General features: G+C 31.7%; 94 protein-coding genes, 1 other RNA gene and 1 pseudogene (1 of these 96 only partly in view). 69 read left to right on the top strand and 27 right to left on the bottom strand.

What is annotated here, in order from left to right; translation table 11 throughout:
• The 25 genes from B5X47_RS10710 to frlD all read left to right on the top strand — a co-directional run.
• On the top strand, nucleotides 1-324 hold a 324-nt coding region (locus B5X47_RS10710; RefSeq protein ID WP_143215808.1), incomplete at its 5' end, for an integrase core domain-containing protein.
• Between the two features lie 380 nt (nucleotides 325-704).
• Complete coding sequence (locus B5X47_RS10700; protein WP_242951042.1) at nucleotides 705-1808, top strand: hypothetical protein; 1104 nt, start codon at nucleotides 705-707, stop codon at nucleotides 1806-1808.
• Nucleotides 1792-2001, top strand: coding sequence for a hypothetical protein (locus B5X47_RS10695; RefSeq protein ID WP_079590132.1), 210 nt, complete (start codon nucleotides 1792-1794; stop codon nucleotides 1999-2001). The genes B5X47_RS10700 and B5X47_RS10695 overlap by 17 nt, the downstream gene beginning before the upstream one ends.
• Before the next feature lie 114 nt (nucleotides 2002-2115).
• Entirely contained in the window at nucleotides 2116-3663 is a 1548-nt protein-coding gene (locus tag B5X47_RS10690) for a DUF262 domain-containing protein (protein WP_079590131.1), read from the top strand.
• Complete coding sequence (locus B5X47_RS10685) at nucleotides 3660-5699, top strand: DUF262 domain-containing protein (protein ID WP_079590130.1); 2040 nt, start codon at nucleotides 3660-3662, stop codon at nucleotides 5697-5699. The genes B5X47_RS10690 and B5X47_RS10685 overlap by 4 nt, the downstream gene beginning before the upstream one ends.
• Nucleotides 5700-6144: 445 nt before the next feature.
• Nucleotides 6145-6996 carry a MerR family transcriptional regulator gene (locus B5X47_RS10680; protein WP_079590129.1) on the top strand — a complete coding sequence of 284 codons (852 nt, stop codon included), beginning with the start codon at nucleotides 6145-6147 and terminating at the stop codon, nucleotides 6994-6996.
• 68 nt (nucleotides 6997-7064) lie between these two features.
• Nucleotides 7065-8000: an NAD-dependent epimerase/dehydratase family protein gene (locus B5X47_RS10675; protein ID WP_079590128.1), complete on the top strand. Its 936-nt coding sequence runs from the start codon at nucleotides 7065-7067 to the stop codon at nucleotides 7998-8000.
• 198 nt (nucleotides 8001-8198) lie between these two features.
• Complete coding sequence (locus B5X47_RS10670) at nucleotides 8199-8954, top strand: CPBP family intramembrane glutamic endopeptidase (protein WP_079590127.1); 756 nt, start codon at nucleotides 8199-8201, stop codon at nucleotides 8952-8954.
• Between the two features lie 79 nt (nucleotides 8955-9033).
• Complete coding sequence (locus B5X47_RS10665) at nucleotides 9034-10341, top strand: HD-GYP domain-containing protein (RefSeq protein WP_159446467.1); 1308 nt, start codon at nucleotides 9034-9036, stop codon at nucleotides 10339-10341.
• A gap of 102 nt (nucleotides 10342-10443) precedes the next feature.
• Nucleotides 10444-11214 (top strand): EFR1 family ferrodoxin, encoded by a 771-nt coding sequence (locus B5X47_RS10660; RefSeq protein WP_079590125.1) that lies wholly within the window; start codon nucleotides 10444-10446, stop codon nucleotides 11212-11214.
• A gap of 35 nt (nucleotides 11215-11249) precedes the next feature.
• Nucleotides 11250-11693 carry an SRPBCC domain-containing protein gene (locus tag B5X47_RS10655; RefSeq protein ID WP_079590124.1) on the top strand — a complete coding sequence of 148 codons (444 nt, stop codon included), beginning with the start codon at nucleotides 11250-11252 and terminating at the stop codon, nucleotides 11691-11693.
• Nucleotides 11694-11711: 18 nt separating this feature from the next.
• Nucleotides 11712-12407: a DUF4386 domain-containing protein gene (locus B5X47_RS10650; protein ID WP_079590123.1), complete on the top strand. Its 696-nt coding sequence runs from the start codon at nucleotides 11712-11714 to the stop codon at nucleotides 12405-12407.
• Between the two features lie 115 nt (nucleotides 12408-12522).
• Nucleotides 12523-12867, top strand: a complete 345-nt coding sequence (locus tag B5X47_RS10645) for a PAS domain-containing protein (RefSeq protein WP_079590122.1) — start codon at nucleotides 12523-12525, stop codon at nucleotides 12865-12867.
• Between the two features lie 111 nt (nucleotides 12868-12978).
• Complete coding sequence (locus B5X47_RS10640) at nucleotides 12979-14121, top strand: aminotransferase class V-fold PLP-dependent enzyme (RefSeq protein ID WP_079590121.1); 1143 nt, start codon at nucleotides 12979-12981, stop codon at nucleotides 14119-14121.
• A 237-nt stretch (nucleotides 14122-14358) separates the two neighbouring features.
• Entirely contained in the window at nucleotides 14359-15255 is an 897-nt protein-coding gene (locus tag B5X47_RS10635; RefSeq protein WP_079590120.1) for a DUF5655 domain-containing protein, read from the top strand.
• A 99-nt stretch (nucleotides 15256-15354) separates the two neighbouring features.
• Complete coding sequence (locus B5X47_RS10630; RefSeq protein WP_079590119.1) at nucleotides 15355-15816, top strand: DUF3788 domain-containing protein; 462 nt, start codon at nucleotides 15355-15357, stop codon at nucleotides 15814-15816.
• Between the two features lie 124 nt (nucleotides 15817-15940).
• Nucleotides 15941-16807, top strand: a complete 867-nt coding sequence (locus B5X47_RS10625; protein ID WP_079590118.1) for a DUF1002 domain-containing protein — start codon at nucleotides 15941-15943, stop codon at nucleotides 16805-16807.
• Between the two features lie 97 nt (nucleotides 16808-16904).
• The gene (locus B5X47_RS10620; protein WP_079590117.1) at nucleotides 16905-17381 is read left to right on the top strand and encodes a YaiI/YqxD family protein; all 477 of its coding nucleotides are present in this window, start codon (nucleotides 16905-16907) and stop codon (nucleotides 17379-17381) included.
• Between the two features lie 119 nt (nucleotides 17382-17500).
• Nucleotides 17501-18229 (top strand): GntR family transcriptional regulator, encoded by a 729-nt coding sequence (locus tag B5X47_RS10615; RefSeq protein ID WP_079590116.1) that lies wholly within the window; start codon nucleotides 17501-17503, stop codon nucleotides 18227-18229.
• Between the two features lie 40 nt (nucleotides 18230-18269).
• Nucleotides 18270-19340, top strand: coding sequence for an ABC transporter ATP-binding protein (locus B5X47_RS10610; protein ID WP_013361414.1), 1071 nt, complete (start codon nucleotides 18270-18272; stop codon nucleotides 19338-19340).
• 13 nt (nucleotides 19341-19353) lie between these two features.
• Nucleotides 19354-20223, top strand: a complete 870-nt coding sequence (locus B5X47_RS10605; protein ID WP_013361415.1) for an ABC transporter permease — start codon at nucleotides 19354-19356, stop codon at nucleotides 20221-20223.
• Nucleotides 20224-21051: an ABC transporter permease gene (locus B5X47_RS10600; RefSeq protein ID WP_079590115.1), complete on the top strand. Its 828-nt coding sequence runs from the start codon at nucleotides 20224-20226 to the stop codon at nucleotides 21049-21051.
• On the top strand, nucleotides 21048-22112 hold the full coding sequence (locus tag B5X47_RS10595; RefSeq protein WP_079590114.1) for a polyamine ABC transporter substrate-binding protein: 1065 nt from the start codon (nucleotides 21048-21050) through the stop codon (nucleotides 22110-22112). The genes B5X47_RS10600 and B5X47_RS10595 overlap by 4 nt, the downstream gene beginning before the upstream one ends.
• Nucleotides 22113-22137: 25 nt before the next feature.
• Complete coding sequence (locus B5X47_RS10590) at nucleotides 22138-23133, top strand: SIS domain-containing protein (protein WP_013361418.1); 996 nt, start codon at nucleotides 22138-22140, stop codon at nucleotides 23131-23133.
• Between the two features lie 115 nt (nucleotides 23134-23248).
• A complete protein-coding gene (gene frlD, locus B5X47_RS10585) occupies nucleotides 23249-24046 on the top strand; it encodes a fructoselysine 6-kinase (protein ID WP_079590113.1) in 798 nt (265 codons plus the stop codon).
• Between the two features lie 71 nt (nucleotides 24047-24117).
• Here frlD and B5X47_RS13820 read toward each other — a convergent pair whose 3' ends face one another.
• Nucleotides 24118-24279 carry a hypothetical protein gene (locus B5X47_RS13820; RefSeq protein ID WP_013361420.1) on the bottom strand — a complete coding sequence of 54 codons (162 nt, stop codon included), beginning with the start codon at nucleotides 24277-24279 and terminating at the stop codon, nucleotides 24118-24120.
• Nucleotides 24280-24508: 229 nt separating this feature from the next.
• On the opposite strand from B5X47_RS13820, the gene B5X47_RS10580 reads away from it, so the two are divergent.
• Together B5X47_RS10580 and B5X47_RS10575 are read left to right on the top strand one after the other, a co-directional pair.
• Entirely contained in the window at nucleotides 24509-25753 is a 1245-nt protein-coding gene (locus tag B5X47_RS10580) for an MFS transporter (RefSeq protein ID WP_079590112.1), read from the top strand.
• A gap of 11 nt (nucleotides 25754-25764) precedes the next feature.
• The gene (locus B5X47_RS10575) at nucleotides 25765-27051 is read left to right on the top strand and encodes an alkaline phosphatase family protein (RefSeq protein ID WP_079590111.1); all 1287 of its coding nucleotides are present in this window, start codon (nucleotides 25765-25767) and stop codon (nucleotides 27049-27051) included.
• An 8-nt stretch (nucleotides 27052-27059) separates the two neighbouring features.
• Here the strand turns inward: B5X47_RS10575 and B5X47_RS10570 are convergent, their stop codons facing one another.
• A complete protein-coding gene (locus B5X47_RS10570; RefSeq protein ID WP_079590110.1) occupies nucleotides 27060-27458 on the bottom strand; it encodes a hypothetical protein in 399 nt (132 codons plus the stop codon).
• A gap of 277 nt (nucleotides 27459-27735) precedes the next feature.
• On the opposite strand from B5X47_RS10570, the gene B5X47_RS10565 reads away from it, so the two are divergent.
• The 8 genes from B5X47_RS10565 to B5X47_RS10530 all read left to right on the top strand — a co-directional run bounded on the left by B5X47_RS10565 (nucleotide 27736) and on the right by B5X47_RS10530 (nucleotide 38354).
• Entirely contained in the window at nucleotides 27736-29088 is a 1353-nt protein-coding gene (locus B5X47_RS10565) for an ABC transporter substrate-binding protein (protein ID WP_079590109.1), read from the top strand.
• Nucleotides 29089-29174: 86 nt separating this feature from the next.
• Nucleotides 29175-30020: a carbohydrate ABC transporter permease gene (locus tag B5X47_RS10560; protein WP_079590108.1), complete on the top strand. Its 846-nt coding sequence runs from the start codon at nucleotides 29175-29177 to the stop codon at nucleotides 30018-30020.
• A gap of 1 nt (nucleotide 30021) precedes the next feature.
• Nucleotides 30022-30858, top strand: a complete 837-nt coding sequence (locus B5X47_RS10555) for a carbohydrate ABC transporter permease (protein WP_013361426.1) — start codon at nucleotides 30022-30024, stop codon at nucleotides 30856-30858.
• A gap of 15 nt (nucleotides 30859-30873) precedes the next feature.
• The gene (locus tag B5X47_RS10550) at nucleotides 30874-31878 is read left to right on the top strand and encodes a LacI family DNA-binding transcriptional regulator (protein ID WP_079590107.1); all 1005 of its coding nucleotides are present in this window, start codon (nucleotides 30874-30876) and stop codon (nucleotides 31876-31878) included.
• A gap of 35 nt (nucleotides 31879-31913) precedes the next feature.
• Nucleotides 31914-33410 carry a 4-alpha-glucanotransferase gene (malQ, locus tag B5X47_RS10545; protein WP_013361428.1) on the top strand — a complete coding sequence of 499 codons (1497 nt, stop codon included), beginning with the start codon at nucleotides 31914-31916 and terminating at the stop codon, nucleotides 33408-33410.
• A gap of 9 nt (nucleotides 33411-33419) precedes the next feature.
• Nucleotides 33420-34535 carry an ABC transporter ATP-binding protein gene (locus B5X47_RS10540; RefSeq protein WP_013361429.1) on the top strand — a complete coding sequence of 372 codons (1116 nt, stop codon included), beginning with the start codon at nucleotides 33420-33422 and terminating at the stop codon, nucleotides 34533-34535.
• A gap of 4 nt (nucleotides 34536-34539) precedes the next feature.
• Nucleotides 34540-36906: a glycogen/starch/alpha-glucan phosphorylase gene (locus tag B5X47_RS10535; RefSeq protein WP_079590106.1), complete on the top strand. Its 2367-nt coding sequence runs from the start codon at nucleotides 34540-34542 to the stop codon at nucleotides 36904-36906.
• Nucleotides 36907-37097: 191 nt separating this feature from the next.
• Complete coding sequence (locus B5X47_RS10530; protein WP_079590105.1) at nucleotides 37098-38354, top strand: 4Fe-4S binding protein; 1257 nt, start codon at nucleotides 37098-37100, stop codon at nucleotides 38352-38354.
• Here the strand turns inward: B5X47_RS10530 and B5X47_RS10525 are convergent.
• Nucleotides 38346-39719 (bottom strand): APC family permease, encoded by a 1374-nt coding sequence (locus B5X47_RS10525; RefSeq protein ID WP_079590104.1) that lies wholly within the window; start codon nucleotides 39717-39719, stop codon nucleotides 38346-38348. The two genes, B5X47_RS10530 and B5X47_RS10525, sit on opposite strands and share 9 nt — an antisense overlap.
• Before the next feature lie 337 nt (nucleotides 39720-40056).
• Between B5X47_RS10525 and B5X47_RS10520 the strand changes: the two are divergent.
• From B5X47_RS10520 to hfq, 12 genes and pseudogenes are all read left to right on the top strand, one after another.
• A pseudogene (locus tag B5X47_RS10520) lies at nucleotides 40057-40374 on the top strand (Spx/MgsR family RNA polymerase-binding regulatory protein); the annotation flags it as partial.
• A gap of 132 nt (nucleotides 40375-40506) precedes the next feature.
• Nucleotides 40507-41172 (top strand): PHP-associated domain-containing protein, encoded by a 666-nt coding sequence (locus tag B5X47_RS10515; RefSeq protein WP_079590102.1) that lies wholly within the window; start codon nucleotides 40507-40509, stop codon nucleotides 41170-41172.
• A gap of 240 nt (nucleotides 41173-41412) precedes the next feature.
• Nucleotides 41413-42729, top strand: a complete 1317-nt coding sequence (locus tag B5X47_RS10510) for a pyridoxal phosphate-dependent aminotransferase (RefSeq protein ID WP_013361435.1) — start codon at nucleotides 41413-41415, stop codon at nucleotides 42727-42729.
• Between the two features lie 114 nt (nucleotides 42730-42843).
• The gene (locus B5X47_RS10505; protein WP_079590101.1) at nucleotides 42844-44187 is read left to right on the top strand and encodes a deoxyribodipyrimidine photo-lyase; all 1344 of its coding nucleotides are present in this window, start codon (nucleotides 42844-42846) and stop codon (nucleotides 44185-44187) included.
• Nucleotides 44188-44282: 95 nt separating this feature from the next.
• Nucleotides 44283-44471, top strand: a complete 189-nt coding sequence (locus tag B5X47_RS10500) for a CDIF630_02480 family spore surface protein (protein WP_013361437.1) — start codon at nucleotides 44283-44285, stop codon at nucleotides 44469-44471.
• A gap of 106 nt (nucleotides 44472-44577) precedes the next feature.
• On the top strand, nucleotides 44578-45006 hold the full coding sequence (locus B5X47_RS10495; RefSeq protein WP_079590100.1) for a GNAT family N-acetyltransferase: 429 nt from the start codon (nucleotides 44578-44580) through the stop codon (nucleotides 45004-45006).
• Nucleotides 45007-45134: 128 nt separating this feature from the next.
• Entirely contained in the window at nucleotides 45135-45530 is a 396-nt protein-coding gene (locus B5X47_RS10490; protein ID WP_079590099.1) for a universal stress protein, read from the top strand.
• Nucleotides 45531-45563: 33 nt separating this feature from the next.
• Complete coding sequence (miaB, locus tag B5X47_RS10485; RefSeq protein ID WP_079590098.1) at nucleotides 45564-46997, top strand: tRNA (N6-isopentenyl adenosine(37)-C2)-methylthiotransferase MiaB; 1434 nt, start codon at nucleotides 45564-45566, stop codon at nucleotides 46995-46997.
• Nucleotides 46998-47030: 33 nt separating this feature from the next.
• Nucleotides 47031-49592 carry a DNA mismatch repair protein MutS gene (gene mutS, locus B5X47_RS10480; protein ID WP_079590097.1) on the top strand — a complete coding sequence of 854 codons (2562 nt, stop codon included), beginning with the start codon at nucleotides 47031-47033 and terminating at the stop codon, nucleotides 49590-49592.
• Nucleotides 49593-49598: 6 nt separating this feature from the next.
• Nucleotides 49599-51500 (top strand): DNA mismatch repair endonuclease MutL, encoded by a 1902-nt coding sequence (gene mutL, locus B5X47_RS10475; RefSeq protein WP_159446466.1) that lies wholly within the window; start codon nucleotides 49599-49601, stop codon nucleotides 51498-51500.
• 10 nt (nucleotides 51501-51510) lie between these two features.
• Nucleotides 51511-52437 (top strand): tRNA (adenosine(37)-N6)-dimethylallyltransferase MiaA, encoded by a 927-nt coding sequence (miaA, locus tag B5X47_RS10470; protein WP_079590095.1) that lies wholly within the window; start codon nucleotides 51511-51513, stop codon nucleotides 52435-52437.
• 51 nt (nucleotides 52438-52488) lie between these two features.
• On the top strand, nucleotides 52489-52722 hold the full coding sequence (gene hfq / locus B5X47_RS10465) for an RNA chaperone Hfq (RefSeq protein ID WP_079590094.1): 234 nt from the start codon (nucleotides 52489-52491) through the stop codon (nucleotides 52720-52722).
• 82 nt (nucleotides 52723-52804) lie between these two features.
• On the opposite strand, the gene B5X47_RS10460 is transcribed toward hfq, so the two are convergent.
• Entirely contained in the window at nucleotides 52805-53809 is a 1005-nt protein-coding gene (locus tag B5X47_RS10460) for a tyrosine-type recombinase/integrase (RefSeq protein ID WP_013361445.1), read from the bottom strand.
• Nucleotides 53810-53981: 172 nt separating this feature from the next.
• Between B5X47_RS10460 and B5X47_RS10455 the strand changes: the two genes are divergently transcribed.
• Nucleotides 53982-55265: a methionine gamma-lyase family protein gene (locus tag B5X47_RS10455; RefSeq protein WP_079590093.1), complete on the top strand. Its 1284-nt coding sequence runs from the start codon at nucleotides 53982-53984 to the stop codon at nucleotides 55263-55265.
• 4 nt (nucleotides 55266-55269) lie between these two features.
• Nucleotides 55270-57186 carry a type I glutamate--ammonia ligase gene (locus tag B5X47_RS10450; protein WP_079590092.1) on the top strand — a complete coding sequence of 639 codons (1917 nt, stop codon included), beginning with the start codon at nucleotides 55270-55272 and terminating at the stop codon, nucleotides 57184-57186.
• A gap of 190 nt (nucleotides 57187-57376) precedes the next feature.
• On the opposite strand, the gene lexA is transcribed toward B5X47_RS10450, so the two are convergent.
• Nucleotides 57377-58003, bottom strand: a complete 627-nt coding sequence (lexA, locus tag B5X47_RS10445) for a transcriptional repressor LexA (protein ID WP_013361448.1) — start codon at nucleotides 58001-58003, stop codon at nucleotides 57377-57379.
• Nucleotides 58004-58163: 160 nt separating this feature from the next.
• On the opposite strand from lexA, the gene yneA reads away from it, so the two are divergent.
• Nucleotides 58164-58481: a cell division suppressor protein YneA gene (gene yneA / locus B5X47_RS10440; protein WP_159446465.1), complete on the top strand. Its 318-nt coding sequence runs from the start codon at nucleotides 58164-58166 to the stop codon at nucleotides 58479-58481.
• A 17-nt stretch (nucleotides 58482-58498) separates the two neighbouring features.
• On the opposite strand, the gene B5X47_RS10435 is transcribed toward yneA, so the two are convergent.
• On the bottom strand, nucleotides 58499-59614 hold the full coding sequence (locus B5X47_RS10435) for a tyrosine-type recombinase/integrase (protein ID WP_079590090.1): 1116 nt from the start codon (nucleotides 59612-59614) through the stop codon (nucleotides 58499-58501).
• Nucleotides 59615-59770: 156 nt separating this feature from the next.
• Here B5X47_RS10435 and B5X47_RS13720 point away from each other — a divergent pair, with 156 nt between their 5' ends.
• The 9 genes from B5X47_RS13720 to B5X47_RS10400 all read left to right on the top strand — a co-directional run bounded on the left by B5X47_RS13720 (nucleotide 59771) and on the right by B5X47_RS10400 (nucleotide 64156).
• Nucleotides 59771-60049, top strand: coding sequence for a hypothetical protein (locus B5X47_RS13720; RefSeq protein WP_143215806.1), 279 nt, complete (start codon nucleotides 59771-59773; stop codon nucleotides 60047-60049).
• A 272-nt stretch (nucleotides 60050-60321) separates the two neighbouring features.
• A complete protein-coding gene (locus tag B5X47_RS13815; RefSeq protein ID WP_159446464.1) occupies nucleotides 60322-60489 on the top strand; it encodes a hypothetical protein in 168 nt (55 codons plus the stop codon).
• A gap of 20 nt (nucleotides 60490-60509) precedes the next feature.
• On the top strand, nucleotides 60510-60824 hold the full coding sequence (locus B5X47_RS10425) for a hypothetical protein (RefSeq protein ID WP_079590088.1): 315 nt from the start codon (nucleotides 60510-60512) through the stop codon (nucleotides 60822-60824).
• A gap of 1 nt (nucleotide 60825) precedes the next feature.
• Nucleotides 60826-61050, top strand: a complete 225-nt coding sequence (locus B5X47_RS10420; protein ID WP_079590087.1) for a hypothetical protein — start codon at nucleotides 60826-60828, stop codon at nucleotides 61048-61050.
• Nucleotides 61047-61211, top strand: a complete 165-nt coding sequence (locus B5X47_RS13810) for a hypothetical protein (protein ID WP_159446463.1) — start codon at nucleotides 61047-61049, stop codon at nucleotides 61209-61211. The genes B5X47_RS10420 and B5X47_RS13810 overlap by 4 nt, the downstream gene beginning before the upstream one ends.
• A gap of 61 nt (nucleotides 61212-61272) precedes the next feature.
• Entirely contained in the window at nucleotides 61273-61548 is a 276-nt protein-coding gene (locus tag B5X47_RS10415; protein WP_079590086.1) for a hypothetical protein, read from the top strand.
• Between the two features lie 69 nt (nucleotides 61549-61617).
• Nucleotides 61618-63033: a hypothetical protein gene (locus B5X47_RS10410; RefSeq protein WP_079590085.1), complete on the top strand. Its 1416-nt coding sequence runs from the start codon at nucleotides 61618-61620 to the stop codon at nucleotides 63031-63033.
• A 4-nt stretch (nucleotides 63034-63037) separates the two neighbouring features.
• A complete protein-coding gene (locus B5X47_RS10405) occupies nucleotides 63038-63298 on the top strand; it encodes a hypothetical protein (protein WP_079590084.1) in 261 nt (86 codons plus the stop codon).
• A gap of 93 nt (nucleotides 63299-63391) precedes the next feature.
• Entirely contained in the window at nucleotides 63392-64156 is a 765-nt protein-coding gene (locus tag B5X47_RS10400; protein WP_079590083.1) for a zonular occludens toxin domain-containing protein, read from the top strand.
• A 152-nt stretch (nucleotides 64157-64308) separates the two neighbouring features.
• Here the strand turns inward: B5X47_RS10400 and B5X47_RS13805 are convergent, their stop codons facing one another.
• Entirely contained in the window at nucleotides 64309-64470 is a 162-nt protein-coding gene (locus B5X47_RS13805) for a hypothetical protein (protein WP_159446462.1), read from the bottom strand.
• A 118-nt stretch (nucleotides 64471-64588) separates the two neighbouring features.
• On the opposite strand from B5X47_RS13805, the gene B5X47_RS10395 reads away from it, so the two are divergent.
• Entirely contained in the window at nucleotides 64589-65404 is an 816-nt protein-coding gene (locus B5X47_RS10395; protein WP_079590082.1) for a replication initiation factor domain-containing protein, read from the top strand.
• 66 nt (nucleotides 65405-65470) lie between these two features.
• Here the strand turns inward: B5X47_RS10395 and purB are convergent, their stop codons facing one another.
• Complete coding sequence (gene purB / locus B5X47_RS10390) at nucleotides 65471-66904, bottom strand: adenylosuccinate lyase (RefSeq protein ID WP_079590081.1); 1434 nt, start codon at nucleotides 66902-66904, stop codon at nucleotides 65471-65473.
• Nucleotides 66905-67095: 191 nt separating this feature from the next.
• Nucleotides 67096-68277: a pyridoxal phosphate-dependent aminotransferase gene (locus B5X47_RS10385; RefSeq protein ID WP_079590080.1), complete on the bottom strand. Its 1182-nt coding sequence runs from the start codon at nucleotides 68275-68277 to the stop codon at nucleotides 67096-67098.
• A 170-nt stretch (nucleotides 68278-68447) separates the two neighbouring features.
• On the opposite strand from B5X47_RS10385, the gene B5X47_RS10380 reads away from it, so the two are divergent.
• On the top strand, nucleotides 68448-68774 hold the full coding sequence (locus B5X47_RS10380; protein ID WP_013361453.1) for a hypothetical protein: 327 nt from the start codon (nucleotides 68448-68450) through the stop codon (nucleotides 68772-68774).
• Here the strand turns inward: B5X47_RS10380 and B5X47_RS10375 are convergent.
• A complete protein-coding gene (locus B5X47_RS10375; protein ID WP_079590079.1) occupies nucleotides 68767-70536 on the bottom strand; it encodes a vWA domain-containing protein in 1770 nt (589 codons plus the stop codon). The genes B5X47_RS10380 and B5X47_RS10375 overlap by 8 nt on opposite strands.
• 22 nt (nucleotides 70537-70558) lie before the next feature.
• The gene (locus tag B5X47_RS10370; protein ID WP_013361455.1) at nucleotides 70559-71473 is read right to left on the bottom strand and encodes an AAA family ATPase; all 915 of its coding nucleotides are present in this window, start codon (nucleotides 71471-71473) and stop codon (nucleotides 70559-70561) included.
• A 409-nt stretch (nucleotides 71474-71882) separates the two neighbouring features.
• Here B5X47_RS10370 and B5X47_RS10365 point away from each other — a divergent pair, with 409 nt between their 5' ends.
• Both B5X47_RS10365 and B5X47_RS10360 read left to right on the top strand, forming a co-directional pair.
• Nucleotides 71883-72887 carry an isocitrate/isopropylmalate dehydrogenase family protein gene (locus tag B5X47_RS10365; RefSeq protein WP_013361456.1) on the top strand — a complete coding sequence of 335 codons (1005 nt, stop codon included), beginning with the start codon at nucleotides 71883-71885 and terminating at the stop codon, nucleotides 72885-72887.
• Between the two features lie 19 nt (nucleotides 72888-72906).
• Complete coding sequence (locus B5X47_RS10360; protein WP_079590078.1) at nucleotides 72907-74247, top strand: citrate/2-methylcitrate synthase; 1341 nt, start codon at nucleotides 72907-72909, stop codon at nucleotides 74245-74247.
• Between the two features lie 67 nt (nucleotides 74248-74314).
• Here B5X47_RS10360 and rnpB read toward each other — a convergent pair.
• Nucleotides 74315-74650: RNase P RNA component class A (rnpB, locus tag B5X47_RS10355), an RNA gene on the bottom strand.
• 208 nt (nucleotides 74651-74858) lie between these two features.
• Between rnpB and ftcD the strand changes: the two genes are divergently transcribed.
• From ftcD to hutI, 3 genes are read left to right on the top strand one after another with little or no spacing between them, the layout of a single operon-like run.
• On the top strand, nucleotides 74859-75755 hold the full coding sequence (gene ftcD / locus B5X47_RS10350) for a glutamate formimidoyltransferase (RefSeq protein WP_079590077.1): 897 nt from the start codon (nucleotides 74859-74861) through the stop codon (nucleotides 75753-75755).
• Between the two features lie 9 nt (nucleotides 75756-75764).
• A complete protein-coding gene (locus tag B5X47_RS10345; RefSeq protein WP_079590076.1) occupies nucleotides 75765-76409 on the top strand; it encodes a cyclodeaminase/cyclohydrolase family protein in 645 nt (214 codons plus the stop codon).
• Nucleotides 76410-76423: 14 nt separating this feature from the next.
• Nucleotides 76424-77689, top strand: coding sequence for an imidazolonepropionase (gene hutI / locus B5X47_RS10340; RefSeq protein WP_079590075.1), 1266 nt, complete (start codon nucleotides 76424-76426; stop codon nucleotides 77687-77689).
• A gap of 69 nt (nucleotides 77690-77758) precedes the next feature.
• Here hutI and B5X47_RS10335 read toward each other — a convergent pair whose 3' ends face one another.
• Nucleotides 77759-78358 (bottom strand): LysO family transporter, encoded by a 600-nt coding sequence (locus B5X47_RS10335; RefSeq protein ID WP_079590074.1) that lies wholly within the window; start codon nucleotides 78356-78358, stop codon nucleotides 77759-77761.
• A complete protein-coding gene (locus B5X47_RS10330; RefSeq protein WP_079590073.1) occupies nucleotides 78339-78668 on the bottom strand; it encodes a LysO family transporter in 330 nt (109 codons plus the stop codon). Before B5X47_RS10330 ends, B5X47_RS10335 begins: the two co-directional genes overlap by 20 nt.
• A gap of 445 nt (nucleotides 78669-79113) precedes the next feature.
• On the opposite strand from B5X47_RS10330, the gene B5X47_RS13800 reads away from it, so the two are divergent.
• Nucleotides 79114-79266 carry a hypothetical protein gene (locus tag B5X47_RS13800; protein WP_159446461.1) on the top strand — a complete coding sequence of 51 codons (153 nt, stop codon included), beginning with the start codon at nucleotides 79114-79116 and terminating at the stop codon, nucleotides 79264-79266.
• On the opposite strand, the gene orr is transcribed toward B5X47_RS13800, so the two are convergent.
• The 9 genes from orr to B5X47_RS10285 all read right to left on the bottom strand — a co-directional run bounded on the left by orr (nucleotide 79263) and on the right by B5X47_RS10285 (nucleotide 90097).
• Nucleotides 79263-80324: an ornithine racemase Orr gene (orr, locus tag B5X47_RS10325; protein WP_013361501.1), complete on the bottom strand. Its 1062-nt coding sequence runs from the start codon at nucleotides 80322-80324 to the stop codon at nucleotides 79263-79265. The two genes, B5X47_RS13800 and orr, sit on opposite strands and share 4 nt — an antisense overlap.
• Complete coding sequence (locus B5X47_RS10320) at nucleotides 80314-81711, bottom strand: GlmL-related ornithine degradation protein (RefSeq protein ID WP_079590072.1); 1398 nt, start codon at nucleotides 81709-81711, stop codon at nucleotides 80314-80316. The genes orr and B5X47_RS10320 overlap by 11 nt, the downstream gene beginning before the upstream one ends.
• Nucleotides 81711-83933, bottom strand: a complete 2223-nt coding sequence (oraE, locus tag B5X47_RS10315) for a D-ornithine 4,5-aminomutase subunit OraE (RefSeq protein ID WP_079590071.1) — start codon at nucleotides 83931-83933, stop codon at nucleotides 81711-81713. The genes B5X47_RS10320 and oraE overlap by 1 nt, the downstream gene beginning before the upstream one ends.
• Nucleotides 83933-84298 (bottom strand): ornithine aminomutase subunit alpha, encoded by a 366-nt coding sequence (locus B5X47_RS10310; protein ID WP_079590070.1) that lies wholly within the window; start codon nucleotides 84296-84298, stop codon nucleotides 83933-83935. The genes oraE and B5X47_RS10310 overlap by 1 nt, the downstream gene beginning before the upstream one ends.
• A 31-nt stretch (nucleotides 84299-84329) precedes the next feature.
• Nucleotides 84330-85739, bottom strand: a complete 1410-nt coding sequence (gene ortB, locus B5X47_RS10305) for a 2-amino-4-oxopentanoate thiolase subunit OrtB (protein ID WP_079590069.1) — start codon at nucleotides 85737-85739, stop codon at nucleotides 84330-84332.
• The gene (gene ortA / locus B5X47_RS10300; RefSeq protein ID WP_013361506.1) at nucleotides 85732-86037 is read right to left on the bottom strand and encodes a 2-amino-4-oxopentanoate thiolase subunit alpha; all 306 of its coding nucleotides are present in this window, start codon (nucleotides 86035-86037) and stop codon (nucleotides 85732-85734) included. Before ortA ends, ortB begins: the two co-directional genes overlap by 8 nt.
• A gap of 30 nt (nucleotides 86038-86067) precedes the next feature.
• Complete coding sequence (gene ord / locus B5X47_RS10295) at nucleotides 86068-87129, bottom strand: 2,4-diaminopentanoate dehydrogenase (protein ID WP_013361507.1); 1062 nt, start codon at nucleotides 87127-87129, stop codon at nucleotides 86068-86070.
• A 271-nt stretch (nucleotides 87130-87400) separates the two neighbouring features.
• Nucleotides 87401-88792, bottom strand: a complete 1392-nt coding sequence (locus B5X47_RS10290) for a sigma-54 interaction domain-containing protein (RefSeq protein WP_013361508.1) — start codon at nucleotides 88790-88792, stop codon at nucleotides 87401-87403.
• Between the two features lie 63 nt (nucleotides 88793-88855).
• Nucleotides 88856-90097, bottom strand: coding sequence for a serine hydroxymethyltransferase (locus B5X47_RS10285; RefSeq protein WP_079590068.1), 1242 nt, complete (start codon nucleotides 90095-90097; stop codon nucleotides 88856-88858).
• Between the two features lie 147 nt (nucleotides 90098-90244).
• Between B5X47_RS10285 and B5X47_RS10280 the strand changes: the two genes are divergently transcribed.
• Nucleotides 90245-91024: a threonine/serine exporter family protein gene (locus B5X47_RS10280; protein ID WP_013361510.1), complete on the top strand. Its 780-nt coding sequence runs from the start codon at nucleotides 90245-90247 to the stop codon at nucleotides 91022-91024.
• On the top strand, nucleotides 91024-91479 hold the full coding sequence (locus B5X47_RS10275; RefSeq protein WP_079590067.1) for a threonine/serine exporter family protein: 456 nt from the start codon (nucleotides 91024-91026) through the stop codon (nucleotides 91477-91479). Before B5X47_RS10280 ends, B5X47_RS10275 begins: the two co-directional genes overlap by 1 nt.
• A gap of 129 nt (nucleotides 91480-91608) precedes the next feature.
• On the opposite strand, the gene B5X47_RS10270 is transcribed toward B5X47_RS10275, so the two are convergent.
• The 4 genes in view from B5X47_RS10270 to hemZ are tightly spaced (at most 22 nt apart) and all read right to left on the bottom strand, a layout consistent with a single transcriptional unit that may run on beyond the window.
• A complete protein-coding gene (locus B5X47_RS10270) occupies nucleotides 91609-92043 on the bottom strand; it encodes a SoxR reducing system RseC family protein (RefSeq protein WP_079590066.1) in 435 nt (144 codons plus the stop codon).
• A gap of 18 nt (nucleotides 92044-92061) precedes the next feature.
• Nucleotides 92062-93822: an aspartate--tRNA ligase gene (aspS, locus tag B5X47_RS10265; RefSeq protein WP_079590065.1), complete on the bottom strand. Its 1761-nt coding sequence runs from the start codon at nucleotides 93820-93822 to the stop codon at nucleotides 92062-92064.
• 22 nt (nucleotides 93823-93844) lie between these two features.
• Nucleotides 93845-95107 carry a histidine--tRNA ligase gene (hisS, locus tag B5X47_RS10260; protein ID WP_079590064.1) on the bottom strand — a complete coding sequence of 421 codons (1263 nt, stop codon included), beginning with the start codon at nucleotides 95105-95107 and terminating at the stop codon, nucleotides 93845-93847.
• Nucleotides 95098-95515, bottom strand: the end of a protein-coding gene (gene hemZ, locus B5X47_RS10255) for a coproporphyrinogen dehydrogenase HemZ (protein ID WP_159446460.1). The gene runs 989 nt beyond the window's last position; only the last 418 of its 1407 coding nucleotides appear in the window; its start codon lies beyond the right edge, outside the window — the gene reads right to left on this strand; the stop codon is at nucleotides 95098-95100. Before hemZ ends, hisS begins: the two co-directional genes overlap by 10 nt.

Here is a 95515-nt window from a genome sequence, read left to right as displayed (position 1 = left end):
GCGATTGAAAGAGAAAAACCAAATGAAGGCTTAATTTTGCATTCAGATCAAGGGGTACAATTTACTTCATGGGCATTTGTAGACTATTGTAAAGAAAATGGTATTATCCAAAGCATGAGTAAAACTGGCTGTCCATATGATAATGCGCCCATGGAAAGATTCTACAAATCATTTAAAGCAGAGTTAATATATCCAAATAAATTTAATACTGAAGATCAATTAGATGAAGCTGTAAATAGATATGTACATGTTTGGTACAACCACATTAGACCTCATTCATATAATGGTGGATTAACACCTTTCGAGGCACGAAATTTGGCTTAAAAAACCGTACTTAGTGTTACAAAAAAGCTTGACCATTACAGGGATGATTATAACGAAGAACCCTTCACAAAAGATACTTTTATCGACGCACTTAAGGATCCTTATATTGGGGAATGGCGCAGACGATATTCAACCGACCGTTTCGGATACGTCGTGTGTGATGGTACACAATGGGAGTTGGAATTTGAATACAACAATGGCCAGAGGCCAGTAAGATTTAATGGTGACAATTCATACCCTTATAACTTCGATAAGTTCCAGGTGCTATTTGGCATTGACGATACTGAGGAGGAGGACGACGAGGATGAGTAGATTTCATTTGGTGAAGGGGGAGGTCGACAGTGACAAAAGAATTAGATAACACTTCCGAAAACCAGGAAGTGGAAAGAATTGATAAAGTATCAAGTAAATCTCTTATGTTATTTAAGACTGACATTGATAGATATGGTAGAGATATTACGGCCATGAGTGACTTCTTTGACGAATACGTTCAGCAGATGTCTTTGGCTTTAAGAGAGCAATCAGCTTTAGAGATTGTCTCTGAACTCCCTGTTGCCAATCTGGGAATAATAAATGATGTTATACATCAAGCTGATGTAATTATGAGAGGGAATATTACTTTACTACCTGATTTTGAGAATTTGCCTCCTGATATTAAATCCAAATTAAAAAAAGGATTATACACGGTGGGAGAATCAAAGCAGATAGACGGAAATTTAAGAGCAGTAATTTTAGATGAAAATGGTGTAAGAGTTAAAGATATTACATTGAAAAAGGTTATTAATGATTCAGGAAATATTGAAACTGCAAGAAGTATTGGCAATCAACTTCAAATGCGTCAGATATATGCGAAATTAGCTGATATACAAGAATTTCAGACATATCAGCTTGAAAAAGATAGAGACAGAGATATTATTGTTCCATTCTTGGATGCAAGGGCATTAGTATTAGAGGCAGAAAATAAAGAGTCTGACGAAGAACGCATATTACTATTAAAAGAGGCTGATGGGAAAATTAGAACTGCTCTTAACGCAATTTATGCAGATATTGAAACAACATCAAAAAGGTTTGCTAGACTCACAAATATCCCTTTTGTACAATTTGGAAATCCTTTGAATCGATACATGGGGTATTTAACGAGCGACTTTCAAATTGCAACAAAATATGTCGGTGTGTGGATGCAGCTTCTAGAGTATATGGGGGATACAAAAACTGCAAAAGCTGTATTGCAGCAATACCAGCACGTTATGTATGATGTCTTGACAAAGCCAGTAACAAGAAAAGGCTTATCAACTGCAGCACTGATGCATGATTACTTTCCATATAATAAAACGAATATGAATTGTTGGTATACTTTTTCAAAGGAAATGCGACCAGCTTTAGAGTCAGGTATTAGGACCTTAGAATTAAGTATGAATGGTGAATATAAAAATGATGTATACATAGTTTCGGTGGAGGATGTTAACGATGAAGAAAAAGAATAAATCCGAAAAAGTTTGTCCGTGTGGAAGAATTATCACTGATCCCAAAAATAAAACTGGACTTTGTCCAAAGTGCCAAAAAACTGGGGTTAATATAGGGGGCGCATTGGGCCTGGCTGGAATTGTAATTTTAGTAAAAAAACACAGTGGCAAAATTATGAAAGGCGCTATTAATGTGGTCAAAAACTTAAAGTAGTAGTGTTTATCATGATGCAGGCATTTATATTGCCTGAAGGCAATGATGTCAAAATATGTACAATGACATAGGGTAATAGAATGAAAATACCATATTAATTTAGGAGGATTGTGAATGGCCATTGTAACAAAAACAATTGGAGAACTTAAAGATTATCGTTTTTTTGTGCCATCATATCAACGTGGATATCGTTGGACAGAACATGAAGTAACGGCACTACTTGATGACATCTATGAATTTTCAACTGAAGGTAACAAACGTTACTGTATTCAACCTCTCGCTGTTAAAAATCGAGAGGATGGATCATTTGAAGTAGTGGATGGGCAACAGAGACTAACAACTATATATATTTTCATGAAAATAGCTTCTCAGGAAATTCGCTCAGCTACTCCTCCTTTTGATTTAGAGTATAAAACTAGAAGTGATAGTGCAGATTTTTTAAAAGCCTTGTCAGATGAAAAGAATTTAGAAAAAGAGAAAAATAAAAATATAGATTTTTATCATATAGCATCTGCTTATGAGAAAATAAATTTTTGGCTGGACAACCAACCAGATAAGTCGGTTGCTATACAGGAGTTAAATACAAAAATCAGGAAGAATGTATTTTTTATATGGTATGAGATACCTGCTGATAACGATCCGATAGCTATATTTACAAAGGTAAACTTAGGGAAAATTCCATTAACGAATTCCGAACTTATAAAAGCGTTGTTATTGAATAAAGATAACTTTAGTACAGACATAAACAAGCGACAAACTGAGATTTCTGTAGCTTGGGATCGAATAGAGCAAGGATTACGGGATGATTCTTTTTGGTACTTTCTTAATGAAAGAGAACAGAGTGGCACGCGCATTGATATGATTTTTGATTTATTAGCGAATGAGGAAAATAATAAGTTTCCTACACCAATACCGACTAATCAAAATTATTTTTCGTTTTTAGTTTTTTTAGAGAAATTAAAATCTTCACCTGATAATGAAGAATTTGTTAAAAATCTGTGGGATGAAGTTGAAAAACTATATGCTGAATTCCGGGATTGGTATTCAGATTTGGATAAGTATCATATAATTGGATATCTTGTATCATCAGGAGTAAAAACTGCTGAGGTATTTACCTTGACGCGCGGTAAACGAAAAAGTGATGTGATGAAAGCCTTGCTTGAAAAAGCAAAAATCGTGACAGGCAAATATACTTTATCTGATATTTCTTACGATAATCAAAATGACCGACGTAAAATTCGTAAGCTACTTCTTCTCTTTAACATTGCAACTTTGGTATGCAAGAGTGAAAAGCAATATCGTTTTCCGTTTGATATATATAAAGGAGAAACAGGAGATAAAATCAAATGGGATATTGAACATATCCATGCGACTGCTGATGAAACTGATGAAGCGGACGATAGTATAGGAAATTTAACACTGCTTGATGCCCAAACTAATCGTGGTTATCAAAATTCTGTATTTGTTGATAAGCGCAAAATTATCATTGAAAGAGAATCAAAAGGATTGTTTGTTCCGTTATGCACAAAAAATATTTTTTTAAAGGTATATTCGAAAAAGCTTGATAGCATGGATAGCTGGGGAGCTGATGATAAGAAGGATTATATTGAAGAAATGGACAAAATCCTTAAGGCGTTTTTTGATGGGAGGTTTGGGAAATGAGTGAAGTAGCTATTAACACACTCTTTAGGCTTTTTGATAAATATAAAGTAGAGATACCAAAAGTACAACGGGACTATGCACAAGGAAGACTTGATGATCATGCTAAAATGGTACGTCACAATCTACTAGAAGACATGAAGGTTGCAATTTTAGAAGAAACACCACCTTTAGATCTTAATTTTGTATACGGTAAAGCAGAGGATGATAAATTTATCCCATTAGATGGTCAGCAGCGCTTAACTACACTATTTTTACTACATCTATATGCTTACTTTGATGATCATACAAAAACAGATTTATTGAGAAGGTTCACATATGAAACGCGTACCAGTTCTCGAAACTTCTTAGAAAAACTTACTGAAAAACGTGCAAATGTTTTTATGTCTGAGTTAACACCTTCGAAAGAGATAGAAGATTCAGAGTGGTTTGTTTCTGCCTGGAAATATGACCCAACGATACAATCTGCACTTACAATGTTGGATGATATAAAGAAAGTCTTTGGCAATGTAGAGGATCTTGCGCAAAGATTATCTGGAATGGAACATCAGCCAATAGTATTCAATTTCTTGGAAATGAAGGATCTTGGGATGGAAGATAGTCTATACATTAAATTGAATGCACGTGGCAAACCTCTTACTCCTTTTGAAAATTTTAAAGCACGCCTAATCGGTAGGTTGAAAAAGCTTAAACTGAACTTTGAGAAAGACTTTGAGGATGCTTTCGACCGTGAATGGACAGATTTGTTTTGGTCAAATTATAAAGAGGATTTTGATGAAACATATTTAACTTTTTTTGGCGTTCTTCTTATGAATAGAGGGATAATAACAGCTGATAGTAATTGGGCAGATACTTTAGATTTTGAAAAAATTGATGAGATAACATTTAAAAAAATATTTTATACACTTAACTACCTCAATGATAATAGAAATAATGAACTTGTACATCAGCTTATTTTCAACGGTTTAAGAGAAAAACGGACATATCAAGATAGATTATTATTTCATGCTGTGACAACTTATTTATTTATGTCGGAAGGCAATGATACTGGATCGTTTACACAATGGGTGAGGATTTTTAGTAATCTTATTCTTAATTCACAAATTGATACATCGGTACTGTATCGTCGATCAATAGAAGGTATAAATGTACTTGCAGATAAATGGGATAATTTAATTGACTACTTCTCAAAAAAAGAAAATGTAACAGGGTTCTCTTTAGAACAAATAAAAGAAGAACAAAATAAGGCGCAAATAATATTACACGATAATGAGTTTGCTGACGAGATTTATAAAGCAGAACAACATCCGTATTTTAGTGGACAAATAAGATCGGCTTTATATTTTGCTGTAGACAATAAAAAGGTATACAGTAAGGATTCTTTTGTTGAATATTGGAATAAAATAGATTTGTTGTTTGACGATACAAAACCTAAACATGGTAATTTATTAAGACGAGCTTTGCTGGTTTTCGGAGATTATACACTACCAGTATCATCATACAAAACTCTATGCATTGATGATCCAAATGAAGCATCAAGTACCCCGAGTTTAAAAAGATTATTTTCTAATAATAGTATAATAGTCAAAAAGCTTCTTGATACACTAAATTTAACTGATGATATATCAGTCCAGTTAGAAAATATAGTGAAGAATTCAGTCGTTCCGAAAAATGATTGGAGATATTGTTTCATAAGAGTTCCTAAGTTGTTTGGGTGGATGAGTGCTTCTCATTTAAGATTGCGTAATGTAAAAGGACAAATGATTGTTGTACCAAACAAATCTTCGAATGGTTATACTTACGAGATATTTTCGTTGGCATTGAAATGGATACTAAAGTGGGAAAAGAAGTTAGACTTGGAATTAGAGTTTCAAGGTGATATAGGAACTTGGGTTGATAGATACTTATTTACTAAAGGATTCTACTTTAGTTTTAAAGGTGGAAAATTTACTATCAAAGATGGATCTGGACAGATAGTCTTGGAAACAAAGACTGATGATCCTTTGGATGAAGCAGTACAATTTGTTTTGTCACATTAATAATTATTTGATTAGAAATAGCTATATCGAACACGTTAATATTTGGATATGTTCCCACAAACTACAGTCAATATTGGATATGTTTCCAAGAACGAACCTTTAAAAAAAATGGGGTTTGAAACAAAGGAATTGATAGCTATCATTGCAACTCCAAGCACGTAGAAGCGATAATTCTGATGACACGTAGTGGTTCTGGCGAGAAAAAGTAGGGTTTGACCACAACATATAGTGGTTTTGGCCTGAATTTTGGGCAAAAAGCAGACGAAAAAATGACGTTTTTTGACCCCTAAAAAAGGGCTAAAATATAGATGACATAGGTATTTATGATTAATAAAAGTATTTCATTGTAAGATTGACACTGAAGAATACTACTTGACCCTTACACTATGTGAGGGTTTAATATTAAGTTGATTCAATCAAAAATAAGTAGGAAGGAGCAACCTGCATGCTCAAAATAGGTGATTTTTCTAAAATTGGAAAAGTATCAATCAGAATGCTCAGGCATTATGATCAAATAGGGATTCTTAAACCAGCCTGTATTGATAATAATACAGGATACCGAAGTTATTCTATAGACCAGCTGCCAAGACTTAATAGGATCATTTTTTTAAAGGATATCGGATTTTCGCTGACAGAAGTCATGGGGTTAGTTGATGAACAAATCTCAATTGATGAAATGAAAGCAATGCTAGTCAGAAGGCAAAGAGACCTGGAGAATGAGATTAGCATGGCGCAAATCAATTTGAAAACAATTGTTGATCGTCTTCGTATAATAGAAAGCGAAGGTGATATACCTAAATTCGATGTCAGTATTAAGAGTACAGAATCCTATGTCTATGTTTCTCATAGAACGATAGTGCCTCATTTAGAGCAAATGGGAGTATTTTGTTATAACATGTATGCAAAACTGTACAAAGAGCTTAATGTGATGAATATCACACCGATTGGTCCAGAAATCACATTTTACTTTAATGAAGAGTACAGTGAAACAGATCTTGATATGGAGACTGGCATTGTTGTGCCCAAGACATACTTAGAAAAGTTTCGATCAAACGAAACCGTGCTTAATGCTAGGGTGATCGAGGCAGAAGAACACATGGCATATGCTGTATATAGCGGAGCATTTGATGGCATCGAACAAGCAATAATTGAGTTGCTTAAATGGGTTGTAAGTAATGATTGGCAAATTACAGGAGCACTTAGGGAGTTGCATCTTTCAGGACCAGCTCACCCCAATGGCGAACTAGTAGAAAATGCAATTATTGAACTTCAAGTTCCAGTTTCAAAATTATTATAAATTACCTCTTGACCCTCACATTATGTGAGGGTCTATTATTATGCTAATAATGGAAAGGTGGTAATTTTATGAATGGCGAACTACATGTTGTATTAGGAGCAACCGGATCCGTTGGCAAAAGTGTCATTGAGGAACTTCAAGCTAGAAAACTCAAGATTAGGGCTGTAGAGAGAAGCAAGACAGTAAAAGGAATAGAAACAATCCATGCGGACTTGTTGGACTTTGATCAAGCGACTTATGCCATAACGGGAGCAACTCATGTCTATTTGTGTATAGGACTACCGTATAGTGCTTTAATTTGGAAAGAACAATGGCCTCTAATAATGAATAATGTGATTAGTGCATGTGAGAAGGCAGAAGCAAGACTAATTTTCCTAGACAACATGTACCTGTATGGTCCAGCACCCTTAAGTGTGCCATTTAATGAAAAGCACACAAGAAATCCTGTTTCTGAAAAAGGGAAAACTAGAAAGATTATATCAGACATGCTCTTAAATGCTCATGAATCAGGTAGAGTAAAGGCGGTAATTGGTCGTTCGGCTGACTTTTATGGACCCAATGTCATCAATAGCCCCCTCTATATATCATTCATAGAAAGGATGCTAATAGGAAAAGCACCCCAGTCCCTTGGAAATACAAATATTAAGCATACTTATTCATATACCAACGACAATGGAAGAGCATTAGTCACACTTGCATTGGATGATAGCACTTATGGGCAAGAATGGCATTTGCCTGTCAGCAGAGCAATGACGATTGATGAAATTGTAGTCGAGATCAATAGCGTAATGAACACAAATTTTAAGGCAACTCTTATTCCAAGAATTATACTGAAAATCATGGGAATATTTATACCTAATATCAAGGAAGTCAATGAAATGCTCTATCAGTCTGATTTCATATATATTATGAACGACGAAAAGTTTAGAAAGCATTTCCCTGATTTCAAAGTGACTGAATTTGAAATAGGCATAAGAGAAATGATAAATTCGTTTAAGCGTTAAAAACAATGCAAGTAGGGTAATGTATTTGGTAACTAGAAATTAACAGATGATAGCTTATGCTGCATACATTAACATTAATGTCTAATATGGATTTTTTTATTAGATAGCTAAAGCGTTTCGCCAGGCTTGACTACGGGGTATGGTTCTTTTAGATTGAATGCGACTTAAGTAGATTTATATCTAGATTGGAGATTTTTTATGAATTACATCTACCCAAGCATTCCTATTATTGCCACTTTGATAGAGGCGCTTATTGTTTTTCTGATTCTTGAGAAAATCTATAAATTAAAACCACTACTTGTTTCTTTTGACTTTCCTAAAAAGGAAATTTTGCTATCAACAATCCTTTACTTGATTTTGTTTATATTTGTTTTACTCATCTTTTGGCTCAAGGGAATTCAAAATGCAACAATTGGCAATACAGGAGAAGAATACAGCTTGCTGACGGCATTACAACAACTTTTATCCAACGCTATCATTCTATTGCCTTTTGGGATCACATTGACTATTCGAAAGCAAAGTCCAAGAACATTGGGCCTTTTCAAGGAAAATCTTCTTCCTTCTATTGTTGGAGGTCTTGTCATCAGTGCTTTAGCTTGCGTGTTCTTCAAACAAGTATCTATAAAGATATGGCTCTCTGCACCGATTTTATTCCAACTAGTGGCGCAACTTGGAGTTGGATTTAGTGAAGAAATGATTTTTCGTGGTTACTTATTATTGAGATTTTCGGCCTTTTTTCAGAGAGCACATGCGGAAATCATCACAGCAGGCATGTTTGCAATCATACACATTCCCCAAAGGTTATTCTACAATTTCACCCCGATGGAACTACTCATAGACTTGGTGGTGCTTTTTATCTGGGGATGGGTGTTCAATAGAATGGTGCGACTTATGGGTAATATATCAGGATTAGCCATATTGCATGCAGTAATGAATGTTCTGATTGGCGCATAATAACCGGTAGAAATAAGATGGCGTATACGTAGGAGCTTTAATGTGAGAAACATAGCTAGCTATGCAAAATGAGGTGTTTATGGATTTAATGAATTTAAACGAACACGGAACTAAAGAGAATCTTCAAAGACATGAGGCAAACAATCTTAGGCTCAGTTATATAATTAGGGCAATTTTTGTCTTAAATACAATGGGAGTTACCATTTTAGTCGGCAAGAGCGAGTTTGAAAAAATCACTGCGCTTACGATTTGCGTATTAGGAATTATTTTGTATTTTGTTGCTATTTGGTATATTCGGAAAAAGTCCCAACTAAATAGACTAAGTATTATAGGGGTTACTTATGATATACTGACAGTAACATCAATGCCCATAATATGGTATATTTCTGTGGGTGGCGAATCGGTGTCTCCGGTGTACATGCTTAAAGTACCACTTGTGATTGTGTTTCAGTTTATACTTTTGATTCTTAACAGTATCACACTCAAGCCCAAACTAATTCTGATCTTTGCGTTTGGAAGTATTATTGGGCAACTCGGTATTTTAAATTATGTACTTAATCAAAAGAACGTAAAACTTTCAGGAAACTTTGTTACACATATGCTCGGAGATAGTTTTGATCTAACATTTTTTGTTGTTGCTCAGGGATCCTTTTTAGTTATCGCTTTTGTGATGTACCTTGCTACTTTACGCCTAAGAAAAATGCTAGAACATTCTGTGCTTCTTGAAGCGAATAATATAGCTGTCATGTATGACAAGAATCAAGCATTAGATCAACTCGACAAAGCTTATAAAGAAACAGTAGATAGGATTTCAAAACTCGCAGAGTACAGAGATACTGAGACTGGTGTTCATATTGAGCGCACACGTGAATATGTGAAGCTACTGGGTGAACTCATGCATTTAGATTCGGCAGTAATTGAAAAAATGTATTACGCAGCGCCTATGCATGATGTTGGTAAAGTAGGAATACCGGATGAAATTCTTCATAAAAAGGGTCCATTGACCGAAGTAGAATGGGATATTATGAAGTTGCACGGTGAAATAGGTGCAAGTGCTTTTGCATTTGCAGAATCCGAGGTTTTAAAGTGTGCTCAAGAAATTGCTTTGAGCCATCATGAAAAATGGGATGGTTCAGGTTATCCTAATGGTTTACACGGACAAGCGATTCCGCTATCCGGAAGAATTATGGCGGTGGCAGATATTTATGATGCATTAAGGAGCCCTCGGCCTTACAAAAGAGGGTTTACACACGAAGAAACCGTTAGCATTATGACTGAAGGAGATGGACGTACACGTCCAGAAGAATTTGATCCTAAGTTGCTATCTTTATTCAAAGAACATCATCAAAAGTTTAATGATATTTTTGAGCAATATAAAGACAAATAATTTTTGCAATTATTCAATTAACTACTTGACCCTCACATTGTGTGAGGGTTTATTATTATGATGAAGAATAGAGAAGATTTGTAGAATTATGGAGGGATAACTATGGAAACGAAGATTTATTTTTTTTCAGGAACAGGTAATTCAAGGCATATTGCATATAAACTATCCACACTTCTTGGTAATACTGTTCTCACAGACATAAGTAAAGAAACCAATAAGACTGTTAAACTAAATGCAAAAAGAGTTGGGATTGTATTTCCGGTTTATGCATCAGGTATTCCAAGAATTGTTACAGATTTTATTAAAAAAATGAAGTTTGATGGATCTGAAGAAATCTTTGTAGTTTCAAACTATGCAGGTGATGAGGGCGTTTCACTGCAGGAAATACAAAACAGAATTCAAAAAAGGAATGGTATTGTAAAGTACGGATTTTCAATAAAACAACCAAGTAATTATATTATAAGAGACGAGGCTCAGTCACTGGAGATTCAGAGAAGTATATTAAAGGAGGCAGATGAGAGAATTTCAGAAATTGCACATAAAATTGCAAATCACCAATTTGAACCTGTTACGAAAACCCCAAACATTAAAAAGTCAGCGGTACATTTCATGGCGATGAAAGTTTTTCCAAAGTGGGATAAGAATTTCTGGGTTGATAACAATTGTAACCACTGCGAAGTGTGTAAAAAGATATGTCCACGAGGTAATATCTCAATTACTGGCAATCAGATTAAATGGAAGGGTAATTGTGAAGTATGTCTAGCCTGTCTGCATTGGTGTCCACAAAAATCTATTCAATTTAAAGATAAGACCTTAAATAAGGAAAGATATACAAATCCGAATATAAAAATGACGGACATTTTTCATGCATAATTACAAGATAGAATTAAGATTGGAGATGTCTCAAAATGAGGAAAATCATAGAGTCAAGTATCATCATAAAAACTTCGCAAGATGTGGTTTGGGAGAAAATTACTAAATTTAAAGACTACAACAGTTGGAATCCGCAGATAAAAGATATAAAAGGAGATTTTAAGGTCGGTGGCACTATTTACTTTAGTGTAATTAGTCAAGACAAGCAGATGTCAGTTAAAGCAGTTTTAAAGAAAATGGACCGACCAGGATTACTTTGTTGGCAAAGTGGTGTAAGGCATATATTTCATGTCAGCCATGAGTTTATAGTGACACAATTAAGTGAAGATTCTGTAAGGCTAATACAAAAGGAAACATACAGTGGAGTTGCACTACCATTTGTTGAACGATTAAATCCGGAATTATTGAAAACTACAGAGGATGGTTTTTCAAAGGTGAATCTCAAAGTTAAACAAGATTGTGAAATAATGAGCATATGAAAAGGAGTTGGATTAGTCATGAAAACAGTTGAAAATTCGAAAAGATTAGGATTATTTTTACTTATTGAGGGACTTTTGATTTTTGTGCCCATGATTATACTTGGTCAAGCTATAAATTGGCCTGATATATTGGGAGAACCTGCGAATGTAGTTCTGCCTTTGATTCACCAACATAGTTCAGAAACTTTGATAGGTTACTTTAGCTACATGGTATACTCAATTTTATTCTTCCCTGCAATCGCATTAATTGCATTTAATGTATCTAAGGAAAAATATTTAGAACCATCGCTATGGATAGCTGCTGCATTTGGAGCTCTTTCAGGAGCTACTCGGAGTATTGGAATTATTCGATGGCTCAGTGCGATGCCAATACTTGCGAATCTGTACAGTGCGGGTGATAATGCGGCCAAGGAAAGCATTTCAGTTATTTTTGAAGCGATCAATGCTTACGGCGGTTCAATAGGTGAAGACTTAGGGGTTAGTATATTTGCCTCAGTTTCAGTGGCTCTAATCAGTGTTTACATCTTAAAGAATAAAACGTTGCCCAAATGGACAGGTTGGTTTGGCACGGCAGCAGCAATAGCAATAGCAATTCCGGCACTAGGGATATTTGGTATTGATGTTGGTGTTATGGTAATTGCAAGTGTTGCTGTTGTTCAGTTTTGGTTTATGTTCTTGGGTGTCTATTTGATGTTTAGAAAATATAAAGTATAACAGCAAATTGGGATATTATAAAATTAGTAATCAAAAGGATATACATTCGGTAAAGAGTTTCTTATGCTTATTATGGTACAATTATTATAAATCAAATATGGAAGGGGGTTAAGATGTGGAAAAAGTAAAAATGATGTCTTATATTTTGGATAGCATACCATATCCTATTTTGTTTGTTGATTGCGATCATATAATAAGATACATGAACAATGCGGCAAAGTACCATTATTATACTGAAAGAGGATATAAAGAACTAATTGGTAATTCACTATTTGAGTGTCATAATGAAGAATCAAAGGAGAAAATTATTGCGGCTATTGAAAAAATCAAAAGACATGGTAATGAAATTTTTCTTGGGATTAGCATAAAAAATCAAAGAATATATTTGAACCCGGTTCGAGATGATGAGGGTGAATTAGTTGGTTATTTTGAACGGTTTGAACTTAATTTACAAAAGTAATTTAAAGTTACTGTTCTATTGAATAGTGAAGTTGTAGTTGCGCGGTGAAGATTAAGATGCGCTATAATTCAACAATTAGAATCAGAGCTTTAATTTTCAAGGAGGCTATTTATGGATAAATTTGAAGAAGTGAGAAACCTTTACCCTGGACTAAAAAATCAAGTATATTTGGATACACCAACTTCAGGGCTATTATCATCCAATAGTTATGAAGCAATGAAATGCAAACTTGATAAAAGTCATTTTGAAGGACTTTCATTAAATGAGTATTGGAATGAATGGAACCATTCTGACCATGTACGAAAAAAAGTGGCAGAAATGATCAATGCGTCTGATGAAGAAATCTTTTTCGGCAAGGATGCATCCGACATGATTAATGCATTTGTTGCTAACATTGATTTTCCTTCTGGTTCGAATGTAATTATTCCTGATATTTCCTTTCCGTCCACTAGGAATGCTTGGCTTAACCGTGAGTGTGATGGACTAAAAGTGCGGTTCGTACCTAATAAGGCACGTATTGTGACCACAGATGAGATTTTATCTTACATTGACGAAAAAACATTTGCAATTTCTATCTGTGCGGTAGAGCCATCTACTGGATATGCTTACGACCTTGATTTGCTGAGTAAGGTTTGCTCAGAGAAGAATATATTCTTGGTTATTGATACTACTCAAGGTCTTGGTCTTATGTGCTATGATATGGAAAAGACTCGGATTGATGTAATGATCTCGTCAACATATAAGTGGATGAATAATGTTTTTGGTCTAGGAATTGGCTATATAAGAAAGGAACTCCTCCAGAATTTAAAACCAAGACATGTTGGATGGACAGGTATACGTGATAGAAAAAAAGATTTTAGTAACCTTGAATTAACTATAAGTGAGACTGCTAGTCGATTTGAAACGGGGGGATTAAACTGGATAGGATTGGCCGGTGTAGAAGAATCAATAAAAACATACTTGAATCTTGGAAAAGAAGATATTCAAAAATATGCAATGGACATGGTCCAATATTTGTACGATGAAATGGCCGAAGTAAAACATTTCAAAATCACGCCTTGGCTGCCAAAAGAAAATCGAAGTGGAATAGTCTACTTAGAGATAAGTGATAAAGTGTCCATAACAGGAGAGGAATTTGCTCAAAGAGGGATTCGTGTTCATGTGTCTGGAAATAAGGTCAGAATAGGGTTACATTTTTACAATAGCTTTGAGGATGTAAAGAAGTTAATAACGATTTTAAAAAACTATAATTGAATGACTAATTATATCCACCAAGGAACCAGTAGGTCTTCGCGACATCATTTTTGTCTGCGCAAGGAATTGCGAAACTATTGTTAAACTACAAAAATAGTATTCTTTGAACCTTGAAAATTCAAGGTTCTTTTCTTATTAAAAAAAATCTATAGTTTAGATTAAATAGTAAGGAATCTATGAAAGTGATATAATTAATTTCAAAGATAATAAAAATTAATTATATTGGGAGAGGTTTAAATGGCTGATATAAAGTTATTTAAAATAGATACTGGTGTGGAAGAATTACCAGCTTCATGGGTATCACTTGAAAGAGAGCTACAAACAATAATTGAAAAGAATATGACTATATTTTTTGGGGTTACCTTTCTTAAAACTGAATATGTAACATCAAATGGGGGACGTATTGATAGCTTAGGGATAGATGAAAATAATTGTCCTGTTATTTTTGAATATAAAAGGGCTAGCAATGAAAATGTAATAAATCAAGGGTTATTCTATTTGGATTGGCTTTTAGACCATAAAGCTGATTTTGAACTTTTGGTAATGAAAACTTTAGGCAAAGAGTATTCTGATAAGCTCGATTGGACGATGCCACGCCTCATTTGTATTGCTGGGGATTTTACTAAATATGATGAATATGCTGTAAAACAAATTAATAGAAATATAGATCTTATCAGATATAAAAAATTTGGTAATGAATTACTATTGTTTGATTTAATTAACTCAAATGTGGCTACTCCAATTAAAGAAGGTATTACAGAAAAGATAGTTAGGCAAAGTACAGATAAAACATTTGACGAACAATTAGAATCAACTAGTGGTAATTTAAAAGAACTATACTATTCTATTAGAGATTACATTTTAGCGCTTGGCGACGATGTAACTGAAAATAAGTTGAAGTTATATTGCGCATTTAAAAAAATAAAAAATATTGCATGTATAGAAATTAGAGTAAAAAGCATAATGCTATATCTAAGATTGAATCCTGATGATTTTAAATTTGAAAATGGATTTACAAGAGACGTGAGTAACATCGGACATTGGGGAACTGGAGATGTAGAAATTACAATAAAAAATGTTGAGGATTTTGAAAAATCTAAAGAGCATATAATAAGAGCCTATGAAATTAATTAAGATAATATGGAAATATCTTTATACACTCTAATTAAGGATTCATTTACTAATGTTGAATTTACAATTTAGATTACACTTATTTATTTGGAGGTATGTAGTATGAAATCTAATTACAAACAATTGCTTAGAAATCCAGACATACAGCCTACAAGTGACATTATAGCTGAGGCACTCCAAGATGCAAATGATAGTTATATAAAATTTTTAAATGAACTTGCAAACCAAGACATTGACCTAGAATGGCGTTATTATACTGACGGCAAAGCTTGGTTAGGAAAAGGACTCTACAAATGGCTAGGCGTTCGGGGAGGTCAAAAGGTGACTACAGTCTTTTGGCTTTCTATTTGGGAGGGTTTCTTTAAAATAACTATATATATCCCAGAAAAAGCTCGTGATGATTTATTTAGCCTTCCACTTAATAATACGGTTAAACAGATGATTAATGATTCAAAGCAAATGGGAAATAGATTGAAATTTTTCCCTCTTGTGTTTGAACTTAACTCAAATGAATCATTTGAACAGATTCATATTTTATTTGATTTCAAAAAAAGCTTAAAGTAACTTTCCATAATATGTGAAAAGCTTATATTTTATTAATATGATATAATAGTAATTCGTGAGGTATCTCATTCGATATCCGAGTTAATTATATATTGGCGTTGCCAAAGTTTTTGGAGGTAAATAAATGTATAAAAAGTTTTTTAGTATGTTTTTGCTGTTATTTTTATTTGTTGCAAATTTTACAATATCATCGTTTGCAGATGTCGCTGTAGGTGATAGTATTATTTCATTCGGTGCAGATCTTTCGGAAAGTGAGAAAGACTCAATATTAAAGGAGTTTAATCCACCAGAAAATGTTCAAGAAATAGTTACAACAAATGCAGAGGAACATAAATATTTAGGTGGAGTAGTTCCAACTAGCAAGATTGGAAATTTTGCTATATCATCAGTTATGATAACTTATACTGAAAAAGGAAGCGGTTTAAAGGTAGATACTAGTGACAAAATCACATATATTACTGATGAAAGTTATATAAATGCTTTGATTACTGCTGGAGTGGAAGATGCAGACATAAAAGTTACTTCTCCAAGAAATGCAAGTGGAACAGCAGCATTAACTGGTATTATGAAAGCATATGAGGTATCTTCAGGAGAGGTTATTGACGATAGTATAAAAAAAGCAGCTAATGAAGAGATGATAAGAACTGTTGAAATAGGGGAAGTAATAGGAAACGATAAGGCAGTAGAATTGTTTAATAAAATAAAACAAGAAATTGCTAAGCAAAACCCTAAGACAACTGAAGAAGTGAGAGATATAATTATTAATATAGTAAATAATTATAATATTAATTTAACCAATGAACAAATAGAGCAGCTAGTATCACTTTTTGACAAAATGAGAAGTCTAGACATTGATTGGAATAGAGTATCTAATCAAATTGAAGACATCGGTAATAAAGCTACAGAATTTTTATCATCAGAAGAAGGCAAAGGATTCTTAGAAAATTTAAGGCTATTTTTTAAAGCATTGCTAGAATGGCTTACTCCTTAGTTTAAGTAAATAAACTCTCATCCTTTAATTATGATATTAAAAGATGAGAGTTTTTATTGTAAATACAGCTCATCAAATTTTTAAGGAGGATTCAAATATGAATGATAAAATTGATAATCATTTTACTATATGGATAGACGCAGATGGATGTCCTGTTGTAAATTCAACTATCAATATTGCTAAACAAAATTCTATACCAGTTATAGTGGTTAAAAACTATTCCGTGCAATTAAACAGTGATTACGCTAGAATAGTCACCGTTGATATAGCTAGAGATTCAGCAGATTATTATATAGCAAATAACATTAGCCCCTACGATTTAGTTATTACGCAGGATTATGGTTTAGCTGCTATGGTCCTCGCAAAGAAAGGATTTTGTATTAATCAAAATGGAAAGGAGATAACTCCTTCTAATATAGATTTTATACTTGATACAAGATATCATAATAAAGTTTCAATGATGCAAAATAATAGAGGGCCAAAACATAAAAAACGTTCAGAAAACGATAATTTAATTTATGAAAAATCACTTACTGAGTTTATTAATGAAAGGATTTTAAATAAGTCCAAATAAATATTATTCTGATTATTTTTTAAAAATTCAATAAATTAATTGCCAACAATTTTATACTATGTTAATATAACTAAAGTGGTATATACAACTATACCATTGATGAAAGGAAAGATTTTATTATGAACAAAAACTATATTCCTCCTATTTATATCCAAATAAAGGATATCCTGATTGAAAAAATTAATTCAGGAGAGTTAGAAAGTGGCAGTCAGCTTCCATCGGAAAGAGATCTAAGTGAAACCTACAGTATAAGTAGAATGACCGCTAGAAATGCATTAACTCAGCTAGTTGATTCTGGATATGCATATAGAGTAAAAGGCAAGGGTACTTTTGTAAGTATTCCAAATTATGAAAGAGATTTTGTTAAGTTAACTGGATTTTCACATATGCTCAAGTCTAAAGGTATAAAGCCAAGAAGTAAAGTTATAACACTAGGTATTATTGAGGCTAATAAAAAAATAGCTTCCCTTCTAGATACAACCATTGGAACCAAAGTTTATGAAATTGTTCGTGTTAGATATGGAGATAATATACCACTAGCACTTGAATACTCTTATCTACCTATAAACCTATTTGAAAATCTTTTACAATATGACTTTGAAAACACATCTTTATACGAGGTCATTGAAAACGTTTACAATTATAAGTTTAAATATTCAAAGCAATGGATTAAAATCACAACTTTATATAAAAATGAAGCAAAAATTCTTGATGTAGATGAACATACACCAGCATTTTTACTTGAATCAATATCCTATGATACGAATGACAAAATAGTAGAGGTTACAAGGTCTCTAAATATAGGTGATAGAACAACCTTCTATACAGAACTGTGGCCAAATGCTTGATTATAAAAACTAGTCTAACATTTATTTATGAGGTGAAATGATGTCTGATTCTATTGTTACTTTAATTGATGTTGAAAAAAGTTTTGGAAAAAATAAAGTTGTCCAAAAAATGAATATCGAAATAAAGCAAGGAGAATTTTTAACACTTTTAGGCCCTTCTGGCTGTGGGAAAACGACTACTCTAAGAATGATTGCCGGATTTGAGGAAGCGACCTCTGGAATTATAATGGTTCAGGGCGAACGCGTAGAAGACAAAGAACCATTCGAAAGAGATGTTAATACTGTATTTCAAAACTATGCTCTTTTCCCTCATATGAATGTTTTTGACAATATAGCCTATTCACTCAAAATCAAAAAAAAGCCAAGAGATGAAATTGCAAAAAAAGTTAAAGAGATGCTTGAACTAGTGCAATTAAATGGCTATGAATATAGAAAGCCTGATGCTTTATCTGGAGGGCAAAAACAAAGAGTTGCAATTGCTAGAGCTCTTGTAAATAATCCCAAAGTCTTGCTTTTAGACGAACCCCTAGGAGCTCTTGATTTGAAGTTAAGAAAGCAGATGCAGGTTGAGCTAAAAAGGCTTCAAAAAAAGCTTGGTATTACATTTATCTATGTAACCCATGATCAAGAAGAAGCTCTTACAATGAGTGATAGGATTGCAATAATGAATCAAGGTATCATTGAGCAGATTGATTCGCCAAAAGAAATATATGAGCATCCAGTTACAAAATTTGTTGCAGGTTTCATTGGAGAATCAAATATCTTCAATGGTAAAGTTATAGATTTGAGTAACGAAATCTTAACAGTGGAAACTTCGTCTGGAATAATAAAGGCAAAAGGTAAGGGTTTTGAAATAGGCGAAAGTATTTATGTTTCTATTAGGCCTGAGTACATAAAAGTAAGTAAAGTAATAATAGATGGATTTGATTTAAAAGGAAAAATAAAAGATTTTATTTATATGGGTACAGTTGTAAAAACATCAGTTGACTTAAAAGATCACTCTGAAATAAAATATAGCCGATTTGAAAAAGATGATGAGCTTTGTGAAGGTGATATTGTAAATATCTTTTGGAATCCAGAGAAAGCCGTAGCTATTAAAACACAAATTTAGTTTGGAGGAGTTTATGAACCAAAAATCAAACTTTACTAGAAAAACACTTCCAGCGATAGCAATGGCTGGGCCAGTATCTTTGTGGATGATTTTATTTGTAGCTTTGCCAATGCTTTATATAATTTATATAAGCTTTATGTCTAGAGGTGTCTTTGGAGAAGTTGTTTATGAATTTTCTTTAGATAGCTATAAAACTCTGTTAGATAGTACTTATTTTAAAGTTATTATTAAATCTATACGAGCAGCAGCGATATCAACTATATTATGTTTATTAATCGGTTATCCATTTGCATATTATATTGCAAAGCAACCAAAGGAAATTGCATCAAAGCTTATTATGCTAATTATGATTCCTTTTTGGACCAATTCCTTAATGAGATTAAATAGCTGGCTACTTTTATTTCAAACTAGCGGACCTGTAAATAAATTTCTACAGTATATAGGCTTTATTGAATCTCCTCTAAACTTAATTTACACTGATGGATTAGTAATGGTTGGACTTATAACGAGCATGCTTCCATTTGCCGTTCTTCCTATGTACAGTTCAATTGAAAAGTTAAGCAAATCTCTTTTAGAGGCTTCAGCTGATTTAGGTGCCTCAAGAATAACTACTTTTATCAAAATAACACTTCCTCTTACTTTTCCTGGAATAATATCATCAATCATTCTTGTATTTATTCCATCACTTGGTATATACACAGTTACAGATATGTTGGGTGGCGGCAAAGTTTTATACATAGGAAATATAATAAAAAATCAATTCGGAGCAATAAGAAATTGGCCTCTTGGTGCTGCTTTATCTGTATTATTAATTGTTATAACAGGGCTTCTTATATTTATATATACAAGATTTGCAAAGATTGAGGATATGGAGGTGCTGTAAGTGAGTAATTCTAAACTTCGAAAAAAAAATAACCTATCTAATTTAATAGGAATGATTTACTCCTTAGCAATATATACAGTGCTATATATACCAGTTCTTGTAATGATGATTTTTTCTTTTAACAATCAAAGATATAACTATTATTGGAATGGTTTTACTACTCAATGGTACGCTAAGCTTTTTACAAATTCTACGGTAATTGGAAGCTTATGGTATTCAGTAATAATTGCTGTTTTGGCTACTTTAATATCCGTTACCATTGGCACAATTGGCGCACTTGGATTAAGAAAATATGAATTTAAAGGGAGAAAAGCAATTAATAACATGCTCTATATACCTATAATAGTTCCTGAAATAGTTATGGCTGTTGCTCTTCTTATTGTATTCATGAAAGTTGGATTTGCTCTTGGTATGGGAAGTATACTTATTGGTCATTGTACATTTTGTATACCCTATGCAGTTGTAACCATAAAAGGCAGGATAAGTGGAGATGATTATAGTTTAGAAGAAGCATCGATGGATTTAGGTGCTAGTAGAATTCAAACATTTATTAATGTGACTCTTCCTTCTATTTTTCCAGGAGTCATGAGTGCAGCGTTTTTATCTTTCACATTATCAATAGATGATGTTGTAATGAGCAATATGCTTTCAGGCGCTAAGAATTCAACTCTCCCGGTTCTAATTCTATCAATGAATAAATCAGGGGTTACTCCAGATATTAATGCACTAACCACAATCATGATTCTTATCATTGTAATAGCGATGATTTTGAATAATAAAATTAATAATGCGTTAAAAAAACGCAGAAAAGTGGAGGGAATACTATGAAAAAAGCTTTTTTAATTTTTTTGACTGTGATTTTAGTTTCTAGTGCGTTTGTAGGTTGTAAAAGCAGCACTTCAAGTTCAGACAATGAGGATAACCAAACAGCTTCAAGCAAAGAATTAAATATTTACATGTGGCAGCAATATATATCAGATGATTTAATTTCAAAATTTGAAAAGGACAATAATGTAAAAATTAATCTCTCATACATGAGTGACAATGCAGATGCAATAACCAAATTAACTGCAGGTGGAGGTCAAGAATACGACCTTATAATGACTTGTGACGCTTATATGGAATCTCTCGTAAAGGGTGGGTATGTAGAAAAGCTTAACTTTGATAATATCCCTAATGCTTCAAATATTAACGAATCTTACTGGACAGCTAAAGAATATTGCGTTCCTTACCTTATGAATTATATTTATGTTGTTTACAATAAAGATACATCTCCAATCGAAATTAAAAGCTATAATGATTTAATCCATCCAGCCTTAAAAGGACAAATTGCAACTATCGATGGAGCTAGAAATCTGTTCCCTATAGCTCTCGTTGCTCTTGGATACGACCCAAACTCTACAAATGAAAACGAAATTGCTGAGGCATATGAGTGGCTAGTAAAGTATAATGAAAACGTTGTAGCATATGGAAATGCTGAGCAAAATCTTACAAATGGTACTGCCTCTGTAGCTTTTACTTATGATGGAAACGCTTCATGGGCAATGGCTGAATTAGGGGATAAAAATAATCTTGTTATAGCTGATTTTGATAATGATCCTGTTCAACTTGGATTTGATCTTTATGTAATACCAAAAGGGGCAAAGCATGTGGATCTTGCTGAGAAGTTTTTAAACTATATTACAAATCCTGAAGTAATGGCACAAAACCTTATAGAATATCCGTATTCATGTCCTAACGATGCAGCTGTTGAGGTGGCTTCTGATACTTATAAGAACGATCCTGCAAGAAATTTTGATTATAAGCAAAACGTTTTTTTCCAAAAAGATGTTGGAGAAGCAATGACAATTTATAATGATTATTATCAAAAATTAAAAGTTGGAGAATAATTTAATTTATTAGGAGAACAATATAATGCTAAAATTTGACGAGAAAAACGAGTTAAACAGTGTAAATGGAGCTTTGGCAATTAGATTAGAACTTGAGAAAATAGTTGATGAAATATGTAATGAAGGATATAAGAATATATGCTGGCTAGGAATAGGCGGAACCTATGCATCTTGTTTACAAGCTGAGGTACATATGAAAGAGTATTCCGCCTTAAACTTTTTTGTTGAAAATGCTGCTGAGTATATTCATACAGGTAATAAAAAAGTTGGTAAAGGTACCATTGTAATTATATCTTCTGTAACTGGAAGCACATCAGAAATGGTTGATGGAGTGATTAAAGCCAAGAATGCAGGTGCAAAAGTGATAGGGTTTGTTGATTATCCTGATACTAAACTTGCTAAATTGTCTGACTATCTGATTTCATATCCTAAAAATGAACAGCTTAAATTTTTTATGACTGCTGATAGATTTATGTATAATGCTGGCGAATTTGATGAGTATTATGAACTCTATCATGAGCTCGATGAACATCTGGCGCAATGCCTAGTTCAAGTGGAAAAATCAGCTGATGAGCTAGGTGAACTCATAGCTAAAAAGCATATGAATGATAAAATACATTATTTTGTAGGTGCTGGTAATCAGTATGGGGCAACTTATTCATACGCAATGTGCTATTGGGAAGAACAGCACTGGATAAGAACAAAATCCATTCATAGTGCAGAATTTTTTCACGGTATGTTTGAAATAATAGACAGAGATACAGCAGTTACAGTATTTATAGGCGAAGACTCTCAAAGAAAACTCAGTGAAAGAGTTGCGAACTTTTTGCCAAGAATTTGTGCTAATTACAATATTATTGATACAAAAGATTATGAATTAAAAGGGATTAGTGAAAAATTTAGAGGTCATCTATCTCATCTTCTGATGAGAGTAATAACTTCAAGAATAGATGTCCATTTAGAAAAATTAAACTGTCATCCTATGGAAATTAGAAGATATTACAGACAACTTGATTATTAATAACTTCTAATTCTTACTTATAACAGTCTGCTTCTCAAGCTTGAGGCAGTCTGTTTTTTTCGAAAATTTAAGAAATAAAATATAATAAAATAAATATAAAAAGGTAGAGATTAAAATGAATAAAAAGATATACATTGCTACTGTAGGTGATAACTGTATTGATTTGTATGATAATACAGGAGAATTTTTTCCTGGAGGAAATCCAGTTAATGTTGCAGTATATATAAAAAGAATGCAAGGTAATTCTTCCTATACAGGTGTTGTTGGTAATGATAAGTTTGGAAGGTTCATGGTTGATTCTCTCTCAAAAAAAGGGGTAGATATATCTCATTTAAAAGTACTTCCTGGAAATACCGCTGTTACTCATGTAGAAATAAACAATGGTGATAGAATACTGGGTGATTATGACGAAGGAGTAATGGCTGATTTCAAATTATCAAACAAAGATATTGACTTTTTATGTAGTCATGATTTAGTTGTGTCAGGTATATGGGGAATGATTGAATCAGATTTATATAAGCTTAAAGCAAAAAACGTACCCATAGCTTTCGATTTTGCAGATAAAATCAACCATCAAATATCTAGAATAGCACTGCCATGGGTTGATTATGCTTTTTTTTCTGACGATTTTAGCAAAGATGAGGATATAAAGAATGCAATGAAAAATATTAAAAAAATTGGTCCTAAAATAGTCATCTTTACAAGGGGAACTAAAGGAAGCATTGCATATGATGGAAACAATTTTTTCGAATTTGGGATCTTTGATTGTAAAGTTATAGACAGTATGGGAGCGGGAGACAGTTATATCGCTGGTTTTCTTATGAGTCTTCTAAACGGCGTGTCTATAGAAGGTTGCATGAAAAACGGAGCGCTTAGCAGTAGTATTACTTTAGGTTACAAAGGCGCTTGGTGATTTAACATAAATTAATGTGTTAATTATATATAATAGGATAATAATTATAATATAAAATTTGTATCCTTCAATTAAAATCCCGCGGTGATTACAAAATCCGCACCTGACCAATCATCAATATAATCAATTTCTATATATTTGACATATTTTTCATCTTCTTTACTGATAATAAAAAACAAACCATCTATATCATATAAGCTATCATCATTTTGCTGTTCATCCTGAACTAACACATATGTTATTCCTGCTCAAGTCATAACCTTAGGCATAATACGATGTATTTTATTAGAGTATAATTTTATAAGTATATTTTTTGCCTTTTCAGTAATAATAATATTCATGATATCCATCCTTACTTTCTTTTAATTATCGTATATGTTTTATTTAAAATACTCATTATTATATACTAGTTTAAATCTATATATATAAATTATAAAGCTAATATTTTATAGGAGGTTAGGGATGAAGCTAACTATACAAGAGAAATCATGGATACTGTATGATTGTGGTAACTCTGCTTATTCTATGGCGGTTACTACATCCCTTTTACCTATAGTTTTTGGTATGTTTGATAATGTTAGTAGCAGTATGGATTTAGGTTATTTCAATTCAATTGCAAGCATAATTATTGCTATTCTTAGTCCTATACTTGGGACAATAGCCGATTACAAGGATACAAAGAAACGATTTTTTATTTTCTTTGCATTATTGGGTCTGCTCACTACAACTTCTCTAGCATTTGTATCTCCCGAGAATGGAAACTGGCAGATTTTAATATTATTTTATGTTTTGTCTGCTATTGGATTTTCTGGTGCAAATGTTTTTTATGATTCGTTTTTAGTCGATGTTACTTTAGATGAACGTATGGATAAAGTGTCGACAAGAGGCTATGCATTTGGTTATATAGCTAGTATTATACCTTTTGGAATTAGTCTTGGTTTTATATACTTCTTAGGAATGGACAAAGTAATTGGTTATCAGCTAGGCTTTATAATTACCTCTTTATGGTGGGGACTACTAACATTACCCATTATAAAAAACGTACATCAGCTTCATTTCATAAATCCAGAACCAAGACCAGTTCAAAATAGTTTTATCAGACTTAAATCAACATTTATCAATATCAAGAAATACAAAAATGTTGCTATTTTCTTAATAGCATACTTTTTCTACATAGATGGAGTTGATACAATCATTAAAATGGTAGTACCTTATGCTACATCTATCTTAGGAAGTAATTCACTCGACACCTTTACTCTCCTTGGAATCTTACTAGTAATCCAAATTATAGCATTTCCATGTGCTATAATTTACGGAAACCTAGCAAAAAAATATTCTGCTAGATTAATGATAATCATAGGTATAATAACTTATATTATTTCCTGTATTTCAGCGTTTTATATTACGTCTGTATGGCATATTTTCGTACTTGGAGCACTTATAGGTTCTGCTCAAGGTGGAATCCAAGCTCTAAGTAGATCTTATTACGCAAAAATTATCCCTAAGCAAAATTCCAATGAATTCTTTGGATTTTATAATATTTTTGGAAAATTTTCTGCAATAATAGGACCTGCTGTAATGGCATTTTCAACTACACTTACTGGTAATGCTAGGTATAGTATTCTATCTATTATTCCTCTGTTCATTATTGGTTTGCTAGTTTTTATAACTTTACCTAAAGAGCATATAGTAAGAGATATCGTATAGGAGGGGCTCAGATGGAAGATTTTAGTTCTAAGCGAGCAAAGCATGTTATTGTAATTTCTTATGATGCTTTTTCTGAAGATAATTGGGATTTTGCCAGTTCACTTCCAAATTTATCACTATTAATATCAAAAGGAGTTTATTCAAATGATTTAATTAGCATTTATCCTAGTTTAACATATGTAGTACATTCTACATTAGTAACTGGAGTATATCCTGATAGACATGAAATTGTACATAACAATCCTTTTCAGCCTTTTATCTCTGAAAAAAATCAGGAGTGGTTTTGGTATAGAAAAGATATCAATGCTGCGACTATCTATGATGCTGTGAAAGAAGCAAATTTAACTACATCCGCAATTTTGTGGCCTGTAACTGGCAAAGCTAAGATAGATTATAATTTACCTGAAGTAGTTGCAATAAAAGGTGAAAATCAAGCGTTAAAAATTTTAAAAAATGGAAGCCCATTTTTCTGTGCAAAACTCAGCCTAAAGTATGGGAAAGTTTTGGATGGAGTAAATCAGCCAAATTTAGATGATTTTTCGACTTTGTGTGCAGTCGATACAATAAAATCAAAAAAACCTAATCTACTTTTACTTCACCTTATCGATTTAGATGATACTAAGCATAACTTCGGTACAAAAGGAACCGAAGTTAATAATGCAATGCTACGTATGGATAAAAGGTTAGGGAGCATTATAAAAGCAGTAGATGAAGCTGGAATTAAAAAAGACACCGCTTTTATCGTTATTGGCGACCATGGCCATATTGATATTCAATATAAAGTACATCTAAACAATATATTGAAAGAAATTGGTCTAATCTATGAGGATGCGAAAACCATGAAATGGAGAGCATATTTTCAATGCAACGGAGGCTCAGCTTATCTCTATATCAAAAAAGATGATCAAGAAGCAGAACGGCTTGCTTTAAATAAAATAAAAGAGATTTTATCAGCTGGAAAATACGGTATTGAAGATTTATACGATAGAACTGACTTAGATAAGCTTCATATTCATAAAAGCATTAAATATATGGTTGAAGCAAAACGAGGATATTGCTTTGATGAATCAATATCTAATACAACTATAGAAGACTTAGAGTCACAAAGAAAAAAATATTCTACTCATGGCTATAGAGAAAATAAAGATAATTATAAATGCAACTTGTTAATATCAGGGGAAATGATTAAAAATAATACTTCCTTAAAAAATCCAGCTATGGTTGATGTAGCACCAACTATAGCTAGATTGCTAGGAATTAGCTTTCCTAATTGCGATGGAAAACCTATAGAAATATAAGTATTGCTTTATAAATTTCTATTAGAATCTATTTCAGCATTATTTCTTGTTCCCGTTATATATATTATATTGAGTATTAATAATGGTAGCATAGTAATTATAAAATAAGCCCTTAAAAGAATTGCATCAAGTAAGGTGATTAACATTAGAATTAAACCTAAATTTCTACACCAATTATATTTATAAGGTTTATTTGCAAAGGATAATCCTGCAATTGCTACGAGCATCGAGAAAATGTAGATTCCTGCTCCTATAAGTAATCCTATAGATTGTAAACTTTCTCCTGATTTATCATAAGGAGATGCTGAGTACACCATATTAAAAGTAAATAACATCATCGGCAAAGAAATTAATAGCATAAATGCACTTGATATAATTAATATTTTTTTATTAACTTTAGGTTTCATTAAGTTTACTCCTTTCGTAATTTATATATTAGATTATATATTATTTTTGAGACTATTCCTTATTAAATATTGGATGGTCTCTTTTTTGGTTTTAAAATAATAAATTGGGTAATTATTGGAATGAGAACGTTTTCAAAGCTTAATATTTTTTGAATACTTAGAATAAAAAAATATCTCTTGACTTTAAAAAATTAATAGTAGTAAAATGTACATATACATATCAGGAAACGTTTCCAGAAACGATTCCTGTTGTAAAAAACATACAGGAGGGAAAAGTATGAAAAAATTATTATCCGTTTTATTATTGACAGCTATGACATTTTCTCTAGCAGCTTGTGGTTCCACAAATGAACCTGCTGAATCAGCAGATTCCGGAGAAGGCAAGGGTACCGGCTCAATATATTATCTAAATTTCAAGCCTGAAATTGCTCCAGTATATGAAAAAATCGCTGAAGCATATGAAGCAGAAACTGGAGTTAAACTTAATGTTGTTACTGCCGCATCAGGAACTTACGAGCAAACTTTAAAATCAGAAATGGCAAAAGCTGATGCTCCTACATTATTCCAAATTAACGGGCCAAAAGGCTACGCAAGCTGGAAAGAATATACAGCTGACTTAAGTAATACTGAATTATACAGTCATCTTACTGACAAAAGCTTAGCAGTAACTGATGGTGATGGAGTATATGGTATTCCTTATGTAGTTGAAGGATACGGAATCATATACAACAACGCTTTAATAAACAAATATATTGCTCTACCTGGAGCTAAAATAGCTTCTGTTGATGAAATTAATAATTTTGAAACATTAAAAGCTGTTGTTGAAGATATAACAGCTAAAAAAGATGAACTAGGAATTAAAGGAGCTTTTGCAAGCACATCTCTAAAACCAGGTGAAGACTGGAGATGGCAAACACACTTAGCTAACGTACCAGTTTATTATGAATTCAAAAATAATAATATTGATTTAGCAAGTGATGCTACAAAGGAAATTAAATTTGAGTATGCTGAAAACTATAAAAATATTTTTGATTTATATATAAACAATTCTGTTACAGAACCAAAGCTATTAGGAAGCAAGCAAGTTGCTGATTCTATGGCTGAATTTGCACTTGGTCAATGTGTATTTGTTCAAAATGGTAACTGGGCGTGGTCACAAATCAATGAAGTAGCAGGAAACGTTGTCAAGCCAGAAGATATTAAGTTCATGCCTATATACACTGGTATGGAAGGTGAAGAAAATCAAGGACTATGCACAGGAACTGAAAACTTCTATGCAATTAACGCTAAAGCTTCTGAAGAAGATCAAAAGCTAGCAGCAGATTTTATTTACTGGTTATTCTCTAGTGAGACAGGTAAAAAATTTGTAGTTGAAGAATTAAATTTTATTGCTCCATTTGATACATTTACAGATGCAGAAAAACCATCTGATCCACTTGCAAAAGAAGTAATTAAGTGGATGGAAAAAGAAGGCACTACTTCTGTAGCTTGGAACTTTACAGTTTTCCCTAACCAGACTTTTAAAGATAATTTCGGAGCTTCATTACTACAGTATGCTCAAGGAAGTATGTCTTGGGATGATTTAGTAACAAAAGTTGTTGCAGATTGGAAAACTGAAAGCAGTAACTAATTTCAATACTATTATTCACTTTAGCCCCTGCCTGTTTTATGCTCAGGGGCTTTTTTTACACAAATTTAAACTATAAAGGAGAAAATATGGAAAGGGCACTAAAAAAATATTTTGTTATATTTGCACTTCCAACCTTAATTGCATTTGCAATTTCATTTTTAATACCATTTTTTTTAGGAATTTATCTTTCATTTACAGAATTTACTACTGTAACTAATAGTACTTGGGTTGGGTTTGAAAATTATAAAAAGGCATTTGTTGGAAACCCTGATTTTCTAAATGCACTTTGGTTTACATTAAAATTTACTGTAGTCTCAGTTATTTCTATAAATTTAATAGCTTTTATATTTGCTCTTCTTCTAACTAGAGGATTAAAAGGGACAAATATTTTTAGAACTGTTTTTTTTATGCCTAACCTTATAGGTGGAATAGTTCTTGGCTATATATGGCAAATAATCATCAATGGCGTGCTTTTAAACTTTGGAGTGGATATAACCTTTAGTTCTAAATATGGATTTTGGGGGCTAGTAGTTCTTATGAATTGGCAACTTGCAGGATATATGATGATTATATATATTGCAGGAATTCAAAATATTTCTTCTGACCTTAAGGAAGCCGCCCAAATCGATGGTGCAAATTCATTTCAGACTCTTATGAATGTAACTATTCCTATGGTAATGCCATCAATTACAATTTGTACCTTTTTAACACTCACAAATTCCTTCAAATTATTTGACCAAAACTTTGCACTTACTGGTGGAGCACCTGCAAAGCAAACTGCTATGCTTGCACTAGATATTTACAATACTTTCTATGGCAGAATAGGTTTCGAGGGAGTAGGACAAGCAAAAGCCGTTGTATTTTTTATTATGGTCGCATTGATAGCTTTTGTTCAGCTTTATATCACAAGAAGAAAGGAAGTGGAGAGTTAAGATGGTTGAAAATCAAAAAAAGAGCAATAATGTATTATTTTTCTTTATGACGATTTTAGCAATTACATTTTTAGTTCCAATTTTCATTGTATTAATGAATTCCTTTAAAGGACAATTTTTTATATCTGATGCTCCATTTTCTTTCCCGACCGAGCAAACTTTTGTTGGATTTACAAATTATCTAAATGGTATAGAAAAAATAAACTTTTTTTCAGCATTTGGGTATTCCCTTTTCATTACAGTCGGCTCTGTTTTGCTGATTACTATTTGTACATCAATGACTGCATGGTACATCACAAGGGTGAAAAGTAAAATAACATCACTTATGTATTATCTTTTTGCTTTTAGTATGATAGTACCTTTTCAAATGGTTATGTTTACCATGTCTAAAACGGTTAATGTTTTAAGACTTGATAATCCAGTTGGAATGATACTCATTTATTTAGGATTTGGTGCAGGTCTTTCGGTTTTTATGTTTGCTGGATTTATTAAAAGTATACCTTTAGAAATTGAAGAGGCGGCTATGATAGATGGCTGTAATCCAATTCAAACTTTTTTTTTGGTAGTTTTTCCTATTTTAAAACCTACAGCAATTACAGTATCAATATTAAATACTATGTGGATTTGGAATGACTATTTGCTTCCTTATTTAGTTATAGGAAACAAGTATAGAACTCTTCCTGTTGCAATTCAGTATTTACAAGGAGGATATGGTTCAAGAGATATGGGATCACTTATGGCAATGTTAATCCTTGCTATTATTCCTATAGTAGTTTTCTATTTATCAGCGCAAAAGTATATAATAAAGGGAGTAATTTCTGGAGCAGTTAAAGGATAGTAGGTGATTATAGTGGTGACTATAAAAGATATAGCAAAAGAAGCAGGTGTGGCTGTTAGCACTGTTTCAAGAGTTTTGAACAATCATCCTGATGTCAGTGAAAAAACTAAATTAAAGGTTTTAGATATAATTGAAAAAAGAAAATTTGTGCCCAACAGTAATGCCAAGCATTTAAAGCAACAAAACACTAATACAATTGGAATATTTGTTAAAGGAACATTCAATTTTCTTTTCCATTCTATTTTAGAAAAAATTCAACCTCTTATTGAAGATTCTGGTTATATCACTATAGTGAATTATTTGGATGAGGATGAAAATGAGGTTCAGCAAGCTAGAATATTCTGTAACGAAAAAAAACCTCAAGGGATAATGTTCTTAGGTGGGAATCTGAAAAATTTTCAAGATCATTTTTCAAAAATTGATATTCCATCTATTTTAGTTACAAACTCAGCTAGTCAATTGAATTTTAGCAACTTATCAAGCGTTACCACGAATGACAAAAAAGCCGTTGAGTTCGCTATTGAATATTTAATTGAAAAAGGCCATACAAATATTGGAATCATAGGTGGAAATGCTGATTCTTCTAATATTAGTGAGGTACGCTTAAAAAGTATTATAAAAACATTATATAAACATAAAATCAACTTTGATATTTCATCACATTTTGAACCAGCTCGATATTCTTTTGAAAGCTCTTATAAAGCTTGCCAAAGACTTATTAACAAAAAACTTGGAATAACTGCTATTTTCGCAATGAGTGACGTTATGGCAATAGGAGCAATGAGAGCAATGACAGATTCAAAAATTTCTATTCCAAGCGACATTTCAGTAATTGGGTATGATGGAATAGAGCTTGTTAATTATTACAATCCAAAATTAACGACTATACTTCAGTTACAGGATCAAATAGCATTAAATGCAGTTAAAATAATAACTTCTCAAATTGAAAAAAATCTAGATCCTATTCATAAAGTTCTTCCGTTCAAACTTATGGAAGGTGAAAGTGTAATTCGGATTTAATTAAAATAATATATTAAGATAAGGAATTGAAATACATGATAAATAAAATACAAGAACCTTTTGAAAGAGGCGCAGGTACTTTGCTTCCAGTTGCAAGTCTGCCGTCTAACTATGGAATAGGAACATTTGGTAAGGCCGCATATGACTTTGTTGACTTTCTACATAAATCTGGCCAAAAATATTGGCAGGTACTTCCTATTGGACCTACAGGTTATGGTGATAGTCCATATCAAAGTTTCTCTGCATTTGCTGGAAATCCATATTTTATAGATTTTGATTTCTTGATTGAAGAAAATCTTTTAGATATTAGGGATATCGAAAAAATAAATTGGGGAGATAACCCAAACCTAATCGATTATGGAAAGATATATGAGAATAGATACAGTGTTTTAAGAGTTGCCTTTAAAAATTTCAATACATCTGATGAATCCTTTATTGAATTTTGTGATGCTAATAGCTTTTGGTTAGATGATTATAGTGACTATATGGCTATAAAAGATTTATTCAAAGGTGTAGAATGGCTTAAATGGCCAGAGGATATAAGAAACAGAGATAAGGATGCTTTGGAAAACTATAGAATAAAATTATCAGATGATATAATGTTTTGGAAATTCCTACAATTCAAGTTCATTGTTCAGCTAAATCAATTAAAGAAATATGCACATAATAAGAATATAACTATAATCGGCGATATACCAATTTATGTTGCTCTTGACAGTTCCGATGTTTGGGCAAATTTAAAAGAGTTTCAAATGGATGAGAGCAAAAAACCAACTATGGTAGCTGGAGTTCCACCAGATATGTTTTCATCAACTGGCCAGCTTTGGGGAAATCCACTTTATGATTGGGATTATATGAAAGCCGATAACTTTAGCTGGTGGCGTAAAAGAATGAAATATTCAGCTCTTTTATACGACATCATAAGGATAGACCACTTCATTGGAATAGTTCATTATTATTCTATAAAATATGGTGAAGAAACTGCTATGAATGGTTTTTGGAAAGATGGCCCAGGTCATGATTTAATTAATTCTATTAATGAAGAAATTGGAAGTTCAAAAATCATTGCTGAAGACCTAGGGGTTGTTACCCAGAAGGTTAAGCAGCTTTTAAAAGATAGTGGTTATCCAGGTATGAGGCTCTTACAATTTGGATTTGATTCAGATGCTAGAAACGAGAATCTAGCTAAGCATTGTCCTTCGAACTCTGTTGTTTACGGTGGCACTCACGATAATGAAACTCTTAGAGGATATTTTCAAAATCTAGATTCTAAATCCAGAGCTAAAGCTAGAAAAATGCTTGATATTAAGCAGAATAGATTTTTTGTGTGGAAAGTTATTGAATCTGGGTTTAAATCAAAAGCAAATACCGTGATATTCCAAATACAAGACTATCTAGAGCTTGATAATTCTGCCAGAATGAATGTTCCATCAACCATTGGTGGAAACTGGTGCTGGAGATTATTACCAAATCAAATCAGTGATGATTTAATACACAAAATAGAAAATTTAATTAAGATAACAAAAAGATAGGAGAAAATTATGGCTAATATAACCCTAAAAAACATCCATAAGATTTATCCAGGAGATGTTACAGCTGTAAAGGATTTTAATCTGGAAATTCAAGATAAAGAGTTTATAATTCTAGTTGGACCATCTGGTTGTGGTAAATCAACTACTCTTAGGATGATTGCAGGTCTAGAGGATATATCAAAAGGCGAACTTTATATTGGAGATAAATTAGTAAATAATGTTCCTCCAAAAGATAGAGATATTGCTATGGTATTTCAAAGCTATGCTCTTTATCCTCACATGAGTGTATATAAAAATATGGCATTTTCTTTAACTTTACAGAAAGTTGATAAAAGCGAAATTGATAAAAGAGTACGCGAGGCAGCAAAGATTCTAGATATAGAACATTTATTAGAAAGAAAACCAAAGGCTTTATCTGGTGGTCAAAGACAAAGAGTAGCACTAGGAAGAGCTATGGTTAGAAATCCTAAAGTTTTTCTTCTTGACGAGCCACTTTCTAATCTCGATGCAAAACTACGTACAGCTATGAGAAGCGAGATAAGCAAACTTCACAAAAGACTTGGAACTACTTTTATATACGTAACTCATGACCAGACTGAGGCTATGACAATGGGAGATAGAATCGTAGTCATGAAGGATGGTTTAGTTCAACAAGTTGATACTCCACAAAATTTATATGATTATCCTGTAAATTTATTTGTAGCAGGTTTTATAGGATCTCCACAAATGAATTTTTTTAAGGTTAAGATTGAAAAGAATAATGAGAATTTTATAGCTAGATTGGGAGATTATAAGATACCAATTAATTGGAGCACTGATAAGTCAAAGAACTTGAGCAATTATGATGGCAAAGAGGTTTTAATGGGCATTAGACCTGAAGAATTACACGATGAGCAAAGTACTCAAGCTAAAGAAACCTTAAGCTTTGTTAATGCTTTAGTCGAGTTAAGCGAACCTATGGGCTCCGAAGTTTATTTATATCTTGATATAAATAATGAAAAAGCAATCGCCAAAATTCCTCCAAGAACAAATGCAAAAATTGGTGATGTTGTAAGCCTAGGAATTAATACTACAAATGTTCATCTTTTTGATATTGAAACTGAGAACGCAATTGCTGTGAGGTAAATATATGGATATAAATAAAGTGATTAAATCAGCACAAGATAAATGTAAAATTGAATACGGAAAAGAGCTTTCAAACGCCCTTGCTTGGCAGCTTCACAATTCACTTTCAGAGTCAATAAGGGAAGAAATAGGCGGCAAGTGGCAGGAATTAAAAATAATGAGTGATAAAAATAGAAAAGCATATTATTTTTCTGCCGAGTTTTTAATTGGCCGTTCAATTCAAAATAACTTGTTAAATTTAGGGATCCTTGATGAAATAAACAATAAACTAAAAGATCTTAATGTTGATTTTGGAATTTTAGAAGAGATTGAAGATGCTGCTCTAGGTAACGGGGGGCTTGGTAGACTTGCTGCTTGCTTTATTGAAAGTGCTGCAACTATGGATATTCCTTTAGACGGATATGGAATAAGATATAAGTTTGGATTATTTAAACAAGAATTTCAAGATGGATTTCAAATTGAAAAAGCTGATGATTGGTCAAAATATGGTGATCCATGGTCATTAAGAAAATATGAAGACTCAGTGTTAGTAAAGTTTAGTGACCAAAACGTTATTGCTGTTCCCTATGATATACCTATTATAGGGTATAAGGGAAATAATATTTCTACCCTAAGGCTTTGGCAAGCTGAGCCAGTCAATGAATTTGATTTTAATTTATTTAATGACCAAAACTATGATTTGGCTGTAAAAGAAAAAAATAAAGCTGAGGATATTTCTAGAGTCTTGTATCCAAACGATGATACTTTAGATGGAAAAAAATTAAGATTTAGACAGCAATACTTTTTCAGTAGTGCTTCACTACAGGATTTAATTAGAAAGTTTAAAAGAAATCATTCTGAGGATTTATTAGATTTTGCTAAGTATAACGTAATCCAGCTTAATGACACTCATCCTACAATTGCAATTCCTGAGCTTATAAGGCTTTTAGTTGATGAGGAAAAACTTAGTTTTGAATCTGCGCTTGATATTTGTAAAAAAACCTTTGCATATACAAATCATACAATAATGCAAGAGGCATTAGAAAAATGGGATATCGGCTTAATAAAAGAACTCCTTCCAAGAATCTATGAAATTATAAAACAAATTCACAATAATTTTGAAGAAGAAAAAAAGGATTTAGTAAAAAATAAAATTATTAGTAAAGCTTTATCTAATAGAACAAAAATAATAAATAAAAATACACTTCATATGGCTCATATGGCTATTTACGGTTCTAGCTATGTAAATGGAGTGGCTCAAATTCACACAGATATAATAAAAAGTGATGTACTAAAAGACTTCTATCAATTATATCCTTCCAAGTTTCAAAATAAAACAAACGGAATAACTCAACGCAGATGGCTAGCATTATGTAATAGAGAATTATCTTCCTTTATTAGTAATAATCTTGGAAATGAAAACTGGATAACAAACTTATCTGATTTAAAGAAATTAGAACCGCTTTCTAAGAGCACTTCTATTATTGAAGAGTTTTCAAATATTAAGCAAATAAAGAAACACCAATTAGCTGACTATATTTTTAGAAAAGAAGGTATTGCAATTGACCCTCAAAGTATTTATGATATTCAAATTAAAAGGCTACACGAATACAAAAGACAATTGCTAAATATTTTAACGATTTTATATATGTACAATGAAATTAAATCAGGTAATTTGAATAACTTTAATAAAACAACCTTTATTTTTGGAGCTAAAGCAGCTCCAGGATATAAGAGAGCTAAAAGTATAATCAAATTAATTAATGAAGTTGGCAATCTCATTGATAATGACCCGCTAGTAAGTTCAAAAATCAAAGTTGTTTTTGTTAGCAACTATAATGTATCCTATGCTGAAAAATTAGTTGCTGCAGCTGATATTTCTGAGCAAATATCAACAGCAGGAACAGAGGCTAGTGGAACTGGAAATATGAAATTTATGCTTAATGGTGCAGTTACACTAGGAACATTGGATGGTGCAAATGTCGAAATCGTCCAAGAAGCAGGCAGGGAAAACAATTACATTTTTGGAGCAACTGTTGATGAAATAAGTAGCATTTCTAAATCATATAGTCCTATAGACATTTATAAATCAAATCCTAAAGTTAAAGCAGTATTAGATATGCTTATAGATGGTACCCTTAAAGACTGTAAAACTAAAGGCTTTAAGGAGCTCTACGATTCTATATTAAAAGGTGCTAGTTGGCATACGGCTGACCACTACTACCTACTACATGATTTTATGTCATATGTAGAGACAAGAATTAAAGTAAATAGTGATTTTTCATCCAAATATGAGTTTAGAAAAAAATGTTATATTAATATGTGTAATGCAGGCAAGTTCAGTTCTGATAGAACTATACAAGACTATGCTAAGGAAATTTGGCATGTATAAGCTTCAATTTTTTTATTAAACCTGAATATTTTAAAAAATTATAAGTAGACCACTTGATGGATGTTAATCTAAAAGTGGTCTTTCTAATTAATAAAATTTATTCCTCTTATGATTGCATTAATATAATAAAAAGATTAGAATAACATATTATTAGCTATAGCACCTTTATTATGAAAGGCGGATTACGTATAATGGCGCACTTAACAGGAAAATCTGGCTATAAAAGCTTAATTGATAGATATAATAAGTTTCCACAAGGAGCCCCTGAGTCTGAAACTCTATATGAGATATTGAAAGTCTTTTTTACAGAGGAAGAAGCTCAATTAGTTTCTATGCTGCCTATTAAACCCTTTGATGTAAAAATGGCATCGACAATCTGGAATAAATCTCAGGACGAAACTTTATTAATTCTTGAAAATCTGGCAAGCAAAGCCTTATTATTAGATATGAATGACAATAAAAAACAAATGTATGTTATGCCACCACCTATGATAGGTTTTTTTGAGTTTGCTCTTATGAGAACTGGAGGACATTTTAATCAAAAATTATTAAGCGAGTTATTTTATCAATATATCGAAACTGAAGAAGAGTTTATGAGAAAGCTCTTATCATTAAAGACCCCTATAGGCAGAATTCTTATAAATGAAGAAGCTATTAATAAGACTGATGAGGTTTATGTTCTAGATTATGAAAAGGCGACTAGCCTTCTAAACAATGCTACAAGCATAGGTGTAAGCAGATGTTACTGTAGACATAAAGCTGAACACCTTAATCAGCATTGTAATGCTCCACAGGAGGTGTGTCTATCTCTAAACAACTTGTCTGTTTCTTTAGCGAAGCACGGGTATGCAAGACTTATAGATCATGATGAAGCTCTCTCAATACTAAAAACAGCTTATAATAATAATCTAATTCAATTTGCTGAAAACGTTAAGGACGATGTAGGTTTTATTTGTAACTGTTGCTCTTGTTGCTGTGTAGCACTAAAAAGTGTTAAAAAAATGGGAATTCCTCAAACAATATCTTCGTCAAACTTTATTGCAAATCAGTTAGATAACTGCATTAGCTGTAAAAAATGTGTATCGGTGTGTCCAGTTGGATGCTTTGAAATTAAGGTTTTTAATGACAAAGATAAAGTAGTGCTAAATTCTGAGCTTTGCCTCGGATGTGGAGTGTGCCAAAGAGTATGCCCCATTAATGCAATAGAAATGAGCAAGAGAGATGTTAAAATTTTTACCCCAGTAAACACTGTCCATAAGCTAGTATTAGAAGCAATTGAAACTAATACTTTACATAACCTTATTTTTGATAATCAGGCTATGCTTAGCCATAAGTTCATGGCTGCATTTACTGGAGCTTTTCTTAAATTACCTCTTGTTAACCAGCTTTTAGTGAGCGAAACTTTTCAGTCTAAATATTTGGCTAGATTAATCGAAAAATTAGGATAAATTTGCTTTACGATTTTTGAATTTAGTATAAGTATATAGTATAATTCCAAAGATTATCCACCCGATTACTATGGCCCATTCTGCCATAATTAGTGATGATGGCTGGCCTGGCAAGTATAAAATTATCATAGCAGAACATAGTATAATTGCCATTATTCCTACAAGCTTATAATATTTCACTTTATAAGGACGATCTAGATTAGGTTCTTTTCTTCTTAATACTAAAAATGAGATTGATACCATTAGATATGAGTTTACTATTCCTAGAGATCCTGCATTTGTAAGCCAAACAAGCATTCTTCTGCCTAAAAGCGGCGATAATGTGGAGATTAAACCTATAAGTAAAATTGCATTAACTGGTGTTTTGTACTTTGGATGAAATTTAGCTAAAAAACTAGGTAACATTTTTGATTCTGCCATCGCATATATTGCTCTGCTTCCACCTACAAAGAAAGAGTTCCAGCTTGTCAAAATACCTCCAATTCCTCCTATAATAATTATTTTTGAAGCGATAGGACTGTTGTAAATATTTTTCATTGCATCTGCAGTAGCAAGCTTTGATTGTGATAATTCTTCATAAGATAAGCCAACCGAAGTGCTATAAATCATCATTGTATACCAAGCTATAGCCATAACTAGAGATAATATTATAATTTTTCCAATGGTATTAAAGGGGACATTAATTTCCTCTGCTGCCTGAGGAATAACATCAAATCCAACATATAAAAAAGGTGTCATTAAAGTTACTGCTAATATTCCGCTTTTACCATTGGAAAATAAAGGAGTAATATTTCCTGAGTGTCCACTAAATATTGCTCCTGTAAAAAGCATTAATCCTACTATTAAAATCATAATTGTAGCTATTCCTTGAAAAAATGCTGCAGGCTTCACGCCTATGTAATTTACAAATGTTATAATAATTGAACTAACTGAGCCAACAATAACCCAAGTAAAGTATATGTCATAGGAAGCAACTGAATACATATATCCCTTTAGATACGCGGGAAATAAATATTCAATAACAGTAGGAAAAGCTACTGCCTCAAATGCTACTACTGAAATATATCCTAAAACAATTGCCCAGGTGCAAAAAAATGAAGCTTTTTCGCCCAAAGCTCTATAGCTAAAAACATGTTCTCCTCCGCACTGCGGCATAGCAGAAGTTAGCTCTGCATAAATTAAGCCAACAAACAACACCATTATTCCACCAAATACAAACCCCAGTATTGCACCTAGTGTTCCGGCCATCATTATCCATTCTCCAGTGAGTACTACCCATCCCCACCCAATCATAGCTCCAAAAGCCAATGCGATTATGTCTTTTTTTGACAAAACTCTTTCAAAATTATGATTACCTTCATTCATTTACTTTCCCCCCAATAGAATATATTTGTATCATAAAATTATACTATTTGTTTTCTCGTAAATCATATAAATGAATTATTCAAGCTTCATAAAATTAAATTACAGAATATTTAATCATTTTATACAATTATATATTATTAGCCTAGATATCTACAAGCTAACAAAACACTAAAATTAACTTATATAAATCAAATATATTTTGCGTTTAGACTATTATCCTATTCAAAATAGTTTCTTATATATAATTATATATACGTAATCGTGTTATACTTAAAAGAAAAAAGAAGGAGAGAGTTATATGATATTAATTTGCTATCCTAAATGAACAACATGTAAAAAAGCCGAGGCATGGCTTAAAGAAAATCAATACACATATTTATATAGAGATATTAAAACTGAAAATCCTAGTAAGCTAGAATTAGCAAGCTGGTATGGCAATAGTGATATAGATATTAAGAAGCTTTTTAATACTTCTGGAAATGTTTATAAAGACCTAAATTTAAAAGATAAAATTGATAAAATGACAATTGATGAGAAGCTTGAACTTCTTGCTTCAGATGGAATGTTATTAAAAAGACCTTTTCTAGTTTATAAAGATAAAATTAAGGTTGGTTTTAAAGAAAACGAATGGTTTTCTTTTTTAAGCGAAACATAATATAAGTTATGTTAACCTATAGATTATCTTTATATAATATATAAAACAAATCTATTGGATTACTCTTAGTTTTAAATATATTATTATTATAGAGTTTAATTTTAGATTATATTTACAATTAGGAGAATTCATATGATTATAGACACACATATGCATGAAAAAACTTATTCATCCGATAGTTTTTTATCATTAGAAGATATAGTTAAGAAATCTAAATCAATGGGCTTAGATGGCGTTTGTATTACAGATCATGAAAGCAATGAAATTAAGGATTTTGCTCATCAATTTTCAAAGCAGTCAGGATTTCTAATCCTAGTAGGTGCAGAAGTACTAACGCATGAGGGAGACATAACTGTTTTTGGGTTAGATGATTTACCAAAAGAAAAGATTCATGCTCAACAGCTTATTGATCTTACATTAAAAGCTGGAGGAGTTGCTATAAGTGCTCATCCATTTAGACATAATAATAGAGGAATGGGAAAATTTATAGAAAATGTACAGGGTTTATCAGGAATTGAGGCATTTAATGGAAGTACATTCCCACATCATAATCTATATGCATATGGCTTATCATCAGAACTCAGTATTCCAGCTCTAGGAGCTAGTGATGCTCATACAATAGATGCTATAGGAAAATATGCTACTTTAATCCCTGGTAATATCAGAGATGAAAAAGATTTTATAGAAGCTGTAAAATCTGGAAGAGTATCTCCAGTTGTTTATTCCAACAATAAATATGAGAGTTTAGATATAAATCAGATGTTATATAATAAACCTATTTATAAAAAAGCTATTTAAATACAAAAACCTATTTATACACAAAAAACTTCCGTAATTTTGTCATTAGACATCATTTATGGAAGTTTTTAATTATAAAATGTATATAATTATTTTTTTATAGACATATTTGAGAATTAACTAGTGAAATAAGTTATATATAGTGTTAAAATAAGGGTGAATGTACCTAGTTTGGTATATTTATAGTTCTAGATTAATTAAATTAAATAAAATCTTATCTAAGAGGGGAGTCAATTAAAAATGAGTAAGCCAGTTTTATCGGCTCATTTTGAGTCAAGAACACCATCAGATGTACGTTTAGCACAAATGAAATACGATGAGAGAAAAGTTAAGCCACAAGCAGTTATCAATGTAGGTATTGGTAATGTTTCTCTGCCTACAAATCCTGCTATGCAAAAAAGAATGTTTAATTTAAACGCGCCAGATAGTCCTTTTGCAAATGGAGTTATTAGATATTCAGGTACAGCTGGACTTCCAGAATGCCAAGATGCTTTTAAAAACATATTAAAATGCGAAGGCTTTGATACTAGCAAATTGCATGTTCAGGTTACAGATGGAGGTTCTTCAGGAATGGAGCTTCTTCTAATTGGAACTTGTGGTCCTGCAGGTACTGACGAAAAACCTTTGATGATGATTGACCCAGCTTATACAAACTACATTTCTTTTGCAGAAAGAGTTGGAAGAAAAACCGTAACAATTAAGCGTAAAATGGAAGACAATGGTAAGTTCACTCTTCCTGAAGTAAGCGAAATCGAAGAAATGATTCAAAAGCATAATCCTGGAGCTCTACTAGTAATACCTTATGACAATCCAACTGGCCAGCTATATGATTATGAAAACATGAAAGATCTTGCTAAGCTTTGTGTTAAGTACAATATGTGGATGGTAAGTGATGAAGCATACCGCGAGTTATATTATCAAGAAGACAAGCCTCTAGTAAGTATCTGGGGATTAACAGATGCTGATGTTCCTGGAATCGAAGGAAGAAGAATCAGTATAGAAACAGCTTCAAAAGTTTGGAATGCTTGCGGACTTAGAATTGGTGCTGTAATAACTGATAGCGCTGAGTTCAATAATAGATCAATCGCAGAATATACTGCTAATCTTTGTGCAAACGTTATCGGACAGTACATATTTGCTGCTCTAGCTCATGAAAGCAAGGAGCAAATTGCTGCTTGGTGTTCAGAATTACGTGAATACTACAAAAAACAAATCATGATGGTATATAATGGTTTAAAAGAACAAGAGCCAGGACTTATAGTTTCTAGCCCTGACGCTTCTATCTACTCAGTTATTGACGTTAGAAACGTTGTTAAACCTGGATTTGATGCTATCGATTTCGTATTATATTGTGCTCAAGAAGGCTCAATTAATATTGATGGAGTAGAAACTACTTTACTTGTAGCTCCAATGAAAGGCTTCTATGATATAAAAGCAGGGGAGGTTAACCCTGGAAGCACACAGTTCAGAATTTCTTTTGTTGAGTCTCCTGAGAACATGGCAAAGATTCCTGAATTATTTGTAAAACTATTAAGAGCCTTCGAAGCTCAAAGATAATTTACCCATTTAAAGCTATATCCATCAGATTTTTTTCTGATTTGGATATAGCTTTTTTTGAAATTAATGAAAAAAATCAAACAGCTCTCTTATTAAATTTTAGGAGTTGAAAATATGATACACGATGAACGAATAAAAAACTTAAATCATAAGAAAATAAATAATGGAGACTATGTTTTATATTGGATGCAAGCATCGCAAAGATCTGAATATAATCATGCACTGGAATACTCAATTGAATACTCAAATAAACTTAAACTTCCACTTATAGTTCTTTTTATTATAATGGAGGATTTTCCTAAAGCAAATTTTCGTCATTTTCGTTTCATGCTAGAAGGTATAGAAGATGTCATGAATCAGCTAAAATCTCGTAAAATCAAAATGGTAATTAGAAAAGGTGAGGCTCTTCCTATAGTAAATGAACTATCTAAAAATGCATCAATTTTGATAACTGATTTTGGTTATTTAAAGCATGAGATTATTATGAAATCCAATATTGCACAGCAATTAAACTGCTCTATGCTCAGTGTGGAAAGCAACGTAATCATCCCTGTGGAGGTTACTTCTAATAAAGAAGAATATGGAGCCTATACCATTCGTCCCAAAATTAATAAAATTATTGACAAGTATTTAATCGAGCTTAATTCTAGACTAGTAATGCAATCATCGATTGATTATCCTATTAAGTCAGAGGATATCTCTGATTTAAACTCATTTATTGATAGCTTGAAAATCGATAAAAGTATTAATGAGTCAATTTATAAGGGTGGATCAGTTGAAGCAGAAAAATATCTTAAAGATTTTATAGAAAATAAAGCTCAATATTACTCTGAACTAAAAAATCATCCTGGAATGAATTATTCTTCAAATTTAAGTCCATATTTGCATTTCGGACAAATTTCTCCACTATATATAGCTCTTAAAATAATAAAAAGTGACATTAAATCTAAAAAAGATTTTCTTGAAGAGCTCATAACAAGAAGAGAACTTGCAATCAACTATATATATTATAATAAAAATTATGATAGTGATATTGAAAAAATTTTGCCAAGCTGGGCATATGATTCCTTAATATCTCATCAGAATGATTTAAAAGACTATTTATACTCGCTTGAAGAATTAGAAAATGCAAAAACTCATGATGAGTTTTGGAATAAAGCTCAAAAAGAAATGGTTATTACAGGAAAAATGCATGGATATATGAGGATGTACTGGGGGAAGAAAATAATTGAATGGTCATTGACTATAAATGACGCTTTCTCAAAAGCTCTTTATTTAAATGACAGATATAGTATAGATGGAAGAGATGCAAACGGATATGCTGGAATAGCATGGTGCTATGGTAAACATGATAGACCATGGAAAGAAAGAGAAATCTTTGGAAAGATAAGATATATGAATGACAAAGGTCTAATAAAAAAATTTAACATGGAAAAATATTTAGATCTAAAATTATGATTTACGATTTCATTAATGATTGATTTTATCAAATAAGGGTAATTATTTAATTAGATGCTAATATAATATTTATATTATAATAAGGAGGAATAGTTATGTCAGATAAAGATAAAATCAAAAAAAATCCAGATATTTGTGAAAATGAAACTGCAGACTCTACAACCCCTGCTACAGATGTGTATGATAGTATAAAGTGTCGTATCAAAGAAACTAATGTAGATATACCTACAGAAGAAGCTGTCGAAAAAGCAAAAGAATGGGTAGATGATGAAAATATCAAATAATTTGATGTAATTTTAGTGTAAATTATATATTGATATAATTTACACTGTTTTTTTGTTATTAAATAAATAGGGATTTAGAGACAATACAAAGGAGGCAAACCTTATAATGTTTAAAAAGTATGACCACTCTCATCAAATGTCTTGTGATTTACTATATATTGATGAACAATCATTTAACGATATACCTTATAGTGCAGAAGAGCTTTCTATGAGATTGAAAAAAAACACACATTATAATATATATATTCAATATATAAAAGATGTCCCAGTAGGATACATAGGGCTTCTTGAAGTTCAAAATCCTCACTATTCAGGTGTTTGGATAGATTTAATTGCAGTTTGCAAGCAATATCAAAATCAAGGTATAGCAAAACATATGCTTGAACTAGTTATAAAAAAATTTAAAAATAAAGGTATAACTTTATCAACTGCTTTAGTTAGGGAAAATAATGTACCTTCATTGTGCGTTTTTAAGAAACTGGGCTATAAAGAGGAAGCTGATGCCTTCAAGTTGCTTTGTCTAGATAAAATTTAACTAATATGATATAATTTATTTGTATTACTTATGGATAAAATAAATAGAAATAGCAAAGAGGATTAATTTAGTATTAGTCCTTTTATTATGTTATAATCAAATGTGAACTATTATCAAAGGAGTAAATCATGATAAAGCAAAAAATTATGGTTTGTGTTACTGAACAGAAAACCTGCGAAAGACTTATAAAAAAAGGAATTGAATTAACTAAAGATAATGATACAGAAATTTTTGTTTTACATGTTGCAACTAAAGATATAAAAGTAATCGAAGATCCTAGAGCAGCTGAAGAACTAGAATATATTTTTGAAGAATCAAAAAAATACGGTGCAAGTGTAACTGTTTTAAAATCTAATGATATTCTAAAAACATTATCAAAATTTGCTATTGAAAATGACATTGATTATATGATTTTAGGAGAAACTAGACTTCAAAATGAAAAGGACAGTGTTATCTTTAATTTAAGAAAAGAGTTAGGGGCAACAAAAACCCAAATAGAAGTAGTACCACTTAAATCAAATTAAATAATTAATGTATTAGAACGGAGATTGAAGTTAATGCAAAGAAGTAAAGCAAAACAAATATCACAAGATGAGATACTAATGCAACAATATAATATAAATTCGTTATCACAAATGAACGAAGATTTCTTTAAAGAAAACGGCAGATATCAATCTTATTTTATTCAAACATTTGGCTGCCAAATGAATGAACACGATTCAGAAAATTTAGCTGGGATGTTTGATATGATGAACATAGATTTAGCTGATTCTATGGAAGAAGCTGATATAATTATATTCAATACCTGTGCTGTAAGAGAAAATGCTGAATTAAAGGTTTATGGCAATTTACACGCTTTAAAAAAACTAAAGGTAAAAAATCCAGATTTGATAATAGCTGTGTGCGGATGTATGATGCAACAAGATCACGTTGTAGATGAAATTAAAAAAAGATTTCCTCATGTTAGTTTAGTTTTTGGAACTCATAATTTATATAAATTTCCAGAGCTGCTTTTGAAATATCTGTCTGGAGACTCAAAGACACTAATTGATGTTTGGGATATAGACGGAAATGTAATTGAAGGATTGCCTTCCGCTAGAAGATATGACTTAAAAGCTTTTGTAAATATAATGTACGGCTGTAATAACTTCTGTACATATTGCATAGTTCCATATACTAGAGGTAGAGAAAGAAGCAGAAATCCAGAAGATGTTATTAATGAAGTAAAAGATTTGGCAAGAAACGGTGTAAAGGAAATTACTTTACTCGGCCAAAACGTTAATTCATATGGCAATGATTTTGATAACAAGGTTTCTTTTGCTAAGTTACTTACTATATTAAATGATATTCAAGGGATTGAGCGTATAAGATTTATGACATCACATCCTAAAGATATTTCTGAAGAACTCATAGATGCTGTTGCAAATCTCGATAAAGTTTGCGAAAGTATACATCTTCCTGTTCAGTCTGGCAGTACAGCTGTGCTCAAAAAAATGAATAGACACTATACAAAAGATCAATATATTGAGCTAATTAATAAGATTAAAACTAAAGTTCCAAATGTAGCTCTAACTACAGATATTATGGTAGGCTTTCCTGGCGAAACTGAGGAAGATTTTTTAGATACTTTAGACGTATTGGAAAAAGTTCAATACGATTCTGCTTTTATGTTCATTTACTCTGTTAGAAAAGGTACTGTTGCAGAAAATATGGACAATCACATTGATGAATCCGTAAAAAAAGATAGATTTAATAGACTTCTTTCTAAAGCAAACGAGATAGCTGAATTAAAAAATTCCAAATATATGGACGAAATCGTTGAGGTTTTAGTAGAGGGCTTCAGCAAAAAAGATAAAACCCGATTGATGGGTAGAACAAGACAAAATAAATTAGTTAATTTTATAGGCGATGAGTCTATGATTGGATCTTTAGTAAATGTAAAGGTTACTGAGACAAAGTCTTTTTCTTTAAATGGAATAGCACTCGATTAGAGTGCTATTTTAAATAGATTAGAGGTGATATTCTTGGAAAAGCTTACTCCTATGATGAGGCAATATCTTGAAATAAAAGAAAACCATAAGGATTGTATTTTATTTTTTAGACTTGGAGATTTTTATGAAATGTTCTTTGAGGATGCAGTAACAGCATCCGAAATACTAGATATAACCCTCACAGGCAAAGCTTGTGGTTTGAAAGAAAGAGCTCCTATGTGTGGAATCCCTTATCATAGCTCTCAAGGATATATTCAAAAACTAATACTAGCTGGTAAAAAAGTTGCTGTTTGTGAACAAGTAGAAGATCCTTCTCAAGCAAAAGGGATTGTTAAAAGAGAAGTTGTTAAAATAGTGACTCCGGGAACTATAATAGATGAGGATATTATAGATAGAGAAAAAAACAATTACCTATTATCATTTTTAATCAATAATACTAATGTTGATATTTCATATATAGATATTTCTACTGGCGAACTAAGTACTACAGTTATTAACAAAAGTGAATTAAGCGATTTATTTTTCAAAATAAATCCAAGTGAAATTATAACAAATGCAAGTAGCAAAGAGATTCTAGATTCTGATTTAGACAAAAATATTAAATTAATAAACTCATATATTTCCGAAAATAATATTATTATGAATATTTCAGAAGAGCTCATAGATGAAAGCTGGTTACTCAATAATAAGCTTGATACTAATATATCTCTTTCTCTATATAAAATATTTAGATATATCAACCATACTCAAAAATCTATTAATCTAAACATGACTAAAAAGGATAATGGCGAGGCCTTAATTATAGATCATTTTACTTTAAAAAATCTTGAAATAATAGAGACTATTAGACGTTCAAAAAAGAAAGGTTCCTTATTTTGGGTGTTAGATGATACAAAAACAGCCATGGGAGCTAGAATGCTAAAAAATTGGTTATTGTATCCGCTTAAGAATGAGACTCTTATTAACGCTCGTTTAAACTATATTGATTTGTTCTTTCAGAACACTGACTTTACATTAAAAATGAGAAATATTTTAAATCATATTTCTGACTTAGAAAGAATATGCCAGAAATTATCGTATGATTCTATTAAAACTGACGACATACTTAGGTTAAAAGAGTCTACTTCAATGATAATCGAATTAAAAAAATTTATGGCTATGAGCGAATTTGAGCTATTAAGAGATTTTTATTTAAAGATTCCAGATTTGGAGTATGTTTTTGAGCTAATTGATTCATCTATAATAAATAAGGACTTTAATTCTAAAGAAAAATATATAATTAAATCTTCTTTTAATGACGAATTATCTGAACTTAGAAATTTAATTGACCACTCCGCCGAAATGATTTTAGGTGTAGAACAAAGAGAAAAACTTAGAACTGGGATTAAAACATTAAAAATAGGCTATAACAAAGTTTTCGGCTATTATATAGAAATAACCCATGCTAATTTAAAGAATTTTGATATACCTTCAGATTATATTCGCAAACAAACACTTACAAACGGAGAACGCTTTATAAGTGAGGAATTAAAATTATTGGAAGAGAAAATACTTACAGCTAAAGATAAAGCAGATTCACTTGAAAAGCATATTTTTGAAAATATAAAAATGGAGCTAAAGAACCATATAAACAATCTACTATCAGCTTCAAAGGTAGTTGCTATTTTAGATTGTTATCAATCTTTAGCAACTGTAGCTAATAATAATAACTTTGTAAGACCAGAAATTAATAATAAGGGATATATTAAATTAGAAAACGGAAGACATCCTGTTATAGAAAAAATGACATCTGATTATATGTTTGTCCCTAACGACACAACCATCGAAGATGGAATAATTCAAATAATTACTGGTCCAAATATGGCCGGAAAGTCAACTTATATGAGACAGGTAGCTATAATTGTTCTGCTCGCTCATATCGGTAGCTTTGTACCATGTTCTAAAGCTGAAATTTGTTTAATAGATAGGATTTTCACTCGAATCGGAGCTAGCGATGATTTATCTCAGGGACAAAGTACTTTTATGGTTGAAATGATAGAGGTTGCAAATATTCTTCAAAATGCTTCTTCTAACAGTTTTATTATTTTAGATGAGATAGGAAGAGGGACTAGCACATACGATGGTATGAGTATAGCTTTTGCAGTAATCAAATATATAGAAGATCAAATAAAAGCCAAAACTTTAGTTTCAACACATTACCACGAAATAACATCACTCGAAGACTCATCAAAAAATATCCAAAATTACTCTATGCTTGTAGAAGAAGTAAATGACAATGTAAATTTCCTAAGAAAAATAGTAAAAGGCAAAGCTGATAAAAGCTACGGCATTCACGTTGCTATGTTAGCCAACTTACCTTCACAAATAATTGATTTAGCGCAAGATACGCTAGAAAGCTTAGAATCAAACGTTTCAGTTTATAAACCTAAAATTCAATCTACTAAGAAAAGCTCTGAGGTAGAAAATCATCAGTTATCGTTAGAGCAGTATTTTTATGATAATATCATTTCAGAAATAAAAACATTGGATTTAAATAATACAACTCCACTTGAAGCTCTTACTATACTTAATAATTTAAAAAATAAGTTAGGATGATGTATGATGAACAAAAATCAAATAAAACAGTTAGATGACAAAACTATTAGTTTAATAGCAGCTGGGGAAGTTGTTGAAAGTCCTGCCTCAATAGTAAAAGAGCTTATAGAAAATTCAATTGACGCAAAGGCTACAAGTATAGTTTTAGAAATTCGAGATGGTGGAAAATCTTATATCCGTGTAACTGATGATGGATTTGGAATCGACGAAGCTGATGTTGAGCTCGCTTTCAAAAGACATACTACAAGTAAAATTACATCTTTTACTGATTTTTGCAATTTGTATACTAATGGATTTAGAGGAGAAGCTTTAGCAAGTATAGCTGCAGTTTCAAGAGTATCGATTACAACTAAAACCAAAGAAGCATTTTTAGGAACCTCATTGATTATTACAGGTGGTATAATCGAAAAAAAGGAAAAAGTTGGAGCAAAAGATGGTACGACTATTATAATTGAAGATTTGCTATATAATACTCCTGCTAGAAAAAATTTTCTAAAGAGCAACCAAGCAGAAACGTCAAAAATTAATGACATTGTAGAGAGACTAGCACTTATTAATAACTCTGTAAAATTCAAATATATAAACAATAATAAAGTTATGTTAATAACGGCTAGTAATTTAACCTTTTCAGAGTCTATGAATAATATTTATAATAACGCCTACGATAAATCTATCAAAGAACTTCCAATCGAATACATAGGTGACTATGGTATTGAGGGTTTCTTAGGTGATAATTCTATTATGTCACATAATAGAAAAAATCAGTATATCTTTGTAAATAAACGAGTTGTAAAAAGCAAGCTCATAACTTCCGTAGTTGAAGAAGCTTATAGTCAGTTTATAACTATAAATAGATTCCCGATTTTTTTAATTAATTTAAACGTAGATCCTGCCCTTATTGATGTTAATATCCATCCAAACAAATTAGAGGTTAAGTTTTCTAACGAAAATAAGCTTAAAGACACTTTATCTAATTATATTAAATCAAAGCTATCAGAATCTATAATGATTCCTAAATCAAATCTAAGTTCAAAATATGATAAAGTTAAAAAAGACGAACCTCAAAATATAAATTTTGATTTATTCATAAATGAGACTAATCTGTTCTCTCAAGATGCTGTAAAGAAGCCAGCTTCTAATAATTATGCATTAGAGTCTATGCCAACAAACGATAAATCTCATGCTTTAGAAAACTTCATAATAAATACTAAACCCAATGCCGAAAACAATCTTTTTATTAATGAAAATCCAAATAATAACTATGATTTAAGCTCAAAACCTAGCTACAATAAAACTAATCTAAATACTACTTCTAATTCTAACCATCAGTTTAATTATAAAGATCTTAGCGTTATTGGTGTTTTTATAAATTCATATATTATTACACAATACAATGAAGCTCTATATGTGATTGACCAGCATGCTGCTCATGAGAGAATATTATACGAAAAATATCTCAACTCCTACAAGAATGATAAAATATCCTCTCAAAATCTATTAATACCAATTTCTATCAATATATCGTTTGATGTTTCAGTTTATATTCATGATATAATTGATTTGCTTAATGATTACGGCTTTAATGCAGAGCCATTTTCTCAAGAATCATTGGTTATTAGAGCCATTCCAAATATTTTTAATCAAAATGAAGCAATAAATTTAGCTAATGAGCTTATTAATAATTTTTCAAAACAAATATATCTATCTGATGAACTAAAAGAAAAAATTGCATCTAAAGCATGCAAGTCAGCAATAAAAGCAAATGATAAATTGCTTAGCCTTGAGATATCTCAAATACTAAGTGATTTAGATTCTTGTGAAAATAAGTACTCTTGCCCACACGGAAGACCTATAACTATAGAACTTAGTAAATACGAGCTCGAGAAAATGTTTAAAAGAATTGTATAATGAGGTAAATATGAAAAATAAAAAAATAATAATTATAGCTGGACCTACTGCTGTAGGAAAAACAGCACTTTCTGTATCTTTAGCGAAAAGAATTAACGGAGAAATCATATCGGCTGATTCTATGCAAATCTATAAGCAGATGGATATTGGAACAGCTAAAGTCACTGCTTCTGAATCATCTGGAATAACTCACCATATGATCGATATTGTATCTCCACAAGACGATTTCACTGTAGCTGATTATGCTAAACTTGCTAGAGAAAAAATTGAAGACATTCTTTCTAGAGGTAAAGTACCTATAGTAGTAGGTGGCACTGGGTTATATATAAATTCTATAGTATTCGAAATGGATTTTAATAATTCAGCTCCAGATTCAGGAATAAGAAATCAATATAATACTATTCTCTTGGAACAAGGATCTGAATATTTATATTCTATTTTAGCTAAAAAAAATCCTGAGGCTGCTAATTCAATTCATCCTAATAATACTAAAAGAGTTATACGTGCTTTAGAAATATTAGATTCTAAAGATGACTTTTCAAATTTTGAAAATGCTCAAAGTAAATATTCTAAGTATGATAGTAAAATCTATATTTTATCTCTCGAAAGATCAATACTTTATAATAGAATAAACTCACGTGTGGATACCATGATAAATAATGGATTAGTCGATGAAGTAAAAGATTTGCTTTCGAAAGGCTTGACTAACCAGCATCAATCTATGAAGGCGATAGGCTATAGACAAATCATCTCATATTTAACTAATGATTTATCACTTGATGATGCTGTTGATTTAATAAAAAGAGATAGCCGTAGATATGCTAAAAGACAATTTACTTGGTTTAAAAAATATAAAGATGCGAAATGGCTTGACGTAGGGTCGCAAGATATTGAAAAATTGACAGAGGAGATTCTTAATGATTATAATAAATCGTAATGAGGTATTAACATAATAAAATATAAAATAAAATTTCAGGGAGGGCTAATTTTGAAAAATTCAATAAATCTTCAAGATCAACTTTTAAATCAAGCAAGGAAGGAAAAAATATTTCTAACAATATTCTTGGTTAATGGAGTTCAAATCAAAGGAACTATAAAGGGTTTTGACAATTACGTAATCTTGCTAGACTCAGATAGCAAGCAAAATCTAGTATATAAACATGCTGTATCTACTATAATCCCAGCTAAAGTCCTTACTTTCAAAGTAGGAGATGAAGAATAAGTTCACTTGCTTTATAATTAACTGAAAAAGCTTCACATAATTGAGACTTCAATTTATTCACAATAAAATACTAGGAAGATGCCTAGTATTTTATTGTGAATTTTTTTATAGCCTCATCTAAGTCTTTAGAGTTTGAATGTGTGTAGATTTGGGTTGTAGATATAGAGCTATGACCTAGCAATTCTTGAACCAATCTTATGTTTGTGCCATTTTTTAATAAGTGGGTAGCAAAAGTATGTCTGAGCTTATGAGGAGTTACATTTTTATTTAAATTAGCACTTAATCTTAATTCCTGTAAATTTTTTTGTACATAACGACTTGTTAATCTATCTCCTCTTTTAGAGATAAACAGCGCACAATTAGAAGTTTTAGTTTTATTTCTTAACGTAAAATATCTTTCTGCAAAATTATAAACAAATCCTTCTTCGTATATTTGAAAAAAAGTGGAATTTAGCTCTATTGGCAAATATCTTTCTTTTTCGCCCTTACCTTTTACATAGAGACGATTAGTATTTATACCTTGTTCAAAATCGCTTAAATCTAAATTTAGAGCTTCGTTTATTCTTAGTCCTGTGTGGATTAAAAGATTGAATATGAATAAGTTTCTTATTTTTGTAAATTCATTTTTATTGGTATCTAATATTGCTTTATTTATTTTTTTTATTTCTTCAATTTCTAAATAAGTAGGCGCTTTATATGGATTTTTAATTTTTGCTTTTATAACGCTATCTTTAGGTATCGGATTTTTATTAATCTCATTTTGTTCCTCTAAAAAATCAAAAAACAATTTCATGACATATTTTTTTCTTTTTATTGAAATTGAATTATTGTCTCTAACAGAAACGAGATGAGTATAATATGAATTTATATGTATTGGCCTTATATCTGTGATTTCTTGCGAAAGGATTTCGCTTATGCTACAGTAATCAAAAAAAGTTTTTATATCTAAATAATAAGAAACTACAGTGTTGTTGCTTTTTCCTGATGAAATAAGAGCATTCGTGAACAGCTTTACATACATTTTAAAAGCATTTGGTATTTCTTTATCTATTTTGTTATTAATTTGTATCAGAAAATTTTTATCCATGTAACCCTCCAGTTTAGTTCGCATAATATGTATTATGCGAACTAATTTTGAATTTATTATATCATAATTACACTAAAAAGAAAACTTTCATTCTGATATCGATTTCCTTCAAAAAATTTATTGCAATTTCATACATTTAATACTAAAATCATTACTTATATAGGAGGGCACAATGTATACATCATCGAATAATTATTATAGCTATTTTGGAATTTCGAATGACTTAATTAATCAAGCTTCATCAATAGAAAAAAGTCTTTCTAAAATTTATTCCGAGTTAGATAAAATTAAAGAAATTAACCAATTAAAAGTTTTAAAAGCAATGCAGGATGCAAAACTAAGCGATTCCCACTTTAATCCTTCCACAGGCTATGGTTACAATGATGCAGGAAGAGAAAAAATAGAAGAAATATATGCCAATGTATTTAATACTGAAGATGCTTTAGTAAGACCTACATTAGTAAATGGAACTCACGCTTTATCAACTTGTCTACAATCTCTACTTATGCCTGGCGATACAATGCTTTCCATATCAGGGAAACCGTACGATACTTTAGATGAGGTAATAGGAATAACCAATCATCCTCTGTCTCTAAAAAGCTATAACATAAAATATGAGCAAATAGATTTGCTTCCTAGTGGTGATTTTGACAAAAATTCAATCGTGAATCACCTCAAAGTTAATTCAGATATTAAAATGATTTATATCCAAAGATCAAAAGGATATAGCAGAAGAAAAAGTCTTACTATAAATACATTAGAAGAAATATGTAACTTGATAAAATCAATCAATAACAAAGTTATAATTATGCTTGACAATTGCTACGGAGAGTTTATAGAGACTCGTGAACCAACCGATGTCGGCGTGGATATAATGGCTGGATCTTTAATAAAAAATCCAGGAGGAGGCTTAGCTATAACCGGAGGCTATATAGTAGGAAAAAAAAGCTATGTGGAGCTCGCTTCCCAAAGATTGACCTGCCCAAGCATAGGAAAAGAATGTGGACTTACGTTCAATACCAACAGATTGACACTACAAGGTCTTTTCTTGGCTCCAAGTATTGTAAATTCAGCCCTAAAAGGAGCAATTTTTTGTTCCAAGCTTTTTCAAGATAGCAGCTATGACGTTTATCCAGTGTACGATGAAGCAAGAAGCGATATAATACAAGCAATTGGCCTGAATTCAGAACTGGAGGTAATAGAGTTTTGCAAAGCAATACAAGCTGCCGCACCTGTAGATTCATATGTGACACCAGAACCATGGGATATGCCTGGCTATGACAGCAAGGTGATTATGGCTGCTGGAGCTTTTATACAAGGCTCTTCAATAGAACTGAGTGCTGATGCACCTATAAAAGAACCCTTTACCGTATACTTTCAAGGTGGAATTACATACGAACATTCTAAGCTGGGAGCTTTAATGGCTTATAATAATATAAAAAAAATCAAGGAGTGATTAGATGCCTAGTGAAATAAAATTTTTACCTTTGGACAATTTGCTTTATGTAATAAAAAAAGAAAACCATGATTTTGAGTATTTAAAAACTTTACTTAGCAACCACCCTGAAATTAAGTTCGTTTCATTAGTAGGTATGGATCTAAAAGGCAACGGTACTGACGAAAGAATCCCTATACAATCCATGCTTGATGACATGGAAAGTTTCTTCAGCCTAGGAATTCAAACTGACGGTTCAAGTGTTGTTTTACATAATATAGCTACTCTAAATGATGCTAAAGTTATAATTCTGCCAGATTTAAAGGTAAATTGGCATGTTGATTATAATTTCGGACATTTAGACCATATAACTGGTTTACCTATCGGAACCCTTAGAATACCAGCTTTTTTAATTCATAATAACAAAATGGTTTGTTCTAGATCTATACTAAAAAAAGCAGTTAAAAGATTTAAAAATAATTGTCTTGAAATCATAGAAAATAGCGAGTCTTTAAAAGACGAGCTTGGCATTAAAGATAAAAAAATAAAAACTATACACATGACTTCAGCAACTGAACTAGAGTTTTGGGTTCAAACACCAGAAGACAAAGCAGACGAAGAAAAACTATCAACTTCTCAAACGCTTAAGGAGCAATACTGGAAACGTACAGAAGGAACCGTAAGAACTGCAATGGAAAAAACCATATTGATGATGGAAAAATATGGTTTCGAGCCAGAAATGGGTCATAAAGAAGTAGGAGGAGTAAGACCTCAAATCAATGTAAGCGGAAAGCAAAGCCATATTATGGAGCAGCTTGAAATAGATTGGAAATATACAAACACTCTTCAATGCGCAGACAATGAGCACTTTATAAGACATTTAGTTCTTGACGTATTTAACAGCCATGGCTTAGAAGTAACATTTGCCGCCAAACCAATAGAAGGTGTAGCTGGTAGTGGAGAGCATACTCATCTAGGAATTATGGCAGAGCTTGAAGATGGCACTAAAGTAAACTTATTTGCCCATAAAAATTTCAAAGAAGAATACATGAGTTCTATAGGCTTTTCATCATTAATGGGAATACTTAAAAATTACGAAGTTATTAATCCTTTCGTTACATCAACAAATGATGCATTAAATAGATTAAAACCAGGCTTCGAAGCTCCTGTTTGCATTGTATCTTCTCTAGGACATTCGCCAGAGTTTCCGTCTAGAAATAGATCTATCCTAGTTGGATTAATAAAAGATATAGAAACACCTTTATCAACAAGATTTGAGCTTAGAGCTCCAAATCCTAACTCTAATACTTATCTAGTATTAGCTTCCTGCTATCAATGTATGCTTGATGGTATATCCAAACTTGCTGGAAAATATAGCTTGAAGCAATTAGAAGCGGAATTTTCAAAAAAAGTTGGAGATGAATCAATTTACTTAGAAAAAAATAGAGAGTACAGAAGCGAGTTTGACGTATTTGAGCATTACACAGAATCTGAAAGATCTGAGCTTTTTGGAAAGCCTCCTGCTACTGTATATGAAAATGTGATTGCTTTTGATAGTTATCCTGAAAAAGTTGAAACTTTAATAGAGGGCGAGGTTTTTACAAAAGCTATTATTGATTCATACAAAACCTCAACAATCGATATGTGGATTAACGAGCTTAGAGGAAGAATAATAGAAGACAATATGAATTTAGTGAGAAATTGCTCTAAGGTTCATGATGACGAAATTTCGGATTTAGATATTGTTAACTGGAATAGAATTAATACTTTGAGATGGGAGCTGATGAAGGATAGTGTAGATAAAAAATCTATCTTTACTAATATTAGAAGTCAAATCCTTCTCAATGACCTAAACGAAGTTTCAAACTTGCAAAAAATTATGAGCGATAAAGTTAAATTACTTAAAGAGCTTTATTTAGCATATAAAAAGAACATCTTCTAGATTATCCCAATATAACGTTTTAATCAAAATACCCGCATTATTGAATTTAGAAGTATTTAGTTCATGAATACAAACGAAACCCACCAAAACAAGGTGGGTTTATTTTTTATTATGATTATATCAAAATTATTTTATCCTTATACGCGAAGCTCTTATTATAGAATTTTTTTACAAGCTACTTGTTTTATTTTTAAGATACATCTGTTCTTATAAGTGTTTTAACAACCCCTAATATAGAGATATTTTCAGGATAAATAGGAGAGTATGCTTCATTTTCAGGTTGCAGTCTAATCCTATTTTTTTCCTTAAAGAAACGTTTAACAGTTGTTTCATCATCATTTATAAGAGCAACTACAATATCCCCATTTTTAGCATATTCAGTTTTTTCTACGATTATAGTATCTTTATCATATATTCCAGCATTAATCATGCTATCTCCTTTAACCTTAAGCATGAAATATGTTCCATTATTTACCCAAGATGAAGGAATGGGCAAAAATTCTTCTATATTTTCTACCGCCAGAATAGGAGCTCCTGCAGTAACTACGCCTAGCAATGGTATATCAACTGAGCTTCTTCTATAAAAGCCTTCTTCATCATCCGAAAGAATAACTTCAATTGCTCTTGGTTTTGTTGGGTCTTTTTTAATGTATCCATACTCTTCCAGCTTATTCAGATGAGAATGCACAGTAGAGGTGGATTTTAAATCAACCGCAGAACATATTTCTCTTACAGAAGGCGGATATCCCTTTTTTTGAATTTCTTCTTTTATATATAATAATATTTCTAGTTGCTTCTGATTTATTTTAGAATACATAATATCATCCTCCATATCTTTGTTATAGTAACAATTATAACATATGAAACAAAAAAAACAAACATCTGTTCACATTTGCTATTGACTAACGAACAGACGTTCTAGTATAATGATATTAGAACATCTGTTCGTATACGTTTTATATCTAAGGAGGATAAAAATGAAAACTAGAAGAAAAAAAAATAGACATTATATAAATAGCAAAGTTAACATAACTATATTATTGTTAATAATATTAATTTCCACTGTTTTTAGCATATATTCACTAGGTGAGAATAATGAAGCAAATCAAATATCATATTCTACCTACACTATACTATCAGGAGATACATTATGGGATATATCAACTAGATATAAAAACCCGAGCGATGATACAAGAGATTTTATCGAAAAGATAGTAGAGGCAAATCAATTAACATCCTTAAATGTAATTCCAGGACAAAAATTACTCATTCCAATCGAAAGTACTTTCAACTAAAATAAAGCCTTACGGCTTTATTTTTTTTCATCATTCCATTCAAAATTCTTTATTATATCTCTTTTTAAATTTTTCCTTTGCGCTGAATATAATTGTGTAGTAGTTATATTTTCATGATCAAGTAAAGTCTTAACATCATAAATAGAAAACCCATAGTCAATAAGAGAGCTTGCTGCAGTTGCTCTTAATTTATGTGGACTATACCCTTTATCCCTAGTAGTACCCATAGCAAGAGAAGTATATTTCTTTACAAGCTCTCTGATAGCTTTCATTGTTAGCCGTTTATTTTGTATGGATAAAAAAAGAGCATCCTCATTATTTTCATCAAGTAAGTCAGAATTTGGTCGTTCGCAGGATATATAATCATCTAAAGCTTTTTTTATCGTTGAATTCAATGGCATTAACGCTTCTTTAGATCTTTTTCTGTAAATTTTAAATTCGTCACGGCCATAATTAAATGATGACAAATTCAATTGCTGAATTTCAGACAATCTAAGTCCATAGGTTACAAAGAAAAGCAAAATAGCTTTATCTCTTAATTTAGTCTTTTCCCAATATATTTTTTCTTTATCTGTCAATCCTTCTCCTGTGGATACAATATCTAGCATAATGGCAACCTCGTCAACTGCTAGCTTCTTTATAGCATCTGGTTGAGGTTTTGGCAATTTTATTGGATTAAAACCATCAGTTATGTTATTTTCCAATTGATTATTTCTATACATATACTTAAACAAAGAGGATAGAGAGGATTTTTTTCTAGCTAAAGATCTATTGTCATTTTTAAATAAATAATCATTTCCATTTATTGATTTTAAGTATCTTGTACAGTATTCTCCAATAAAATAGTTAATATCTCTAGCTTTCAACTTAGAAAATTGTTCTATAGTAATTTCAGACAGGTTATTTAAATGTATGTATGATTCATCGTTACTAATTAAATACTTTAAAAAAAATTCTATATCTTCGAGGTAGGCAAGCCTTGTAGATAAAGAAACTGCATTTTTTAAATATATAAAATAATCTTTCATAAAATGAGGCAGAGCAGTTTCGATTTCTATACATTTATCTATTATATGGTGTTGTTTGGCAACAATATTATCTGGTTTGTCAGATTTGTTATGTATTTTTATCATGAAATAAACCTCCAGCTTAAGTTAATTTTTTTAGACCAATAAAAGGTGACAAGTATATTATAAGCTAGATTTAAACAGAATAGTAATAATTCGCTAAAATGCACTGTAAGTAAAAATCTATTCAAACTATTCCCTAAATATACATTTAAAAACCAGTTGAAAAACCTTAAAGATTGCAAAAAAAAATATTTTGATAACCTTGATGACTACTTCTATTCTAAAGTAAATCATTTAACAAAGCAATATGGCGCTTTCTTATCTTTACTGCAGCATGTTAATCCTGAACGATTAAAAAATATTTGTTATGGAAATACAGATACAATGTTATCTAAATCTAAGTATCAAGTTATCTTTGACCATTTCAAAAATAAATATGATCTAACACTTTATAATTTTATTGATGATATCGAAGGTTGTGATTTATTTGCTTATTAATCCTATTGAAGTTTATTGTGAAATATTGAAATTTGAATCTTTCCACGACTTTTTTTATAAAAATACTCTTCATAATGCATTTATTAATTTTTTTAGAAATATAAATATTACTGTTAATGATATTAGACCTTATCTTTGTGTGCGTGATATTTTCGCTATTGTAACTGTTGAAACTGATGTTGGTATGTTTACTTTTAATTATAATTCTTTGCTTACTGCTCAAACTTATGTTAATGATTTAGTTAAATTTAAATAATTTGGAGGTTGTTTATATGGTGAATTTAGATATTACTCAAGAGCAATTAGAAATATTATTTGATTTATTGCCTGCTGTTGAAACTATAAGAATTTCTAATAATTTTAATCCTGATGTTGTTGATGCCTATAAAGATTTAAAACATAAAATTTATAGTGAAGTTGTTAAAAATGAAAATTTATAATTTATTTGGAGGTGCTTTTTATGAAACGTGTATTAGTTCTTGCTTGTAAACCTTTTGATTTTATTGGTAATGATGGGAAACCTGTTCAATTTGCTAGAATTTGGTATATTTCAGATGATATTCAAGATAAAAATATAATTGGAATGGTAGTCGGCCAGATGAATATTTCTTTGCCTTTAGCTAAAAAGATTGGTTTTAATCTTGAAGGTTCTCTTCCTGCAATTTGTGATTTAGAACTTGATGTATATTTTGATTATGCAGGAAATGCAAAAGTAAGATTAGATGATGCTTTAATTATTAAGGCTCTTGATATGGGACAACTTATGGTGATATAAAATGTCTGATATCTCCCCTACTCTATCTGAAAACATTGAAACTACTGAAATTACAACTGATTATTCAGAGCATCTAGTCAATGTTAATCAATACCTTTCTAATAATCAAGAGTTATTAAAAGAATTGATATTTTGGGAAAAAAGTAATTCATTCTTATTGGTTATGATTGTTGTAATCACTGGATTAACTATATTAACTAATTTTTTAAGAGGTAATGTAAAATGATAGAACCTATAGTATTTGATATAGTGCTTTCAACAACTGAATTAACTGAACTTTGGCAAACTGCTTCTGTATATGGTTCTTTAATATGTTTATCTGCTTTTAGTACTGGCTTTATTATTAATGCTTGTTTTGGATATATGCACTCTATACGTTTTAGATAGGTTATTTTTCAGCTGAAATAACATAGATTAATAATTTAAAATTTGATTGGAGGTATTTGGTATGGAAAAATTAAAAAATCTTTTAAAAGGTAAAACTTTCAAGACTTGCTTAACTGCTCTATCAATAATGGTATTATCTGCACCTATGGCTTTTGCTAGTGAAACTGGATCTGGTGCTTCTGCTGGAATGACTACTGCTATGGAAGGTGTTAAAACAGAATTTGAAGCAACTGTTGCGGGCATTGCTCCTATTGCTGTTGGTATTATTGCAATATTCTTAGTTTGGAAGTATGGGATGCAATTCTTCACTTCTCTAACTAATAAAGGTGCAAAATAGTTTTTATTTAACTACTTAAAGGGAGTAGGGATTTTATTCCCTACTCCTTTTTAATTTGGGGGTGAGATTTTGAAAAAGACAATTCTATCATTTATTATGATATTTACTATATTATTTAATACTTATTCTAAGCCTGCTTATGCTGACCCTGTTACTATTGGAGTTACTTCTTATGAGGTTTATACTTATATAACTTTAATTCTTACGTATATGGGTGTTGAATTTAAGAATGCTCAGGAACGTCAAAGATGGATTGAAGAAGAATACGGAACTTATACTGGAAACCCTGACGGTGGTTTTTATGATATTATCGATTATCAAATAAGACGTGCTAAGGCTGATGCAAAGTTTGGAACTGAACCTCCTAAACCTGAACCCCGTCAAATTGCAATTCCTGTACCTGATTCTTTAATTGATAACTTATTTAATAAACTAAAAGATTTGGTATCAAATGAAACTAGTCCAGATGAAATTTCATTTAATATGATAAATTTTTTAGTTTCTCAACAAGTTGATGAATACAGAATTTTTGCTGTTAATAATCCTTATTACACTTATTTAGCAATTGCTAATAAGGATTATGATGATGGATATAGAATTACTGTTAAAGATGGGAAATACTCTAATTATAAGTCAATAAATAATCATTATTATTATCTATATACTTATCAATTTAAACCAAATGGAAATCTATATTATCAGGGTATGACTATAATTGACCCTTTAGATATCGTTTCTTATTTTAAAATAACATCTATAATTACTGATAATATAGTTGATGAAACTAAAACTCAAATTACTTTACCTACTGGAGATTTTAATCTTAATTGGACTAGCCCTTATACTGGTATGCAAACTGTTACTATGCCATTAACAACTACTGGAATTGAATCCCCTGTTGAAGTTCCTGTTATACCTGGTGAATATGTTGAGCCTGTTCCTGATGAAGTTACTAACCCAATACTAAATCCTGATGGTGACCCTCTTATCAATCCTGAAACTGGACTTCCATTTCTAGATCCTGAAACTGGACTTCCTATTTTTCCATCTACTCCTCTTGTTCCTAGTGTGCCTGTTACTCCTGTTCCAGCACCTGAAACCTTAACTCAGCCTAAAGATTATACTCCTAATTTGACAGAAATTAGTAATGGAATTAAGCAGCTGCCTGAGCGAATTATAAATCCTATAAAGAAACTTTTTATTCCTGATACAGTTAGTAAAATCGATTTTAGCCCTCTTAACGTTCCAATTACTAATAAATTTCCATTTTGTATTCCGTGGGATTTAAGAGATGCAGTAGTTGCTTTTTCTGCTCCACCTGTTCCGCCTGTTTTTACTTTTTCTTTAACTTTTTTTGGTGATGAATATCCTATAGTTTGGGACTTTGCTATTTTTGATGAATTTGCTGAAATAACTAGATTTTTCGTTCTTATTGGTTTTGTGGTTGGTTTGATTCTAGCAACTAGAGGTTTGATTAAGGGGTGATTATATGCTTTTAAATGCGATTATTTGGGTCATAAATGTAGCTATTGAATCTTTGGGCGATATTATCAGGCTTTTCTTGTCATTGCTCCCTAATTCCCCTTTTCAAGCTATAGAAATGCCTGCTTCTGTATCTAAGAATCTATCATATTTGAATTGGCTTGTTCCTGTTAATAAAATACTTGGTGTTTTTTCTCTTTGGCTCGTTGCTATTGCAGGGTTTTATTTATATCAAATTATTCTTAGGTGGGTAAAAGCTATTGAGTAAATTAATTGATTATCTCAGAAGAATTGGTTTTGATTTATTAATTACTTACTTTATTTTTTTGATTTTAATGTTTTTGATTTTGGGGGTTTTAATATGATTACTCTATTTTGTGGTACTCCAGGAAGTGGAAAATCTTTGATGGTTGCTAAAGAAATACTTTTTGAAATTAGAGTAAAAAAAAGAAATGTTATTTGTTGTAATATGTCGGTTAATCCTGATTATGTATGCAGGCAGGGAAAGAATGATGGAAAGCTTTTGTTTGCTCCTACTTATGCTCAAATACAGAATCCTTATTATCTCTTTGAATATGCTAAGAAATATCATAAAAAAGGAATTGAAGGACAGACACTTATAGTATTTGATGAAATTCAGGAACTTCTTTCTCCTACTGTGTGTAAAAGAATGAGAACTGAAAACCCTGATTATGTTAAGGACTGGCTTACTTTCTTCTCTCAGCATCGTCATTTAGGTTATGATGTTTACTTTGTTACCCAGTACGATCGTATGCTTGTTCATGATATCAGATATCTTGTTGAATATAAGAACATCCATAGGAAGCTTCGTAATAATGGCGATACTGGTTTCTTGATTGCTTTCTTCTTAAGGTTAATTTTTGGAATTGAATTGTTTATTCAAATAAGTACCTGGTGTGCTACTCGTGAAAAAATGGGTCATAGATTTTATTGGTATTCTAAAAAATTAAGTAAAGTTTACGATTCTTATAAAAAGTTTGCGGACATGCAGACGCAGGATAGCGTAGCGTGCAAGCCTGCGACTGTCGGGTCTGCGAATTTTATAGAGCAAATGGAAAGTTTTAATAAAGTTGTTGAATTTCCTGAAAATAAAAAGACTTCATAACGTTTTATAATACATCATTTTTAACGTTTTAAGTTACTAAAAAAGCAAGGGCGCACTTGTGCGTGCATTTTACCCTTGCTTTTTTCTACGTGATTTTCCATGCTTTTTATTGCTCTCTGCCCATAGCAGAGGGCTTACTTGCTTATGCTGCATTATCTTTTTCTCTCTAAAAGTTTTTTCAAACTCTCTTTTACTTTCTTTTCTCTTTTTTCTATGTAAAATAAATCTTTTAGACAATTATCTTTTATTTTTTCAAGCTCTTCCTCTTCTTTTTTCCAGTAATCTAGGGCATTATTGAATAATTTCTTTTCCATTTTTTAAATCACTCCTAAAAAAAGGTATTGACAAAAAATAAAAGTAGTAGTAATGTAAAAATTAACAGATACCCCACCTCTATAAGGGGGTATCATTAGCCAAAAGGGGTTTTGTTAAATGAAGAATTATTTTCTTATTGATTACCTTACAATCAATATAAAAAATGTAGTTCCTACAGAAATGATATCCTTTTTTTGTAATGTTGTTAGAAATAATGATGTTAAAATTGATAATTTTATTCATTTTGAAACTGGTGCTATAGCTGGTTATAACAATTCATATCGTTTTCTTGGTGAAAAATTTATAACTTTTTCTTATCATACTGATTTTCCTGAGTATGGTCTTACTATTAATATCTCTGGTCAAGGTTGTAATTTTTTGAAATCTTCTGATTTTGTTGATTACATCTCCTTTCTAAAAAATAATGGATATGATTACAATGTTACTAGATGTGATATTGCTTATGATGATTTTAACAAAATTATTCCTATTAATCAAATGATTGAATCAGTAAAAAATTATATTGATAATGGAACTTCTGTTTCTACTAAAATAATGCGTTCTTCTGTTACTTTTTATTATGGTTCTTTTAATAATATTTCTTATACTAATTTTAAATTTGGTTCTAGATATTCAACTGGTGGTTTAAGACTTTATGATAAAAGAGCAGAACAAAAATGTAAAGATTTAGACTATTGGTATCGTTTAGAATTAGAGCTTAGAAAAGAAAAGGCTCATGCGTTTATGAATCTTTATCTAACGCATTATAATAATTTTTCTGATTTATATGTTACTATATTAAATTCAATTTTAAGATTTATTGATGATTCTGATGAAGGAACTCATAAATCAAGGTCTAAAAATTCAGGGTGGTATACTGATTTTTTAGCTAAGTTGGGCAACACATCTTTAAAAAGTACATTTAAAAACTAGTTGAATCCTTAAATAAATAGGCCCCTAACATAATTTTTCTATAATTAAGGGCCATTTTTTTATTCTTTATACATTTAACTCTACATCTTTAACTAGGTTCTTATATTTTTCTAGTATCGGATTTACATCATTTAAAATAAATTCTTCAACTTGTTCTTTTGATCTTCCTATAAAATTCTCAGCTTTAAGTACATTTTTTATCTCAACTTCGTCTAAATTAAATTCAGCATCATTTGCTAATAATTCTATTAGATTATTATGTCCACCATTTATTTTTACATTTTTTGCTGCTTCCATAGAATAAACTCTAATTTTTTCGTGTAGCTCTTGTCTATCGCCACCTTTTTTTACAGCCTCCATAAGAATATATTCTGTAGCCATAAATGGAAGTTCTTCATTTATATGTCTGTTTATCATATTCTCATACACAACAAGACCATTGGTAACGTTAATTGCAATTTCTAAAATAGCATCTGTTGCTAAAAATGCTTCACCAATTGCTAATCGTCTGTTTGCTGAATCATCTAAAGTTCTCTCTAACCACTGAGTAGAATGAACTAAAGCTGGGTTTTGAGCTAAATTTATTATGTATTTTGATAATGAAGATATTCTTTCTGAACGCATTGGATTTCTTTTGTAGGCCATTGCAGAAGATCCTATTTGAGTTGATTCAAAAGGCTCTTCTAGCTCTTTAAGATGCTGCAATAATCTTATATCATTTGTCATTTTATGAAGACTTTGGGCTATCGATGATAATGATGAAAGTACATATGAGTCTACTTTTCTACTATAAGTTTGTCCTGTAACTGGATATGACTTTTTGAAACCCATTTTTTCGCAAACTTTTTCATCTAGCTCTTTAACTTTATCATGGTCGTGATTGAATAATTCTAAGAAAGATGCTTGGGTTCCAGTAGTTCCTTTGACCCCTCTTAAATATATTTTATTTTTTCTGTAGGTGACTTCTTCTAAGTCCATCAACAAGTCATATAACCATAAAGTCGCTCTTTTTCCAACAGTTGTTAATTGTGCTGCTTGAAAATGTGTGAATCCTAGAGTTGGAATAGACTTATATTCTATTGCAAATTTTGATAAATTATTTATTACTGAAGCTAGCTTTATTTCAATTAACTCCAAAGCCTTAAACATGTTAATTAAGTCGGTGTTATCCCCTACATAGCAGCTAGTCGCACCTAGGTGAATAATGCCTTTTGCTAGTTCAGCTTGTATTCCAAAAGCCTTTACATGGGACATTACATCATGCCTTGTCTCTTTTTCAATTTGTTTTGCTACATCGTAATTTATATCAGATTCAAAGTCTTTCATATTTTGAATTTGATTATCATCAATATTAAGTCCTAATTCTTTTTGGCTCTCAGCAAGTGCAATCCATAATTTTCTCCATGTTTTAAATTTATTTTCATCTGAAAAAATATAACTCATTTCTTTGCTTGAATAACGCTCGTTTAATGGATTTTGATATACTTCCCTATTAATCATTTTATTCTCCCTTCAAAATTACAGTAATTCTTCAATAAAATTACTTTTATATTCGTATTATATCAAATAATAAACACTAAAAAAAGTTTAATATTCGTTATTATTAAATAAAAAAATAAAAACCTTATAAGCTTTAAAGGCTTACAAGGCTATATTTAATTAAGAAATAATTAATTACTAAATTTATTATATTATTCTAAGCATTTCTTTATTCTATTTAAACCTTCTTTAATCTTTTCTTGTGATGTTGCATATGATAGTCTCACATAATTATCTACTCCAAATGCTATACCTGGAACTACTGCTACTTGAGCTTCTTCTAGCAATAAATTTGCAAAATCCATGGATCCTTTTATTTCTATATTCTTAATTTTTTTACCAATAGCATTAGAAATATTGACCATAACATAAAACGCACCCTTAGGCTTTTTACAACTTAATAGAGGAATTTCATTAACTAGTGAAACCATCAAATCTCTTCTTAAATTAAACTCTGCTTTCATATTATCGATTGATGAAGTATCTCCTTCTAAAGCTTCAATACTAGCGTACTGAGCTACAGTATTAGGATTTGATGTAGCATGACTTTGCATATTGCTCATAATTGATGCAATTTCTTTGTTTGATGCAGTGTATCCTATTCTCCATCCAGTCATCGCATATGCTTTTGACATACCATTTATAACAATAGTTCTTTCTTTTATTTCTTCAGAAAATGATGCAATACTAATATGCTCACCATCATAAATTAATTTTTCATAAATCTCATCAGATATCACTATTAAATCTTCTTTAATAGCTAAGTCAGCGATTTTCATAAGCTCATCTCTAGTATAGACTGCACCTGTAGGATTTGATGGGGAGTTGATTATAATAGCTTTTGTTTTATCAGATATCACAGAAGAAATATCAGCAGCTGTTATTTTAAACTCATTTTCTTCTAATCCTTCAATTATTACAGGCTTTGCTCCTGACATATTAATTAGCTCAATATAGCTCACCCAGTATGGAGAAGGTACAATGATTTCATCCCCAGGATTAACAATAGCTTCAATTGCATTATGTAAAGAATGCTTTGCTCCATTTGAAACCACAATCTGTCCAGATTCATAATCTAATCCATTGTCATTTTTTAATTTTTTAATAATTGATTTTTTTAAATTTGGCATTCCATCTGCTGCAGTATAACCTATTGGGTCATTTTCTATAGAATCTATTGCTTTTTTTCTAATATTTTCTGGTGTTTTAAAATCAGGTTCTCCAACGCTAAAGCCTATAATGTCTATCCCTTCAGATTTCATTTTTTTCTCTTTCGCACTTATAGCTAATGTTATTGAGGGCTCAATAGCCGAATACTTCTTAGAATACTCCATTAATAAATACCTCCTCATATGATATAATTTCATTATACTATATTCTCAACAATATACAAGACTTCTATCATTATATTAAAAAAATGATTATTATCTTTCAAAATTCATATTTATATGTGAATAGTTAATATACTATGATATAATACACCTAAAATTTTAAGGAGAGCCAAATGTATAATAAAAACATTAACATAAAAGTAGATTATAGAATAATTAGAGAAGATGGTATGGACCAAGATATAATCATCCCTATCGAAAACGGACTTATAGATTTGAATGTATCTGATTTTAAAATTTTCGATAGGATACAATTTACTCATATTTATGCCATCTTACTAAGAATAACAAATCAGAACATGACAATTTGCATACACCTGCTTAAGGATATAGATATTTTTTCCAGCTTTGTAAATATGGATATTGACTTAGCCAAAAAAAATATGGTTATCAGTAAAAATGACAACCATACAATAATAAATATTGAATCAGTTAATTAATCATATTATTAATTTGCCTTTTTAAATATAGCCCTACTATTTCAGAAAATCTATCAATAGAATGAATATATGCAAAGTCTTTGCCATAAATCAATTTTTCTGCGTCCAAATCCTCTATTTCACCAGTATATACACCAAGCACTGCTATACCTTTCATTCTAGCTTTTCTCACTTCATGAGCAGTATCCTTTACAGCTTTTATACCTTTATAATCTGCATCTCTATTAAAAGCTAAAGAAGAGGTTTTAGTAACCTTTACATCATTTGGTTTTCCGTCACTTAGTACAATTAAAATTTTATGCTCCTCAGGTCTTTTTTCTAATGATTCAACTACTGCTCTTATAGCCAATCCATCTCGGTTACTTCCAGTAGCATAGTATTCAAAAATATTTTTATTTTTTATAATTGGATCATTATAGTCTCTGAATCTTCTTATAATAGTAAAATCTAAAAAGTTATTAAAACTTAGCACCCTATTTGGTATATTAACAAGAGACAAAGCTTGTGAGATAACATACCCTTGCGAAGCTACTCGGCTTTGGCGCTCCATTTGAGAACCGCTTGAATCAAGAAGTATGTCCACAGCAAAATCTCCAATATCCTCTTTGACCTCTTTTTCAAACACCTTGGAATTATTTAGATATTTAATTTTCCATATTATATCTCCTCTAAGCATTCCATTATCTGATATATTTTTACTATATTCAGTATCTCTTAGTATGGTTCTTTGAATTATATCTTTTAACTTACTTATATTTCTGTTGTAAACTCTATAGTGATCGTTATAATCAATCATATTCTTTTCTTTTTGTTTTTTTACATACTTGACTCTGTAATTATTAATATGACTGAGCTTAAAATTTCCATCTGTTATGTGAATATGGCATCCTTTATGCATTCCAGTACAGATTTTTTTTTCTAGTTTTCTAAGTTCATCAAAAGACACTATTGATGCCCCGTAATACTGCTCAATTTTATCTGTGAGTTTGTTGTATACCTCTGGATTAATATTAAAGTTCATTTTATTATCTTCAAACTCATATCCATCCTTAGGGTCTATTTTACTTGCATTTGGGTTATATTCTGCCGAAACATATTCTTCCTGTAATTCATCATATAAATATGAATTTGGCGAATCCTTAGTTGTGGTATCAGTATTATCACTTAATGCTTCTTTTTCCTCAGGAGCTATATTTTCATTGTCAAAATAGCTTTCAAAATGGAAGTAGTCTTGAAATATTTTACTTAAAAATTCAATCAGCTCAATAGTAGAACTTATGGATTTACCTTTATCAATTTCTTTAACTAACTTATATACTTTTGAATTTACTGCTGGAGATTTTCCAATCTTCCTAGAATAATAAGCAAATCTAATTTCATCTGCTGAATCCTTTGGTTTATTAAAAAAGAAACTACTTAATATTTTTTTATATACATCTTCTTTTAGTTTTTTTATAGCGGGTCTTGATATTTCTATATTACTAATTACATTTTCTTCTAAGACAAGTACCGCAATTTGAAAAAACGGTTTAGGATCTGAAATTTCAACCTTAATTTTATTAATATATGAATATATCATCTCATAATCAAAGAATCTATAAATTCCGCCTAAAACAGTATTATTATATAAATCTATTTTCCTATCTCCAGTGAATTTTACAAGTGTAAAATCAGGGTCTATAGAATATTTCTCAGAAATAGTCCATACAACATTCGAAAACCTTTCTTCAGATTCTCGTCTCAATAAATTATTATCTTCCATAATCCATCCTCTTTCGCAGTTACTACAATCTAAAAATATCTTCTTTCCCTAAAGATTTAGGTATTCTTAGTTCAATTACATCAGAAATGATTTCTTTTTCAAACTCATCAAAAGTTTTACCAAGTATACCCATTTTTACTGCAAGCAATGGCTCAAGTCCTCTATTGATTGTTCGCAACGCTCCTATCAAACCTCTAAGATCAACTGCTTTAGTTGATATCTCAGAATTTTGAGATTTGAGCTGTAAATCCAAAAATAATCCACTGAACTGCTCTAAATATTCTTCATTTAGATTAGGAAATTCAGATAGCAATATTTTCGTTAATTTAGACTTTGTCATAGGCGGTATGTCAATAACCATAAAACGAGATACTAGAGCTTCGTTCAATTCTTTTGTTCCAGCATATCCATAATTCATAGTCCCAATAAATCTGGTAGCTTCATTAAGATATATCTTATCGTATCCAGGCACATCTATTATTCTTCTGTGATCAAGCGCTGAGTGAAGTACAGCTACTGCATCATTTTTAGCCATATTTATTTCATCAAAAATTCCAAATCCTCCATTCTCAGCACATTGATAAACCGAACCCTTTCTAAGATCAACTCTATTATCTACAAAGGTATCTGTTCCAATTAATGCCGAGCTATCAGTATTAACATGAAAAGAAACTGTCCACGCAGGCCTATTAAATGCACAAGCAAGATTATCAGCAAGTACGTTCTTACCTGTGGCTTTTGGTCCACTAATTAAAATGTGCTCTCCTTCTAACAATGCAGCTATAGCCATATTCCAAACTTCTCTTCCATAGTAGTAAAATCTTGGTTTTGGGATTCTTAAAAGGTTTTCTTCTTTATTATCATAAAATTTTCTAAAATGAAGTAAGTCTTCTATTAATTTTTCATCTACATTATGTGATTTTAAAAATTCAATCATGGCAATTCTCCTTTAGAAACTCTTTATTTTCACTATAAATTAATAAATTATTTTATATAACATAATAGATAGATTATAACATTATAAGACTGAAATGAGTAAAGAATTTAATACTTAATTCTTGTATACAATATTATTTTAAAATTTAATAAATGCAATTTTTGAATCAATAATTGCATTTATTAATATTAAATTTTCGTTATTCAGATAAATTAATTTTAGGTTTATACCTTAAATATAAACAAATAATAATGTTATCGTTGTGTATACAGAATAATCATAAAAAATAAATTTTGCATATCGAATAATATAAATTGCAATTTTACGAAAAAATGTATTGATTTTTAATTTTTATAGTAATATAATCATTTCTAATAATCTAAATGAAATATATAACGGAGGGATTGCCTTGTACAAAATTACAGTTATTCCTGGAGACGGAATAGGAGAAGAAGTTACTCAAAGTGTTATTCAGATGGTTGACTCACTTAATTTGCCAATCGAATGGGAAATAGTTAGTGCAGGGCTTAATACATATAATAATACAGGTGAACTTTTGCCAGAATCTGCATTAAACAGTATTGAAACAAATAAAATTGTTTTAAAGGGTCCTATAACTACACCTATCGGCTATGGATTCAAAAGCATCAATGTAACTCTTAGAACAAAATATAATCTATATGCAAATATCCGCCCTGTAAAAAATCTAGGCGTTATAGATAGCAAATATAAAAATATTGACTTGGTTATATTTAGAGAAAACACTGAAGATTTATATGCTGGAATAGAAGAAAAAATAAGCGATAATGAATGCCATAGCTTAAAAATAATTACTAAATCAGCAACACTTAAAATTGCACATGAAGCTTTCAAATATGCTCAAAGCATGAATAAAACCAAAGTTACTGTTGTAACAAAAGCAAATATAATGAAGTTAACAGATGGTCTATTTTTAAATACAGTCAGAGAAGTGGCATTAGATTATCCAAATATAGAGCTAGAGGAATTGCTAATTGACAATATGTGTATGCAGTTAGTTTTAAATCCTTCTAGATATCAAATTATTTTAACATCCAACCTGTATGGCGATATTCTCTCAGATTTATGTGCCGGCTTAATTGGAGGCCTCGGCCTTGTTCCAAGTGCAAATATAGGAAAAGATATTGCATTATTTGAAGCTGTACACGGAAGTGCTCTAGATATAGCAGGAGCTAACAAAGCTAATCCTACAGCATTAGCACTAAGTGCAGCTATGATGCTAGATTATATTGGTGAAAACTTAGCAGCAAAGAAATTAAAGAATGCTCTTAATGAGGTCTTATGTTATGAAGATAATTTCACATACGATTTAGGTGGCAACCTATCAACATCGGATTTTACACAAAAAGTTATAGAAACAATTCAAACTCTTTAATTCAATTGGAGGAATAAAAATGGAAACAGCAATTGATAAACTAGCTATATTAACAGAAAGTAATAGCCTAATAGAACCAGAGCTTTATGATAAATATAATGTAAAAAGAGGTCTTAGAAATTCAAATGGCACTGGTGTTCTAGTAGGACTTACTAAAATTGGTTCTGTGGAAGGTTATAAACTTATTGATGATAAAAAAATCCCAAAAGAAGGTAAACTTTTTTATAGAGGAATCAATGTCGAAGAGATTGTAGATGGATTTCAAAAAGATAATCGTATGGGTTTTGAAGAAACCACTTATTTGCTTTTATTTGGAAAACTTCCAAACAAAACTGAGCTAGATGATTTTAACAAGTTGCTTTCTGAAATGAGATGTCTTCCGAAACACTTTACTGAAAATATGATTTTAAAAATACCTAGCTCAAACATCATGAATAAATTGCAAAGAAGTGTCCTTGTTTTATATTCAAGCGATGATAATCCTGAAGACTTAAGTGTAAGAAATGTTCTTAAGCAATCTTTAAACTTGATAGCAAAATTTCCTACTATTATTTCCTATGGCTATCAAGCTAAATCACACTATTTTTATGATAACAGCTTATTTATCCATTCACCAAGAAAAGATTTAAGTACAGCAGAAAATATTCTTCATATGATTCGTCCTGATAGCAAGTATACAAAAACAGAAGCAGAAACTTTAGATTTAAGCCTTGTTTTACACGCTGAACATGGTGGAGGAAACAATTCAGCCTTTGCTACTCATGTCGTATCTTCAAGCGGAACCGATACATATTCAGCTATTGCTACTGCAGTCGGTTCTCTTAAAGGACCAAAACACGGAGGAGCAAATCTTAAGGTAAGAGATATGGTAGCTGATATAAAGGAAAATGTAAATAATTGGTCAGATAAAAACTTATTAAAGGATTACTTAGTTAAAATTCTAAAAAAAGATGCTTTTGATAATTCCGGTCTAATTTATGGCATGGGCCATGCAGTGTATACTCTTTCGGATCCAAGAGCTGAATTATTGAAAAAGAAAGCCAAAGAACTTGCATGCGAAAAAGATAGTTTAAAAGAATATGAACTTTACACTAATATAGAAGAGCTTTCAAAAGAAATATATAAAACCTTTAAAGGCGAAGATGCCGTAATTTCTGCAAATGTAGACTTATATTCAGGTTTTGTATATGAGCTGCTAAATATCCCATATGATTTGTATACCGCCCTATTTGCTACCTCTAGAATTTCTGGTTGGTGCGCTCATCGAATCGAACAAATCATAAGTGACAAAAAAATAATGAGACCAGCTTACAAAAGCATAGACAAAAACATAAACTATGTAGATTTAAATTCAAGATAATAAACATGAAAAAATCCATTATGGAAGCAGAAATTTTCTGTTCTTAATGGATTTTTATTTTTGTAATTATACGAGTAGACCTATAAGCCGAGTTCTGTCTTGAACAGTCATCTATCTACGACTACTGTCGCCAGTAGCCTCTAGCGACCTACCTACGGGACAAAGACGGGTTATCTTTATATCGGCCCCTGCTTGGTCTTGCTCCGGATGGGGTTTACATAGCCAGTTAGTTACCTAACTGCTGGTGGGCTCTTACCCCACCTTTCCACCCTTACCATAATGGCGGTTTATCTCTGTTGCACTATCCTTGGAGTTGCCTCCACCAGGCATTACCTGGCATCCTTACCCTATGGAGCTCGGACTTTCCTCGTGAACTTAATCACGCGACTGCTCAGTCTACTCTCTTGAGATTATATCATTATATTGATTAATAAACAAATACTTTATACGATTATGCAATTATTGTAATATATAAAATATTATGACATTTATCTTGCAGAAAATTTACAATAATAAAATATTTCTTTCCTAATCTGCTATTTATACTTTATATTTTTTGGGTTTTATGTTAATTTAAATATGCAGATAATAAAAATTTATGAGGTGATAATATGCCAGCAATTTTAGAATGTGTACCTAATATAAGCGAAGGAAGAGATTTAGAAAAAGTAGAAAAAATTGTAGATGCTATCAGAACAACAAAAGGAGTTAAGCTTTTAGACTACTCTTCTGATAAAGATCACAATCGTTCTGTTATAACATTTTTAGGAGAGCCTAATGCTGTAGCTGAAGCTGCTTTAAAGCTAGCAAAAGCTGCAACAGAATTAATCGATATGTCAACACATACCGGTGGCCATCCAAGAATGGGCGCGGTTGATGTAATGCCCCTGATTCCTATCAAAGACATCACTATAGAAGAAACAATAGAGTTATCAAAAAAATTAGCTGAAAGTATAGCAAATGAATGCAACATGCATGTTACATTATACGAAAACTCTGCTTCAGCTCCACATAGACAAAATTTAGCCGATATAAGAAGAGGTCAATACGAGGTTATGGCTGAAAAAATTAAAGAAGATATGTGGATTCCAGACTATGGACCTAACGAATTCAATCCAAAAGCTGGAATGGTTGCAGTTGGGGCTAGACCTCCACTAATTGCATATAATATTAACTTATCTACAGATGACGTAAAAATAGCAAAGAATATTGCCAATGTAATAAGAAGCGCTAAAGGTGGATTTGTATTTTGTAAAGCAATGGGTCTTCTAATTGAAGAAACAGGAAAAGCTCAAGTATCAATGAACTTAGTTAATCCTGATTACACTACTATTTTTAGAGTTTTTGACATGGTAGAAAGAGAAGCTCATCGTTACGGCGTTAGCGTTACTGACTCTGAGATAGTTGGTTTAGTTCCAATGAAAGCACTTATAGATACAGCTATTTATCATCTTAAGTTAGACAACTTCTCTATGGATCAAGTTTTAGAAACAAGAATATGGGAGTAGGTGGAATAAATGAAGCTTATAGATATGAATCTTAAAGATTTTGCAGATGAAGTCGAATCATTATCTCCAGCCCCTGGTGGTGGTTCATGCTCAGCATATAGTTCACTAGTTGGAATATGCTTATCGAGAATGATGGCTAATTTAAGCTTTGGCAAAAAGAAATATGAGCTTAATGAAGAAAACATAAAATTAGAGGTAAAAACCAGTTTTGAAGCGCTTAAAGAAATTAAAGATGAGATGCTATCACTGGTAGATAAAGATACTGAAGCCTTTAATGAAGTTGTAAAAGCAATGAAAATGCCAAAAGAGACTGATGAAGAAAAAGCTCTTAGAAAAGATGCTATCGATAATGCAACATGGCAATCAATAGATGTCCCTCATAGGGTTGCATTACTCTCTTTAGAAGCAATGAAAAAAATGTATCCTATATATAAATATGGCAACGAAAATGCTTTGACCGATGTAGGTGTAGGGTATTTAATGTGTGCTACTGGAGCCGAGGGTGCAATTTTGAATGTAAAAATTAATCTAGGCTCTGTAATGGATATTGAAAGAGCGAAAAAATTAGAGCTAGAGTGCAATCAATTATTGTCAGAGGTTACAAATCTTAAAAACGAAGTATTGGTATCAATTCACGATAGACTTAAAATATAATCGAGGTGAATATAATGTCTGCTGATTTAATTTTATATAATATAGGAGAATTGTTCTGCCCTATTGATAACAATGAGCCCCTAAGAGGACAGGCTATGAATACAGCTAAAATAATGCATAATGCGTATATCGCTATAAAAGCTGGAAAAATTCAAGCTATAGGTGAAGGTGAGGTGCCAGAATCTCTAATTTCTAATGAAACCCAAAAAAGAGATTTATCAGGACTTACTGTTACTCCTGGATTAATAGATTCTCATACACATTTAGTTCACGGTGGAAGTAGAGAAAATGAATTTAGTATGAAGCTTAACGGTGTAAGCTATCTCGATATCCTAGCTGCAGGTGGCGGAATACTAAGTACAGTAAACTCTACAAAAACTTCTACCTTTGATGAATTGTATACTAAAGCTAAAAAAAGCTTAGATACAATGCTTATTCATGGTACTACTACAGTAGAAGCAAAAAGTGGATATGGTTTAGAATGGGAAACTGAAGAAAAACAACTTAAAGTCGCAAAAAAATTAAATGAAGATCATCCAGTAGAAGTAGTTTCAACTTTTATGGGAGCACATGCTATTCCTACTCAGCTCAAAGAAAACCCAGAAGAGTTCATAAAAGAACTTACAGAATTTATGATTCCTGAAGTATCAAAACATTCACTAGCAGAATTCTGTGATGTATTTTGTGAGCACGGAGTGTTTAGTGTAGAACAGACTAGAAGAATACTAAAGTGCGCTAAAGAAAATAATCTAAAAATAAAAATCCACGCAGATGAAATAGTGTCGCTTGGTGGAGCAGAACTTGCTGCTGAAATGGGAGCACATAGCGCTGAGCATCTTATGGCAGCTTCTGATGAAGGTATTTCTTTAATGGCAAAAAATAATGTAATTGCCAACCTTCTTCCGGGAACTACTTTCAGTTTAATGAAAACATCGTATGCCGATGCTAGAAAAATGATTGAAAATAATTTGGCTGTTGCTCTTTCAACTGACTACAATCCTGGAAGCTGCCCAACAGAAAACATCCAACTTATAATGCAGTTAGGTAGCCTTGCTATGAAAATGAGTCCAATTGAAGTGTTTAATGCAGTAACAATTAATGGTGCTCATAGCTTAGGAAGAGGACATGAAACTGGAAGCTTTGAAGTTGGTAAAAACGCTGACATCGTAGTCTTCGATGCTCCAAATATAGACTATATACTATATCACTTTGGGGTTAACCATGTTAAGGAAGTATATAAAAATGGAAATCTTGTTGTACAGGATAGAAGAGTAATATAAATTAAAGGATAATTTCTATAGATTAATAAATCATAATAGAAATTATCCTTTTCTATTTTAATCAATATATTAAAGTCCAATAAAAATCGGAACAAGAATAGGAACTAGTATTGAAAGTATTAACCCTGTTACAAAAGCAATAATTGCAGTTTTTCCATCAGTAGCTTTGGATATAATTGGCAAAGTCGTATCCATGGCAGTTGCCCCAGCTGGAGCTACTGCCTCATTAAATCCTATGTATTTAGCAACAAGTGGAATACTCATAATTGCCAAAATCTCTCTACTGACATTTGTCATAAATGATAAAGCACTAAGCTCAGATGAATATGGAGCTATTATAATAGCAGATAAAGAATACCAACCAAAACCAGCTCCTATTGCCGCTGATTCATTGACATTGTATCCAAAAATTAGTCCACATACTACCGCTCCAATAATACTGCCAAATGCAACAAGTATTGGAGTAGATATAGCTTTTATACCGATTTCTTTTATTTGTGAAATTACATCTTTATTTTTTCCAATATCTATCCCTACGAAGAATAATAAAGCACATAATCCTATATCCATAAAATTTGTTATAAGTCCTACAGAATCACCTGCAAAAAATTTACCTGTAAAAATCCCTAAAACTACTGCAAGTATTATTTTAAATGTCAAAGCCTTCACCTGCTTTCTGAACTTCCTTTTTGCTAGAAAACGTTAATGTAAGCACTTTGTTGAAAATTAGTACAAAGAAAACGCTAAATATTATTGAAAATACTGCAAATGCAGCTGATTTAAGTCCAATAGTAGAAAATGAACTCATTACTTTTTCATCGGTTCCCATGCTGATACCCATAGCAAATAATAAGAATAAAAGACAAATGAGTTGTATTAAATCTAATTTATTCAGGATTTTAGAGCTTAACTTTCCACTCCTACCAACTAGTACGCCCACAAACATTAAAGAAACATACAATAAAATTCTAAAAACCATCCTATCTCCTCCTTGTAGTTTATATCTTTATCATATCAAATTTATTGCTATAACCCAACCCCATTAATTCAATTTATATCGTTATATCTATATATTTTAATATTTAGTAATATTAACTATTTACTTTTTATTCATTTTGCTATAAAATTATTTTATGATTTTAATTAATCTTATCTATCGATTAGGAGGTCTTTTATGAAAGCAATCAGTATTAGTACCGAAGCTCTAACTGAGCTGAGAAATATACTTCAATCAAAAAAATTAGAAAGCAACTCTATAAGAGTATTTCTATCTGGAATGGGATGAGGCGGCCCATCATTTAACCTTGCTCTGGATGAGCAAAAAGATGAAGATTTAGTAACTAATGTAGAAGATTTTAATTTTTTAGTTGAAAAGTCTTTAAACGATCAATTTGGAACATTTGAAATAGAATATTTCAATGAAAATGGAAATACTGGTATCTTTGTTCAGCCTTCAAATACTGGCGAGCAAAGTGGTTGCTCAAGCTGTAGTGGATGTAACTAATATTTCATTATATTTTCAAAATAAAAAGACAAGAATCGCTCTTGTCTTTTTATTTGTAATTTTTTTATCTTAAAGAAGTTCTTTTTCAATATATTCGCTTGTAAATCCTTTTAAAAGAGCTCCATAACCCATTCTAAAAGTTATTATATCTCCAACCTTATATGAAGTGTTGCTGTCAGAAACATCAACTATTAAATGATCAGAGCTAGCTCCTAGAATTTCAAGCTTATCATCTATTGGCATAAGCGAAGAAATGTCTGTATCTTGTTGTCCAATGGCTAATATAGCTCTTTTTCTAATTCCTTTATCTTCGTAATATGGTTTATTTCCAAAAGCATCAACACCAATTTCTCCAATTGGAAGTGATGGTTTTTCTTTAAGCTCTACAATCTGGCACTTAAGTTCAAAGACATCGTTATTCATACCGATAATGTCTTCGCCGTAAGCGGTTTCTCTACCTAGAAGCATAGACTCTCCCACACGGAGATTTGTAATTCCTTCAGGAAGTTCGCCTTTATCAATAAGATAAATAGAGCTAGAATTTCCACCAGAAACAATTGGAAGCTCTAGATTAAATTCTGTTCTTAGTTCATCTGCAATATCACATAATCTAGATAGATTATCATTTTTAGGAATAACGGCGCCATAACAAGTGAGATTAACTCCTATTCCTTTTATTTCTATATTCTCAAGTTTAATAATTTCTTTAATGTTTTCTTTCAAATCTTCAGCTTCAAAATAACCTTCTCTTAAGTCTCCTAAATCTACCATAATAATAACTGAGTGTACTTTATTAAGAGTCTTAGCAGCTTTATTCAAAGCCTTTAAGGTATCTAATTCTGAATTCATGCTTATGTCAGCATACTTAACTACATCTTCAACCTCACAAAGCATAGGAATGCGAAGTAGCATTTTTTTTGTTTTTAAATCTTTAAGCTTCTTTAAATTTTGGATTCTCGAATCCGCGAAATAGTCAACTTCTACCGAATCTAGCTCTTTAACTATGTCATGATTTGCACACATAGACTTTACTACTAAAGCTGTTTTGCATCCCCCTTTTTCGCAAAGATTTTTAATGAAGGTAGCATTATCTCTTAGTTTATTAATATCTATTGTAATTTTAGGATACATCTTCTTCTCCTTTTAAAAAGTATTTTTCGTCAATTTCTAAGCTATCACACATAAGCTTAAATGCAGCATCCTTGTGCACCTTAGAAAGAACTCCTAAAGATGCCATTATATAATGATTGTCAATTAATATTTCTGCTTCAGCAGTAGGAAATAGTAAAAGACCAGTGTGATTATTTTTAGCGATTGACTCAATTATTGATACTCTATTAGGAAGTCTAGTTAATGCTCCACCTGTTCCTACAATATACCTAACTTCCGATAAATCTTTACCTTCTGCCAGAGATGATCTACCCGAAGGTCCATAAACATTTCTGATTTTGCCAGCATGTCTTTCCACAGCTCTTAAAACAGCTTCTTTTGTCAGTCTTTCGACAAATTTCACTTCATCAGGGTTCTTAGGTATAGCCTTATAGGTTTGCATTATATTGTCAATATTTAAACCCAGCTCTTTTTCAAGTATTTCTTTGCCAATTTGTTTAACAATATTAGGCATATTTACAAATACTCCCAAATCGCCTTCAACTGTTCTCTTTGCAAGAGGTTCTGGACTCACAAGAATTCTTTCTACCTCTTCCGAACCCTTAGTTACAGAATGCAAATCTGTAGTAGCTCCTCCTACATCTAGAACCATTACATCGCCAATTTTTTCATACAATAATTTTGAGCTTTCCATTACTGCTCCAGGTGTTGGAATAATTGGACCATTAACTAGGTCTCTAACGTGTTCCATACCTGGTGCATGAATGATATGCTCTTCAAATGCATCTTGAATAACTTTTCTTGTAGGTTCAACATTAAGCTCGTCTATTTTAGGATATACATTATCCACAATATAAAGTTTGTAATTTGTACCTTCAAATATTAATTTGATTTCTTCTTGATTTTCAACATTTCCTGCATAAATAAGTGGAATAGGCAAATTAAGACCTGCTAATAATTCTGCATTATAAATAGCTGTATCTCTCTCTCCATAATCCACTCCACCTGCTAGCAAAATTATATTTGGATGAATTTCTTCGATTTTTTTCAAATCTGTACGTCTTAGCTTACCAGCAGTAACTTGATGAATAATTGCCCCTGCTCCAAGCGCAGCTTCTTTAGCTGCCCTTGCAGTCATGTCATATACAAGTCCATGAACTGTCATTTTAAGTCCTCCAGCCGCACTAGAGGTAGCAATCATTTCTGTATATTCAATTGACTGAGCATTTAAATTCTCAGCCAAATCATCAATAGCACTATTTAATCCAATTCTAACATCACCTTCTAAAACTGAAGTAGGTGCTTGTCCTTGACCCAGAAAAACTGGGTCAGGACTATTTATATTATTGAAGGCATTTACGACTGTCGTTGTTGAACCTATTTCAGCAACTAAAACATCGATTTTCATTATTTCCCTTCTCTCATCTCTCTTCTTTTCTTAACAAGGAAAGTTGCAACATGAATACCTTTTGAACCTCTACCAAATCCAGCATCCACGCCTTGCTTAACTGCAACCTCTGGAGTAACCTGAGTTCCTCCGCATCCGATCATAATCTTATCACGGATACCTTTTTCTACAGCTAGCTCATGAATGCGCTTCATATTTTTATAATGGATATCATCATGACTGATAATAGTTGAAGCTAATATAGCATCTGCTTTTAATTCTATAGCAGCATCTACTAGCTTCTCAACAGGTACAGATGTTCCTAGATAATGAACTTCAACACCGTATTTTTCAATACCGCCATGTTTAATATCTATTACTTCTCTTAGACCAACTGAATGCTCATCTTCTCCAACAGTTGCCGCAACTATTTTAAGTGGAGTTTTTTCGATATCTTCTCTTATTTCATCTTCAGAAAGTATTTCTGGCTCTGGAGGAATAACAAGGCTGTTGATATCTATGCTAAATGGAACTCTTCCTTTTAGCTCTATTCTAGTTCCTTCAGCTTCTTGCATTACTTCTCTATTAATAACTTCAACTTCTTCCAAGTTCATCTTTTTAGCAAATTCTATAGCAGCAAATTCAGCAATTCTTTTACTAGTTGGAAGGAACATAGTTAAAAGAACTGTACCATCTGCTTGCCATTCTACCTCAGGTTTAATCATTGATGAATGTCTGAATTCTTTAGTTTCTTCCATTCTAACGTTAACGTTATCATTTTCATCTAGCTCATCAATATATACGATTTTTTCTGGTACTTCTAAAGTACAACCATCGATTAACTTTGAAGGTTCAGATACTAATGCCTCGTCGTATTGCTTAACATTGTTGTATCCGAAGTGAGCTGTAACTGGAGCCATATAGTCTTCATCTCTCTCAAATACAGTTCCTGCACCAATTCCTCCATCTATTTGTCTTGCGATTCCATCGCCATTTCTTTCTGGATAGTACCCTGAATCAACGAAGAATCCTTGCTCAACAGCATTGAAGTATCCGCCAGCTTCAATTATTTCTTCCATAAATAGAACAGCTCTTTCTTTAAGCTCTCTTACTGTGTCGCCAAGAACGCCTTCTCTTTTAAGCTGAACCATATCCATTAATCCATCCATACCAATTAGAGCTTGTTTTGCTGTATCGCAAGCTTCTATATTGTATATATGCCAAGGAACGTTTCTTCCCTCGTCAGGAGTAATTGTAGATTGAATATCTGCTCTTGTAAGTTTAGATATAAGAAGATTTAGAACATGAGTTACAGTAGCTTCTCTAGTAGATGCTTCCATATACTTTGTATTCATCTGTGCTCTCATTCTATATCCTTCAAACATCTCTCTTAAAGCCACTGCATATGGTAAATCTAAATACATAGACGGTGCTGGTGGAGCAGTAGGAGGAACTGTAGATAAGCAGATATTTGATTTTTTCATTCCAACTTTAAGCGAGAATATTGAGTTTAAAGCATGCTGAACCATAAGTTCAGGCATTACTTTCCAAGCTTCTCTAGCTGTAGCGTTTGCATTATGCGCTCCATCTATCTGAGCCATATCAGCCCAAGCCATGATAGTTTTTGATTCGCAAGCATCTATAAAAGAACGAATCATATTAATATTTCTGTATAGTACGTTGTATTGTGGATCTTGGTGAGCTCCATTAACTCCCTCTTCAGCAAACATAACTGCTATATCAGGACCTGCAACTCCAGAAACATATGAATGATAGTTAATTGGTCTTCCTACTTCTTCTTCAATTAAATCAAGTGCTTTACGCTGAGCTCTAACTTGCTTTCTAGTTATAGGTACTCCACCAATCCCTTGAGGAGTTCCTTCAATTAAACCATCGTAGTGAGATTGTCCAGCTGTACGGATAACCATTATATGGTCAGCTCCATGCCAAGCAGCCATTCTCATACGTCTAATATCGTCTTCAAATCTTCCTGAAGCAATCTCTGTTGTGATTACTGGAAGTGGTTGTGGATCGATATCACCAAAATATTTTGCTGATGGTAGTGCAACACTATTTTCTAAAGGAGTAGAAGCATCTTTATAAATAAAAGGTCCCATTTGAAGATTTTCAGCTGGTTGTCTCCATGTCCAACCTCTTCTTTTTGGAGTATATTTATCAAGGTCTTTTAATATATTTTCAACGTCAAGTTTTTCATTAACTCTTAACTGTAGATCTTTTTCCATTATTTTACTCCTCCTTTGAAAATTTGAATAGCATCATCCCAGTACTTGCCTTCACTTAATGCAAGTCCAGCTTCTCTAACAGAGATATTTTTTTCTTTCGCTATTTTGTAAACTATATGACCAGCACCTTTTCCCATAAGCCCTCTATCCATAGTTTTATCTACTATTGCTTTAGCTTCTAAAGATGAGAATCCCATACGAAGAAGTACAGATCTTTCAATTGAAGGAGTTGTATTCTTTTTCCCTAAATCCAATAATGGATCAACTATTTTTTCTGCCATTTCCCAAAATCTTGCTTGAAGCTCTTCGTCGCTTAAGTTAGCTAAATGAGCTCTTCTTTGTTGAAAATCGTCTGCTCTTTTCATTCTAATCCTCCCTAAAATAAAAACTATTTTATTAACCCTTTATTTCTTTAATAGTAGCTTTAACAAATTCTGTATCTGATTTAGTTTCCTTAACTAGGAAATCAATGTCAGAATCATCTAATTTTGCATCAGGATAATTAGCTAATGCATTTTTTATCAGTGATTTTCTAAGTTTATTCATATCATGGTCAACTGCTTTTATCATGCCAGGATTTTCTGGAAGTATAATGTTTATTCCAGCAATTTCTTCTTTTGGGTTACCGAATTTAATATCTATTCCATTATCTCTAGCAAAAGCTAGTTGAGGCTGAATATGCTTACCAGCACCAGTGTATTCAGTTTCTTGTACTACAATTATCTGGTCCTTATCCATTTCTTGTGCTAAAGAAAAAGCTGCTGCTAATGCAGTATTCCCTGCAGGTCCTTTTTCAAGTCCTTCTAAACTAGCAAGTGTCTCTGTGATATAAAAAACTTCACCTTGATTAACCGTTACATATCTATCCATGTAGCGAAGTGGCCTCGCCGCTGATCTTGGAACATCTGATCTATCAGGCCATGTTGCAAAAGGCATACCAAATCCAGTATGGCTAGTAGTAAAGGATTTCTTATTAAATTGAGTATCTGATGCCATATGAAGCCCTTGGAGATTTACACTTGCAGCCACGACTTCTGACTGTGCTCCAGCTTTAATAAGACCTCTAGCTGTACCTGTAAGATTTCCTCCACCTGCATTTGAACAAACAACTACATCTGGATCCTTGCCATAAGCCTCTCTAAATTCAACTGCAAGCTCATATCCTAAAGTCTCTACTCCAGCTATTCCAAATGGAGTATATAATGAAGCGTTGAAATATCCTGTTTCTTCTAAAAGCGATAAGAATTTATAAAAAAGCTCTGGACCAACTGATAGCTGAACTACCTCTGCCCCAAGTGCTTCACATTTTCTTGCTTTTTCGATTATCTCAGGCTGGCCTACTCCTTTTGAGTCATAGCATTCTTGTACTATAATACACTTTAATCCTGCCATTGCTGCTTGTGAAGCAACTGCCGCACCATAGTTTCCGCTTGTGGCAGCTATAACACCTTTATATCCTAATTTTTTTGCATGATATACAGCATTAGCAGCTCTTCTAGCTTTAAAACTTCCAGACGGATTTCCAGCTTCATCTTTTATAAATATTCTAGCTCCTTTTCCTGGCGCTGCATATTTTCTTGCCAAAGCTGTTATATTTCTAAGCTCTAAAACTGGAGTTCTTCCTACTCCTGTAGAGTACTGGATCTTTTGCATTTCTTCTAAGGTGTATCCAGTTTCTCTCATCATTTTTTCATAGTCGAAAGATAAAGAGCCACTTTCAAAAGTAGTGTAATCTATGCCAATAGCATTTTTCATTATCTCATTTCTTCTTGACATAACGCCACTGTATGACATGTCCTTACTCATTTCCTTCACCTCCAAAAGTAATTTCTCTAACCTGCTCAGAAATTTTTAAAAGCTCAGGAACGAATTTTCCGAAATCATGAGTATAATATGGATTCACTTCTAAAAGCTTTCCTTCTTCTACTCTTTTAGTTCTTGTAGTAATTGATACTTGATCTCCGATTTGAGCATCCTCATTAAGATAGCCTTTAATCCACATCTCAAGAGGTACTTTTTTAGTATCATCAGGAACTTGTGGCGCTCTTTCTTCAGGAGAAAGAACTATCTTATGGATTAGTACCCAATCACCTTTTTTTGCCATTTTAGTCACTTCCTATTTTTTTATATATTTTTATTTTACGATTTTAGCTTCTTCAGATATTAAATCTCTAAAGTCTCCCATGATAGCTCTTGGTACTGGTAAATCTATCATAGTGTGAAGACCTGGTCTTGCATTTATAATTTGAGGAATCATATTAACGCACATTGCTATAGTTCCAATTCCTCCTGGAACCTCTGGTGAGTTAACCATGTTTATATTTGGCACACCGTTTATAATTACATAGTCGCCTGTTTGAACTCCAACTTGCTCTGGCTCGATTTGTTGTGGATGATCCATTTCAATCTTAAGCTCACCATCAACGTATCCAAATCCTTTCATTGCGCATCCAGCAACATTGCCAGCTTTAGCAAATCCATATGGTGATTTTCTATCTACATCAGTTACAATTGGCTCCATACTTTGAGTAATTGGCGCGCTGAGCTTCCATCCAATTGCATCTGCAATCATTCCAATAGACTCATGGAAACCAACGTGCCCTGCTAGAGTTCCTTCTTGTACTCCTTTGTTAAACTCTTCAACTGTAATGCCTATTCCTTGCTCTTCCATTACAGCAGGTCCAAATGGAGAAAGGCTGTTTACTCTTCTTGATAAAATTGAATGAACTTCTTCACAGCATCCAGTCATAAGTATCACTAGTAAATCCATAATAAGACCAGGATTAATTCCTGTTCCAAGAACAGATACTCCATTTTCTTTTGCTAATCTGTCTATTTCTTTTGCTAGCTCTGGCTCTTGTGCCATAGGATATGCCATTTCTTCTGCAGATGAAATAACATTAATTTTCTTTTCTACTATAAATTTTATTTTATCAAATGCTTTTCTTGTAAATGAATCTGTGCAAAGTAAAACTACATCCGCAGCTTTTTCTGTTATAACATCTTCCATAGCTCCAACAATTACATCTTCTCTATCTCCTCTTGGAGTTGAAATATGATCATACATGCTAGTTCCTAGCATTTTACCTCTACCTACAACCCCAACGATTTCTACTCCTTGTTTCTTTAATAGCATATCGGCCATTCCTCCGCCCATAGCTCCTAGACCCATTATTATTACTTTAACTTTTTCCATTATTAATTTCCTCCTCGTTATATAAGTAAATAATCATATTTAACACACATCTTTTGTTAATAGCAATATCAATGCCAATATTTTATTATTTATAATTTTGCTAATTTTATTTAAAATTAATAACGTCTTAGGTGGTTATTAAGCCATTTTCAAGACTATTCTTATAATAAGACATTTATTTATTATTTAAAAAATCCGAAAATTTTGAATAAAATTATTGTATTTGAATAAAAAAAGCAAAATAATTTGCACTTTAGTGCAAATTATTTTGCTAAATTTTATATTTTTTAATTTTATGCTGTAAGGTTTGCCGTTTTATCCCTAGTTCATTAGCAGCTTTGCTTATATTTAAAGAATTTCTCTTTAATGAATCCATTATTAAGCTCATTTCTATTTCCTCTAGAATTTGATTTAAATTTTTCTTAGATATATCAATTTGTTTTGCAGTAGCTCCTACAAAGCTATTGTCAGTTTCAGGTAGCAAAATATTGTTTTCGTTTATAACATGTTCATCATCTATCATAGATAGTGCTGCCATTATGGTATTTTCTAATTCCCTTACATTGCCAGGCCATGAATAGTTGATTAATTTTTCCTTTGCCTTATCAGATATAAGCCATACTTCTTTCTCATATATTTCATTGTATTTTTTTATAAATCTCTCACTAAGTGGAACAATATCCACTTTTCTAGCTCTTAGTGGTGGTACATTAATTGGGATAATATTCAATCTATAATATAAATCTTTTCTGAGTATTCCTTTATCTACAAGTAATGATGGCTGTTCGTTTGTGGTAGCAATTATTCTCACATCGATAGGAATATCTTTCATTCCACCTACACGTCTTATGTATCCTTCTTGTAGCACTCTAAGTAATTTAGCTTGAAGCTCATATGGCATGGAGTTGATTTCATCTAATAGCAAAGTCCCTCCATTTGCTTGTTCAAATAATCCTGGCCTATCTATTGCGCCAGTAAATCCGCCCTTAGAGGTTCCAAAAAGAATTCCTTCTAGTAGAGACTCAGGAAGAGCTGCGCAGTTTTGTGCCAAAAATGGCATAGCCTTTCTTGGTCCCTCATAATGAATACTTTGAGCAATTAGCTCTTTTCCAGTTCCTGTTTCTCCATAAATAAACACAGATGCAGTAGTTTTTGCAGCCTTTCTAGCAATTGATAACGAGGCTGAAAACTCTAAATCTTTGCCATAAATATTTTCAAATGTATATTTTTTTATTTTCTTTATTCGTCTGTTTGGAGTATTAATTTCTTTTTGAAGCTCAAGTATAGTTTCTGACATTTCCTGAATTTCAGTTATATTTTTAGCAATTTCAATCGCTCCTACAACCTCTTTATTATTAAGAAGTGGCATAGTTGTATTAATTGTAGTAATTTCTTTACCATCCTTATTTAAATAAGTTTGCTTTTTATTTATAATGTCAACTTTATTGTTCAGAGCAGTAAGCAATGTACTTTCATTAATTTTCATTCCTTTAAACACTTCAAGCAAAGGTTTTTTAATTACATCTACTTCTTTCATATCTTCAAGCCTAGCCATTGCTTCATTATAAACTACTGTATTTCCCTCTTTATCTATTACATGTACCCCTTCTTGTATGTGATGCAAAATTTTTTGCATCACTATCTGTTGGAATTTGCTCTTCATAATTAATATCCTCCAAAAAAAATAAGGTTAGAATAATTCTAACCTTATTTTAACATAAATTTTTTATAATACTGCATCTTTGTATAAAGGATACTTATCAGTCAGAGCTCTAGACATTTGTTTTGCTTTTTCGATATCCTTTTGACCTAATACTACTTCAATTATTTCTGCAATAGTTTCCATATCCTCTTCATTCATACCTCTTGTAGTAACAGCTGGTGTTCCAAGTCTTACACCACTAGTTATTAAGAAATTAGCTGGGTCGAACGGAATAGAATTTTTATTTACAGTTATATGTGCTTCATCTAATAATTTTTCAGCATCTTTACCAGTAACATTTTTACTTCTTAAATCAAGAAGTACTATATGATTATCAGTTCCACCACTAACTATATCAAAACCTCTTTTAATTAATGCATCTGAAAGAGCTTTTGCATTTGCAACTACTTTCTTTTGATATTCCTTAAAGTCTGGGCTAAGTGCCTCTTTAAAGCAAACTGCTTTAGCTGCAATTACATGCTCTAGAGGACCACCTTGAATTCCAGGGAAAATTGCTTTATCAATCTTAGTAGCATATTCTTTCTTACATAAAATTACTCCCCCACGTGGACCTCTCAAAGTTTTATGTGTAGTACTAGTCACGAAATCTGCAACCTCGCAAGGATTATTATGAAGACCAGCAGCAACAAGGCCAGCAATATGAGCCATATCTACCATAAGATATGCTCCAACTTCATCTGCAATTTCTTTGAATTTTTTAAAATCAATTTCTCTTGGATACGCACTCGCCCCAGCAACAATCATTTTAGGTTTAATTTCATGAGCTAGTCTTCTCACTTCATCAAAGTCAATCATGCCATCTTCTTTGGCTACCCCGTACTCAGTAAAGTCAAAATACTGGCCAGATATATTAACTGGAGATCCATGAGTTAAATGACCTCCCTGAGATAGGTTCATACCCATAACCTTATCTCCTGGCTTTAAGAATGCAAAGTACACTCCCATATTTGCTTGTGAACCAGAGTGAGGCTGGACATTAGCATGCTCTGCTCCAAATATTTCTTTTAATCTATCTATTGCATAATTTTCCATTACATCTACGTGCTCGCAACCGCCATAGTATCTTTTGCCAGGATACCCTTCTGCGTATTTATTAGTAAAATAGCTTCCCATAGCTTCCATAACTGCTTCACTCACGATATTTTCTGAAGCAATCAATTCAATATTTGTTCTTTGTCTTTCTAATTCCGTTTTTAAAGTTTCATAGACTTCTGGATCAAACTTCTTTAAATTTTCAAAATTCATGTTATCACCTCATGGAATATTTTAAATTTTTTGACTTGTTCAACAATATAATACCATAAAAAAATGGAAATATATAAAAATATTTATTTTTTATGGTAGTTTTCGTTGTATAATTTTTATACGGACAATAAAAAAGGTGGTGGAGTTATGACTCAACTAAATGACATGCAGAAAAAACAAATTTTAAGATTAGCATTATATGCTGGCGAAATCATGCTTAAAAATGGAGCTGAAACCTATAGAGTGGAAGATACGATCACAAGAATCTGTAAATCAAAAAAACTTAAGCATATAAGTGCTTTTGTTACGCCTACAGTAATTATCGTATCTGATGACAGATTTGATGGATACAGCTTTATTAAAAGAATTAAATTTAGAAATACTGATTTAAATAAAGTGGCTATGATAAATGACTTTTCAAGAGAATTTATATTAGATGATTTAGATATATGGGAAGGTATTAAGGAATTAAAAAAAATAGACAAAGCTCCTTCTTATAAAACTCTTACTAAAATGATTTGGGCAGGTCTAGCTTCTGGAATGTTCGCGCTTATTTTTGGCGGTAAAATCAGCGATTTTATAGTAGCATTTTTCATATCTATGATTGCCATGATTAGCTTTGAAAAATTAGAGCGACTTTCAGAAACATCATTTTTAGCAAATGCAGCTGCTAGCTTCATTATAGGAATTCTTGCAATAGTAGTTAGAAAGATAGGGTTTGGTCACAGTCTTGACATGGTTATAGTTGGCTCAATAATGCCTCTTCTTCCAGGCGTTGCCTTAACCAATGGTATACGTGATTTCATATCTGGTGATCTTATTTCTGGCGTATCTAGAGTATCTGAGGCATTGCTTACAGCCATTGCTATTGCGGTAGGAATAGGTAGCGCTCTTAAACTGCTGATAATGCTTGGAGGTGTAATCTAATGTCACTAATACTACATTTTATATATTCTTTTTTTGCTACAGTTGGTTTTGCTGTTGTTTTTAATACTCCAAAGAAATCCCTTATTTATGGTGGTCTTTGTGGCGGTACTGGTTGGACTGTTTATACGGCTCTTCAACCATTAATTTCACCAGCCCCCGCAAACTTAATTGCTGCAATTTCAGTTGCTGCGTTAGGAGAGCTATTTGCTAGAATAAATAAAAACCCTGTTACTGCATTTGTCATACCTGGAATAATACCATTGGTTCCAGGCTACGGTATATATAGTACAATGCTCAATTTGCTTCAAAATAATTTAGAGCAAGGATTGTCTCTAGGTCTAAATACTATTTTCAATTCAGGAGCTATAGCAATAGGAGTAATTCTAGTTTCTTCAATAGCAAAAATCTTGAAAAGAAAAAATTCAAAAAAGCCAATGACCTTGCCAAGAATTTAGTTAATTTAAACCTAAATATTTTTATGATTATATCAGAGCATATTATAATAGTTAAAAAAGCAGGATTATATTTGTGAAACTTCATCACAAAAGTAATCCTGCTTTATTTCATAGCCCTATAAACATTAATTATATTAACGATTTACCTTTAATTTCTACTACAGTTGAACTAAATTTTTTAGATTCTTTTAGTTTTGGCTCATTTAGTCTAATTATTATAAAAGAAATTATCATAAATACTACTCCAGTTAATAGCATTAATATCTCAGAATTATAGTTAATAGCTTTCATTACTCCATATGAAGCAAATATCCCTAAAATAAGTGCAAGTAGTGGTATTCCATAAATAATAAATGCCGCTAGAAGAACATCTGGAGATTCTAAATCAAGTTCAACTATATCTCCTTTTTGAGCTTTTATATTATTTATTGCTTGGACTATAATTGATTTTTCATCACTAGTACCCAAGCCACACGCTTTACAGCTTTCGCAAGCTGTTTTTCTATCAATTTGCACATATGCGTTGTTAGCTTCTACATTAACCACTAAACCTACTTCTCGCATTTACTGCCTCCAAACATATTAATTATCAAGTAAACCAATTCCCAGTTCTAAAAGCGCAGTGTTATCAGCCTCTGATGGAGCATTAGTAAGTGGACATGAAGCATTTTGAGTTTTAGGAAATGCAATTACTTCCCTAATGCTTTCTTCTCCAGCCAGTAACATGATTAATCTATCAAGTCCAAATGCAATTCCACCATGAGGAGGCGTCCCATATTTAAACGCTTCTAATAAAAATCCGAATTTATCCCAAGCTTCTTCTGTGCTAAAACCAAGAGCTGTAAACATTTTTTCTTGGATTTTAGAATTATGAATTCTAATACTTCCACCACCAAGCTCTACTCCGTTAAGAACCATATCATACGCCTTTGCTCTAACTTTAGAAGGATTGCTTTCTAGTAGCCCCATATCTTCATCAAGAGGACTTGTAAATGGATGATGCATAGCAACATACCTATTATTGTCTTCATCATATTCAAATTGAGGAAATTCTGTTACGTAAAGTAATTTATACTCATCTTTCTTTAATAAATCCAACTTCTTAGCTGCATCTATTCTTACATGTCCTAATGAATCAAAAACTATTTTATCTCTATCTGCAACAAATAAGATTAAATCTCCAGTTTTAGCATCCATTTTAGATAAAATTCTATTCATCGCTTCATCATTTATAAATTTAGAAATAGGTGAATTAACTCCCTCTGAAGTAAGCTTAATCCATGCTAATCCCTTTGCTCCATACGTCTTTGCCACATCTTCAAGAGCTGTTATTCCTTTTCTCGTGAAATTAGATTCATATCCATTAATGTTTATTGCCCTTACACTTTTACCTTCTTCCATTGCACTAGTTTCAAATACTGAAAACCCACAATCTTTAACTTCTTCAGTTAAATCAACTATTTCAAATCCAAATCTTACATCTGGTTTATCTGAACCGAATCTTGACATAGCTTCATCATAAGTCATTCTTTGTAATGGCAAATCTATTTTTACATTTAGCGCTTCATCAAATACCTTGGCTATTAATCTCTCCATAATCTGCATTACATCTTCCATATCCACAAAAGACATTTCGCAGTCTATCTGGGTAAATTCAGGTTGTCTATCTGCTCTTAAATCTTCATCTCTAAAGCACTTAACTATTTGGTAATATCTATCCATTCCAGATACCATCAAAAGTTGCTTAAATAGCTGTGGAGATTGAGGGAGTGCATAAAATTTACCATTGCTAACTCTACTTGGTACCAGATAATCTCTAGCACCTTCTGGCGTAGGCTTAGTAAGCATAGGCGTTTCAACATCTATAAATCCTTCTTGAGACAAGAAGTTTCTTACAATTTGAGTTACTTTATGCCTTAAAATAAAATTTTTCTGCATTTTAGGTTTTCTAAGATCTAAATATCTGTATTTTAGTCTTAAGTTTTCAGAAACATCATCATCGTCCTTAATATAAATTGGTGGAGTATTTGCTTCATTTAAAATGTCTATACTATTAGCAAAGATTTCTATATCTCCAGTTGGAATATTGCTATTTTTTGAACTTCTTTCCCTTACTATTCCGCTAATTGCAATTACATATTCACTTCCAATTTTACTTGCTTTTTCAAATGCTTGCTTATCAATCTCTTCATCAAATACTATTTGGCATATTCCTTCTCTGTCTCTTAAATCAACAAAAATTAAACCACCAAGATTTCTAGCTCTTTGCACCCATCCCATTAACACAACTTCTTGATTTATATGTTCATTTCTTAAATCCCCACAATAATGAGTCCTTTTCATATTATCCCTCCTATATTTATCTTTATTTCAAATTTTTAAAGTAATTTACTATGTCATCTAGCTTAATTTGGGTCTGAGTAGAATTTGACATATCTTTCACCGTAACTATCTGATTATTTATTTCATCATCACCTAGTACAATAGTGAATCTGCTATTTAGCTTATCAGCATATTTAAACTGAGCTTTTATACTCTTACCCACATGATCTTTCTCACAGCTTATACCAGTTTTTCTCAAATCATATAAAATTTTAAATGCTTCGATTTCGGCAGCTTCTCCCATAGAAGCTATAAACACATCTAAGCTTGGCTGCTGATTTATATCTTTTTCTAGATTATCTAGAAGCAATAATAATCTTTCTATCCCTAATCCAAAGCCTACACCTGGAATTTTAGGACCACCTAGCTCCTCTATTAAACCATCATACCTTCCTCCACCGCAAACTGTAGATTGACTGCCTATGTCATTTGATACAAATTCAAAAGCTGATTTTGTATAATAATCTAAGCCTCTTACAATATGTGGATCAATTGTATAATCTATTTTCATTGCAGTAAGATATTTTTTAAGCTTTTCAAAGTGTAATTTGCTTTCTTCATCCAAATGGTCAATCATTAGCGGTGCATCGTGTGATATTGCTTTACAGGTTTCATTCTTACAATCAATAATTCTCATTGGATTTTTTTCAAATCTATCCTTGCAAGTCTGACAGAGATTATCATAATTTGGCTTAAGATAATCCCTAAGGATTTTATTATATTCTTTTCTACTTTCTAAAGTCCCTACAGAATTTATCCTCAGCTCGATTTTATCATCAATTTCAAGTCGTCTAAAAAATTCTACTGCTAAAGAAATAACTTCTGCATCTGCTGAAGAGCTATCTGTGCCAAAAATTTCAATTCCAAATTGATGGAAAGCTCTGAGTCTACCAGCTTGTGGCTTTTCATATCTAAAACAAGGTGTTATGTAAAAAAATTTGGATGGCTGTGGATCTGCATATAGTTTATTCTCAATATAAGCTCTTACAACTGGAGCCGTTCCTTCTGGTTTTAGAGTTATACTTTCCTTGGACTTTGCTTCAAAAGTAAACATCTCCTTTTGAACAATATCAGTAGTATCTCCTACTCCACGTTTAAAAAGCTCTGTATATTCAAAATCAGGAGTTCTCATTTCTCCATAACCAAAATCCGAGCATACTTTTTTAAATAAGGTTTCTACATAATTCCATTTATTTATATCCTTAGGTAGTACATCTTGAGTTCCTCTTGGCCTCTTTATATCCACTTTTCTACCTCCTTATTTTTCTTTGCTATAACTTGTTCAACATTATCTATATACAATTTTACATCTTTAATATTGGATACTCTTTCAATTCTATTTTCTTCTGGATATGTAAATTTTGAAACACTTCCAGAACCAAAAGCAATTATTGTTTGCTTTTCTTCCATAATTGCAATATTATATAGAGATATTTTGTCTTCTAATGCATATCCTATATTTTCTAAATTTGATAACATATTTTTTTGTCTGTATAGATAATATGGTTTCATACCTAAGTAATCTGCTGCATCTGCGGATATCTTCATGAAGTCTTCAATATTATACGTCCTTAACTTATCTAACGCCCCTTGCGAATCATTAATTAATGTTGAAGCTTTTTTTATCGCTAGAGTATGGACAGTCAAGCTATCT

This window comes from Acetoanaerobium noterae (genome assembly GCF_900168025.1).
In the GTDB taxonomy this organism is placed as follows: Bacteria; Bacillota; Clostridia; order Peptostreptococcales; family Filifactoraceae; genus Acetoanaerobium; species Acetoanaerobium noterae.
The sequence above is the reverse complement of the archived record's forward strand: the minus strand, read 5'-3'. Positions and strand labels throughout refer to the sequence as shown.

Coding starts and splice junctions, on each gene's coding strand:
- B5X47_RS10695 (WP_079590132.1), top strand. CDS start 1,792: ATGAAGAAAAAGAATAAATCCGAAAAAGTTTGTCCGTGTGGAAGAATT.
- B5X47_RS10690 (WP_079590131.1), top strand. CDS start 2,116: ATGGCCATTGTAACAAAAACAATTGGAGAACTTAAAGATTATCGTTTT.
- B5X47_RS10685 (WP_079590130.1), top strand. CDS start 3,660: ATGAGTGAAGTAGCTATTAACACACTCTTTAGGCTTTTTGATAAATAT.
- B5X47_RS10680 (WP_079590129.1), top strand. CDS start 6,145: ATGCTCAAAATAGGTGATTTTTCTAAAATTGGAAAAGTATCAATCAGA.
- B5X47_RS10675 (WP_079590128.1), top strand. CDS start 7,065: ATGAATGGCGAACTACATGTTGTATTAGGAGCAACCGGATCCGTTGGC.
- B5X47_RS10670 (WP_079590127.1), top strand. CDS start 8,199: ATGAATTACATCTACCCAAGCATTCCTATTATTGCCACTTTGATAGAG.
- B5X47_RS10665 (WP_159446467.1), top strand. CDS start 9,034: ATGGATTTAATGAATTTAAACGAACACGGAACTAAAGAGAATCTTCAA.
- B5X47_RS10660 (WP_079590125.1), top strand. CDS start 10,444: ATGGAAACGAAGATTTATTTTTTTTCAGGAACAGGTAATTCAAGGCAT.
- B5X47_RS10655 (WP_079590124.1), top strand. CDS start 11,250: ATGAGGAAAATCATAGAGTCAAGTATCATCATAAAAACTTCGCAAGAT.
- B5X47_RS10650 (WP_079590123.1), top strand. CDS start 11,712: ATGAAAACAGTTGAAAATTCGAAAAGATTAGGATTATTTTTACTTATT.
- B5X47_RS10640 (WP_079590121.1), top strand. CDS start 12,979: ATGGATAAATTTGAAGAAGTGAGAAACCTTTACCCTGGACTAAAAAAT.
- B5X47_RS10635 (WP_079590120.1), top strand. CDS start 14,359: ATGGCTGATATAAAGTTATTTAAAATAGATACTGGTGTGGAAGAATTA.
- B5X47_RS10630 (WP_079590119.1), top strand. CDS start 15,355: ATGAAATCTAATTACAAACAATTGCTTAGAAATCCAGACATACAGCCT.
- B5X47_RS10625 (WP_079590118.1), top strand. CDS start 15,941: ATGTATAAAAAGTTTTTTAGTATGTTTTTGCTGTTATTTTTATTTGTT.
- B5X47_RS10620 (WP_079590117.1), top strand. CDS start 16,905: ATGAATGATAAAATTGATAATCATTTTACTATATGGATAGACGCAGAT.
- B5X47_RS10615 (WP_079590116.1), top strand. CDS start 17,501: ATGAACAAAAACTATATTCCTCCTATTTATATCCAAATAAAGGATATC.
- B5X47_RS10610 (WP_013361414.1), top strand. CDS start 18,270: ATGTCTGATTCTATTGTTACTTTAATTGATGTTGAAAAAAGTTTTGGA.
- B5X47_RS10605 (WP_013361415.1), top strand. CDS start 19,354: ATGAACCAAAAATCAAACTTTACTAGAAAAACACTTCCAGCGATAGCA.
- B5X47_RS10595 (WP_079590114.1), top strand. CDS start 21,048: ATGAAAAAAGCTTTTTTAATTTTTTTGACTGTGATTTTAGTTTCTAGT.
- B5X47_RS10590 (WP_013361418.1), top strand. CDS start 22,138: ATGCTAAAATTTGACGAGAAAAACGAGTTAAACAGTGTAAATGGAGCT.
- frlD (WP_079590113.1), top strand. CDS start 23,249: ATGAATAAAAAGATATACATTGCTACTGTAGGTGATAACTGTATTGAT.
- B5X47_RS10580 (WP_079590112.1), top strand. CDS start 24,509: ATGAAGCTAACTATACAAGAGAAATCATGGATACTGTATGATTGTGGT.
- B5X47_RS10575 (WP_079590111.1), top strand. CDS start 25,765: ATGGAAGATTTTAGTTCTAAGCGAGCAAAGCATGTTATTGTAATTTCT.
- B5X47_RS10570 (WP_079590110.1), bottom strand. CDS start 27,458: ATGAAACCTAAAGTTAATAAAAAAATATTAATTATATCAAGTGCATTT.
- B5X47_RS10565 (WP_079590109.1), top strand. CDS start 27,736: ATGAAAAAATTATTATCCGTTTTATTATTGACAGCTATGACATTTTCT.
- B5X47_RS10560 (WP_079590108.1), top strand. CDS start 29,175: ATGGAAAGGGCACTAAAAAAATATTTTGTTATATTTGCACTTCCAACC.
- B5X47_RS10555 (WP_013361426.1), top strand. CDS start 30,022: ATGGTTGAAAATCAAAAAAAGAGCAATAATGTATTATTTTTCTTTATG.
- malQ (WP_013361428.1), top strand. CDS start 31,914: ATGATAAATAAAATACAAGAACCTTTTGAAAGAGGCGCAGGTACTTTG.
- B5X47_RS10540 (WP_013361429.1), top strand. CDS start 33,420: ATGGCTAATATAACCCTAAAAAACATCCATAAGATTTATCCAGGAGAT.
- B5X47_RS10535 (WP_079590106.1), top strand. CDS start 34,540: ATGGATATAAATAAAGTGATTAAATCAGCACAAGATAAATGTAAAATT.
- B5X47_RS10530 (WP_079590105.1), top strand. CDS start 37,098: ATGGCGCACTTAACAGGAAAATCTGGCTATAAAAGCTTAATTGATAGA.
- B5X47_RS10525 (WP_079590104.1), bottom strand. CDS start 39,719: ATGAATGAAGGTAATCATAATTTTGAAAGAGTTTTGTCAAAAAAAGAC.
- B5X47_RS10515 (WP_079590102.1), top strand. CDS start 40,507: ATGATTATAGACACACATATGCATGAAAAAACTTATTCATCCGATAGT.
- B5X47_RS10510 (WP_013361435.1), top strand. CDS start 41,413: ATGAGTAAGCCAGTTTTATCGGCTCATTTTGAGTCAAGAACACCATCA.
- B5X47_RS10505 (WP_079590101.1), top strand. CDS start 42,844: ATGATACACGATGAACGAATAAAAAACTTAAATCATAAGAAAATAAAT.
- B5X47_RS10500 (WP_013361437.1), top strand. CDS start 44,283: ATGTCAGATAAAGATAAAATCAAAAAAAATCCAGATATTTGTGAAAAT.
- B5X47_RS10495 (WP_079590100.1), top strand. CDS start 44,578: ATGTTTAAAAAGTATGACCACTCTCATCAAATGTCTTGTGATTTACTA.
- B5X47_RS10490 (WP_079590099.1), top strand. CDS start 45,135: ATGATAAAGCAAAAAATTATGGTTTGTGTTACTGAACAGAAAACCTGC.
- miaB (WP_079590098.1), top strand. CDS start 45,564: ATGCAAAGAAGTAAAGCAAAACAAATATCACAAGATGAGATACTAATG.
- mutL (WP_159446466.1), top strand. CDS start 49,599: ATGAACAAAAATCAAATAAAACAGTTAGATGACAAAACTATTAGTTTA.
- miaA (WP_079590095.1), top strand. CDS start 51,511: ATGAAAAATAAAAAAATAATAATTATAGCTGGACCTACTGCTGTAGGA.
- B5X47_RS10460 (WP_013361445.1), bottom strand. CDS start 53,809: ATGGATAAAAATTTTCTGATACAAATTAATAACAAAATAGATAAAGAA.
- B5X47_RS10455 (WP_079590093.1), top strand. CDS start 53,982: ATGTATACATCATCGAATAATTATTATAGCTATTTTGGAATTTCGAAT.
- B5X47_RS10450 (WP_079590092.1), top strand. CDS start 55,270: ATGCCTAGTGAAATAAAATTTTTACCTTTGGACAATTTGCTTTATGTA.
- lexA (WP_013361448.1), bottom strand. CDS start 58,003: ATGTATTCTAAAATAAATCAGAAGCAACTAGAAATATTATTATATATA.
- yneA (WP_159446465.1), top strand. CDS start 58,164: ATGAAAACTAGAAGAAAAAAAAATAGACATTATATAAATAGCAAAGTT.
- B5X47_RS10435 (WP_079590090.1), bottom strand. CDS start 59,614: ATGATAAAAATACATAACAAATCTGACAAACCAGATAATATTGTTGCC.
- B5X47_RS13815 (WP_159446464.1), top strand. CDS start 60,322: ATGGTGAATTTAGATATTACTCAAGAGCAATTAGAAATATTATTTGAT.
- B5X47_RS10425 (WP_079590088.1), top strand. CDS start 60,510: ATGAAACGTGTATTAGTTCTTGCTTGTAAACCTTTTGATTTTATTGGT.
- B5X47_RS10420 (WP_079590087.1), top strand. CDS start 60,826: ATGTCTGATATCTCCCCTACTCTATCTGAAAACATTGAAACTACTGAA.
- B5X47_RS13810 (WP_159446463.1), top strand. CDS start 61,047: ATGATAGAACCTATAGTATTTGATATAGTGCTTTCAACAACTGAATTA.
- B5X47_RS10415 (WP_079590086.1), top strand. CDS start 61,273: ATGGAAAAATTAAAAAATCTTTTAAAAGGTAAAACTTTCAAGACTTGC.
- B5X47_RS10405 (WP_079590084.1), top strand. CDS start 63,038: ATGCTTTTAAATGCGATTATTTGGGTCATAAATGTAGCTATTGAATCT.
- B5X47_RS10400 (WP_079590083.1), top strand. CDS start 63,392: ATGATTACTCTATTTTGTGGTACTCCAGGAAGTGGAAAATCTTTGATG.
- B5X47_RS13805 (WP_159446462.1), bottom strand. CDS start 64,470: ATGGAAAAGAAATTATTCAATAATGCCCTAGATTACTGGAAAAAAGAA.
- B5X47_RS10395 (WP_079590082.1), top strand. CDS start 64,589: ATGAAGAATTATTTTCTTATTGATTACCTTACAATCAATATAAAAAAT.
- purB (WP_079590081.1), bottom strand. CDS start 66,904: ATGATTAATAGGGAAGTATATCAAAATCCATTAAACGAGCGTTATTCA.
- B5X47_RS10385 (WP_079590080.1), bottom strand. CDS start 68,277: ATGGAGTATTCTAAGAAGTATTCGGCTATTGAGCCCTCAATAACATTA.
- B5X47_RS10380 (WP_013361453.1), top strand. CDS start 68,448: ATGTATAATAAAAACATTAACATAAAAGTAGATTATAGAATAATTAGA.
- B5X47_RS10375 (WP_079590079.1), bottom strand. CDS start 70,536: ATGGAAGATAATAATTTATTGAGACGAGAATCTGAAGAAAGGTTTTCG.
- B5X47_RS10370 (WP_013361455.1), bottom strand. CDS start 71,473: ATGATTGAATTTTTAAAATCACATAATGTAGATGAAAAATTAATAGAA.
- B5X47_RS10360 (WP_079590078.1), top strand. CDS start 72,907: ATGGAAACAGCAATTGATAAACTAGCTATATTAACAGAAAGTAATAGC.
- ftcD (WP_079590077.1), top strand. CDS start 74,859: ATGCCAGCAATTTTAGAATGTGTACCTAATATAAGCGAAGGAAGAGAT.
- B5X47_RS10345 (WP_079590076.1), top strand. CDS start 75,765: ATGAAGCTTATAGATATGAATCTTAAAGATTTTGCAGATGAAGTCGAA.
- hutI (WP_079590075.1), top strand. CDS start 76,424: ATGTCTGCTGATTTAATTTTATATAATATAGGAGAATTGTTCTGCCCT.
- B5X47_RS10330 (WP_079590073.1), bottom strand. CDS start 78,668: ATGGTTTTTAGAATTTTATTGTATGTTTCTTTAATGTTTGTGGGCGTA.
- B5X47_RS13800 (WP_159446461.1), top strand. CDS start 79,114: ATGGAAATACTGGTATCTTTGTTCAGCCTTCAAATACTGGCGAGCAAA.
- orr (WP_013361501.1), bottom strand. CDS start 80,324: ATGTATCCTAAAATTACAATAGATATTAATAAACTAAGAGATAATGCT.
- B5X47_RS10320 (WP_079590072.1), bottom strand. CDS start 81,711: ATGAAAATCGATGTTTTAGTTGCTGAAATAGGTTCAACAACGACAGTC.
- oraE (WP_079590071.1), bottom strand. CDS start 83,933: ATGGAAAAAGATCTACAGTTAAGAGTTAATGAAAAACTTGACGTTGAA.
- B5X47_RS10310 (WP_079590070.1), bottom strand. CDS start 84,298: ATGAAAAGAGCAGACGATTTTCAACAAAGAAGAGCTCATTTAGCTAAC.
- ortB (WP_079590069.1), bottom strand. CDS start 85,739: ATGAGTAAGGACATGTCATACAGTGGCGTTATGTCAAGAAGAAATGAG.
- ortA (WP_013361506.1), bottom strand. CDS start 86,037: ATGGCAAAAAAAGGTGATTGGGTACTAATCCATAAGATAGTTCTTTCT.
- ord (WP_013361507.1), bottom strand. CDS start 87,129: ATGGAAAAAGTTAAAGTAATAATAATGGGTCTAGGAGCTATGGGCGGA.
- B5X47_RS10290 (WP_013361508.1), bottom strand. CDS start 88,792: ATGAAGAGCAAATTCCAACAGATAGTGATGCAAAAAATTTTGCATCAC.
- B5X47_RS10285 (WP_079590068.1), bottom strand. CDS start 90,097: ATGAATTTTGAAAATTTAAAGAAGTTTGATCCAGAAGTCTATGAAACT.
- B5X47_RS10280 (WP_013361510.1), top strand. CDS start 90,245: ATGACTCAACTAAATGACATGCAGAAAAAACAAATTTTAAGATTAGCA.
- B5X47_RS10275 (WP_079590067.1), top strand. CDS start 91,024: ATGTCACTAATACTACATTTTATATATTCTTTTTTTGCTACAGTTGGT.
- B5X47_RS10270 (WP_079590066.1), bottom strand. CDS start 92,043: ATGCGAGAAGTAGGTTTAGTGGTTAATGTAGAAGCTAACAACGCATAT.
- aspS (WP_079590065.1), bottom strand. CDS start 93,822: ATGAAAAGGACTCATTATTGTGGGGATTTAAGAAATGAACATATAAAT.